120 protein-coding genes and 1 riboswitch (1 of these 121 running past the window's edge) are annotated in these 109239 nt (G+C 63.7%); of the genes, 76 read left to right on the plus strand and 44 right to left on the minus strand.

The genetic code is table 11. The annotated features are described in order from the left end of the window. From rplV to AC3A4H_RS12095, 26 genes are all read left to right on the plus strand, one after another. Positions 1 to 218 carry the 3' portion of a 50S ribosomal protein L22 gene (rplV, locus tag AC3A4H_RS11970; protein ID WP_348779471.1) on the plus strand. It extends 172 nt beyond the left edge of the window, so 218 of the gene's 390 nt are visible here — the last part of the coding sequence; the start codon falls outside the window, past its left edge; its stop codon occupies positions 216 to 218. Next, the gene (gene rpsC / locus AC3A4H_RS11975) at positions 218 to 934 is read left to right on the plus strand and encodes a 30S ribosomal protein S3 (protein ID WP_348779472.1); all 717 of its coding nucleotides are present in this window, start codon (positions 218 to 220) and stop codon (positions 932 to 934) included. The genes rplV and rpsC overlap by 1 nt, the downstream gene beginning before the upstream one ends. A 27-nt stretch (positions 935 to 961) precedes the next feature. Next, entirely contained in the window at positions 962 to 1375 is a 414-nt protein-coding gene (rplP, locus tag AC3A4H_RS11980; protein ID WP_348779473.1) for a 50S ribosomal protein L16, read from the plus strand. 15 nt (positions 1376 to 1390) lie between these two features. Then, entirely contained in the window at positions 1391 to 1591 is a 201-nt protein-coding gene (gene rpmC / locus AC3A4H_RS11985; protein WP_348779474.1) for a 50S ribosomal protein L29, read from the plus strand. An 11-nt stretch (positions 1592 to 1602) separates the two neighbouring features. After that, complete coding sequence (gene rpsQ, locus AC3A4H_RS11990; RefSeq protein ID WP_128626715.1) at positions 1603 to 1848, plus strand: 30S ribosomal protein S17; 246 nt, start codon at positions 1603 to 1605, stop codon at positions 1846 to 1848. A gap of 66 nt (positions 1849 to 1914) precedes the next feature. Beyond that, complete coding sequence (gene rplN / locus AC3A4H_RS11995) at positions 1915 to 2283, plus strand: 50S ribosomal protein L14 (RefSeq protein ID WP_006205457.1); 369 nt, start codon at positions 1915 to 1917, stop codon at positions 2281 to 2283. A 12-nt stretch (positions 2284 to 2295) separates the two neighbouring features. After that, positions 2296 to 2610: a 50S ribosomal protein L24 gene (gene rplX, locus AC3A4H_RS12000; protein ID WP_348779475.1), complete on the plus strand. Its 315-nt coding sequence runs from the start codon at positions 2296 to 2298 to the stop codon at positions 2608 to 2610. Continuing rightward, a complete protein-coding gene (rplE, locus tag AC3A4H_RS12005) occupies positions 2603 to 3160 on the plus strand; it encodes a 50S ribosomal protein L5 (protein WP_348779476.1) in 558 nt (185 codons plus the stop codon). The genes rplX and rplE overlap by 8 nt, the downstream gene beginning before the upstream one ends. Positions 3161 to 3187: 27 nt before the next feature. Next, a complete protein-coding gene (gene rpsN / locus AC3A4H_RS12010; RefSeq protein ID WP_348779477.1) occupies positions 3188 to 3493 on the plus strand; it encodes a 30S ribosomal protein S14 in 306 nt (101 codons plus the stop codon). Between the two features lie 12 nt (positions 3494 to 3505). Then, complete coding sequence (gene rpsH, locus AC3A4H_RS12015) at positions 3506 to 3904, plus strand: 30S ribosomal protein S8 (RefSeq protein ID WP_348779478.1); 399 nt, start codon at positions 3506 to 3508, stop codon at positions 3902 to 3904. 38 nt (positions 3905 to 3942) lie between these two features. Then, positions 3943 to 4476: a 50S ribosomal protein L6 gene (rplF, locus tag AC3A4H_RS12020; RefSeq protein WP_348779479.1), complete on the plus strand. Its 534-nt coding sequence runs from the start codon at positions 3943 to 3945 to the stop codon at positions 4474 to 4476. 81 nt (positions 4477 to 4557) lie between these two features. Next, positions 4558 to 4917 (plus strand): 50S ribosomal protein L18, encoded by a 360-nt coding sequence (gene rplR / locus AC3A4H_RS12025; protein WP_348779480.1) that lies wholly within the window; start codon positions 4558 to 4560, stop codon positions 4915 to 4917. Positions 4918 to 5045: 128 nt separating this feature from the next. Further along, complete coding sequence (gene rpsE, locus AC3A4H_RS12030; protein WP_348779481.1) at positions 5046 to 5621, plus strand: 30S ribosomal protein S5; 576 nt, start codon at positions 5046 to 5048, stop codon at positions 5619 to 5621. Positions 5622 to 5645: 24 nt separating this feature from the next. After that, a complete protein-coding gene (rpmD, locus tag AC3A4H_RS12035) occupies positions 5646 to 5843 on the plus strand; it encodes a 50S ribosomal protein L30 (RefSeq protein WP_348779482.1) in 198 nt (65 codons plus the stop codon). A gap of 21 nt (positions 5844 to 5864) precedes the next feature. Further along, positions 5865 to 6344, plus strand: a complete 480-nt coding sequence (gene rplO, locus AC3A4H_RS12040; RefSeq protein ID WP_348779483.1) for a 50S ribosomal protein L15 — start codon at positions 5865 to 5867, stop codon at positions 6342 to 6344. Positions 6345 to 6472: 128 nt separating this feature from the next. Then, positions 6473 to 7813, plus strand: a complete 1341-nt coding sequence (secY, locus tag AC3A4H_RS12045; protein ID WP_487766867.1) for a preprotein translocase subunit SecY — start codon at positions 6473 to 6475, stop codon at positions 7811 to 7813. Continuing rightward, the gene (locus AC3A4H_RS12050) at positions 7810 to 8406 is read left to right on the plus strand and encodes an adenylate kinase (protein ID WP_348779485.1); all 597 of its coding nucleotides are present in this window, start codon (positions 7810 to 7812) and stop codon (positions 8404 to 8406) included. Before secY ends, AC3A4H_RS12050 begins: the two co-directional genes overlap by 4 nt. Before the next feature lie 182 nt (positions 8407 to 8588). Then, positions 8589 to 8957, plus strand: coding sequence for a 30S ribosomal protein S13 (rpsM, locus tag AC3A4H_RS12055; protein ID WP_348779486.1), 369 nt, complete (start codon positions 8589 to 8591; stop codon positions 8955 to 8957). A 125-nt stretch (positions 8958 to 9082) separates the two neighbouring features. Then, positions 9083 to 9472, plus strand: coding sequence for a 30S ribosomal protein S11 (rpsK, locus tag AC3A4H_RS12060; protein ID WP_348779487.1), 390 nt, complete (start codon positions 9083 to 9085; stop codon positions 9470 to 9472). A 100-nt stretch (positions 9473 to 9572) separates the two neighbouring features. After that, positions 9573 to 10583, plus strand: a complete 1011-nt coding sequence (locus AC3A4H_RS12065; RefSeq protein WP_348779488.1) for a DNA-directed RNA polymerase subunit alpha — start codon at positions 9573 to 9575, stop codon at positions 10581 to 10583. A gap of 39 nt (positions 10584 to 10622) precedes the next feature. Further along, the gene (gene rplQ, locus AC3A4H_RS12070) at positions 10623 to 11054 is read left to right on the plus strand and encodes a 50S ribosomal protein L17 (RefSeq protein ID WP_348779489.1); all 432 of its coding nucleotides are present in this window, start codon (positions 10623 to 10625) and stop codon (positions 11052 to 11054) included. 173 nt (positions 11055 to 11227) lie between these two features. Then, on the plus strand, positions 11228 to 12778 hold the full coding sequence (locus tag AC3A4H_RS12075) for a DegQ family serine endoprotease (protein ID WP_487766868.1): 1551 nt from the start codon (positions 11228 to 11230) through the stop codon (positions 12776 to 12778). A gap of 14 nt (positions 12779 to 12792) precedes the next feature. Further along, entirely contained in the window at positions 12793 to 14109 is a 1317-nt protein-coding gene (locus AC3A4H_RS12080; protein WP_487766869.1) for a replication-associated recombination protein A, read from the plus strand. A gap of 75 nt (positions 14110 to 14184) precedes the next feature. Continuing rightward, positions 14185 to 15018: an aspartyl/asparaginyl beta-hydroxylase domain-containing protein gene (locus tag AC3A4H_RS12085; RefSeq protein WP_487766870.1), complete on the plus strand. Its 834-nt coding sequence runs from the start codon at positions 14185 to 14187 to the stop codon at positions 15016 to 15018. 200 nt (positions 15019 to 15218) lie between these two features. Next, positions 15219 to 16205 (plus strand): RluA family pseudouridine synthase, encoded by a 987-nt coding sequence (locus tag AC3A4H_RS12090; RefSeq protein WP_487766871.1) that lies wholly within the window; start codon positions 15219 to 15221, stop codon positions 16203 to 16205. A gap of 199 nt (positions 16206 to 16404) precedes the next feature. Continuing rightward, on the plus strand, positions 16405 to 17196 hold the full coding sequence (locus tag AC3A4H_RS12095) for an ATP12 family chaperone protein (RefSeq protein ID WP_487766872.1): 792 nt from the start codon (positions 16405 to 16407) through the stop codon (positions 17194 to 17196). 82 nt (positions 17197 to 17278) lie between these two features. Here AC3A4H_RS12095 and glnA read toward each other — a convergent pair whose 3' ends face one another. Next, positions 17279 to 18688: a type I glutamate--ammonia ligase gene (gene glnA, locus AC3A4H_RS12100; protein ID WP_348779495.1), complete on the minus strand. Its 1410-nt coding sequence runs from the start codon at positions 18686 to 18688 to the stop codon at positions 17279 to 17281. A 59-nt stretch (positions 18689 to 18747) separates the two neighbouring features. Next, the gene (locus AC3A4H_RS12105; RefSeq protein WP_348779496.1) at positions 18748 to 19086 is read right to left on the minus strand and encodes a P-II family nitrogen regulator; all 339 of its coding nucleotides are present in this window, start codon (positions 19084 to 19086) and stop codon (positions 18748 to 18750) included. A 318-nt stretch (positions 19087 to 19404) separates the two neighbouring features. Here AC3A4H_RS12105 and AC3A4H_RS12110 point away from each other — a divergent pair, with 318 nt between their 5' ends. Continuing rightward, entirely contained in the window at positions 19405 to 20922 is a 1518-nt protein-coding gene (locus AC3A4H_RS12110; RefSeq protein WP_487766873.1) for an NAD(P)H-hydrate dehydratase, read from the plus strand. Between the two features lie 18 nt (positions 20923 to 20940). On the opposite strand, the gene AC3A4H_RS12115 is transcribed toward AC3A4H_RS12110, so the two are convergent. Next, positions 20941 to 22263 (minus strand): DNA polymerase IV, encoded by a 1323-nt coding sequence (locus tag AC3A4H_RS12115; RefSeq protein WP_487766874.1) that lies wholly within the window; start codon positions 22261 to 22263, stop codon positions 20941 to 20943. Positions 22264 to 22327: 64 nt separating this feature from the next. Between AC3A4H_RS12115 and AC3A4H_RS12120 the strand changes: the two genes are divergently transcribed. After that, positions 22328 to 22906, plus strand: a complete 579-nt coding sequence (locus AC3A4H_RS12120) for a GNAT family N-acetyltransferase (RefSeq protein ID WP_487766875.1) — start codon at positions 22328 to 22330, stop codon at positions 22904 to 22906. A 51-nt stretch (positions 22907 to 22957) separates the two neighbouring features. On the opposite strand, the gene AC3A4H_RS12125 is transcribed toward AC3A4H_RS12120, so the two are convergent. Together AC3A4H_RS12125 and AC3A4H_RS12130 are read right to left on the minus strand one after the other, a co-directional pair. Beyond that, complete coding sequence (locus AC3A4H_RS12125) at positions 22958 to 23611, minus strand: hypothetical protein (RefSeq protein WP_487766876.1); 654 nt, start codon at positions 23609 to 23611, stop codon at positions 22958 to 22960. Beyond that, positions 23608 to 23904 carry a DUF3572 domain-containing protein gene (locus AC3A4H_RS12130; RefSeq protein WP_487766877.1) on the minus strand — a complete coding sequence of 99 codons (297 nt, stop codon included), beginning with the start codon at positions 23902 to 23904 and terminating at the stop codon, positions 23608 to 23610. The genes AC3A4H_RS12125 and AC3A4H_RS12130 overlap by 4 nt, the downstream gene beginning before the upstream one ends. A gap of 230 nt (positions 23905 to 24134) precedes the next feature. Here AC3A4H_RS12130 and AC3A4H_RS12135 point away from each other — a divergent pair, with 230 nt between their 5' ends. Both AC3A4H_RS12135 and AC3A4H_RS12140 read left to right on the plus strand, forming a co-directional pair. Further along, a complete protein-coding gene (locus AC3A4H_RS12135; protein WP_348779628.1) occupies positions 24135 to 24491 on the plus strand; it encodes a response regulator in 357 nt (118 codons plus the stop codon). Positions 24492 to 24526: 35 nt separating this feature from the next. Beyond that, positions 24527 to 25900: a PleD family two-component system response regulator gene (locus AC3A4H_RS12140; protein WP_487766878.1), complete on the plus strand. Its 1374-nt coding sequence runs from the start codon at positions 24527 to 24529 to the stop codon at positions 25898 to 25900. Between the two features lie 394 nt (positions 25901 to 26294). Here AC3A4H_RS12140 and rpmG read toward each other — a convergent pair whose 3' ends face one another. The 10 genes from rpmG to AC3A4H_RS12190 all read right to left on the minus strand — a co-directional run bounded on the left by rpmG (position 26295) and on the right by AC3A4H_RS12190 (position 38456). Beyond that, entirely contained in the window at positions 26295 to 26462 is a 168-nt protein-coding gene (rpmG, locus tag AC3A4H_RS12145) for a 50S ribosomal protein L33 (RefSeq protein WP_348779503.1), read from the minus strand. Between the two features lie 100 nt (positions 26463 to 26562). Then, positions 26563 to 27747: an MFS transporter gene (locus tag AC3A4H_RS12150; protein WP_487766879.1), complete on the minus strand. Its 1185-nt coding sequence runs from the start codon at positions 27745 to 27747 to the stop codon at positions 26563 to 26565. Positions 27748 to 27775: 28 nt separating this feature from the next. Then, positions 27776 to 28516 (minus strand): NUDIX hydrolase, encoded by a 741-nt coding sequence (locus AC3A4H_RS12155; protein ID WP_487766880.1) that lies wholly within the window; start codon positions 28514 to 28516, stop codon positions 27776 to 27778. 73 nt (positions 28517 to 28589) lie between these two features. Further along, positions 28590 to 29009 carry a DUF983 domain-containing protein gene (locus tag AC3A4H_RS12160; protein WP_487766881.1) on the minus strand — a complete coding sequence of 140 codons (420 nt, stop codon included), beginning with the start codon at positions 29007 to 29009 and terminating at the stop codon, positions 28590 to 28592. Continuing rightward, positions 29009 to 31327, minus strand: a complete 2319-nt coding sequence (rnr, locus tag AC3A4H_RS12165) for a ribonuclease R (RefSeq protein WP_487766882.1) — start codon at positions 31325 to 31327, stop codon at positions 29009 to 29011. The genes AC3A4H_RS12160 and rnr overlap by 1 nt, the downstream gene beginning before the upstream one ends. A gap of 6 nt (positions 31328 to 31333) precedes the next feature. After that, a complete protein-coding gene (gene topA, locus AC3A4H_RS12170; protein WP_487766883.1) occupies positions 31334 to 33964 on the minus strand; it encodes a type I DNA topoisomerase in 2631 nt (876 codons plus the stop codon). Positions 33965 to 34428: 464 nt separating this feature from the next. Then, complete coding sequence (dprA, locus tag AC3A4H_RS12175) at positions 34429 to 35562, minus strand: DNA-processing protein DprA (RefSeq protein WP_487766884.1); 1134 nt, start codon at positions 35560 to 35562, stop codon at positions 34429 to 34431. Beyond that, positions 35559 to 36170, minus strand: coding sequence for a glycerol-3-phosphate 1-O-acyltransferase PlsY (plsY, locus tag AC3A4H_RS12180; protein ID WP_487766885.1), 612 nt, complete (start codon positions 36168 to 36170; stop codon positions 35559 to 35561). The genes dprA and plsY overlap by 4 nt, the downstream gene beginning before the upstream one ends. A 37-nt stretch (positions 36171 to 36207) precedes the next feature. Then, the gene (locus AC3A4H_RS12185; RefSeq protein ID WP_487766886.1) at positions 36208 to 37494 is read right to left on the minus strand and encodes a dihydroorotase; all 1287 of its coding nucleotides are present in this window, start codon (positions 37492 to 37494) and stop codon (positions 36208 to 36210) included. Continuing rightward, entirely contained in the window at positions 37491 to 38456 is a 966-nt protein-coding gene (locus tag AC3A4H_RS12190) for an aspartate carbamoyltransferase catalytic subunit (protein ID WP_487766887.1), read from the minus strand. Before AC3A4H_RS12190 ends, AC3A4H_RS12185 begins: the two co-directional genes overlap by 4 nt. 173 nt (positions 38457 to 38629) lie before the next feature. Between AC3A4H_RS12190 and AC3A4H_RS12195 the strand changes: the two genes are divergently transcribed. Beyond that, entirely contained in the window at positions 38630 to 40255 is a 1626-nt protein-coding gene (locus tag AC3A4H_RS12195) for an acyl-CoA dehydrogenase family protein (protein ID WP_487766888.1), read from the plus strand. Here AC3A4H_RS12195 and AC3A4H_RS12200 read toward each other — a convergent pair. After that, positions 40240 to 41175, minus strand: coding sequence for an AEC family transporter (locus AC3A4H_RS12200; RefSeq protein ID WP_487766889.1), 936 nt, complete (start codon positions 41173 to 41175; stop codon positions 40240 to 40242). The two genes, AC3A4H_RS12195 and AC3A4H_RS12200, sit on opposite strands and share 16 nt — an antisense overlap. 276 nt (positions 41176 to 41451) lie before the next feature. On the opposite strand from AC3A4H_RS12200, the gene AC3A4H_RS12205 reads away from it, so the two are divergent. Then, a complete protein-coding gene (locus tag AC3A4H_RS12205) occupies positions 41452 to 41763 on the plus strand; it encodes a DUF6105 family protein (RefSeq protein ID WP_487766890.1) in 312 nt (103 codons plus the stop codon). Here AC3A4H_RS12205 and ruvX read toward each other — a convergent pair. Continuing rightward, positions 41730 to 42215, minus strand: a complete 486-nt coding sequence (gene ruvX / locus AC3A4H_RS12210; protein ID WP_487766891.1) for a Holliday junction resolvase RuvX — start codon at positions 42213 to 42215, stop codon at positions 41730 to 41732. The genes AC3A4H_RS12205 and ruvX overlap by 34 nt on opposite strands. 78 nt (positions 42216 to 42293) lie before the next feature. On the opposite strand from ruvX, the gene AC3A4H_RS12215 reads away from it, so the two are divergent. The 5 genes from AC3A4H_RS12215 to AC3A4H_RS12235 all read left to right on the plus strand — a co-directional run bounded on the left by AC3A4H_RS12215 (position 42294) and on the right by AC3A4H_RS12235 (position 46172). Beyond that, positions 42294 to 43001 carry a metal-dependent hydrolase gene (locus tag AC3A4H_RS12215; RefSeq protein WP_487766892.1) on the plus strand — a complete coding sequence of 236 codons (708 nt, stop codon included), beginning with the start codon at positions 42294 to 42296 and terminating at the stop codon, positions 42999 to 43001. A gap of 101 nt (positions 43002 to 43102) precedes the next feature. Beyond that, a complete protein-coding gene (gatC, locus tag AC3A4H_RS12220) occupies positions 43103 to 43390 on the plus strand; it encodes an Asp-tRNA(Asn)/Glu-tRNA(Gln) amidotransferase subunit GatC (RefSeq protein WP_348779517.1) in 288 nt (95 codons plus the stop codon). 6 nt (positions 43391 to 43396) lie between these two features. After that, a complete protein-coding gene (locus AC3A4H_RS12225; RefSeq protein ID WP_487766893.1) occupies positions 43397 to 43861 on the plus strand; it encodes a GNAT family N-acetyltransferase in 465 nt (154 codons plus the stop codon). 2 nt (positions 43862 to 43863) lie between these two features. After that, positions 43864 to 45345, plus strand: coding sequence for an Asp-tRNA(Asn)/Glu-tRNA(Gln) amidotransferase subunit GatA (gene gatA / locus AC3A4H_RS12230; RefSeq protein ID WP_487766894.1), 1482 nt, complete (start codon positions 43864 to 43866; stop codon positions 45343 to 45345). Between the two features lie 32 nt (positions 45346 to 45377). Further along, on the plus strand, positions 45378 to 46172 hold the full coding sequence (locus tag AC3A4H_RS12235) for a YdcF family protein (protein ID WP_487766895.1): 795 nt from the start codon (positions 45378 to 45380) through the stop codon (positions 46170 to 46172). On the opposite strand, the gene AC3A4H_RS12240 is transcribed toward AC3A4H_RS12235, so the two are convergent. Next, entirely contained in the window at positions 46124 to 46870 is a 747-nt protein-coding gene (locus AC3A4H_RS12240; protein WP_348779521.1) for a DUF599 domain-containing protein, read from the minus strand. The two genes, AC3A4H_RS12235 and AC3A4H_RS12240, sit on opposite strands and share 49 nt — an antisense overlap. A gap of 295 nt (positions 46871 to 47165) precedes the next feature. Here AC3A4H_RS12240 and AC3A4H_RS12245 point away from each other — a divergent pair, with 295 nt between their 5' ends. The 5 genes from AC3A4H_RS12245 to AC3A4H_RS12265 all read left to right on the plus strand — a co-directional run bounded on the left by AC3A4H_RS12245 (position 47166) and on the right by AC3A4H_RS12265 (position 50914). Then, positions 47166 to 47294, plus strand: a complete 129-nt coding sequence (locus AC3A4H_RS12245; RefSeq protein ID WP_348779522.1) for a hypothetical protein — start codon at positions 47166 to 47168, stop codon at positions 47292 to 47294. A 193-nt stretch (positions 47295 to 47487) separates the two neighbouring features. After that, positions 47488 to 48888, plus strand: a complete 1401-nt coding sequence (locus tag AC3A4H_RS12250; protein WP_487766896.1) for an L-serine ammonia-lyase — start codon at positions 47488 to 47490, stop codon at positions 48886 to 48888. Between the two features lie 93 nt (positions 48889 to 48981). Continuing rightward, positions 48982 to 49419, plus strand: a complete 438-nt coding sequence (locus tag AC3A4H_RS12255) for a DUF1489 family protein (RefSeq protein ID WP_348779524.1) — start codon at positions 48982 to 48984, stop codon at positions 49417 to 49419. A gap of 65 nt (positions 49420 to 49484) precedes the next feature. Beyond that, complete coding sequence (locus AC3A4H_RS12260; protein WP_487766897.1) at positions 49485 to 50222, plus strand: vWA domain-containing protein; 738 nt, start codon at positions 49485 to 49487, stop codon at positions 50220 to 50222. Continuing rightward, positions 50219 to 50914 (plus strand): DnaJ domain-containing protein, encoded by a 696-nt coding sequence (locus AC3A4H_RS12265; protein WP_487766898.1) that lies wholly within the window; start codon positions 50219 to 50221, stop codon positions 50912 to 50914. The genes AC3A4H_RS12260 and AC3A4H_RS12265 overlap by 4 nt, the downstream gene beginning before the upstream one ends. Positions 50915 to 50960: 46 nt before the next feature. On the opposite strand, the gene AC3A4H_RS12270 is transcribed toward AC3A4H_RS12265, so the two are convergent. Next, positions 50961 to 52388 (minus strand): serine hydrolase, encoded by a 1428-nt coding sequence (locus AC3A4H_RS12270; RefSeq protein WP_487766899.1) that lies wholly within the window; start codon positions 52386 to 52388, stop codon positions 50961 to 50963. A 267-nt stretch (positions 52389 to 52655) separates the two neighbouring features. Between AC3A4H_RS12270 and AC3A4H_RS12275 the strand changes: the two genes are divergently transcribed. The 3 genes from AC3A4H_RS12275 (at position 52656) to clpA (ending at position 56039) form a co-directional block, all read left to right on the plus strand. After that, positions 52656 to 52982, plus strand: coding sequence for a phasin family protein (locus AC3A4H_RS12275; protein ID WP_487766900.1), 327 nt, complete (start codon positions 52656 to 52658; stop codon positions 52980 to 52982). A 262-nt stretch (positions 52983 to 53244) separates the two neighbouring features. Next, positions 53245 to 53574, plus strand: a complete 330-nt coding sequence (gene clpS, locus AC3A4H_RS12280; protein ID WP_348779630.1) for an ATP-dependent Clp protease adapter ClpS — start codon at positions 53245 to 53247, stop codon at positions 53572 to 53574. A gap of 8 nt (positions 53575 to 53582) precedes the next feature. After that, entirely contained in the window at positions 53583 to 56039 is a 2457-nt protein-coding gene (gene clpA, locus AC3A4H_RS12285; RefSeq protein WP_487766901.1) for an ATP-dependent Clp protease ATP-binding subunit ClpA, read from the plus strand. A 67-nt stretch (positions 56040 to 56106) separates the two neighbouring features. On the opposite strand, the gene AC3A4H_RS12290 is transcribed toward clpA, so the two are convergent. Continuing rightward, on the minus strand, positions 56107 to 56526 hold the full coding sequence (locus tag AC3A4H_RS12290) for a VOC family protein (protein WP_487766902.1): 420 nt from the start codon (positions 56524 to 56526) through the stop codon (positions 56107 to 56109). 257 nt (positions 56527 to 56783) lie between these two features. Between AC3A4H_RS12290 and AC3A4H_RS12295 the strand changes: the two genes are divergently transcribed. Both AC3A4H_RS12295 and AC3A4H_RS12300 read left to right on the plus strand, forming a co-directional pair. Next, positions 56784 to 57542: an AzlC family ABC transporter permease gene (locus AC3A4H_RS12295; protein ID WP_487766903.1), complete on the plus strand. Its 759-nt coding sequence runs from the start codon at positions 56784 to 56786 to the stop codon at positions 57540 to 57542. After that, positions 57539 to 57886, plus strand: a complete 348-nt coding sequence (locus AC3A4H_RS12300) for an AzlD domain-containing protein (RefSeq protein ID WP_487766904.1) — start codon at positions 57539 to 57541, stop codon at positions 57884 to 57886. The genes AC3A4H_RS12295 and AC3A4H_RS12300 overlap by 4 nt, the downstream gene beginning before the upstream one ends. An 89-nt stretch (positions 57887 to 57975) precedes the next feature. Here the strand turns inward: AC3A4H_RS12300 and AC3A4H_RS12305 are convergent, their stop codons facing one another. Then, the gene (locus tag AC3A4H_RS12305; protein WP_487766980.1) at positions 57976 to 58401 is read right to left on the minus strand and encodes an HIT family protein; all 426 of its coding nucleotides are present in this window, start codon (positions 58399 to 58401) and stop codon (positions 57976 to 57978) included. Between the two features lie 79 nt (positions 58402 to 58480). On the opposite strand from AC3A4H_RS12305, the gene AC3A4H_RS12310 reads away from it, so the two are divergent. Further along, on the plus strand, positions 58481 to 58816 hold the full coding sequence (locus AC3A4H_RS12310; RefSeq protein WP_487766905.1) for a DMT family transporter: 336 nt from the start codon (positions 58481 to 58483) through the stop codon (positions 58814 to 58816). 3 nt (positions 58817 to 58819) lie between these two features. Here the strand turns inward: AC3A4H_RS12310 and AC3A4H_RS12315 are convergent, their stop codons facing one another. From AC3A4H_RS12315 to AC3A4H_RS12325, 3 genes are read right to left on the minus strand one after another with little or no spacing between them, the layout of a single operon-like run. After that, entirely contained in the window at positions 58820 to 60043 is a 1224-nt protein-coding gene (locus tag AC3A4H_RS12315; RefSeq protein ID WP_487766906.1) for a GNAT family N-acetyltransferase, read from the minus strand. Positions 60044 to 60094: 51 nt separating this feature from the next. Further along, the gene (locus AC3A4H_RS12320; protein WP_487766907.1) at positions 60095 to 60823 is read right to left on the minus strand and encodes a glycerophosphodiester phosphodiesterase; all 729 of its coding nucleotides are present in this window, start codon (positions 60821 to 60823) and stop codon (positions 60095 to 60097) included. A gap of 13 nt (positions 60824 to 60836) precedes the next feature. After that, a complete protein-coding gene (locus AC3A4H_RS12325; protein ID WP_348779535.1) occupies positions 60837 to 61301 on the minus strand; it encodes a RidA family protein in 465 nt (154 codons plus the stop codon). Between the two features lie 134 nt (positions 61302 to 61435). Between AC3A4H_RS12325 and AC3A4H_RS12330 the strand changes: the two genes are divergently transcribed. The 14 genes from AC3A4H_RS12330 to lpxB all read left to right on the plus strand — a co-directional run bounded on the left by AC3A4H_RS12330 (position 61436) and on the right by lpxB (position 75757). Further along, entirely contained in the window at positions 61436 to 62263 is an 828-nt protein-coding gene (locus AC3A4H_RS12330) for a cell envelope integrity EipB family protein (RefSeq protein ID WP_348779536.1), read from the plus strand. Positions 62264 to 62541: 278 nt separating this feature from the next. Continuing rightward, the gene (gene rpsB / locus AC3A4H_RS12335; RefSeq protein ID WP_348779537.1) at positions 62542 to 63324 is read left to right on the plus strand and encodes a 30S ribosomal protein S2; all 783 of its coding nucleotides are present in this window, start codon (positions 62542 to 62544) and stop codon (positions 63322 to 63324) included. Between the two features lie 127 nt (positions 63325 to 63451). Beyond that, complete coding sequence (gene tsf / locus AC3A4H_RS12340) at positions 63452 to 64375, plus strand: translation elongation factor Ts (protein WP_348779538.1); 924 nt, start codon at positions 63452 to 63454, stop codon at positions 64373 to 64375. A 154-nt stretch (positions 64376 to 64529) separates the two neighbouring features. Next, positions 64530 to 65252, plus strand: coding sequence for a UMP kinase (gene pyrH / locus AC3A4H_RS12345; protein WP_487766908.1), 723 nt, complete (start codon positions 64530 to 64532; stop codon positions 65250 to 65252). Between the two features lie 46 nt (positions 65253 to 65298). After that, the gene (gene frr, locus AC3A4H_RS12350) at positions 65299 to 65859 is read left to right on the plus strand and encodes a ribosome recycling factor (RefSeq protein WP_487766909.1); all 561 of its coding nucleotides are present in this window, start codon (positions 65299 to 65301) and stop codon (positions 65857 to 65859) included. Between the two features lie 38 nt (positions 65860 to 65897). Then, positions 65898 to 66617, plus strand: coding sequence for an isoprenyl transferase (locus AC3A4H_RS12355; RefSeq protein WP_487766910.1), 720 nt, complete (start codon positions 65898 to 65900; stop codon positions 66615 to 66617). Positions 66618 to 66628: 11 nt separating this feature from the next. Then, positions 66629 to 67441 carry a phosphatidate cytidylyltransferase gene (locus tag AC3A4H_RS12360; protein WP_487766981.1) on the plus strand — a complete coding sequence of 271 codons (813 nt, stop codon included), beginning with the start codon at positions 66629 to 66631 and terminating at the stop codon, positions 67439 to 67441. Positions 67442 to 67548: 107 nt separating this feature from the next. Further along, complete coding sequence (gene rseP, locus AC3A4H_RS12365) at positions 67549 to 68688, plus strand: RIP metalloprotease RseP (protein ID WP_487766911.1); 1140 nt, start codon at positions 67549 to 67551, stop codon at positions 68686 to 68688. 219 nt (positions 68689 to 68907) lie between these two features. Next, the gene (gene bamA / locus AC3A4H_RS12370; RefSeq protein WP_487766912.1) at positions 68908 to 71292 is read left to right on the plus strand and encodes an outer membrane protein assembly factor BamA; all 2385 of its coding nucleotides are present in this window, start codon (positions 68908 to 68910) and stop codon (positions 71290 to 71292) included. A gap of 50 nt (positions 71293 to 71342) precedes the next feature. Continuing rightward, positions 71343 to 72386, plus strand: a complete 1044-nt coding sequence (gene lpxD, locus AC3A4H_RS12375) for a UDP-3-O-(3-hydroxymyristoyl)glucosamine N-acyltransferase (RefSeq protein WP_487766913.1) — start codon at positions 71343 to 71345, stop codon at positions 72384 to 72386. A 7-nt stretch (positions 72387 to 72393) separates the two neighbouring features. Further along, entirely contained in the window at positions 72394 to 72861 is a 468-nt protein-coding gene (gene fabZ / locus AC3A4H_RS12380; RefSeq protein WP_348779544.1) for a 3-hydroxyacyl-ACP dehydratase FabZ, read from the plus strand. Between the two features lie 13 nt (positions 72862 to 72874). Continuing rightward, positions 72875 to 73708 carry an acyl-ACP--UDP-N-acetylglucosamine O-acyltransferase gene (gene lpxA, locus AC3A4H_RS12385; protein WP_487766914.1) on the plus strand — a complete coding sequence of 278 codons (834 nt, stop codon included), beginning with the start codon at positions 72875 to 72877 and terminating at the stop codon, positions 73706 to 73708. Further along, on the plus strand, positions 73683 to 74585 hold the full coding sequence (locus AC3A4H_RS12390; RefSeq protein ID WP_487766915.1) for an LpxI family protein: 903 nt from the start codon (positions 73683 to 73685) through the stop codon (positions 74583 to 74585). Before lpxA ends, AC3A4H_RS12390 begins: the two co-directional genes overlap by 26 nt. Continuing rightward, a complete protein-coding gene (gene lpxB / locus AC3A4H_RS12395; RefSeq protein ID WP_487766916.1) occupies positions 74582 to 75757 on the plus strand; it encodes a lipid-A-disaccharide synthase in 1176 nt (391 codons plus the stop codon). The genes AC3A4H_RS12390 and lpxB overlap by 4 nt, the downstream gene beginning before the upstream one ends. Positions 75758 to 75827: 70 nt before the next feature. On the opposite strand, the gene AC3A4H_RS12400 is transcribed toward lpxB, so the two are convergent. Continuing rightward, on the minus strand, positions 75828 to 77042 hold the full coding sequence (locus tag AC3A4H_RS12400) for an NADP-dependent isocitrate dehydrogenase (protein WP_487766917.1): 1215 nt from the start codon (positions 77040 to 77042) through the stop codon (positions 75828 to 75830). A gap of 259 nt (positions 77043 to 77301) precedes the next feature. Between AC3A4H_RS12400 and AC3A4H_RS12405 the strand changes: the two genes are divergently transcribed. The 4 genes from AC3A4H_RS12405 (at position 77302) to rpsD (ending at position 80202) form a co-directional block, all read left to right on the plus strand. Next, positions 77302 to 78168, plus strand: coding sequence for an RNA methyltransferase (locus tag AC3A4H_RS12405; protein WP_487766918.1), 867 nt, complete (start codon positions 77302 to 77304; stop codon positions 78166 to 78168). Continuing rightward, entirely contained in the window at positions 78161 to 78949 is a 789-nt protein-coding gene (murI, locus tag AC3A4H_RS12410; RefSeq protein ID WP_487766919.1) for a glutamate racemase, read from the plus strand. The genes AC3A4H_RS12405 and murI overlap by 8 nt, the downstream gene beginning before the upstream one ends. Before the next feature lie 156 nt (positions 78950 to 79105). Next, a complete protein-coding gene (locus AC3A4H_RS12415; protein ID WP_487766920.1) occupies positions 79106 to 79294 on the plus strand; it encodes a DUF3008 family protein in 189 nt (62 codons plus the stop codon). A gap of 290 nt (positions 79295 to 79584) precedes the next feature. Further along, positions 79585 to 80202, plus strand: a complete 618-nt coding sequence (gene rpsD / locus AC3A4H_RS12420; RefSeq protein WP_348779552.1) for a 30S ribosomal protein S4 — start codon at positions 79585 to 79587, stop codon at positions 80200 to 80202. 210 nt (positions 80203 to 80412) lie between these two features. Here rpsD and AC3A4H_RS12425 read toward each other — a convergent pair whose 3' ends face one another. Then, complete coding sequence (locus tag AC3A4H_RS12425) at positions 80413 to 81312, minus strand: hypothetical protein (RefSeq protein WP_348779635.1); 900 nt, start codon at positions 81310 to 81312, stop codon at positions 80413 to 80415. Between the two features lie 217 nt (positions 81313 to 81529). On the opposite strand from AC3A4H_RS12425, the gene AC3A4H_RS12430 reads away from it, so the two are divergent. Then, on the plus strand, positions 81530 to 82090 hold the full coding sequence (locus tag AC3A4H_RS12430) for a nitroreductase family protein (protein ID WP_348779636.1): 561 nt from the start codon (positions 81530 to 81532) through the stop codon (positions 82088 to 82090). 40 nt (positions 82091 to 82130) lie between these two features. Here the strand turns inward: AC3A4H_RS12430 and AC3A4H_RS12435 are convergent, their stop codons facing one another. Together AC3A4H_RS12435 and AC3A4H_RS12440 are read right to left on the minus strand one after the other, a co-directional pair. Beyond that, positions 82131 to 83012 (minus strand): HpcH/HpaI aldolase/citrate lyase family protein, encoded by an 882-nt coding sequence (locus AC3A4H_RS12435; RefSeq protein WP_487766921.1) that lies wholly within the window; start codon positions 83010 to 83012, stop codon positions 82131 to 82133. Continuing rightward, positions 83012 to 83470, minus strand: coding sequence for a MaoC family dehydratase (locus AC3A4H_RS12440; RefSeq protein WP_487766982.1), 459 nt, complete (start codon positions 83468 to 83470; stop codon positions 83012 to 83014). Before AC3A4H_RS12440 ends, AC3A4H_RS12435 begins: the two co-directional genes overlap by 1 nt. A 146-nt stretch (positions 83471 to 83616) precedes the next feature. Here AC3A4H_RS12440 and AC3A4H_RS12445 point away from each other — a divergent pair, with 146 nt between their 5' ends. After that, entirely contained in the window at positions 83617 to 84756 is a 1140-nt protein-coding gene (locus tag AC3A4H_RS12445) for a DUF2336 domain-containing protein (protein ID WP_487766922.1), read from the plus strand. Between the two features lie 123 nt (positions 84757 to 84879). Here AC3A4H_RS12445 and parE read toward each other — a convergent pair whose 3' ends face one another. From parE to AC3A4H_RS12525, 16 genes are all read right to left on the minus strand, one after another. After that, positions 84880 to 86928, minus strand: a complete 2049-nt coding sequence (gene parE, locus AC3A4H_RS12450) for a DNA topoisomerase IV subunit B (RefSeq protein WP_487766923.1) — start codon at positions 86926 to 86928, stop codon at positions 84880 to 84882. Positions 86929 to 87139: 211 nt separating this feature from the next. Beyond that, positions 87140 to 87418 (minus strand): helix-turn-helix domain-containing protein, encoded by a 279-nt coding sequence (locus tag AC3A4H_RS12455; protein WP_348779556.1) that lies wholly within the window; start codon positions 87416 to 87418, stop codon positions 87140 to 87142. Further along, positions 87415 to 87510: a type II toxin-antitoxin system RelE/ParE family toxin gene (locus tag AC3A4H_RS12460; RefSeq protein WP_487766924.1), complete on the minus strand. Its 96-nt coding sequence runs from the start codon at positions 87508 to 87510 to the stop codon at positions 87415 to 87417. Before AC3A4H_RS12460 ends, AC3A4H_RS12455 begins: the two co-directional genes overlap by 4 nt. Before the next feature lie 35 nt (positions 87511 to 87545). Then, positions 87546 to 87740 carry a type II toxin-antitoxin system RelE/ParE family toxin gene (locus AC3A4H_RS12465; protein ID WP_487766925.1) on the minus strand — a complete coding sequence of 65 codons (195 nt, stop codon included), beginning with the start codon at positions 87738 to 87740 and terminating at the stop codon, positions 87546 to 87548. 53 nt (positions 87741 to 87793) lie between these two features. After that, positions 87794 to 90604: an aminomethyl-transferring glycine dehydrogenase gene (gene gcvP / locus AC3A4H_RS12470; RefSeq protein WP_487766926.1), complete on the minus strand. Its 2811-nt coding sequence runs from the start codon at positions 90602 to 90604 to the stop codon at positions 87794 to 87796. Between the two features lie 16 nt (positions 90605 to 90620). Beyond that, positions 90621 to 90989 carry a glycine cleavage system protein GcvH gene (gene gcvH, locus AC3A4H_RS12475; RefSeq protein ID WP_487766927.1) on the minus strand — a complete coding sequence of 123 codons (369 nt, stop codon included), beginning with the start codon at positions 90987 to 90989 and terminating at the stop codon, positions 90621 to 90623. A gap of 7 nt (positions 90990 to 90996) precedes the next feature. Next, positions 90997 to 92094, minus strand: coding sequence for a glycine cleavage system aminomethyltransferase GcvT (gene gcvT, locus AC3A4H_RS12480; RefSeq protein WP_487766928.1), 1098 nt, complete (start codon positions 92092 to 92094; stop codon positions 90997 to 90999). A 148-nt stretch (positions 92095 to 92242) separates the two neighbouring features. Then, a riboswitch (glycine riboswitch) is annotated at positions 92243 to 92329 on the minus strand. Positions 92330 to 92464: 135 nt separating this feature from the next. Then, a complete protein-coding gene (locus tag AC3A4H_RS12485; RefSeq protein ID WP_348779561.1) occupies positions 92465 to 92851 on the minus strand; it encodes a helix-turn-helix domain-containing protein in 387 nt (128 codons plus the stop codon). Between the two features lie 180 nt (positions 92852 to 93031). Continuing rightward, a complete protein-coding gene (locus tag AC3A4H_RS12490) occupies positions 93032 to 93823 on the minus strand; it encodes a molybdopterin-binding protein (protein WP_487766929.1) in 792 nt (263 codons plus the stop codon). Between the two features lies 1 nt (position 93824). After that, entirely contained in the window at positions 93825 to 94691 is an 867-nt protein-coding gene (locus AC3A4H_RS12495; RefSeq protein ID WP_487766930.1) for a cytochrome b/b6 domain-containing protein, read from the minus strand. A 122-nt stretch (positions 94692 to 94813) separates the two neighbouring features. Continuing rightward, positions 94814 to 95650 carry an S-formylglutathione hydrolase gene (gene fghA, locus AC3A4H_RS12500; RefSeq protein WP_487766931.1) on the minus strand — a complete coding sequence of 279 codons (837 nt, stop codon included), beginning with the start codon at positions 95648 to 95650 and terminating at the stop codon, positions 94814 to 94816. Then, the gene (locus AC3A4H_RS12505) at positions 95647 to 96048 is read right to left on the minus strand and encodes a type II toxin-antitoxin system VapC family toxin (protein ID WP_487766932.1); all 402 of its coding nucleotides are present in this window, start codon (positions 96046 to 96048) and stop codon (positions 95647 to 95649) included. The genes fghA and AC3A4H_RS12505 overlap by 4 nt, the downstream gene beginning before the upstream one ends. Continuing rightward, complete coding sequence (locus AC3A4H_RS12510; RefSeq protein WP_487766933.1) at positions 96038 to 96310, minus strand: FitA-like ribbon-helix-helix domain-containing protein; 273 nt, start codon at positions 96308 to 96310, stop codon at positions 96038 to 96040. Before AC3A4H_RS12510 ends, AC3A4H_RS12505 begins: the two co-directional genes overlap by 11 nt. Positions 96311 to 96370: 60 nt before the next feature. Next, the gene (locus tag AC3A4H_RS12515; RefSeq protein ID WP_487766934.1) at positions 96371 to 97027 is read right to left on the minus strand and encodes a DUF1345 domain-containing protein; all 657 of its coding nucleotides are present in this window, start codon (positions 97025 to 97027) and stop codon (positions 96371 to 96373) included. Position 97028: 1 nt separating this feature from the next. Next, on the minus strand, positions 97029 to 97502 hold the full coding sequence (locus tag AC3A4H_RS12520; protein ID WP_348779568.1) for a YaiI/YqxD family protein: 474 nt from the start codon (positions 97500 to 97502) through the stop codon (positions 97029 to 97031). A 13-nt stretch (positions 97503 to 97515) separates the two neighbouring features. Then, the gene (locus AC3A4H_RS12525) at positions 97516 to 98643 is read right to left on the minus strand and encodes an S-(hydroxymethyl)glutathione dehydrogenase/class III alcohol dehydrogenase (protein WP_487766935.1); all 1128 of its coding nucleotides are present in this window, start codon (positions 98641 to 98643) and stop codon (positions 97516 to 97518) included. Positions 98644 to 98771: 128 nt separating this feature from the next. On the opposite strand from AC3A4H_RS12525, the gene AC3A4H_RS12530 reads away from it, so the two are divergent. The 8 genes from AC3A4H_RS12530 (at position 98772) to AC3A4H_RS12565 (ending at position 109060) form a co-directional block, all read left to right on the plus strand. After that, positions 98772 to 98975, plus strand: a complete 204-nt coding sequence (locus AC3A4H_RS12530) for a hypothetical protein (RefSeq protein ID WP_487766936.1) — start codon at positions 98772 to 98774, stop codon at positions 98973 to 98975. A gap of 9 nt (positions 98976 to 98984) precedes the next feature. After that, the gene (locus AC3A4H_RS12535) at positions 98985 to 99206 is read left to right on the plus strand and encodes an ion channel (RefSeq protein ID WP_487766937.1); all 222 of its coding nucleotides are present in this window, start codon (positions 98985 to 98987) and stop codon (positions 99204 to 99206) included. 97 nt (positions 99207 to 99303) lie between these two features. Further along, positions 99304 to 101316, plus strand: coding sequence for an acetyl-CoA carboxylase biotin carboxylase subunit (locus tag AC3A4H_RS12540; protein ID WP_487766938.1), 2013 nt, complete (start codon positions 99304 to 99306; stop codon positions 101314 to 101316). A gap of 125 nt (positions 101317 to 101441) precedes the next feature. Further along, a complete protein-coding gene (gene dnaE, locus AC3A4H_RS12545; RefSeq protein WP_487766939.1) occupies positions 101442 to 104978 on the plus strand; it encodes a DNA polymerase III subunit alpha in 3537 nt (1178 codons plus the stop codon). A gap of 503 nt (positions 104979 to 105481) precedes the next feature. Then, positions 105482 to 106372: a VOC family protein gene (locus AC3A4H_RS12550; protein WP_487766940.1), complete on the plus strand. Its 891-nt coding sequence runs from the start codon at positions 105482 to 105484 to the stop codon at positions 106370 to 106372. Next, positions 106369 to 107202, plus strand: coding sequence for a 3-deoxy-8-phosphooctulonate synthase (kdsA, locus tag AC3A4H_RS12555; protein WP_487766941.1), 834 nt, complete (start codon positions 106369 to 106371; stop codon positions 107200 to 107202). The genes AC3A4H_RS12550 and kdsA overlap by 4 nt, the downstream gene beginning before the upstream one ends. 98 nt (positions 107203 to 107300) lie before the next feature. After that, positions 107301 to 108575, plus strand: coding sequence for a phosphopyruvate hydratase (gene eno / locus AC3A4H_RS12560; RefSeq protein ID WP_487766942.1), 1275 nt, complete (start codon positions 107301 to 107303; stop codon positions 108573 to 108575). A 167-nt stretch (positions 108576 to 108742) separates the two neighbouring features. Then, positions 108743 to 109060, plus strand: a complete 318-nt coding sequence (locus tag AC3A4H_RS12565) for an FtsB family cell division protein (RefSeq protein ID WP_348779576.1) — start codon at positions 108743 to 108745, stop codon at positions 109058 to 109060. Positions 109061 to 109239 lie beyond the last annotated feature (179 nt).

The raw sequence follows: 109239 nt of genomic DNA on the forward strand, positions 1-109239 counted from the left end.
CTGTCAAGAAGACGCTCGAATCGGCTATCGCCAACGCTGAGAACAATCACGACCTCGATGTCGACTCCCTCGTCGTGGCTGAGGCCTATGTCGGCAAGTCGATCGTGATGAAGCGTTTCCATGCCCGTGGCCGTGGCCGCGCCAGCCGCATTGAGAAGCCGTTTTCGCATCTCACGATCGTCGTTCGTGAAGTGGAAGAGAAAGGGGAGGCCGCCTGATGGGTCAGAAAATCAATCCGATCGGTCTGCGCCTCGGCATCAACCGCACCTGGGATTCGCGCTGGTACGCGAACACCAACGAGTACGGCAAGCTGCTGCACGAAGACATCAAGATCCGTAAGTATCTTGAGACCGAGCTGAAGCAGGCTGCGATCTCGAAGGTCGTCATCGAGCGTCCGCACAAGAAGTGCCGCGTCACGATCCACGCCGCCCGTCCTGGCCTCATCATCGGCAAGAAGGGCGCGGACATCGAGAAGCTGCGCAAGAAGCTGACCGAGATGACCAAGGCGGAAACGCACCTCAACATCGTCGAGGTCCGCAAGCCCGAGACCGACGCCACGCTGGTCGCCCAGTCGATCGCGCAGCAGCTCGAGCGCCGCATTGCCTTCCGCCGCGCCATGAAGCGCGCCGTGCAGTCGGCCATGCGCCTTGGTGCCGAAGGCATCCGTATCAACTGCTCGGGCCGCCTGGGTGGCGCTGAAATCGCGCGTATGGAGTGGTACCGCGAAGGCCGCGTGCCGCTGCACACGCTGCGCGCCGACGTCGACTACGGCACGGCCGAAGCTCAGACGGCATACGGCATCTGCGGCGTGAAGGTCTGGGTGTTCAAGGGCGAGATCCTCGAGCATGACCCGATGGCTTCCGAGCGTCGCGCCACCGAGGGCGATCATCAGCCGACGAGCGAGCGCGGTCCGCGTCGTCGCGAGAACGCCTGAGAAGCATAGGATTTTGGAGTAAGAACGATGCTGCAGCCAAAGCGCACAAAGTTCCGGAAGCAGTTCAAGGGCCGCATCCACGGCGCCGCCAAGGGCGGCACCAACCTGGATTTCGGCGGCTTTGGCCTGAAGGCGTTGGAGCCGAACCGGGTTACGGCACGTGAGATCGAGGCGGCCCGCCGCGCGATCACGCGTGAGATGAAGCGTCAGGGACGCGTCTGGATTCGCATTTTCCCGGACGTTCCGGTCACCTCGAAGCCGACCGAAGTTCGTATGGGTAAGGGCAAGGGCGCGGTGGACTACTGGGCCTGCCGGATCAAGCCGGGCCGCGTGATGTTCGAGATCGACGGCGTGCCCGAGGATGTCGCCCGCGAGGCTCTTCGTCTCGGCGCCGCCAAGCTCTCGGTCAAGACGCGCTTCGTGCAGCGCATTGCTGAATAAGAAAGGTCAAGCGTCATGAAAGCCGCAGAACTCCGGTCAAAGACCCCTGACCAGCTGAACGAGGACCTGGGTGCCCTGAAGAAGGAGCAGTTCAACCTGCGCTTCCAGAAGGCCACCGGTCAGCTCGAGAAGACGGCGCGTGTGAAGCAGGTCCGCAAGGACATAGCGCGCATCAAGACCATCGCCGCCGAAAAAGCTTCGGCCAAGAAGGCATAAGGACGAAAATCATGCCAAAGCGCATTTTGCAGGGCACCGTCGTCAGCGACAAGAACGAGAAGACGGTTGTCGTCAAGGTCGAGCGCCGCTTCACGCACCCGGTCATGAAGAAGGTCGTGCGTATGTCGAAGAAGTACAAGGCGCACGACGAAAACAACGCGTGCAAGGTCGGCGATCAGGTGTTCATCCAGGAATCGGCCCCGATCTCCAAGGACAAGCGCTGGGTTGTCATCACCGACGCCCAGGCTTCGCAGTAACGAAATATTTGGACAAGCCGGGTAGGGCGCTGCGCCACTACCCATGAATAAAGAAGGCGGCCAGTCATGATTCAGATGCAAACAAACCTCGACGTCGCGGATAATTCCGGCGCCCGTCGTGTCATGTGCATCAAGGTGCTGGGCGGTTCGAAGCGGAAGTACGCCTCGGTCGGCGACATCATCGTGGTGTCGATCAAGGAAGCCATTCCGCGCGGCCGCGTTAAGAAGGGCGATGTGATGAAGGCGGTCGTGGTTCGCACGGCCAAGGACATCCGCCGTCCGGACGGCAGCGTGATCCGGTTCGACAAGAACGCAGCTGTTCTCGTCGACAACAAGAAAGAGCCGATCGGCACCCGTATCTTCGGACCGGTTCCGCGCGAACTGCGCGCCAAGAACCACATGAAGATCATCTCGCTCGCGCCAGAAGTGCTGTAAGGAGCCGGAAAAATGCAGAAGATTCGCAAAGGCGACAAAGTCGTCGTTCTGGCCGGCAAGGACAAGGGCCGCTCGGGCGAGGTGCTCCGCGTGATGCCCAAGGACGACAAGGCCGTCGTTCGCGGCGTCAATATGGTGCGCCGCCACCAGAAACAGACCCAGTCCCAAGAGGGCGGGATCATCAGCAAGGAAGCGCCGATCCATTTGTCCAACCTCGCGCTGGCCGACCCGAAGGATGGCAAGCCGACTCGCGTCGGTTTCCAGATCCAGCAGGACGGTACCAAGGTGCGAGTGGCAAAGCGCTCGGGAGAAGTGATCAATGGCTAAGGCACAAAATCAGCCCCGCCTTCGCAAGGTCTACGAAGAGACCATCCGCAAGGCTATGCTCGAGCAGTTCAAGTACGAGAACGAGATGCAGATCCCGCGTCTCGACAAGATCGTGCTGAACATGGGCGTCGGTGAAGCGACCGGCGATTCGAAGAAGCCTTCGGTCGCTGCTGCCGACCTGGCCCTGATCGCCGGCCAGAAGCCGGTCATCACCTATGCGCGCAATTCGATCGCCGGCTTCAAGGTCCGCGAGAAGATGCCGCTCGGCGCCAAGGTCACGCTGCGCAACGAGCGCATGTACGAATTCCTGGACCGCCTGGTCACGATCGCCCTGCCGCGCGTGCGCGACTTCCGCGGTCTGAACGCCAAGAGCTTCGATGGCCGCGGCAACTTCGCCATGGGCATCAAGGAACACATCGTGTTTCCCGAGATCAACTACGACAAGGTTGATCAGATCTGGGGAATGGACATCATCGTTTGTACGACTGCAAAGACGGACGACGAGGCTCGGGCGCTGCTCAAGGGCTTCAACTTCCCCTTCCGGCAGTAACGGCAGCGAGAAAAGGATTTATCTGAAATGGCAAAGACCAGCTCAGTCGAGAATAACAACAAGCGCCGGAAGCTTGTGGACCAGTACGCTGCCAAGCGTAAGGCCCTCAAGGCTACCGTCATGGACAAGAGCCTCCCGATCGAAGAGCGTTTCCGCGCTCAGCTGAAGCTCTCGGCCCTGCCGCGCAATTCCGCGAAGATCCGTATCCGCAATCGCTGCGAGGTCTCGGGTCGTCCGCGCGCATATTATCGCAAACTGAAGATGTCGCGTATCGCACTGCGCGAACTGGGCCTGTTGGGCGCGGTCCCCGGGCTGGTCAAGTCGAGCTGGTAAGGAGCACAAGCTATGTCCCTAAGTGATCCTCTCGGCGATATGCTGACCCGCATCCGCAACGCCTATGGCCGCAGGAAGACCAAGGTCTCCACGCCGGCCTCGCGTCTGCGTGCCCGCGTGCTTGAAGTTCTCAAGGCTGAAGGCTACATCCGCGACTACAGCCAGGTCGACTACGGCAACGGCAAATCGGAAATCGAGATCGAGCTGAAGTACTACGACGGCTCTCCAGTCATCCGCGACATCGCTCGCGTTTCCAAGCCGGGCCGCCGCGTTTACGTGTCGGTGAAGTCGATCCCGCATGTGGCCAATGGCCTCGGCATTTCGATCCTGTCCACGCCCAAGGGCGTGATGACGGACCATGAAGCGCGCGAACAGAACGTCGGCGGGGAAATCCTCTGCCAGGTGTTCTGATCGGGCGGGTGTAAGACAGAAAGAACGAGGACAACGACATGTCTCGTATTGGCAAGAAACCCGTTCAGGTGCCTGCTGGCGTCACCGCGTCCGTCAACGGCCAGACCGTTACGGCCAAGGGCCCCAAGGGTGAGCTGAAGTACGTCGTGAACGACGAGGTGCTGGTCAAGTTCGAGAACGGCGAAATCGCCGTTCAGCCGCGTGATGACTCGAAGGATGCCCGCTCCAAGTGGGGTCTCTCGCGCACGCAGATCGTCAACATCCTGACCGGTGTGAAGGACGGCTTCGAGAAGAAGCTCGAGATCAGCGGCGTTGGCTACCGTGCCGCCATGCAGGGCAAGAACCTGCAGCTGGCGCTTGGCTTCAGCCACGACGTGGTCTACCAGACGCCGGAAGGCATCACCATCTCCGTGCCGAAGCCGACCGAGATCGTCGTGTCGGGCACGGACAAGCAGGTGGTCGGCCAGGTTGCGGCAGAGATTCGCAAGTATCGCGGCCCCGAGCCCTATAAGGGCAAGGGCGTCAAGTATGCTGGCGAAGTCATCGTCCGCAAGGAAGGCAAGAAGAAGTAAGCCGCGGTGCTCGGTCGCGGGAGGCGTCAATCGCCTACCGCACATGGCCGGGCCCGTTTCAGAAGGCAAGGAACGAATACAATGGCTTCCAAGGATTCCACCCAGCGCCGGGCCGCTCGCGTCCGTCGCCAGCTCAAGAAGGTCTCCGGCGACCGTCTGCGCCTGTCGGTCTATCGCTCGTCGAAGAACATCCATGCGCAGCTCATCGACGACACGAAGGGCCACACCGTTGCCGCCGCTTCCACGCTCGAGAAGGAGCTCAAGGGCTCCCTCAAGACCGGTGCCGACGTTGCCGCCGCTGCTGCCGTCGGCAAGCTGATCGCCGAGCGCGCCATCAAGGCGGGCTACAAGGAAGTGGTCTTCGACCGCGGACCTTACATCTATCACGGCCGCGTCAAGGCGCTGGCCGAAGCCGCCCGCGAGGCCGGCCTCAGCTTCTGATACGATCTCAAACGAGGCGCATTGCGCCTCGTTGCACGATCGGCAGTTGAAATAAATCCGGCGACGTTATAGACGCCGGATTTCAGTTTTTAACCCCGTGCTTCCGGAAAAGAATAAGGATCAGGGAAATGGCACAAGAACGTAGGGAAGGCGGCCGCGATCGCGAGCGCAGCCGTGACCGCGAAGAGCGCGACAGCGAATTCGTCGACAAGCTCGTTCACATCAACCGCGTCGCCAAGGTGGTGAAGGGCGGCCGTCGCTTCGGCTTTGCTGCTCTCGTCGTCGTCGGCGACCAGAAGGGCCGTGTGGGCTTCGGTCATGGCAAGGCGCGCGAAGTGCCGGAAGCCATCCGCAAGGCCACTGAGGCCGCCAAGCGCGACATGATCTTCGTGCCGCTGCGTTCGGGTCGTACCCTGCATCATGACGTCGCCGGCCGCCACGGCGCTGGCCGCGTGCTGTTGCGCACCGCCAAGGCCGGTACCGGCATCATCGCCGGTGGCCCGATGCGCGCCGTTTTCGAAACGCTCGGCATGCAGGACGTCGTCGCCAAGTCGATGGGTTCGTCGAACCCGTACAACATGGTGCGCGCAACGTTCGACGCTCTGAAGAACCAGATGCATCCGAAGGATGTGGCTGCTCAGCGCGGTATCAAGTACTCGACCCTCCAGGCACGTCGCGGCGCCGCCGTTGCGGCCGACGAGTAAGCCGGACGGGGAAGGATTACGACAATGGCAAAGAACGCTACCAAGACCATCACGGTCGAGCAGATCGGCAGCCCGATCCGCCGCCCGCAGGAACAGCGTGCGACGCTGATCGGCCTGGGCCTCAACAAGATGCACCGCCGCCGCACCCTCGAGGACACCCCGGCAGTGCGCGGCATGATCGCGGCCGTGCAGCACCTCGTCCGCGTCGTCGACGAAAAGTAAGCCGGACGCAGGAGAAAGACGATGAAACTCAACGAACTGCGTGACAACGAAGGCGCTACCCACGCCAAGAAGCGCGTCGGTCGCGGTATCGGCTCGGGCTCGGGCAAGACCGGCGGCCGCGGCGTCAAGGGTCAGAAGTCCCGCTCGGGCGTCTCGATCAATGGCTTCGAGGGTGGCCAGATGCCGCTCTATCGCCGCCTGCCGAAGCGTGGCTTCAACAACATCTTCGCGAAGGACTTCGTGGAGGTGTCTGTGGGCCGCATTCAGACTGCGATCGATGCCAAGAAGCTCGACGCCGGCGAGACCGTAACCGCCGAAGCGCTCGTCAAGGCCGGTGTGATTCGCCGCGTCAAGGACGGCGTGCGCCTGCTGAGCGACGGCGACCTCACTGCCAAGGTGTCTTTCGACATCGCCGGCGCCTCGAAGGCGGCCGTCGAGAAGGTCGAAAAGGCCGGCGGATCGGTCAAGGTGCCTGAGAAGGCGGACGCAAAGTCCGAGTAATGACACAGACAAGCGGCTGCCCCATCGGCAGCCGCTTGCATCTTTGCCGCGTGGAGCCTATCTCGGGGCTTCGTCTACACGTGCCGCCCGGCGCGGGCTTCCAAGCGTGACCAAGCGGAGACTTTCCCATGGCATCGGCTGCCGAACAACTTGCCTCAAATCTCAATTTCGCAGCCTTCGCCAAGGCCGAAGATCTAAAGAAGCGAATCTGGTTCACACTGGGTGCGCTGCTGGTCTTCCGTCTCGGCACCTATATTCCGCTTCCGGGCATCAATCCCGATGCGTTCGCGCAAGCCTTCACGCAGCAGAGCGGCGGCGTGCTTGGCATGTTCAACATGTTCGCCGGCGGCGCCGTCGGCCGCATGGCCATTTTTGCCCTCGGCATCATGCCCTACATCTCCGCCTCCATCATCATGCAGCTCATGACGTCGGTCATTCCGTCGCTCGAAGCGCTGAAGAAGGAAGGCGAGCAGGGCCGCAAGATCATCAACCAGTACACCCGCTACGGCACGGTGCTTCTCGCGCTCGTCCAGGCCTATGGTATTTCGGTCGGACTTGAGAGCGGCAACGGCATCGTCACCGATCCGGGCCTGTTCTTCCGTGCCTCAACCGTCATCACGCTGGTTGGCGGCACCATGTTCCTTATGTGGCTGGGTGAGCAGATCACCGCTCGCGGCATCGGCAACGGCATTTCGCTGATCATCTTTGCTGGTATCGTCGCAGGTCTCCCGCACGCTATCGGCGGCACGCTGGAACTCGGCCGCACTGGTGCCCTTTCCACGGGCCTGATCATCGGCATCATCATCCTGGCCGTCGTCGTCATCGCTGCCATCGTGTTCTTCGAGCGCGCGCAGCGCCGCCTGCTGATCCAGTATCCGAAGCGCCAGGTCGGCAACCGCATGTTCCAGGGCGACACCTCGCATCTGCCGCTGAAGCTCAACACCTCGGGCGTCATTCCGCCGATCTTCGCCTCGTCGCTGTTGCTGCTGCCGGCCACCGTCGCTGGCTTCTCCAACACGGAGTCGATGCCTGGCTGGGCCAGCAGCATCCTGGCCGCTCTCGGGCACGGCCAACCGGCCTATATGGTCTTTTACGCGGCGATGATCGTCTTCTTCGCCTTCTTCTACACGGCCATCGTGTTCAATCCGAAGGAAACGGCCGACCAGCTCAAGAAGCACTCCGGCTTCATTCCGGGCTATCGCCCGGGCGAGCGCACGGCTGAGTATATCGACTATGTGCTCACCCGCGTCACGGTGGTCGGTGCCATCTATCTGGTGCTCGTGTGCCTTCTGCCCGAGTTCCTGATTTCTGCGACCGGCGTGCCGTTCTATCTTGGTGGTACTTCGCTGCTGATCGTCGTCAGCGTTACGCTCGACACAGTTGCGCAGATCCAGGGCCACCTCATTGCCCACCAGTACGAGGGGCTGATCAAGAAGTCGAAGCTCCGCGGGGGCAAGAGGGGAAGATGAGGCTTATTCTGCTAGGACCGCCCGGCGCGGGAAAAGGCACCCAGTCGCAGCGGTTGGTCGAAAGGCACGGCATTCCGCAGCTTTCGACGGGCGACATGCTGCGCGCCGCGGTCGCCGCGGGAACCGAGGTCGGCAAGCGTGCCAAGGCTGTCATGGATGCTGGACAACTCGTGTCCGACGAAATCGTCAACCAGATCGTGTCCGATCGCATCGACGAGCCGGACTGCCGCAAGGGCTTCATTCTTGACGGCTTCCCGCGCACCGTGCCGCAGGCGCAGGCGCTGTCCCGCATCCTGGCCGACAAGGGCCAGCAGCTTGATGCGGTGATTGAGTTGAAGGTCGACGAGTCGGCCCTGCTCAAGCGCATGGAGCGCCGGGTGGCCGAGACCATCGCCGCCGGCGGTCAGGTACGTGCCGACGACAATCCCGAGTCGTTCAAGAAGCGGCTCAGCGAGTACCGCGAGAAGACGGCGCCGCTATCGGCCTACTACGCAAGCACCGGCGAACTGAAAACCATCGACGGCATGGCCGACATCGACGTCGTGACCGCCGAGATTGAAAATATCCTTTCGGAAGCTGCCCGCACCAGATAGTGTGGGCAGTTGACTAAAAGGGTCTTGTGGACTATAGCGGCGCGTCTCCCATCAGACGCGTTTTGCTCGGCTGCACAAGCATGTGCCGATCGCATCGGAACAGGAACACCCGCAAGGGCCGGCCTCCACCGGACGCGGGACAACTCAGTCGCCGGCAAGCCCGGCATACATGGAGAATGAGAATGGCTCGTATAGCCGGCGTTAACATCCCGACCAACAAGCGCGTCATCATCGCGCTGCAGTACATTCACGGCATCGGCCCGAAGTTTGCCGGCGAGATCGTCGAAAAGGTGGGCATCCCGGCCGAGCGCCGCGTGAACCAGCTGACCGACGCCGAAGTTCTGGCGATCCGCGAGACCATCGACCGCGACTACCAGGTCGAGGGCGACCTGCGCCGCGAAGTCTCGATGAACATCAAGCGTCTGATGGACCTTGGCTGCTACCGCGGCCTGCGTCATCGCCGCTCGCTGCCTGTTCGCGGTCAGCGCACGCACACCAATGCGCGCACCCGCAAGGGCCCGGCAAAGGCTATTGCCGGCAAGAAGAAGTAAGGCAACACGTCACCGGCCGGTGGTGAGAAGGCGAGGCCTTTTCCCCGTCGGCCGTTTCCGCGTTTGCCTTCGAGGTGTAGCCGCTGGAGTTACGGCGGCGTAGAGATCACTCTGAAAGGACTATTATGGCCAAGGAAGTCGCACGTATTCGCCGTCGCGAACGTAAGAACATTTCGTCGGGCGTCGCGCACGTCAACTCGACGTTCAACAACACCATGATCACCATCACCGACGCGCAGGGCAACACCATTGCCTGGTCGTCGGCTGGCGCCCAGGGCTTCAAGGGTTCGCGCAAGTCGACCCCGTTCGCGGCCCAGATGGCTGCCGAAGACGTCGCCAAGAAGGCGCAGGAACATGGCATGCGCACCCTCGAAGTCGAGGTCTGCGGCCCCGGCTCGGGTCGTGAGTCGGCTCTTCGCGCGCTGCAGGCCGGCGGTTTCACCATCACGTCGATCCGCGACGTGACGCCGATACCGCACAATGGCTGCCGCCCGCGCAAGAAGCGTCGCGTCTAGTTCATTTCTTGGTGCCGCATGGGCGTAATTCCGCGCTCATGCGGTTTTTCCAGATCGCCTGTCACGATTGGATGGTGCAGGGAAACGGAAGGAAGACAAAATGATCCAGAAGAACTGGCAAGAACTGATCAAGCCAAACAAGATCGAGTTCTCGTCTAAGGGTAAGACGCTGACCACGCTGGTGGCAGAGCCGCTGGAGCGCGGTTTCGGCCTCACGCTGGGCAATGCGCTGCGTCGCGTGCTGCTCTCGTCTCTGCGCGGCGCCGCCGTCACGGCGGTGCAGATCGATGGCGTTCTGCATGAATTCTCCTCGATCGCCGGTGTTCGTGAAGACGTCACCGACATCGTGCTGAACATCAAGGAAATCGCCATCCGCATGGAAGGCGATGGTCCCAAGCGCATGGTCGTTCGCAAGCAGGGCCCGGGTATGGTGCTCGCCGGCGACATCCAGACGGTTGGCGACGTCGAGATCCTCAATCCCGACCACGTCATCTGCACGCTGGACGAAGGCGCTGAAATCCGCATGGAATTCACCGTCGACACCGGCAAGGGCTACGTGCCGGCCGAGCGCAACCGCGCGGAAGACGCTCCGATCGGTCTCATCCCGGTCGACAGCCTCTACTCGCCGGTCAAGAAGGTGTCCTACAAGGTCGAGAATACCCGCCACGGCGAGGAGCTCGACAAGGACAAGCTCACCATGACGATCGAGACCAACGGCTCGGTTACCGGCGAGGACGCCGTCGCCTTCGCGGCGCGCATCCTGCAGGACCAGCTCGGCCTTTTCGTCAACTTCGAGGAGCCGCAGAAGGAAGTTGCCGCCGAGCAGGTCACCGAGCTGGCGTTCAACCCGGCGCTGCTCAAGAAGGTGGACGAGCTCGAGCTGTCGGTGCGTTCTGCCAACTGCCTGAAGAACGACAACATCGTCTACATCGGCGATCTGATCCAGAAGACCGAGGCGGAGATGCTGCGCACCCCGAACTTCGGTCGCAAGTCGCTGAACGAGATCAAGGAAGTTCTTGCCTCGATGGGCCTCCATCTTGGCATGGAAGTGGCCGACTGGCCGCCGGAAAACATCGAAGATCTCGCCAAGCGTTACGAAGACCAATACTGAGGCGTAGGCCTCTCGAACAAAATTTGAAGGAGTAGAGCCATGCGCCATGGATTCGCCGGCCGCCGGCTGGGCCGCAGTTCCAGCCACCGCAAGGCAATGTTTGCCAATCTGGCCGTCTCGCTGATCGAGCACGAGCAGATCACCACCACCCTGCCGAAGGCGAAGGACCTGCGTCCGATCGTCGAGAAGCTTGTCACGCTGGGCAAGCGCGGCGACCTGCACGCCCGCCGTCAGGTCATCGCCCAGATCGGCAATGAGTCGGTCGTCAAGCGCCTGTTCGACACGATTGCCCCGCGCTACGCCACCCGCAACGGCGGCTATCTGCGCATCATGAAGGCCGGCTTCCGTCATGGCGACAACGCCCCGATGGCCGTGATCGAGTTCGTCGAGCGCGACACCTCTGCCAAGGGTGCCGGCGACCACGCCCGCACCGCCGCCGAGGCAGTCGAGACGGAATCCGAAGCCGCCTGATCGGCTTCGCATCGTCGGATGAGCGGGAAGGGGCCTTGCGGCCCCTTTCTGCTTTTTCGGGCTTCGGAAGCGGCGCCGCGTGTGACAAGGCATCGCTTGAATTTGAACCCTGAAGCCTTTCATTTTGCACAATCATCGTGAGAATGGCTCGCGCTCGCTTTGGAGGATTCGCAATGGCTGCGAAAACACTGTTTCGGCTTCTGACTGCTGCCTGGTTCGCCGCCGCGCCGTTCGTCGCGCTGCCGGCACTGGCCGAGGATGCGCAGCCCGCCGAAACACAGCCGGCGGACAACCAGGCAGCCGCGCCCAAGGACGATCAGCCGGGCCTCAAGGAGGTGCTGAACGACCTGCTTGGCAAGGGCGACCAGCAGCTGCCGGCGCCCGCGCCGCAGGGCAAGCGGCTCCCGTTCGGGCGCACCGAGATGCAGTTGTCCTTTGCCCCGCTAGTCAAGGAAACCGCCCCGGCCGTGGTCAACGTCTATGCCTCGCAGCAGGTGCAGGTGCGCTCGCCCTTCGCCGGCGATCCGTTCTTCGAGCAGTTCTTTGGCCGCCAGTTCGGCAAGCAGGCGCCGCAGCGCATCCAGTCCTCGCTGGGGTCGGGCGTTCTGGTCGATGCCAGCGGCATCGTGGTCACCAACAACCATGTCATCAAGGATGCGGACGAGGTGAAGGTCGCGACCTCCGACGGGCGCGAATTCCCCTCCAAGGTTCTGCTCAGGGACGAGTCGCTCGATCTTGCGGTTCTAAAGATCGACAGCGACAAGCCGTTCCCGGTTGTTCCCATCGGCGATTCCGACGCGCTCGAGGTCGGCGATCTCGTCCTGGCCATCGGCAACCCGTTCGGCGTCGGCCAGACCACCACCAGCGGCATCGTTTCAGCGCTCGCGCGCAGCCATATCGGCGTGTCCGACTTCGGCTTCTTCATCCAGACCGATGCGGCCATCAATCCGGGCAATTCCGGCGGCGGGCTCATCAACATGACCGGCCAGCTCATGGGCATCAACACTGCCATCTACAGCCGCAGCGGCGGCTCGATCGGCATCGGCTTCGCCATCCCCTCCAACATGGTGCGTGCGGTGGTCGAAGCCGCCATGCAGGGGCGCGACTATTTCGAACGCCCCTTCATCGGCGCCACCTTCGAGCCGGTCACGCCGGCGATAGCCGAATCGCTCGGCATGGAGCAGCCCTCGGGCGCGCTTGTTTCCTCCGTTGCACCTGAAGGGCCTGCCGCCCAGGCTGGCCTGAAGCCGGGTGACGTGGTGCTGTCGCTCAACGGCATCGCGATCGAGCACGTGGATGCGCTCGGCTACCGGCTAGCGACGGTTTCCATCGGCAGCCCGGCAAGCCTGGCTGTCTTCAGCCAGGGAGCCGAAAAGACCGTAGAGATCACGCCGGTGCGGCCGCCGGAGGGCGCTTCCGCCGCCCCGATAACCATTGAAGGGGGCAGCCCGTTCGCAGGCGCCACGGTGGCAGAACTTTCGCCGCGCCTTGCGCAGCGGCTCGGCATGCCCAACGATCTCAAGGGCGTCACGGTCGTCGACATCCAGCGCAATTCGCCCGCCGCGCAACTCGGACTGCGGCCTCGCGATGTCGTGCGCGAGGTGAACGGCCAGGCCATAGACACGCCCGACACGCTGAAGCAAGCTGCGGCAGAGAAGACCCGCCGCTGGCGGCTTACGCTGGAGCGCAATGGGCAGCTGCTGCGGCAAGTTCTGATTTACTGAGGAACCAGGAAGATATGGCCGATCTGTTCCAGGCCGCCGAACCTGAAAGGGCACCGCCCGGGCGGCCCCTGGCCGATCGGCTGCGCCCGGCAAGCCTCGCAGAGGTCGTCGGCCAGGAGCACCTGACCGGCGAGGATGGCGCGCTGACCCGCATGATCCGCTCCGGCTCGCTCGGCTCCATGATCTTCTGGGGCCCGCCCGGCACCGGCAAGACCACAGTGGCGCGGCTGCTGGCCGGCGAGACGGATCTGGCCTTCGAGCAGATTTCGGCGATCTTCTCCGGTGTCGCGGACCTGAAGAAAGTGTTCGACACTGCGCGCCTGCGCCGCGCCAACGGCCGCCAGACGCTGCTTTTCGTCGACGAGATCCATCGCTTCAACCGCGCCCAGCAGGATTCTTTCCTGCCGGTCATGGAGGATGGAACCGTCGTTCTGGTCGGCGCTACCACCGAAAACCCGTCCTTCGAACTCAACGCTGCGCTCCTGTCGCGGGCGAGGGTGCTGGTCTTCCGCTCTCTCGGCGAGGACAGCATCTCAAAACTGCTTGAGCGCGCCGAACACGCCGAAGGCAAGCCGCTGCCGCTCGACGACGAGGCGAGAGCGGTGCTTGTCCGGATGGCCGACGGCGACGGCCGCGCCTCTCTCACGCTTGCCGAGGAAGTCTGGCGCGCGGCAAAGCCCGGCGAAGTCTTTGATGCCGAGGCCCTGCAGCGCATCGTGCAGCGGCGCGCGCCGATCTACGACAAAGGCCAGGATGGCCACTACAATCTGATCTCCGCGCTGCACAAGTCTGTGCGCGGCTCCGACCCTGATGCCGCGCTCTACTATCTTTGCCGCATGTTCGATGCCGGCGAAGACCCGCTCTATATCGGCCGTCGGCTGGTGCGGATGGCGGTGGAGGACATCGGCCTTGCCGATCCGCAGGCGCTGGTCATCGCCAACGCCGCCAAGGACGCCTACGACTATCTCGGCTCACCCGAGGGTGAACTCGCCTTCGCGCAGGCCTGCGTCTATCTCGCCACCGCGCCGAAGTCGAACGGCGTCTATACGGCCTTCAAGAGCGCCATGCGCGCAGCCAAGGAATATGGCTCGCTGCTGCCGCCGCGCCACATTCTCAATGCGCCCACAAAGCTCATGAAGGAAGAGGACTACGGCAAGGGCTATCTTTACGACCACGACATGCCCGAGGCGTTTTCCGGCCAGGACTATTTCCCCGAGAAGATGGGCCGCCACACCTTCTACGACCCGCCCGAACGCGGCTTCGAACGCGAGATCAGGAAGCGGCTGGACTATTGGGCGAAGCTGCGCGCCGAGAGGGCGCGCGGCAAGTAGCGGGCGTCGGGGCTGGCATTTGTTGCGCGAATTTCGTAAACAGCGCCATCGTTCCCGCTATTCCCGGTAAGCAATATGGACAGGAAGTCGCTCAAGACCATACGCAAGGTCGGCCTCGCAATAGTCGCCTTGGCGCTGGCCTTCTACTTCATTCCGATCATAACCGCGCTGTTCATCCTGTGCGGGCTCATCGACGTCCTCCGCAACGACCGCAAGAACGGTCGGCTGTTCAGCCTCTACTTTGCCGGCAACGGTCTGTTCACCTGGCTGCTGTCGCCCTTAAACCTTCTGGTCGATCTCCTGTCCTACAAGAATTGGGGCGTGTGGAAGCTCGAGCAGTTTCCCGACGACTACCGCCGCGAGGTCGAGGAGGTTCTGGAGGTCTTCAAGAACAGGCAAGCGGAGATCATCGCCGACATTGATGCCCATTTCGAGAGCGGTCGGCGCGGCATGTATGTCTACCAGTGGTACGGCAAGCAGCACATCGACAACGTTCCGGAATTCACCCGGAAGTTCAAATACATCCGCACCATCGCCGTGTCGGTGTTCAGCGGCCGCGAATCGACCTCGTACCACTTCGGCCCGCTGCGGCTCACACTGCGCGTGCTCTACAATCTGAGGCCGGCCAAGACCGACCAGATCTTCATCGAGTGCGGCAATGCCAAGCAGTTCTGGTATCAGGACCCGCTCTTCATCTTCGACGACACGCTGCTGCACCGTTCGGTGAACGAGCATGACGGCCGCCGCTACTGCGTCTTCATGGACGTCATCCGCCCCTCGCCGGTGCCGGGGGTCTTGTCCATGATGCTGGCCGGCATTTCGATCAGCGTCGACCGCATGAAGGCGATCTTCTACAAGAACTGGAAGATGATCGGCTCGCGCGACCCCAAGGCCGCACCTGCCAAATAGGCGGAGCGTGGGCGCGGCCCATTGAACATTGCTGCGAAAGGTGCGAACCGCTATTCGCAACGACATGACAGAAACATCGCGGTAGCACCGCCCATGGTTTCAGGCGAACGTTTCGGTTCGCTTGCCGCCGTGGGCGTCAGCTTTTCGGCGCCGCAGGAACTCGGCCCCTATATTTGCAGCGGGCGAAACGGACTGATGAAATGGCAGGCGTAGAGCAGATCAAGGTTGAAGCCGGCGAGGCGGGCATGCGGCTCGACCGCTGGTTCAAGACGCATTTTCCGGGATTGGGATTCGTGCAGCTTCAGAAGCTGTTGCGGTCCGGTCAGGTCCGCATCGATGGCGGCCGCGCCAAGGCCGACACGCGCGTGGAGCCCGGCCAGATGGTGCGTGTGCCGCCGCTGGATGTCGACAAGAAGGGCGAGGGCCCGCTGACCGCGCGGACCATGCGCAACCAGGACGACGGCGACGTTCTCGCCCAGATGCTGCTCTACGAAGACCCGAAGGTTTTCGTATTCAACAAGCCGGCAGGTCTTGCAGTGCAGGGCGGCTCCGGCGTCTCGCGCCACGTCGACGACATGCTGGAGGCCTGGCGCAACAAGAAGGGCGAGAAGCCGCGCCTCGTGCACCGGCTCGACCGCGACACCTCGGGCGTGCTGGTAGTGGCGCGCACGCGCCTTGCCGCGATGAAGCTCGCCGAAGCGTTTCGTGGCCGCGATGCCAAGAAGACCTATTGGGCGCTGGTCAAGGGCGTGCCCAAGAAGCGCGAAGACAAGATTTCCACCTGGCTGATCAAGGAAGCCACGCCGGACGGCGACCGCGTGCGCGTGGCCAAGCATGGCGAGCGTGGCGCCGACCATGCCGTGTCCTACTATCGCGTCATCGAACAGGCCGCGCAGCGCCTGGCCTGGCTGGAAATGGAGCCCCATACGGGCCGCACTCACCAATTGCGCGTGCACGCCGCCCATATCGGCTGCCCGATCATAGGCGATCCCAAATATTTCGAGGCCGACACCAATTGGGATTTCCCGGGCGGCATGCAGAACCGCCTGCATCTCCATGCGCGGCGCATCCGTATTCCGCATCCCGACGGGGGCGTGATCGACGTCACCGCACCACTGCCGCCGCATATGCGCCAGAGCTGGAACCTGCTCGGCTTCGATGAGGCCAGCGGCGAGGATGAGGCTTGAGCCGGGCTACACATCCGCAGGCAGTCGGAACGCAATCGCAGGGCCTCGGCGCTTTCTCCGGCGTCGGTGCTTCGGGTTGGGCAATCTGACGACCAAGCCTATATAATCTGCGATTGCCGCGCGGCCGCCCGGGGCGATCGCGCCGACGCCATAGCGGACAGCAGGGCTGGCATGCAGCCGCTGCCGATTTGAGGATACCATGCGCGACCTTCTGAACGATCTCGAAGCCCACGATCTCTTGTCCGATCCCGACCCGGTGCGCCGGGCGCAGAGCCAGCTAAAGCGGCAGCTGCCCAAGCGCTTCTACAAGGAGGTCTCGGTCGCTCCGGTGGACGAAGGCTTTGCCGTGCAGCTCGACGGCAAGTCGGTGCGCACCCCCACCAAGGCGCTTCTCGCCTTGCCCACGGCTGCGGCGGCCGAACTGGTCGCCAAGGAATTCGCCGCGCAGGAAGAGCACATCGACCCGATGACCATGCCCGTCACGCGGCTGGTCAACACCGCGATCGACGGCGTCGCCACCGATCCGCAGGCGGTTCTTGAGGACATCCTGCGCTTCGCCTCCTCCGACCTTCTCTGCTACCGCGCCGAAGCGCCCGAGCGGCTTGTGGAGCGTCAGAACGAGGCTTGGGACGGCGTGCTCGACTGGGCGCGAGCATCCCTCGGCGCGCGCTTCGCGCTGGCCGAGGGCGTCATGCATGTGGAGCAGCCGCGCGAGGCGATCGGCGCTATCGGTATCCACCTGAGCCAGCGCAGCGAGCCGCTGCGCCTCGCGGCAATGCATCTGATGACGACGCTGACCGGCTCGGCGCTGCTGGCGCTGGCAGTCGAGACCGGCGAACTCACGGCCGATGAAGCCTGGGCCGCTGCGCATGTCGACGAGGACTGGCAGATCGAGCAGTGGGGCCAGGATGCCGAGGCGATCGCGCGGCGCAACAACCGCAAGCGCGACATGATGGCGGCGGTTGAGCTGCTCGAAGCGCTCAAGGCTTAGCCTTCGCTAAATCATTCCGCCGAACCGGCGGCAACAAAAAACCCCGGCTTGCGCCGGGGTTTTTCATTTATACATCAGGCGCTTAGACCGAGTAGTACATGTCGAACTCGACCGGATGCGGCGTCATTTCGAAGCGCATCACCTCGGCCATCTTCAGTTCGATGAAGCTGTCGATCTGGTCGTCGTCGAACACGCCGCCGGCCTTCAGGAAGCCGCGGTCCTTGTCGAGGCTCTGCAGCGCCTCGCGCAGGCTGCCGCAAACGGTCGGGATCTTCTTCAGCTCCTTCGGCGGCAGGTCGTACAGATCCTTGTCCATCGGCTGGCCGGGGTGGATCTTGTTCTTGATGCCGTCAAGGCCGGCCATCAGCAGTGCGGCAAAGGCGAAATAGGGGTTCGCGCCCGGATCAGGGAAGCGGATCTCCACGCGCTTCGCCTTGGGCGAGGAGCCCAGGGGAATGCGGCAGGAAGCCGAGCGGTTGCGGGCCGAATAGGCCAGCAGCACCGGCGCCTCATAGCCGGGAACCAGACGCTTGTAGGAGTTGGTCAGCGGGTTGGTGAAAGCGTTGATGGCCTTGGCATGCTTGATGATGCCGCCGATGAAGTAGAGGCAGCTTTCCGACAGGCCGGCATATTCGTTGCCCGCGAAGGTCGGCTTGCCTTCCTTCCAGATCGACATGTGTACGTGCATGCCCGAGCCATTGTCGCCGAACACCGGCTTTGGCATGAAGGTGGCCGTCTTGCCATAGGCGTTGGCTACCTGGTGCACGACATATTTGTAGAGCATCATCTTGTCGGCGTTGCGCACCAGCGCATCGAACTTCACGCCAAGCTCGTGCTGGCCGGCGGCCACCTCGTGGTGGTGCTTTTCCACCCGCACGCCCATCTCGGTCAGCACGGTCAGCATCTCCGAGCGCATGTCCTGTGCGGAATCGATCGGCGGAACCGGGAAGTAACCACCCTTGATGCGGGGGCGGTGGCCAAGGTTGCCGGTCTCGTAATCGGTATCGTCATTCGACGGCAGCTCGGTGGAGTCGAGCTTGAAGCCGGTGTTGTAGGGGTCGGCCTTGTACTTCACGTCGTCGAACACGAAGAATTCGGCTTCCGGGCCGACGAAGATGGTGTCGCCGATGCCCTCGGCCTTCATATAGGCCTCGGCCTTCTTGGCGATGCTGCGCGGGTCGCGGTTATAGGCCTCGCCGGAAACCGGGTCGAGCACGTCGCACAGGATGACCATGGTCGACTGCGCGAAGAACGGATCCATGTGGACAGTCTCAGGGTCCGGCATCAGCAGCATGTCGGACTCGTTGATGGCCTTCCAGCCACCGATCGACGAGCCGTCGAACATGACGCCATCGGCGAACATGTCCTCATCGACCTCGGCAATGTCCATGGTCACGTGCTGCAGCTTGCCCTTGGGGTCGGTGAAGCGCAGGTCAACAAACTTGACGTCGTTGTCCTTGATCTGCCGGAGAATGTCTTTGGCTGTCGTCATGTCATGCTTTCCTATGTGATGACGTTAAAACTTGGGGGGATGTAAAGGTTGCGGCCGGGTCAGATCGCGTCAGGGCCGGTCTCGCCGGTGCGGATGCGCACGACTTCCTCGATGTTGGAGACGAAGATCTTGCCATCGCCTATGCGGCCGGTCTGGGCCGCCTTGCGGATGGCCTCGATGGCGGCCTCGACGGAATCGTCGCCCAGCACCACTTCGATCTTCACCTTGGGCAGGAAGTCGACCACATATTCGGCGCCGCGGTAGAGTTCGGTGTGGCCTTTCTGGCGCCCAAAGCCCTTGGCTTCCGTGACCGTGATGCCCTGGAGCCCGACTTCCTGAAGGGCCTCCTTCACCTCGTCGAGCTTGAACGGCTTGATGATCGCTTCGATCTTCTTCATCTGAACTTGGCCTCCGATGGAAACTGGACAGGGCTTGGAGCCCGCTGCGCTTCTAAAAGCAGGAAGCGTGCCAGTTGCCATAGCTCGCAACAAGTCTTTTTGTAGGGCGTTGATTTTCGCGAAAAATTGCGTGGGAGGCGTTCCGAAATTCCCCTCCGCGCAAGAGCACTTGTTTGCTCCTGGCGGCGCCAGTTTGAGCGGGTGCAAAACTGTGCATGGTGCCTATTTTTTAGGCGGGTCTCGCCGCCGTGCCTCCATTTTGGAGCGCGCCCCGATGTGCTACTCATAGCCTCATTCGTTTGTGTGGATGGGCCGCGCATGTCGCATGAAATCTTGACCCCGAGCGAAATGGGACGAGCCGACAGGCTCGCTATGCGGCAGGGGCCTTTCGACGGCTATGGGCTGATGTGCAATGCCGGTGCCGCCATCGCGGCTTTGGCGCTGGCGCGTTTTCCCACAGCCCCAACCGTCCACGTGCTTTGCGGACCCGGCAACAATGGGGGCGACGGCTATGTCGTGGCGCGCCTGCTGGCCGAGGCCGGCGTTCATGTCCAGCTCTGGGAGGAGGGCGAGCCGCGCGCGGGCAGCGACGCAGCCCGTGCCGCCGCGGACTATCCGGTCGAGCCGCGCCCGCTTGCGGCCTTTCTGGCAGAGTCGGGCGATCTTGTGGTCGACGCGCTCTATGGCGCGGGGCTTTCCAAGCCCCTCTCGGAAGACGCCGCGCGTGCGGCAAGGGTTGCGGCGGAGCGGAAGGTGCCGGTCATCGCCGTGGACCTGCCGTCCGGCGTCTCTGGCGAAAGCGGGGAGGTGCTCGGCCATGCATTCTCCGCGGCGCTCACCGTCACCTTCGCGCGCAAAAAGCCGGGGCACCTGCTCCTGCCGGGCAGCGAGCTGTGCGGCGAGGTCGTGGTGGTCGATATCGGTATCTCGGATGGGGTGGTCGCCGAAATTGCCCCGCGCGCCTTCGAGAACCTGCCGGCGCTCTGGCTCGATCATTTCCCGGTGCCGGCGTCCGACACCTACAAATACCGCCGTGGCCATGTCGGCGTGTTTTCCGGCGCGCCGACGGCCACAGGGGCAGCCAGAATGACGGCCATGGCCGCGGCGAGGGTGGGGGCCGGGGCGGTGACCATGCTGTCGCCCACGCGTTCGCTGGCGGTCAATGGCGCGCATCTCACCTCCATCATGCTGCGACAGGCCGACACGCTGGACGAGGTGCTGGATTTTCTCGATACGCGCAAGCCGCGGACGCTGGTCTATGGCCCGGGCCTGGGGCCGGAGCCGGAAGTCGGCGATTTCCTGCTCGACCTTCTTTCCACTGCGGAGACGCTGCCCGAGAGCATCGTGCTCGATGCCGATGGCTTGAGCACATTTGCCACCCAGCCGCAGGCACTGTGCGCGGCGCTCAGCCGCCCCGGCGCGCCGCAAGCGGTGCTCACCCCGCATGAAGGCGAGTTCAGACGGCTGTTCCCCGACATCGCCGCCGATGGCAAGCTTTCCAAGCTGGAAAAGGCGCGGGCGGGGGCTGCGCGCGCCTCCGCCGTCGTCGTCTACAAGGGCCCCGATACGGTGATCGCCGCGCCCGACGGCCGCGCGGCCATCAACTCCAACGGCACGCCGCTTCTGGCCACCGCCGGCTCCGGCGACGTGCTGTCCGGTTTCTGCGCCGGACTTCTGGCACAGGGCATGCCGCCCTTCGAGGCGGCCTGCGCGGCCGCCTGGATACATTGCGAGGCCGCGCGGCATTTCGGTCCCGGTCTCATCGCCGAGGACCTTCCGCTTGCGCTGAGGCCGGTGCTTGCCGATCTTTTCGCGCGCAAGGGGTGGAAGGGATGACGGCGTCGCGCGTGGCGGCTACTGCTCTTCCGGCGGATGCGCGTTGCGGCCCTTGCCGAAGGTGTAGCCTGTCTCCACCGCCTTCTTGCCGAACTTGTCGCGCAAGGCATCGATGGCGCCTTCGGCCAGCGCGCGCTTGTGCGAGCGCACATCGACCAGATCCGGCGGATCGGCGCGCTCGGCGTCGGTCAAATCGCTGACACCGATGCCGAGCAGGCGGTATCTTGTGCCGTCGGTTTCCTTCTCGAGCAGTTGCATGCCGACCTGGAAAATACGGTCGGCCAGTCGTGTCGGGTCCGTGAGCTGGCGGTTTCGGGTGCGGATCTTGAAGTCGTGCGTCTTCAGCTTCAGCACCACGGTGCGCCCGGCAATGCCCCCCTTCTTCAGCCGCGCCGAGACTTTTTCCGACAACGCCCGCAGGATAGGCACGAGGTCGGCGGCCGTGGCGAGATCGGTATCGAAGGTGGTTTCGGCCGACACGCTCTTGGCATCGTGATCCGGCACCACGCGGCGGTCATCCTGTCCGCGTGCCAGCCGGTAGAGCCGGTCGCCCATTGTGCCGTAGCGGCGCATCAGCTCGCCTCGCTCCATGCGCTGGATCTGCCCGACGGAGCGGATGCCGTCGCGCTCCAGCGTGGCCGCAAAGGCCTTGCCGACGCCCCAGATCATGGTCACCGGCTGCTCGGCCAGGAAGCCCATCGCCTCGGCCTGCCCGATCACCGAAAAGCCTCGCGGCTTGCGGAAGTCGGAAGCGATCTTGGCGAGGAACTTGCAGTAGGAGAGGCCGGCCGAAACGGTGATGCCGATCTCCTCTTCCACGTTGCGCGCGAAACGCGCCAGCACCAGCGCCGGCGGCAGGCCGTGCAGGCGCTCGGTGCCGGAAAGGTCGAGGAATGCCTCGTCGATGGAGACCGGCTCCACCAGTGGTGTCAGCGCCTGCATCATGGCGCGCACCTCGCGGCCGACAGTGGCGTATTTCTCCATGTTCGGCTTGATGACCACCGCCTCGGGGCAGGCCTCCAGCGCCTTGAACATCGGCATGGCCGAGCGCACGCCGTTGATGCGGGCGATGTAGCAGGCGGTGGAGACAACACCTCGCTTGCCGCCGCCGATGATTACCGGCTTGTCCTTGAGTGCAGGGTTGTCGCGCTTTTCCACCGCGGCGTAAAAAGCGTCGCAGTCGATATGCGCGATGTGCAGCGAATAGAGCTCAGGATGTCGCGCCAGGCGCGGGCTGCCGCAGGCGGCGCAACGCATGCCGACGCCGCGCTGCGGGGTCAGGCAGTCGCGGCAAAAACCGTGGCTCGAATCGTTGACAGGCGTGTGCATGATTGCGAACATAAACAGAACGTCACGAATTCTATGGCAGCAGGTTGCCGCTCACAAGCGACAAGAGGGAGGATGCATGTCGAAGCTGACAATCGTGCCATTGACGGGCGGTCTCTGGCCGCAATTCGAGGATCTGTTCGGAAAACAGGGCGCCTGTTACGGCTGCTGGTGCACGCATTTCCGCCTGCCGCCGGCCGCGCGGCGGGAGAATGATCGCGTCCGCAACAAGGAATTCATCAAGGCGCGAATCGAGGCCGGACCGCCTCCCGGCCTGCTGGCGATCGAGGATGATGTCGCGACCGGCTGGATGCAGATCGGCCCGCGCGCCGACGTGCCTGAGTGGAACAATGCGGGCAGGGTAACCACGCCGCTCGATCCCGGCGACGCCGCCGACCCATCGGTATGGGCGATCTCGTGTTTCTTCATCCGGAGCTCGGCCCGGCGGAAGGGGCTTACCCACCGTCTGGTTGAGGCCGGCGTCGACTTCGCGCGGAAGAACGGCGCGCGCCTGGTGGAAGCCTGCCCGATGACCGAATCGAAGGATTCTCGCTCGGTCGGTCTTTACGTCGGCTCGACACGCGTTTTCGAGAAGGCGGGCTTCTCGCCGGTTGCGGAACGCAAGCCGGGGCGGCCGCTGATGCGGCTTGCCGTGTAGGTCTCGGCCGAAAGCTAAGGCCTTTCTCTTGGTCGCGAGGCTGAACGAGCTTCAGAGGCCGAGAGCCGCGGCGATCTTCGGTGCTGCGTCCGGCCAGTCCTCGGTCGCCACTATGCCCTCCGGCAGTGGCGGCATGAGGGCCCTCAGCTGCCGGTGCGCCATCAAGTGGAAGAGATGCGCATCGGCTACAGATGCACGGGCCGAAGTCAGGTTGTGGGCAAGGTCGTCGACAAAGGCCACGGGGCGCGGGTGTTCGCCGCGCAGCTGGAGAAGCGCGGGACCTTTTGCCCGCTCCGTGGTGAGAAGCGGGTAGGGGAAGCCGAGCTGGTCGAGAAGGGCGCGTCGCGTCGCGCGATGCCGGTGCGGCATCGCCGTCAGCAGCACGATCTCGACATTTTCGGCCAGCGTCGCCACGGCTTCGGCCGCGCCCGCAGGTGCGGTCTGCCAGTCGGCCTGGACAGGGAAGAACCCCTCGATCAGTTGCGAGACGCGTTCGTTGGGCACCGGCGCCTGTGTGCGCTGGTCGAAGATGTTGCCGTGCAGCCGGAAGGAGTCGGGCCGCAGCTCGAGGCCCAACGTGCCGATATAGCCCGTGAAGGGCCGAATGAACTCAAGCACCACCTCGTCGACGTCGAGCACCAGCAGCGGTCGCTCGTCGCGTGCGAGTTCAGCTATCTGGCGGGCGGTTTCAGGATCTTCGGTCATATCGATGTCTGGTGGCTGTCGTCGCCAAGCGGCAGTTGCCGCAAGGCCTTGGCGATCTCGCCCGGCGCAATGCCGCTCGCTTCGCAAAAGCTCAACAGCGTCGGCTCGTGCGCCAGCAGGAACTGCAGTACGCCGGCCAGGAAGCCCGGCTCCTGCGCGGCCTGGCGAATTGCCGATGCCTCGATGCCGGTGATCGACAGGAAGCGCGGCAGAAGCTCTGGGTCGGACGCAACGAAGCCCAACGCCTGGATGGCAATCGCCTCGGCGCCTTCCGTTGAAAACTGCTGCATCATCGCCACTTTCATGATGTCCAAAACACAAGGATGAAGTAGCCGCTGCCGCCAGTCCGGGCAAGGGCAGCGGCGGCAAGACGGACGCTCTCAAGTTTCGCGCAGGAGGTTTCCGTTTCGTCAATGATCTTGTGCTAGTTGTGCCATGGATTTGTACCATCGGCAGGCGCGCGGAAGATTAGTTCAGTGGCGCGATCGGCAGTCGGGACGGGAATTCTATGACTAAGAAGGTAATGATCGTCGAGGACAACGAGCTCAACATGAAGCTCTTCCGCGACCTGATCGAAGCAAGCGGGTACGAGACGGTTCGAACCCGCAACGGACTGGAGGCGCTGGAACTGGCGCGCACCCACAAGCCAGACCTGATCCTGATGGACATCCAGCTTCCGGAGGTCTCCGGCCTCGAGGTGACGAAGTGGCTGAAGGAAGACGACGAGCTGCACGTCATTCCCGTCATCGCGGTCACTGCCTTCGCCATGAAGGGCGATGAGGAGCGCATTCGGCAGGGCGGCTGCGAGGCCTACATCTCCAAGCCTATATCGGTGCCGCGCTTCATCGAGACGATCAAGTCCTATCTGGGCGACGCCTAGTGCGCCGTTCGCCAATTTCCTGAGCAGGAAGCACCATGACCGCGCGCATTCTCGTCGTCGATGACATTCCGGCCAATGTGAAGCTGCTCGAAGCGCGGCTTCTGGCCGAATATTACGACGTGGTGACGGCCACCAATGGCGCAGACGCCATCGAGACCTGCGAGAACGGCAAGGTCGACGTGGTGTTGCTGGATGTCATGATGCCGCATATGGACGGCTTCGAGGTTTGTCGCCGGCTGAAGAGCGACCCTGCCACCTCGCACATACCCGTGGTGATGATCACGGCGCTCGACGATGTTTCCGACCGCATTCGCGGGCTTGAAGTGGGCGCGGACGATTTTCTGACCAAGCCCGCCAACGATCTGCAGCTCATGACCCGCGTCAAAAGCCTGGTGCGGCTCAAGATGCTGACCGACGAACTGCGCCTACGCGCCTCCACCACGCGCAATATCGGCATCGAGGAATTGCTCAGCCGGCGGCAGCCTTCCGAAGATACGCCGCCGCGTGTGCTGCTAATCGATGAAAGACCGTCATCTTACGAGCGCATCCAGAGCATGCTGCGCAACAAGATGGAGCTCGACGTCGCCACAGATCCGCATGCCGCGTTTTTTCAGGCGGCGGAGGCGCCCTATGAATGCGTCATCGTCTCTACGGCATTCGCGGACTTCGATGCACTACGGCTTTGTTCCCAGTTCCGCACCTTCGACGGGACCCGCTCCTTGCCGATCATCCTTCTGGCCGATCCCGGCGAGGAGGAGCGGGTGATCCGCGGCCTGGAGCTTGGCATCAACGATTATCTGATGCGCCCCATCGATCAGCAGGAATTGCTGGCGCGGCTGCGCACCCAGGTCAAGCGCAAGCGCTACAACGACCACCTCCGCGCCAGCGTCACCCAGACCATCGAAATGGCGGTGACCGACGGGCTGACCGGCCTGCACAACCGCCGCTATCTCGACAGCCATCTGCAAACGCTGTTCGACCGCGCGGTGGCGCGCCGACGCCCGCTGTCGGTGATGATTTCCGATATCGATCGCTTCAAGTCCGTCAACGACGCCTACGGGCATGATGCCGGCGACGAGGTGTTGCGCGAGTTTGCCAGCCGGTTGCGGAAGAACGTGCGCGGCATCGATCTCGCCTGCCGCTATGGCGGCGAGGAGTTCGTCGTGGTCATGCCGGACACCGAGGGCGAAATCGCCGAAAAGGTGGCCGAGCGCATTCGCGCCGAAGTCGCACGAGAACCGTTTCCGGCCGGCAAGGATGGCAAGTGCCTGGATGTCACGGTCAGCGTCGGCGTTTCCTCGCTGCGGCGCGGGCTGGATACAGTGGCCGATCTGATGAAGCGGGCAGACATAGCCCTCTATGAGGCCAAGCGGGCCGGCCGAAACCGCGTGGTCGCCAAGGCGGCGTGAGAAGAAGCGGACAGGTCGCGTAGCCGAAGGGTTAGCGATTTACCTTAATCAAGGTGATTCGCTAACTGCGGTTAAGAAACTATTGATTTTCAACCGCGCTTGCGCAACTCTCGCTGCGGAAGGAAAGGGCGCCCGTACAGTTTTCGGGCCTTTCCGCGAGCAGCCCCATGATGCTCAGGTCCGCCGCATCTCCTGGGTCCATGGGGTCGGTCGGCCGGCGCTGGCACATAGTGGCCTCCTCGTACCGCTGCCGTGCGCCGGCCGGCCCCCAACTCTCCCTCGAAAATTGACGGACGATTGATCGCGCGCTTCCGCGTTGCGGTTTCTTCCTGCCGAAAAACAAAAATGCCGCCCGAGGGGCGGCATCGCTGCGCTTTCGCTAAGGGGGCGAAGATTACTTGATCTTCGTTTCCTTGAATTCGACGTGCTTCTTGGCGACCGGGTCGTACTTGCGGAACGACAGCTTCTCGGTCTTGGTGCGGCTGTTCTTGCTCGTCACATAGAAGTAGCCGGTGTCGGCAGTCGAAAGAAGCTTGATCTTGATGTTTGCGGCTTTGGCCATGATGTTCTTCCGTCTATCTTTGAAGTTCGGGCCGCCTGACCACGGCTAGAAGCCCGGACGCGGAAACTTGGCGCGACACATAAAGAACATGCGCGGAAAGTCAAGTCCGGCCTATGCCGATGACGAGGCGGACGACCGACAAAACGATATAGACGGCGAAAAATGCGCCCAGCGACCACCCGAAGCCATCGGTGCCGAACACGTCCATGCCGATGCCGATCGCCTGCGGGCCCAGCACCATGCCCAGGCCGTAGCACAGGACGAAGGCGGCATTGGCATTGGCAAGCTCGTGTCCCGAGAGGCGCGACCCGAGATGAGCAAGACCGATCGTGTAGAGTGCGGCCACCACGCCGCCCCACAGAAACAGCAGGCCCGCCATCACGTGCCAGTCAGTTTTGATGTGCGGCAGCAGAATCATCCCGATCAGGCCCACGCTCGCGCAGATGAGCAGCATGTGGCGCCTGTCCTTGACGCGATCGGAGATCATGCCGAGCGGAATCTGCATGACCACGTTGCCGAGACCGATCATTGTCAGAAGCAGCGCCGCGTCGCCCTCGGAATAGCCGATGCGGTTGCCGTAGACGGGAAACAGCGCGAAGCCGCCGGTTTCGACCGCGCCGAACACGAGCACGGCGGCCGTGGCGGTCGGAACCAGCCATATGTAGCGGATGAAGCCGGTCTTGCCGCCTTCAGGCACGATGTTGGGGCTTTCCCGCCAGGCCGCCAGCACCGGGATGGCCGCAATCATCACCAGCAGGAAGACCGTTCCAAATGGCATGAAGCCGGAGCTACCCATCTGCGAGAACAGCCACGGTCCGGCAGCGAAGCCGAGCGAAAGCACCGTCGCGTAGATGCCAAGCACCAGCCCGCGCCTGTGCGGCGGGGCCGAGGTGCTGATCCAGAATTCAGACAGGATGAAGAGGACCGTCAGCGACAGGTGCAGCGCCACGCGCAGCGGAAACCACATCCAGAAGGAAGGCGCGAAGTAGAAGCCGACGAAGGCCAGCGCGCCCAGCACGATCATGGCGAACATGGTGGCGACCACACCGAATCGCACCGCCAGCGGTGTCGCCAGCGGCGCGGCGGCGATCGAGGCCAGGCCGGCAATGGCGGTGTTGAGGCCGATCATCGAGGCCGAGTGGCCGCGCGTCTCCAGAATGATGCTCAGCAGCGGCATGCCCAGCCCAATGGCGATGCCCACAACGCTGATGGACGCGATAGCTGCCGAAATGGACAACCATCGCATGGGCACGTCTAGCGCCTGCGATTCGATGCTGCCTGTCATGTATTTGTCGAACCTGGAACTTTCGGAATTAAAAAACGTCGCGGATGAAACTGTTTCGGACCATTCGGTAGAAGGGTACTGGTCCGCCGGGGCGTAGCTGGGGGTCTGCCGCCAGTCGCTGTTGAAGCTCTTCGAGTATGGTCTTGGTGATGACCGGAACGTCGGCTTGCGGCGCTTCGCGCAGCGGCAGCCAGATCAGCCCTTCCAGTTCGTTGGTCGGGCCGCCGCCTGGAAGCTCTACGGCAACGTCGGTGCGCCACGTCGCCAGGAAACGGGTGTCGAAACGGCGCACCCGGCCGGGCGGGGTGATGGCGCGGGCCACCAGGCGAAGCGGCTGCAACGTCGGTTGCACCCCGTGTTGGACGAAACCTTGCCAGTCTGCTTTTGCTGTCGAGAAGGGGCCTTTTCGCCCGATCAGCAAGCCAGCTTCCTCGTAAGTCTCGCGAATCGCTGATAACGCGATCGCGCGTGCCCTTGCCTGGCTCCTGCGCGCGATGGTTGCCAGAAGCTTGGCCTCTTCGAGCGGGTCGAGCGTATCAGTCACCGGCACCCGGCCGTCATCGGGGTCGGTGCGCCCGCCGGGAAAGACGAACTTCCCCGGCATGAAGGCATGGCTCGAATGGCGCCTGCCCATCAGCACATGCACTTCGCCGCCCCTGCGATCGAGCAGGATCAGCGTCGCGGCGTCGCGCGGTCGTCTGGGGCCGGCGCCTAACGACGCGTCATTGGACTCGGCCTTGTCCAGCTGGTCTTTGGTCAATCCGTCCATGCATGCACTTTAGGGGAATCTGCCGCTGGGCGAAATTGTTCCAGCGGATAGAGCTTTACGCCAGCCGCTTCGTTCAGGCGTCCATATTGTCGCCTTTGCCGTCAAAGCCGTGCATGTAGAGAGCCCACTGCAGACCGACGATCGAGCCTTTGACCGGGCGCAGCAGTGCAAGCGACATCAGGATGGTCGCGGGTACCCACATCGCAAGGTGCTGCCAGGTGGACAGCTGAACCGTGGCCTCGATGCCCATGAAGGCGGCAACCACGATGTGTCCGACGATGACAACGACGATGTAGGCCGGCAGGTCGTCGGCGCGGTGGTGATACATCTCCTCGCCGCAGTGCTCGCAATGGTGGACCGGCTTCAGGAACGAGGCGAACAACTTTCCCTCGCCACAATGCGGGCAGCGCCCGAGAAAGCCGCGCTTCATTGCCTGCCACAGCGGCCGAGTTGGCCGGGCTGCGCCCGCCGCGCCAAAAACCTGTGTCTCCATCACCGTCTCCTGCTTCCGGGCATCTTGCGTTGTGCAGCGCGAGCCCGCGACCTCTGTGCTTTTGCCTTGTGATATGATGCCCTGGATCCCGGCAACGGCTTTGGCTCGGTCAGCATCTCGAAACGCATTGCGCCCTGTAGCGGGGCCACTTCGACGAGGCGAACCTCGACGCGATCTGCAAGCTGATAGCCTTTGCGCGTGCGTTCTCCGAAAAGCGCCTGGGTAGTCTCGTCGTATATATAATAGTCGCCATCGATGGATGACACCGGAATAAAACCATCGGCGCCATACTGCGGCAATTGGACAAAAAGACCCGCCTTGGTGACACCCGAAACGCGCGCGTCGAACGTATCGTTGAGGTGTTCAGCCAGGTAGCCGGCGATCAGCCGGTCGATCGTGTCGCGTTCGGCCGCCATGGCGCGGCGCTCGGTGGCCGAGATCAGCTCGGAGATGTCTTCCAGCCTCTCTTCCTCGCCGCGGGTGATGCCGTCGGGCCCGAAATTCAGCGCGCCGATCAGGGCGCGGTGCACGATAAGATCCGCATAGCGGCGGATCGGCGAGGTGAAGTGGGCGTAGCGGCGCAGGTTGAGGCCGAAATGCCCAAGGTTGTCAGGTGAATAGAGCGCCTGGCTCTGGGCGCGCAGCACCACCTCGTTGACCAGCGCTTCGTGCTCGGCGCCCTTCACGCGGCTCAGAATCTGGTTGAACTGCGCCGGCATCATCTGCGCGCCGCGCGCCAGCGAAAGGCCCAGCGTCGCCAGGAACTCGCGCAAACCCTCCTGCTTGGCAAGAGATGGCGCGTCGTGCGTGCGGTAGACCAGGCTCTGCTTCTTCGCCTCCAGCGTCTCGGCAGCCGACACGTTGGCCTGGATCATGAACTCTTCGATGAGCTTGTGCGCGTCGAGGCGGTCGGGCACGACGACCCGGTCGACCGTGCCATCCGGCTTGAGCAGGATCTTGCGCTCCGGCAGGTCGAGCTCCAGCGGCTGGCGCGAATCACGCCCGCGCTTGAGCACGTGGTAGGCTGCCCACAACGGCTTCAAGATTGTGTCGAGGATCGGCCCCGTCGCATCATCTGGAGTGCCATCGATCGCCGCCTGCGCTTGCGGGTAGGCGAGGCGCGCGGCAGAACGCATCATGATGCGGTGGAAGGAATGGCGGATCTTTCGCCCCTCCGCCGAAAACGTCATTCGCACCGCCAGGGCAGGGCGGTCGACGCCTTGCTTCAGCGAGCAGAGGTCGTTCGAGATGCGTTCCGGCAGCATCGGCACCACGCGGTCCGGGAAGTAGACCGAATTGCCGCGCTTCAGCGCCTCGCGGTCGAGCGCGGTTCCCGAACGGACGTAAGCGGCGACATCGGCGATGGCGACGACGGCGACAACGCCGCCCGGATTGCGCTCATCGGGGTCGGGTTCGGCAAACACCGCGTCGTCGTAGTCCTTGGCGTCAGCCGGGTCGATGGTCACCAGCGGCACGTCGCGCCAGTCTTCGCGGCGTTCCAACGTGGCGGGTTTGGAGCCCTCGGCCTCTGCAATCACTTCCTGCGGGAAGATGTGCGGTATGTCGTGGGCATGGATGGCGATCATCGAGACCGCCTTCTCGCTGGTAAGCGAGCCAACCACGTTCAGCACCTTGGCGCGCGGAAGCCCATAGCGCGATGCGCGCTGCGGCTCGACTTCCACCAGGTCGCCATTTTCGGCGCCGTTGCGGAATTCCTTCTCCACCACCAGTTCGGACTGGCGGCGCTCCACCGGCTCGATGCGGAAGGTGCCGTCCTGGAGCACGCGGAACACGCCGAGAACCGCCTCGCTGCGCTTCTCGAAGATCTTCATCACCCGTGCCGTGTAGGCCGGTCCGGTCTCGGCATGGGTGGGAAAAGTCTTGGCCAGAACGCGGTCGCCGATGCCCGGTGCCGGGCCACTGCGCGGAACCTTGATCGACACCACCGTCGGCAGCGCGCCTTCGCGCTGCTCCGTGGGGCGGGCCAGCAACAGGCCGTCCTCGTCGCGCGCGAAAATGTCCAGCACGGCAACGGCGGGGAGGGCGCCCGGGCGCATCAGGCGCTTGCGGTCCTTCTCCAGCAGCCCTTCGCTTTGAAGCTCGGCCAGCGTGTCCTTCAGCCAGATGCGGCTTTCGCCCTTGAGCGAAAAGGCCTTGGCGATGTCGCGCTTGCCGCTCTTGTCCGGGTTCTCGGAAATGTAGCGCAAGATGTCGTCGCGCGACGGCAGGAAGTCGCGCGACTTGCCTCCGGAGCGGGCAGCCTCGGATGAGCCGCTCTTGGTGCCGGCACCTTTCCGCCCGGAGATGTCTCTTGCCAAGGGAGGTTATTCCTCTGTCTTCTTCGCGGCCTTCTTGGTCGCGGTTTTCTTTGCGGCAGGCTTCTTCGCGGCCGGCTTCTTGGCCGCGGCCTTGGCGCGGGCAGGCTTCTTGCCGCCGCCCTTCGCTTCCTTCTCCGCGATCAGCGCAAGCGCATCTTCCATGGTTACGCTTGCCGGATCCTTGCCCTTAGGCAAGGTCGCGTTGATCTTGCCATAGTTGACATAGGGTCCGTATTTGCCGTCGCGCACGGTGATCGCGCCGCCGCCGTCCGGATGCTCGCCGAGTTCCTTCAGCGCCGCGGCGGCGGTGCGGCCGCCCTTCGCCTTCGACTGCTTTTCCGCCAGAACCGAAACCGCGCGGTTGAGGCCGATAGAGAACACGTCCTCGATGCTTTCGAGATTGGCATAGGTGCCGTCGTGCAGCACGAACGGCCCGTAGCGGCCGAGCCCGGCGGAGATCATCTTGCCGCTCTCGGGATGCTTGCCCACATCGCGCGGCAGCGACAGCAGCGCTATCGCCTTCTCATGATCGATGCTTGCCGGCGTCCAGCCCTTGGGCAGGCTGGAGCGCTTTGCCTCCTTGCCTTCGCCGCGCTGCAGGTAGGGACCGAAACGGCCACTGCGCAGCGTGATCTCTTCTTGGGTGTAGGGATCCTTGCCCAGCGACTTGGTGCCGTCCTCAAGGCCCTCGGTGCCTTCGCCGCTACCATTGCCGTCGCCGCCGAGCTGGCGGGTATAGCCGCATTCGGGATAGTTGGAGCAGCCGACGAAGGCGCCATATTTGCCGAGCTTCAGCGACAGGTTGCCGGTTCCGCACTTCGGGCAGATGCGCGGGTTTGAGCCATCCTCGCGTGCAGGGAAGACGAGCGGAGCAAGTTCTTCGTTGAGTGCGTCGAGCACGTCGGTGACGCGCAGTTCCTTGATGTCGTCGACGGTCGCCGAAAACGCCTTCCAGAAGTCGCGCAGCACGTCCTTCCAGGACAGCTTGCCATCCGAGATCTCGTCGAGCTTCTCCTCCAGCGAGGCAGTGAAGTCGTATTCGACATAGTGCTCGAAGAAGCTTTCCATGAACGCGGTGACCAGACGGCCTTTGGCCTGCGGGATCAGCCTGCGGTTATCGATCGTCACATAGTCGCGGTCTTCCAGCGTCTTGAGCGTGGCGACATAGGTCGACGGGCGGCCGATGCCGAGCTCTTCCATCTTCTTGATGAAGGAGGCTTCGGTGTAGCGCGGCGGCGGTTCGGTGGTGTGACTGGTCACGTTGATCGACTGGCGGTCGAGCGCGTCTCCGGCGCGGATTTCCGGCAGGCGGCGGCTTTCCTCGTCCTCCGCGTCCTCGTCCTTCTGCTCGGTATAGGCGGCGATGAAGCCGTCGAAGCGGACGACGGAGCCGACCGCACGCAACTCCGCCGTCTGTGCGCCGCGGCGCGCCTCGATCTCGACGGTGGTGCGCTCGATCTCTGCCGGCAGCATCTGGCTGGCAATTGCGCGCTTCCAGATCATCTCGTAGAGCCTGGCCTGGTCGGGATCGAGATATTTGCGTACCTCGGCGGGAGTGCGCGAAAAGTCCGTCGGTCGGATGGCTTCGTGCGCTTCCTGGGCGTTTTTGGCCTTGGTCGAATAATAGCGCGGCTTTTCGGGCACGTATTTGTCGCCGAATTCGCGTGCAATCGCCGCGCGGGCTGCGCTGATCGCCTCCGGCGCCATCTGCACGCCGTCGGTACGCATATAGGTGATGAGGCCGGTGGTCTCGCCGCCGATATCCATGCCCTCATAGAGGCGCTGCGCCACCTGCATGGTGCGCGACGCCGAGAAGCCGAGGCGCGACGAGGCGGCCTGCTGCATGGTCGAAGTGGTGAAGGGCGGAGCAGGGTTGCGCTTAGTGGGCTTTGCCTCGACGGAGAGCGCCTTGAAGGATGCGCCGTCGAGCATGGCCTTGATCGCATCGGCCTGCTCCTGGGTCTTGATATCCAGCTTTTGCAGCTTCTTGCCGTCATAGGCCGTCAGCCTGGCCTCGAAGTTCTCCGCCCGCGGCGTGGCGAGAATGGCCGCGATCAGCCAATAATCCTCGCGCACGAAGCGTTCGATCTCGTTCTCGCGGTCGCAGACGAAGCGCAGCGCCACCGACTGGACCCGGCCGGCCGAGCGGGCGCCGGGCAGTTTGCGCCACAGCACCGGCGACAGCGTGAACCCCACGAGATAGTCGAGCGCGCGGCGCGCCAGATAGGCATCGACCAGCGGCGGGTCGATCTCGCGCGGATTGGCCATGGCGTCGAGCACGGCCTGCTTGGTGATGGAGTTGAACACCACGCGCTTGATCGGCTTGTCCTTCAGCACGCGCTTCTGCTTCAGCACCTCCAGCACGTGCCACGAAATCGCCTCGCCCTCGCGATCAGGGTCGGTGGCGAGGATCAGGCCGTCGGCATCCTTCACCGCCTTGGCGATGTCGGTCAGGCGCTTGGCCGAAGCGCCGTCCACGGACCAGGACATGGCAAAGTCTTCGTCCGGCTTCACCGAGCCGTCTTTGGCCGGAAGATCGCGCACATGGCCGAACGAGGCGAGAACCTTGTAGTTCTTGCCCAGATACTTGTTGATGGTTTTGACCTTGTTGGGCGACTCGACGACGACGACGTCCATGTTTTCTCTTGTTTCCAATGGTGTCGCCAGCGGCAACAAAGGCGATGCGCGGCGAAAAATTCTGTCAACTGGCTCGTCACATGGCTGCGGTTTTGCATCCGGTCAAGGGGCGACGGCGAAATCGACGGTTGACAGATAGGCCTCGCGCCAAAAATGCGGGCGTCCGCATATTGCAATCTAGGATAAGTGTAATATGGTCTATAGTATCAATGGTTGTGGAGAATTCTTGCAAAAAGTCATTCGTCTAACCCCCTCCCGTCCGGCGGTGCGGCCCGGCTGGACAAACCGGAGTATTGCCGATGCGGCAGTCCCTTACAACGAGGCGAACCGATACTCTCGACTATATACAGTCGTTGCTTGGCCAACTGCGTACCCTGGCGGAATCCGAGCGCTGCGACATGCTCGCCTTCCTTATTGAAATGGCCTACATCGAAGCCAGCGACATCATTCGCGGCCAACGCCCCTTAAGAGTTATGCATAACAAGCGACACAGCGCCACTTGAATGGCGTTCGAGTCGGCCGGCCAGGTCGAGCTCCAGGAGAATCATGGACAGCTGCGCCGGGTGAAGCCCGGTATGGCGGATGATCTCGTCTATGGCAGCCGGCGTCGGTCCCAGCGCTTCGACGACGCGCGCCCGGTCGTCGTCGGCAGGGGGCGGGGTCGCGACGAAGTCCGGTGGGTCCTCGCGCGGGCTTGGAGCTGAAAGAGGTATGCCCAGCAGCGGCGCGATGCCGGCCACCACGTCCGCGGCCTCGGTCACAAGGCTGGCGCCGTCCTTCAGCAGGCCGTTGGTGCCGGCCGAGCGTGGGTCCAGCGGCGATCCCGGAACGGCGAAAACCAGCCTGCCGAGTTCGCCCGCCATCCGCGCGCTGATCAACGAGCCGGAGCGCCTCGCCGCCTCCACCACAACCAGCCCGAGAGACAGACCGGCTACGATTCGATTGCGGCGGGGAAAATCCTGCGCGCGCGGTTCCCAGCCGAAGGGCATCTCCGACACCATCGCGCCGCAGCCCGCCGCGATCTCCCCGCAGAGCGCGATGTTTTCAGGCGGGTAGGGTCTGTTGAGCCCTCCGGCTAGAACGCCGATGGTGCCAGTGGCAAGGCTGCCCTGATGCGCGGCGGTGTCTATGCCGCGCGCGACGCCGGAAACGATCGAAAATCCCTCGCGGCCAAGCTCTTCGGCCAGCGTGCGCGCCATCCTGATTCCGGCGAGCGACGCATTGCGTGCGCCCACTATGGCCACGGGCGGGAGATCGAAAACCGCGCTTGTGCCCTTCACCGCCAGCAGGGGCGGCGGGTTGTCCATTCGCCGGAGAATTGGCGGATAGTCGGGCTCGCCTATGCAGACGAAGCGGGCGCCGTGCTTTCTGGCCGCCTCCATCTCCGCCTCGGCGTCGGCTAACGACGGAATGCGCACGATGCGGTTGGCGCCACCGGAGATCATTAACTCGGGCAGCATTTCGATTGCGGCTTCGGCCGAGCCGAAACGGTTGATCAGGTCTCGAAAGCTGGCCGGGCCGACATTCGGCGTCCGGATCAGCCGCAGCCAGTTCAATCTCTGCCGGTCACTGAGACGGAGACCGGCAGCCTTGCTCATCCCTTTGCCCCTATGCGCGACTCGGTGCCGGAAAGCAGCCGGGAGATGTTGGCGTGGTGCTTGATGAACACGATTAGGCTCATGACGGCAAATAGGACAGCCGTATCGCGCAGGCCGAGGAAGAAGAGCGAGATGGGTACGGCGATGGCGGCAACCAGCGCGGCGAGCGAGGAATAGCGGGTCAGGAAGGCAATGATGAGCCAGACCACCGCGAAAACCAGCGCGCCCTGCCAGGCGAGGCCGATCAGTACGCCGAGATAGGTGGCCACGCCCTTGCCGCCCTTGAAGCCGAGCCAGACCGGGAAGAGATGGCCGAGGAACGCTCCGAAGCCTGCCAGCAGGGCGGCTTCCGGGGCATAAAGCCCGGCGAGCAGCACGGCCGCCGTGCCTTTCAGCGCATCGAGCAGGAGCGTCAGCGCGGCAAGCGTCTTGTTGCCGGTGCGCAGCACGTTGGTGGCGCCGATATTGCCCGAGCCGATGTTGCGCACGTCGCCCAGCCCGGCCGCGCGTGTCACCAGCAAGCCGAACGGGATCGAGCCGAGCAGGTAGCCGAAGGCAAGCGCCGCAACGAGAACGGACAGCGGAAGCTGCCAGGTCAAAGGATCCATCTATTTCCCCCTCGGTGCCGCCCGTGGACGGCCCGAATTACGCCGAAAACACTGTGCGGCCCGCAACCATAGTTTGCAAGACCCTGCCTTGCAGCCGCGCACCTTCGAAGCAGGTGTTCTTGGAGCGCGATCGGATGGCGGCCTCGTGCACGACCCATGGCTCGTCGAGGTCAATCAGGACAAGGTCTGCCGCCGCGCCCGGCTTCAGCGTGCCGCCCGGCAGGCCGAACAGTTTTGCCGGCGCGGTCGAAAGTGCCTCGACGAGGCGGATAAGCGGCACTTCGTCGTTGTGGTGGAGGCGCAGCGCCACGCCCAGCAGCGTTTCCAGGCCGATCGCGCCGTCGGCGGCGTCAGCGAAGGGCAGGCGCTTGGTGTCGACGTCCTGCGGGTCATGCGAGGAGACGATGATGTCGATGGTGCCGTCCCGCAGCGCCTCGATCATCGCCTGCCGGTCGTCCTCGGCGCGAAGCGGCGGCGAAAGCTTGAAGAAGGTGCGGTATTCGCCAATGTCGTTCTCGTTGAGCGACAGGTGGTTGATCGACACGCCGGCGGTGACATTCGCGCCATCCGCCTTGGCGCGGGCGACAGCACCGGCCGAGAGCGCGGTGGAGATCTTGGCGGCGTGATAGCGGCCGCGCGTCAGCCGGGCGAGCGAGAGGTCACGCTCCAGCGGGATCAGTTCCGCCTCGCGCGGAATACCCGAAAGGCCGAGCCAGCTCGCGTAGAGCCCCTCGTTCATCACGCCGGAACCGGCAAGGTGCGGGTCCTGCGTCTCCTGCGCGATGACCGCGCCGAAGTCGCGCGCATAGGTCAGGGCGCGGCGCATGGTCAGCGAATTGGCGATGGTGTGGCGGCCGTCGGTGAAAGCGACAGCGCCGGCCTCGCGCAGCAGGCCGAACTCGGTCATCTCGCGGCCTTCGAGACCCTTGGTGACGGCGGCCGCCGGGAACACGTTGACGAGCGCGGTGTCGCGCGCGGTGCGCAGCACGAATTCGACCAGCGCGACGTTGTCGATCACCGGGTCGGTGTCGGGCATCATGACGATGGAAGTCACCCCGCCGGCGGCGGCTGCGAGGCTGGCCGAGGCGATGGTCTCGCGGTGCTCCCCGCCCGGCTCGCCGATAAAGACCCGGCCGTCTACCAGCCCGGGGATGATGGTCTTGCCGGCGCAATGGACCACATTGGCCCCTTCGGGCGCGCCCTGATTCAGGGCCGCCGCGCCGGAAGCGACTATCTTCCTGCCATCGACGATGACCGAGCCGATCTCGTCAATGCCGCGGGATGGATCAACGATGCGGGCCTGCTGGAAGAGGGTGATGCTCATGCCCGGCCTCCGTCCTGGCTGCGGCGCGGGTCCAGCAGCGCCTCCATCACGGCCATGCGCACGGCCACGCCCATCTCGACCTGTTCCTGGATGACGCTTTGCGGGCCATCGGCAATTTCAGAGGCGATCTCGACGCCGCGGTTCATCGGGCCGGGGTGCATCACCATCGCATCCGGCTTTGCGGCCTTCAACTTCTCGGCATCAAGGCCGAAATAGCGGAAATATTCGCGCACCGAGGGCACGAAGGCGCCTTCCATGCGCTCGCGCTGCAGGCGCAGCATCATGACCACATCGGCGTCCTTCAGCCCCTCCGCCATGGTCGCGCAGACCTCAACGCCCATCTGCGCGATGCCGGAGGGCAGCAGCGTGGAGGGCGCCACCACGCGCACCCGCGCGCCCAACGCGTTGAGCAGCAGGATGTTGGAGCGGGCCACGCGCGAATGAAGGATGTCGCCGCAGATGGTCACGGTAAGGCGGGAGATCGTCCCCTTGGCGCGGCGGATGGTCAGCGCGTCCAGCAGCGCCTGCGTCGGGTGCTCATGCGCGCCATCGCCGGCATTGACCACCGAACATCCCACCTTCTGCGCCAGAAGGGCGGCAGCGCCGGCGGAGGCGTGGCGGATGATGAGGATGTCCGGCCGCATCGCGTTCAGCGTCATCGCCGTATCGATGAGGGTCTCGCCCTTCTTCACCGACGAACTCGCCACCGACATGTTCATCACGTCGGCGCCCAGACGCTTGCCGGCAAGCTCGAAGGAAGACTGCGTGCGGGTGGAGGCCTCGTAGAAGAGATTGATCTGCGTGCGCCCGCGCAGCGTGGTCGTCTTCTTTTCGTTCTGGCGCGAAATCGCCACCGCGGCGTCGGCCCGGTCCAGCAGCAATTCTATATCGATGGGAGAAAGGTCGCGTATGCCAAGCAAGTGGCGATGCGGAAAGAGCGGCAGGGCTGAAATGTCGGTCATCTTAAAGCCGTCCTATAGGCTCGTGCCGATGCCACCGCAAGCGCCGGACGAAGGTTTGAAGCGCTTCTTTCCCGGGATTTTCATCGCGTGGTAAGGATAGCTTGGGTTATAAACGCCTTTGAACCCACTTCGGATTCGCATCGTGCACCGAAGAGCAACCCTAAGGATTGCGCGTGAGCGACGAGGTAACCAACCAATCCCCGCCTTTGACGGGGAGCAACGCCTGGCGGGGTGACCCGTTGCTGGTGCAGATCGCGGAGGACTTTTCCGAGCCCGTCCGCAAGGATCTGGATGGCGTCGGCCGCTTCGTTCTCAGCGCCGAGGCGCAGGATCTTGCCCGGCTTGCCAACAGCGAGACGCCCAAGCTCCGGACGCATGACCGGCAGGGCCGCCGCCTCGACGTCGTCGACTACCATCCGGCCTACCACGCGCTGCTGCGCCGCTCGGTCACCAACGGCCTGCATTCCTCGATCTGGGAAAACGGCGCGAACGAGACCGGCCGCCGTCACCAGGTGCGCGCCGCGCGGTTTTACCTGACTGCGCAGCTCGAGACCGGGCATCTTTGCCCCATCACCATGACCAGCGCTTCGCTGGCCGCGCTGATGGCCAGCCCAAAGCTGTTCCGCGAATGGGCGCCGCGCGTCACCACGCGCAAATACGACCAGGCGCAGAAGCCGCCGGTGGAAAAGGCCGGCCTGACGCTCGGCATGGGCATGACCGAGAAGCAGGGCGGCACCGACGTGCGCGCCAACACCACCCGCGCCGACCGTGCGGCCAACGGTTTTTATCGCATCACCGGACATAAATGGTTCATGTCGGCGCCGATGTCCGATGCCTTCCTGGTGCTGGCTCAGGCGCGAGAGGGGCTGTCGTGCTTCCTCATGCCCCGCATCCTGGGCGACGGCAGCGGCAACGGCTTCCGCTTCCAGCGCCTGAAGGACAAGCTCGGCAATCGTTCCAACGCCTCGTCCGAGGTGGAATTCGTCAATGCGCTCGGCGAGATGGTGGGCGAGCCGGGGCAGGGCATCAAGACCATCATGGACATGGTGACGCTGACACGGCTCGACTGCGCCATCGCTTCCTCGGGGCTCATGCGCGCCGGCTTGGCCGAGGCGGTCAATCACACGCGCCATCGCCAGGTGTCCGGCACGAACCTCATCGACCAGCCGCTGATGCAGCGCGTGCTTGCCGACATGGCGCTGGACGTCGCCGGCGCCACGGCGCTGTCGTTCCGGCTGGCGCGTTCATTCGACGAGGCTGCGGCCGATCGCGGCGAGGCGGCCTTCGCCCGAGTCATGACGCCGGTGGTGAAATACTGGGTGTGCAAGATCGCGCCGGCGCTGCTTTACGAGGCGATGGAGTGCCTGGGCGGCAATGGCTATGTCGAGGAGATGCCGCTGGCGCGCTACTACCGTGAGGCCCCGGTCAATGCGATCTGGGAAGGCTCCGGCAATGTGATGGCGCTCGACGTGCTGCGCGTTCTTGGCCGCGCGCCCGGCCTGTTCGACGACGTGCTGGCCGGCATCGAGCGGGATCTGGGTCCCAGCGGCCGCGGCACCACCAGCGTATTGCGTGCTGCCCAGCAGGTCGCCGCGTCGGACGAGGGCTCTGCGCGCATCCTCACCGAGCAGCTTGCGCTGTCGGCCGCCGCCGCGGAACTGAGGCGCATGGGGGCAGGGCGCATTGCCGACGCCTTCATCGAGACGCGGCTGGCCGGCCAGTGGCGCGGCACCTATGGCATGCTCGATGCGCGCCACGATGCCCGCATGATTGTCGACACCCTTTATCCGGTGATCTGAGCCGACACCGCCAGAACCGCGGGAATGGTGAGGAACGAGGCCACCGTCTGCACCGTGGTGACGGCCGCGTAAAGCTCTGCGTCGCCGCCGAGCTGGCGAGCGAGCAGGTAGCCGTTCATCGCCGTCGGTACCGCCGCACAAAGCGCCAGATAGGAAAGTTCGCTGCCGCTGACTCCGAACGCCAGCGCCGAGCCGATCAGCAGAGCCGGAAAAAGCATCAGCTTGAGCATCACCGGTAGCAGCAGGGCAAAGCGCGGCTGCCACAGGTCGCCGACGCGCAAGCCGGCGCCGATTGCCAGCAGTCCCATTCCAAGTGCTGCATTGCCCACCAGCCCGAGCGTCTGGTTAAGCGGCCCATAGAGCTGGAACGGCAGGAGGCGGAGCAGAATTGCAGCCAGCGAACCCAGGATCATCGGGTTCACTGCAATATCGCGCCCGATGCGCCGCCAGTTGGCGGCCCGGTCGGCAAAGCGCGTCACCAGGAAAACCGTGACCAGATTGATCGGAATGATGATGATGGCCATGACCAGCGCCACCACCGCCATGCCGGCCGGCGGAAAGACCTTTTGGGCAATCGCCAGCGCCATGAAACTGTTCCAGCGCACCGCGGTCTGGAAGATCGATGAAAATTCACTTCTCTGGACGAGACCGGCGCGACCCAGCAGCGGCCACAGCGCGCAGGTGAGGGCGATCATAGCCGTCAGGGCCAGGGCAAGCGCAAGCATCATCGCGTCGAGTTGGAGCCCTTCGAAATCGGCGTTGTAGATCGTCACGAACAGCAGCGCCGGATAGAGGAACCAGTAGCCTATCTGCTCCAGCCCCAACCACGCTCCAGCATCGATCAGGGGCACGCGGCGCAAAAGATTGCCGGCGAGAATCAGAAGGAAGATCGGCAGGATGCTGTCGAAAATCGCGATCATGAGGTTGTGCCGGAACGTTGGGCAGGGAGGGTTGGCAGGCGATCTATACAGCCTATTTGCCGCCATTCCCAATCGGTGAGATTGGTGCGATTAACCTTAATGAACAGTTACCGTTGCGGCGAAATGGTTAACGCTTCAAAGTAGGGGGAATCCGAGGACGACCATGCGCACCTACAACGGCCCAACACTGACCTGCTTCGCCACGGCCGCCGGCTTGCCGTCGGCGCAGGCTCTGTGTGTTCTGCCGGGGGCTGCGCGAATCGGCTGGGGGCGCTGATGCGCTACATCCTCATCCTCTGGGCCTCGCCGCTGCTCATTTTCTGGGGCTGGTTCGGCCTGTCGTTCTATGACGTCAATTTCGGCTATGTGATGCTTACGCGCCAGGTCCACGACCTAGTGTTCGAGCTCTATGGCGAGATGCTGGGCATCGACCCGCACATCATTCCGGCCATGGTCGCCAAGGCCTGCGTGTTCGACACGCTTCTCCTTCTCGCGATCTTTGCCTTCCGCCGGCGTCGCCAGATCGCCGCGCGTCTGAAGGCCCGTCGTCTGCGTTATCTTGCCGGTGTTTCCTCGCCGAGCGCGTGAAGCCTGTCCAGCACGCCTTGAAGGATGAAGGCGGCCGCGGCCGAATCGATCTTCGTCTTGCGCTTGGCGCGCGACATGTCCATCTCGATCAGGCTGCGCTCTGCAGCGACGGTCGACAGTCGCTCGTCCCAGAACGCAAAAGGCAGGTCCGTGAGTTTCGCAATGTTGCGCACGAAGGCGCGGGAGGCTTGCGCGCGCGGTCCTTCGCTGCCGTCCATGTTGATGGGCAGTCCGATCACCACCGCGCCTGTGTTTTCCTTGCCGAGCAGCTCTAGCAGGCTGGCCGCATCGACCGAGAACTTCTTGCGTATGATGACCGGTCGCGGATGGGCGAATGAGAGGCTGCGGTCCGATACGGCCACGCCGATCGTCTTGTCGCCAAGGTCCAGCCCGGCCAGCGTCTTGCCGTTGGCCAGCAGCGCCGGCAGCTCTTCGATTGCAACGATGTTCAAGGGCGCGCGGCTTTCCTTTTGACTTGGCTCTCCCGCCTTCTATCCTCAGGGCGACAAAAAATCGAGGAGGCGCAAGCCATGAAGATCACCTGGTACGGGCAATCCGCGTTTCGCGTCGAGGTGGGGGATGCAAAGATCCTCATCGACCCCTTCATCAGCCAGAACCCGCTGTGGGGCAAAAGCTGGGAAGGACCGGCCGAAGGCGTCACCCATGTGCTGCTCACCCACGGTCATGGTGATCATCTCGGTGATTCCGTCGCGATTTTGAAGAAGACCGGCGCCATGCTCGTCGCCAATTTTGAGATCTGCATGTATCTCGTCGGGCAGGGCGTGCGGGGCGACCAGATCAACCCCGGCAATATCGGCGGCACGGTCGACTGCGGCGGCTTCACCACCACCTTCGTCAACGCGCTGCACTCGTCGTCTGCAGACAATGGCGACGGTTCCAACACCTATCTCGGCAATCCGGCCGGCCTGGTGCTGCACTTCGCCAATGACCGCACCTTGTACCACATGGGCGACACCGACATCTTTTCCGACATGGGGCTCATCAACGAGTTGCACGAGCCCAAGATCGGCATCGTGCCGGTGGGCGACCGCTTCACCATGGGCGGGGCGGTGGCAGCCCTTGCCTGCCGTCGCTTCTTCCAATTCGAAACGGTCATCCCTTGCCACTATGCAACCTTTCCGATGCTCGACCAGACACCGGAGAAGTTCGTGGCAGGCATGGAAGGCTCGGGCGTGGAGGTCTTGGTGCCGGCAGTGGGCGAGACGAGGGAGATTTAGCGTGCGCCATGGCCTGTTCTCGGACATGATTGTTGCGCGCCGCGCCGGGCGCCGCTATAGCCCGGACACGATAACCAGCCCGGTTTTCCGGAGAATCCTGAATGTCCGTTGATATAGCTACCGTAAAGCGCGTCGCGCATCTCGCCCGCATCGCCGTGTCCGAAGAGGATGCCGAGCGCATGACCGGCGAACTGAACGCCATTCTCGGCTTCGTCGAGCAACTGAACGAGGTCGACGTTTCCGGCGTCGAGCCGATGACCTCGGTCATGCCGATGGCAATGAGGATGCGCGACGACGTCGTCACCGACGGCAGCAAGGCGGCGGACGTCGTCGCCAATGCGCCGGTGACCGACGAGAACTTCTTCCTGGTGCCGAAGGTGGTGGAGTAACGCCGCGTGGCAATCGAGATCGCGACCGAAAGCCCGTTGCAGGATGATGTGCGCGGCCTGATCGCCGAACTCAATGCCGCCTTGCTTGAATTGACGCCGCCGGAATTCTGCTACCACATGACGGCGGAGCAGATGGCCGACACCGACACCACGGTCTTCATCGCCCGCGACGATGGCGAGGCGGTGGCCTGCGGTGCTCTGAAGCGCCACGGCGGCGCGATAGGCGAGGTCAAGCGCATGTACACGCGCCCTGCGCATCGCGGCCGGAAGATCGGCCTCGAGATCGTCGGGCGCATCGAAGCGCTGGCGCGGGAAGAGGGACTGGGGCGGCTGGTTCTCGAAACCGGCGACCGGCACCCGGCCGCCTGGGCCGTCTATGAGCGCGCCGGCTTCACGCGCTGCGGGCCGGTGCTCGACTATCCGGATTCGGAATGGTCGGTGTTTTACGAAAAGAATTTGCAGGCTGAATGACGATGAGCGACCTGACCAGACTGACCATTTCCGAGGCCCGCGCCAAGCTCCGCTCCAAGGAGATCAAGGCAGGCGAACTCACCGACGCCTATCTCGACGCGATCGATGCGGCCAACGGCACCCTCAACGCCTATGTCGCCGTAACGCACGACAGGGCGCGAGACATGGCCAAGGCTTCCGACGAGAAGCTTGCGAAAGGCGAGGGCGGTGCGCTCGAGGGCATCCCGCTCGGCATCAAGGACCTGTTCGCCACCGAAGGCGCGCACACGCAGGCCTGCAGCCATATCCTGGACAATTTCAAGCCACGCTACGAGTCGACCGTCACCTCCAATCTGTGGGCAGACGGCGCCGTCATGCTGGGCAAGCTCAACATGGACGAGTTCGCCATGGGCTCGTCCAACGAAACCTCCTACTACGGCCCGGTGATCAATCCGTGGCGCGCTGCCGGCTCGAACAAGCAGTTGGTGCCGGGCGGTTCTTCCGGCGGTTCGGCAGCGGCGGTTTCCGCCTGGCTGTGCGCTGGCGCCACCGCGACCGACACCGGCGGCTCGATCCGTCAGCCGGCAGCCTTCACCGGCACCGTCGGCATCAAGCCGACCTATGGCCGCGTCTCGCGCTGGGGCGTCGTCGCTTTCGCCTCCTCGCTCGACCAGGCCGGTCCGATCGCCCGCGACGTGCGCGATTCCGCGATCCTGCTCAAGTCCATGGCTTCGGTCGACGCGAAGGACACCACTTCCGTCGACATGCCGGTGCCGGACTACGAGGCGGCGATCGGCCGTTCGGTCAAGGGGATGAGGATCGGCATTCCAAAGGAATACCGCGTCGACGGCATGCCGGCCGAGATCGAGGCCCTGTGGCAGAAGGGCATTGCCTGGCTGAAGGAAGCCGGCGCCGAGATCGTCGACATTTCCCTGCCGCACACGAAATATGCCCTGCCGGCCTACTACATCGTCGCGCCGGCGGAAGCCTCGTCCAACCTCGCGCGCTATGACGGCGTCCGTTATGGTCTGCGTGTGCCGGGCAAGGACATCATCGAGATGTACGAAAACACCCGCGCCGCCGGTTTCGGCCGCGAGGTCAAGCGCCGCATCATGATCGGCACCTACGTGCTCTCGGCTGGGTACTACGACGCCTATTACCTGCAGGCGCAGAAGGTTCGCACGCTGATCAAGAAGGATTTCGAGGATGCCTTCGCCGCTGGCGTCGACGTCATCCTGACGCCGGCGACCCCGTCGGCCGCCTTCGGTGTCGCCGACCAGGAGATGGCCAGCGATCCAGTCAAGATGTACCTCAACGACGTCTTCACGGTGACGGTAAACATGGCCGGCCTGCCAGGCATTGCCGTTCCGGCAGGTGTCGACGCCAACGGCCTGCCACTCGGGCTCCAGCTCATCGGCCGCCCCTTCGACGAAGAGACGCTGTTCCAGACCGCGCATGTCATCGAACAGGCGGCGGGGCGGTTCCAGCCGGAGAAGTGGTGGTAAGCGTTCAGCGCCATCCGGGTTGAGGCTGCGGCATGTTCTTTGTCCTGTCCAAGGTGTTCTGGTTCTTCATCCAGCCCTTGAACCTCGCCTTGTTCCTGCTTCTGGTGGGCGTCGTCGCGCTGCTGGCCGGCTGGCGGCGCCTGTCGGTCGCGGGCTGCGTTTCAGGCTTCCTCATCCTGGCGCTCGCGACCTGGACATCGCTCGGCGCGATCATGCTCACCCCGCTGGAGGAGCGGTTCCAGCGCCCCGCCGCGCCTGAAAAGGTCGATGGCATCGTCGTGCTCGGCGGCGGCCTCGAAGGCGCCATCAACCTAGCGCGCGGCGGCTATGAGCTGAACAGCGCCGGCGACCGCTTCGTGGAGACGGCCGTGCTGGCGCGGCGATATCCGGACGCGCGCATCGTCGTTTCCGGCGGCACGGGATCGCTCATCCTTGATGGCGAGGGCGATGCGGACACCGCCGAGCGGCTGCTTTCCGCCCTTGGCGTGGACCGCGAGCGCATGGTGCTGGAGAACAAGTCGCGCGACACCTACGAGAATGCGCTGTTCACCAAGCGGTTGGTATCGCCCAAGCCCGGCGAGACCTGGCTTCTGGTCACCTCCGCCTTCCACATGCCGAGGTCCACGGCGCTGTTCCGCAAGGCGGGCTTCGATGTGCTGCCGTGGCCGGTCGACTATCGCACCTCGGGGCGCGAAGGCGTCGGCCTGATGCGCGACAATCCGCAGGATTCCCTGCAGAACACCTCGGTCGCCATTCGCGAGTGGATCGGGCTTCTGGCCTACTGGCTTTCGGGGCGGATCGACACGCCGTTCCCCGGCCCGGCCTGATCCGGCTCCAGCACGGCCAGCCGCGCCGCCGAAAAGAACTGCCGGCGCAGCAGCACCGCAAACAGGATGATCGTCGTGGCCACGAAGACGGCCGGACTGACGAACCAACCCAGATATCCCAGCGAAAAGAAGATCGCGCGCAGGCCGGAGTTGAAATGCTTGCCGGCAAGGACGTTCATCTGCGTTGCGCGGTCCACGGCAATCTGCAGGGCAGGGCTGTGGATCCCGCTCTCGTGCACCATCGGCACGGCGCCGACCAGGATCGAGCAGTAGTTGAACAACCGGTAGGACCACCCGAACTTGAAGAAGGCGAAGGCCAGGATCACGATCAGCCCGAGGATCTTGATCTCGAAGGACGGGCGCGACAGCCCGTCGGCCAGTGGCAGATCGGTCAGCACCGAAATCACGTGGTCGGAGGCGCCGAGCAGGGCAAAGCAGCCGCCCACCGCAATCAGCGAGCTGGAGGCAAAGAAGGCAGTGCCCTGCTGCAGCCCCACCATGATGCTGGTGTCGATCATGCGCAGTTCCCGTCGCGCCATGGTCTGCATCCAGGCCGCGCGCTGGGCATTCATCGCAGTGGTCAGCGAAACACGGCTCACCAGCCGGCCAGCAGTGGCCAGCGTGTGAACGAGCCAGACGGCGAGGAAGAACGCCACGGCACCAAGGTCGGCAATGGTCAGCTGAAGGGAATCGAGCATGCGCAAAAACATATCACGACCGGCATGATCGGCTACCGCCCGCAGCGAAGAACGGAAGCCATAATTTCGCCGAACAGCTTGCTCTTTTCTTAATTGCAGATTGAGAGCAAGCGCCCGGTTTTCCCCGGGTGCCAACCATCACCCCGCCATGCGCTACCTGGCGCCTGCCTTGCTTTCGCCTTTTTCGGTTGCGGACTTCACGCCGAAGGGGTATCCAGAAGCCTTGTGCGAGAAATGAACAAGGCAACCTGCGAAGTTGCGCTCGCACTGTTTCTTAAGGATAGACAAGGACATCATGGACGAAAGCGTTCAGAAATCCTGCTGGGGCGTGACCGCCAAGGCAGTGATCGGGTTTGCGGTGATCATCCTGCTTGCCTGGCTCATGAGCGGGGCCGAAACGGCCGCTGTACTGGGGGCGCGCTGAGACATAATCCGGAGGTACCAAGAGACGCGTTTTTCGCGTCTCTTTTCGTTTGAGGCGGTCTTGCCGCATGTCGTTTGCGAAGCAGACGAAGTCGGGGAACGCCAAGCTTTGCCTCATAAAACCGCCCAAACATCCCTATATTTGGACGCAAGCGTCCCTGCCTTGCGCGCCCGTTGATGGAGACTTGCCGCCCGTGTTCCTCTCGGTATTCGACCTCTTCAAGATCGGCATCGGCCCGTCCAGCTCCCACACGATGGGGCCGATGACGGCGGCATCGCGTTTCCTGGACGAGCTGCTTGGCAATGAATGGCCGCGTCCTGCGGGCGCAAAGGTGGACCGCGTGGCCGCCAGCCTGCACGGCTCGCTCGCCTACACCGGTGTCGGCCATGGCACCGACCGGGCCGTCATCCTCGGCTTGACCGGACTGATCCCGACCACAGTCGACCCGGATACTTCCGACGCTGTCATCGAAAAGGTTGGGGAGGAAAAGCAGGTCACGCCGCCGGGCCATCCGTCCTACCGCTTCGACCCTGCCATTGACCTCGTGCTCGACAAGAAGACCCCGCTGCTCGGCCACGCCAATGGCATGGCATTCTACGCCTATGACAGCGACGACCACCTGCTGCTCAAGCGCATTTACTATTCGATCGGCGGCGGCTTCGTGGTTTCGGAAGAGGAACTGCAGCGCCTCAAGACCACAGGCGAACAGCCTTCTTCGGTGCAGGTGCCGCACCCGTTCCGCAATGCGGTGGAGATGCTGGCCATGGCGGCGCAGAGCGGCCTGTCCATCGCCGAGATGAAGCGCGCCAACGAAGAGATGCACATGTCGCGCGACGAGCTCGATGCCGGCCTCGACCGCATCTGGGCGGCAATGAAGGGCTGCATCGACCGCGGCCTGTCGCAGGAAGGCATCATGCCGGGTGGGCTGAAGGTGCGCCGCCGGGCGCGCCAGTTGCACGACAAGCTGCAGGATGACTGGCGCCACAACAAGCCCAACCCGCTGCTGGCCAACGATTGGCTATCGGTCTACGCGATGGCGGTCAACGAGGAGAATGCGGCCGGCGGCCGTGTCGTCACGGCACCCACCAACGGCGCGGCAGGCACGTTGCCGGCGGTGCTGCGCTACTGGCTGCACTTCCACCCCGAGGCCGATCAGGCCAGCATCCGCGACTTCCTGCTGACGGCTGCGGCCGTTGGCGGCATCATCAAGAGCAACGCCTCGATTTCGGGCGCCGAGGTTGGCTGCCAGGGCGAGGTCGGCTCGGCTTCCGCCATGGCCGCGGCGGGGCTTTGCGCCGTCATGGGCGGTACGCCGGAGCAGGTGGAAAACGCCGCCGAGATCGCGCTGGAGCACCACCTCGGCATGACGTGCGATCCCGTAGGTGGCCTCGTCCAGGTGCCTTGCATCGAGCGCAATGCGCTGGGCGCGGTCAAGGCCGTCACGGCGGCGTCGCTGGCGATCAAGGGCGACGGCACGCATTTCGTGCCGCTCGACGCGGCCATCGAAACCATGCGTCAGACCGGCATGGACATGAACGAGCGTTACAAGGAGACAAGCCTGGGCGGTCTTGCCGTCAACGTCGTGGAATGCTGAGCCGCTCGACCTGACGAAAGCCCGGGCGGCAGCTTTGTGGACAAACGTCGCCTGACGCGTTGACCCCGCCACCGCCCGCGCTAAACCATCCCCATGGCCCTGAACCTCATAAAACTCTGCGTCGGCTGCGACAGCGTCGAAGACCTGGAAGAGTGGATAGCCTTCCGGCTCGACGAGCGCCGGCGTGCGGGCGAACCGGTCGAACAGTACCATACGACCCGAATGGTCCCGACACGGCGCGACGAGCTCCTCGACGGCGGCTCGCTCTATTGGGTCATCAAGGGCAGCGTCCAGTGCCGCCAGCGGCTGGTGGATATCCGGCCATTCGTTGACGACGAGGGGATTTCGCGCTGCCACCTGGTGCTCGACCCGGCGGTGGTGCGCACCGGCTGGCAGCCGCGCCGCGCCTTCCAGGGCTGGCGCTATCTCAAGGCCCCTGACGCTCCGGCCGATCTTGGCGCCGGTCAGGCCGGTCTGGCGGAAATGCCGGCGAAACTCAGGCAGGAGCTTGCGGAGCTAGGGCTTCTCTAGCTCCGGCAGCCAACCTGCTCGCTCCGGCCTTGCAAGCTTGCCGGCGCCGCTACATCTTCATGCGCATGAGCGAGCAGAAGCCACCAGCCCCGAAAGGCAGCAGCGGCGCCGTTTCCTCCGGCCCGCGCTCAAGCGCGCAGGATATCTCGGCCTTCGTCAACAAGGCGAGGGAACTCGCTGCCACTGGAACGGGCTCCGGCCGCCTCGTCTTGGCGCTGGACGCGACGATGAGCCGCCAGCCTACCTGGGATCTCGCCTGCGCATTGCAGGGCGAGATGTTCGATGCCGTTGGCAAAGCCGGTGCGCTCAATGTCCAGCTTGTCTATTTTCGCGGGCTGGGCGAATGCCGCGCCTCCAAATTCGTGGCCGACACCGCCTCCCTGAAGCGTCTGATGACTGGGCTCGAATGCCGCGGTGGGCACACCCAGATCGGCAAGGTGTTGTCGCATGCTCTGAAAGAGACATCCCGGGGCAAGGTTGAAGCGCTGGTCTATATCGGCGATGCGATGGAAGAAGATGTCGATGCGCTTTCGGTCAAGGCCGGGCAGCTAGGCCTTCATGGCTTGCCGGTATTTCTGTTCCAGGAAGGGCAGGACCATCTCACCGAGGCTGCTTTCAAGGAAATCGCCCGGCTTTCCGGCGGTGCCTGGTTCCGCTTCGACCGAACATCGGCTGCCACTCTGGCAAAGCTCCTGTCGGCCATTGCAGTCTACGCCACGGGCGGGCTGAAGGCGCTTGAGACGCGCGGCAGCAGCGAGGATCGGCTGCTTCTAAGCCAGTTGCGCGCAGGTGGCCGGTCATGAGTGTCTTGCTCGGGCTGCTGGGAACCGGGGCAATTGCGCTGTTGGTGCTCGCCCTGTTCGTTCGCACAGATGCCTCAGCGCTTGCCCGCGGCTTGCGCATCGCCGGCCCGGCGCTTGTCGGCCTTGTGGGCGTTGGCCTGCTTCTGCTCGGCCGCGTCGGCGTTGGCGGCATGCTCGTGTCTGCGGCGGCCGCCTGGTATGCCAACGGCCTACGTCGCACTCGGCCCCAAAGGGCGCCACCCGGCCGCTCCACCGTGCGCACTGCCGCACTGGAAATGGTGCTGGATCACGAAACCGGCAGGCTGGACGGGCTGGTGCTGGCCGGGAAACACGAGCAGAAGCAGCTCGCCTCGCTCGGCCTCAGCGCGCTTCTGGAGGTGTATTCGGAGCTTTATAGCGACTCCGAGAGCCGTCAGCTCCTAGAGACTTATCTTGATAGCCGGTTTCCCGTCTGGCGAGAAAACGCGCAGCCGGGTGGTGGTCACCGGCATGGTGTTGCGCCAGGTTCTGGCGCCATGACTAAGGAGGAGGCCTACCAGATCCTTGGTCTTGAAGCGGGGGCCACCCCGGCGGATGTCCGCAAGGCGCATCGCCGATTGATGCAGCGTCTGCATCCCGATGTCGGAGGCTCGTCTTTCCTGGCGGCGCGGATCAACGAAGCCAAGGACATTCTGCTCACCAATCACGACTAGATCTCCTTCGACGCGGATACAACCGGGAGTGTTTCAGGCCTGACTGCTAGTTCTGTACTGCGTAGCAGCTGATCTTCTGCTTCTTCAGCGCGGCGCAGGCGTCCCAGGCGGCAACCTTGGAGCCGAAGCCGCCGAAGCGCGCGCGGTAGTAGGTCACGCCGCCCTTTTCGAAGGGGACAGTGAACGGCGATGCCTTGCGAAGCGGGCCGGGAGCCACCTTGGTCGTCTTTTCCAGAATGGCCTCGGCCTCGGCGCGGCTTGGCGAAGAGGCGATCTGCACCACCCACCCAGAAGGGGCGGCTACGGAAGCGGTCTTGACCGGATCGACCTGCGGGGCGGCAATGGCTGCCTCAAGCGCCGCCTGCGGGCGCGGAGCCGGGTCTGCATAGGCCTGCAGGGTGGGGGCGGGGACTTCTTCCGGCGTTGGCTCTGCCTTGGCCTGTTCGAAGGGCACGGCCGGCGCTTCATCCACGTCGACCGTGGCCTCGGCCACCAGTGCTTCGGTGTCGGGGCGCATATCAGGCGTTGGAGCATCCTGCTTCGGCAACTGCAGCTTGCCGACAGCGTCGAACTGGGTGCTGCCAGCCTTTGCCACCAGCGGAGCGGCCTTGCCGCCATTGGAGGCAGCCGGCAGATACTTCGCGATCAGGTCGGTCATGTGCTTGTCGCGGCTTGCGCCGCTAGCACCGCCCATCACCACCGCAACGATGCGGCGGTTTCCGTCCGTCACCGACGAGACGAGATTGAAGCCGGAGGCGTTGGTAAAGCCGGTCTTGATGCCGTCCACGCCCTTAACGCGACCGAGAAGGCGATTGTGGTTCGGCATGACCTGACGGCCGAAGGTGAAGGAGCGCGTCGAGAAATAGCCGTAGTACTGCGGGAAGTGCTCCCGCAGCGCGATGCCGAGCGTAGCCATGTCGCGCGCGGTCGTGAACTGGCCCGAATTCGGCAGGCCGTTCGCATTGCGGAACACCGTTCCGTTCATGCCGAGGCTGCGCGCCTTGGCGGTCATCATGCGGGCAAAATTCTCTTCCGAACCGCCGAGCATCTCGCCAAGGGCGGTCGACGCGTCGTTGGCGGATTTGGTCACAAGGGCGAGGATGGCGGATTCGACCGAAACCGATCCGCCGGCGCGGACGCCGAGCTTGGTGGGCGGTTCCGCCGCAGCCTTGGCGGAGAAGGGAACGCGCGTCTCCTTGGTGATCTTGCCGCGCGACAGTGCCTCGAACGTCAGGTACAGCGTCATCATCTTGGTGAGGGAGGCCGGATAGCGGCGCGAATCCGCATTCGCCGAGAACAGCGCCTTGCCCGTATTGGCATCCACCACGAGCGCGGCATACCTGGGGTTCTGCTTGCTTTGCGCGGCGGCCGGAGCGGCTATCGCGAGGCTGATGACTACGGCGAGAAGGCCTGCAATCGCGGATCGTGCGGAGAAGGCCTGCCTGAAGGCAGCGCCGGCAAACGCTTGACGCACTGTTTCACCCTTTGATTGTTGTTGCACTTTGAGGCGGCAAGGGTCCTGCCTCACTTGGCGGGACAGTAGGTCCACTGCGTTACCAATCCGTTTATGGTAACCGGGACGTTCACCTTTTTAGTCGAGTTTTAGAAGGAATTGAGGCAGCGGCCGCGTGGGCTGGGTTTCCGGGCATTGACTTATTGTGCACTGCACAATAAATTTATTGCGACGCAAAATAACATGCGCCGAGACCACCAGCTGCAAACGCGGAAAGGGAATGCGCAAATGTTGCAATTCGAAGAGATCAACAAATTCGGCAAATCGTTCGTCGACAGCGGGCTGAAGAGCTTTGCTGCCGTTTCCAAGAATGCCCAGGCCATTGCGGTCGAGACCACCGAGTACGGCAAGAAGTCGTTCGAGGCAGGTGCCACCACGCTCGAGCGCGTGATGACCTCCAGTTCGCTGGAAAAGGCGCTGGAGATCCAGGTTGACTATGCTCGCCAGACTTATGAAGGCTTCGTCAGCGAAGCCACCAAACTCGGCTCGCTCTATGCAGACCTCGCGAAGGAGGCTTACGGGCCGTTCGAGGCCATGGTAAGCAAGACGAAGTAGGTTTAGTCAAACGCTTCGGGGTTTTCCGCCCCGCTGCAAGCCCGGTTGCGTGGCGCAGCCGGGCTTTGTCGTGTTTCGGTCCTGGGGGATCACGAAAGGGAGAAATCGTCGGCCTCCCGGGCCGCAAGCATATTGTCACCCACACAGAAGAGCTTAAAATCTCAAATTGATTACCTACATTCCGTTTTCGGGTGAGGAACTCGCGAAAGACATGGAACTTGTGAAGAGCGTCGGGGGCGCCATGATAATGCGAATGGCGCGTATGCAGAGTGGCGGTGACGGAGGAAACACCCCCGGGAGGGGAACGGCGGTCATCACACGCACAAAGGCCAAGACCAAGAAGCCGAGTCTCTATCGGGTTTTGATCCTCAACGACGACTACACTCCGATGGAGTTCGTGATTCACATTTTGGAGCGCTTTTTCCAAAAGGATCGCGAAACCGCCACACGCATCATGTTGCATGTTCACAATCATGGCGTGGGGGAGTGCGGGGTCTATACGTTCGAAGTGGCAGAGACCAAGGTGTCTCAGGTCATGGACTTTGCCCGACAGAATCAACATCCGCTGCAATGCGTGATGGAGAAGAAATGAGGTTTTGAATGCCGGCTTTCTCCCAGGGCCTCGAAAAGGCGCTTCACCAGGCGCTCACCTTTGCCAATGAGCGTCATCACGAGTACGCAACGCTCGAGCATCTGCTGCTGGCCTTGATCGACGACGCCGAGGCGGCGGCGGTCATGCGCGCATGCAACGTGGACCTCGAAGAGCTCCGGCGCACCGTCATCAATTACATCGATACCGAGCTGGATAATCTCGTCACCGGCTATGATGAGGATTCCAAGCCGACGGCCGGATTCCAGCGCGTTATCCAGCGCGCGGTCATCCACGTGCAGTCGTCCGGCCGCGAAGAGGTTTCGGGCGCCAACGTGCTGGTTGCGATTTTCGCCGAGCGGGAAAGCCACGCTGCCTATTTCCTGCAGGAACAGCAGATGACCCGTTACGACGCGGTCAACTACATTTCGCACGGCATTGCCAAGCGCCCGGGCGCCAACGAGAGCCGTACCCCACGCGGCGCGGAGGATGATCAGACCGGCTCGCACGGCAATGATTCCTCGGAAGACAGCGGCAAGAAGAAGCAACAGGATGCGCTGAGCGCTTATTGCGTGGACCTGAACAAGAAGGCCCGCGCCGGCAAGATCGATCCGCTGATCGGTCGCGCGGAAGAGATCAACCGCACCATCCAGGTGCTGTGCCGCCGCTCCAAGAACAACCCGCTCTATGTGGGCGATCCCGGCGTCGGCAAAACGGCCATCGCCGAGGGCCTGGCCAAGCGCATTGTCGAGGGCGACGTTCCCGACGTCTTGGCCGACGCCACCATCTTCGCGCTCGACATGGGCACGCTGCTGGCCGGCACCCGCTACCGCGGCGATTTCGAGGAGCGGCTGAAGCAGGTCGTCAAGGAGCTCGAGGAATATCCGGGCGCGGTCCTGTTCATCGACGAGATCCACACCGTCATCGGTGCGGGCGCTACGTCCGGCGGTGCGATGGATGCCTCGAACCTGCTCAAGCCGGCGCTGTCGTCGGGCGCGATACGCTGCATCGGGTCAACCACTTACAAGGAATTCCGCCAGTTTTTTGAGAAGGACCGCGCCTTGGTGCGGCGCTTCCAGAAGATCGACGTGAAGGAGCCGACCGTCGACGACGCGATCGAGATCATGAAGGGCCTGAAGCCCTACTATGAAGAGTTCCACAAGGTGAAATACACCAACGACGCCATCAAGGCGGCGGTGGAACTGTCGGCCCGCTACATCAGCGACCGCAAGCTGCCCGACAAGGCGATCGACGTGATCGACGAGACCGGCGCCTCGCAGATGCTGCTGCCGGAAGGCCGCCGCAAGAAGACGATCGGCATCAAGGAGATCGAAGCAACCATCGCCACCATGGCGCGCATTCCGCCCAAGACGGTTTCGGCCGACGATGAGCAGGTGCTGGCCAATCTGGAAAGCGAGCTGCGCCGCGTCGTCTATGGCCAGGACACCGCCATCACCGCGCTTGCCTCGGCAATCAAGCTGGCGCGCGCAGGCCTGCGCGAGCCTGAAAAGCCCATCGGCTCCTATCTGTTCTCCGGCCCCACCGGCGTCGGCAAGACGGAGGTTGCCCGGCAGCTCGCCTCGTCACTGGGCGTGGAACTGATCCGCTTCGACATGTCGGAATACATGGAGCGCCACACCGTCTCGCGGCTCATCGGCGCGCCTCCCGGCTATGTCGGCTTCGACCAGGGCGGTTTGCTCACCGATGGCGTCGACCAGCATCCGCACTGTGTGCTGCTGCTCGACGAGGTCGAGAAGGCCCATCCGGACCTGTTCAACATCCTGTTGCAGGTCATGGATCACGGCAAGCTGACCGATCATAACGGCAAGCAGGTCGACTTCCGGAACGTCATTCTCATCATGACGACAAATGCGGGCGCGGCCGACATGGCCAAGGCGGCAATCGGCTTCGGCTCGTCCAAGCGCGAAGGCGATGACATGGAGGCGATCAACCGGCTGTTCTCGCCGGAGTTCCGCAACCGTCTCGATGCCATCATCCCCTTCGGCTCGCTTCCGGTGCCGGTGGTGCATCAGGTGGTGCAGAAGTTCGTGCTCCAGCTGGAGGCGCAGCTTTCGGAGCGTGGCGTCACTTTCGACCTGTCGCCCGAGGCCGTCGCCTGGCTGGCCGACAAGGGCTACGACGAGCGCATGGGTGCGCGGCCGCTTGGCCGGGTCATCCAGGAGCACATCAAGAAGCCGCTTGCCGAGGAGGTACTGTTCGGCAAGCTCAAGAAGGGCGGCACGGTTCGCGTCACGGTCGAGACGAAGGAAAACGGCGAGACCGGCCTGAAGCTCGAGACCATCGCCGACGAGGTGCCTGTAAAGCCGAAGAAGGAAGAGCCGCGCAAGACCCCGGCCAAGAAGCCCGCGGCAAAGAAGGCGACCGCCAAGAAGGCGGTTGCGCAGAAGCCGAAGGCTCGCGACGGAAACAAGCGCAGCCTGGTGCCGCAGTTGCCCCGCAAGGGCTGATCTGACGGCGCACGGCTAGTGAATGGACCGCCGGCTGCAAAATGCGGCCGGCGGTCTTGTTATAGGTTCATACGCCGAAGCTGACGAAGCCGGCCTCGCTGATTGCCCAGGCAGGGTTCCAGGCGATTTCCCACGCATGCTCGTCTGGGTCGGCGACATAGCCGCTGAAGCCGCCATGCGGCGGTTCGACCGGCGCTTTGAGCAGGCGGCCGCCGCTGGTAACCAGCCGGTCCATGGTTGGCTGCACGTCGCTGCGCTGCGGTACATTGTGGCCCAGTGCAAACGCGCCGGGCTGCATGGGCTTGCGCCCCATATCGGCGGCAAGCGCGCTTTCCAGCCACGTGCCGAGCATGAAGCCATTCATCTGGTAGAACACGATCTCGTCGTTCTCGAACACCGGTTTCCATCCAAAACCCTCGACATAGAAGCGGCGCGATCTGGCAAGGTCGCGGATGCCGAGCGTGATGACTGAGATTTGCTGTTGCATGACATATCCCTAACGTTTCCGCGGCGCACCGTGCGGCGCGGTTTCCGTCATGGGACTTGGCGCGATGCACCAGCCAGAGCTTCCCTGAGGAAACGACCGGGCTAACCAAACCGGTCCGCCTTTTTAGACGGTCGAAGGCTAGCGGCTACTTTCCGCCTGTTCAAGAATCGACGGGGGTGTCTCCTGACAATCCTTCGCCGGCTGGCATAAGACTTTGGCGTCGTCCCCCTTTTCGCCTCATGCTAATCAGCGCTTCGATGTCCGACGAATCTGCCGCCATAACCCGGAACATTGTGCTCGCCCAGGCCGGGCGCGGCAGGTGGTATCTGCGCGGGGTGCAGACGGCGGTTTCGGTACCCGGCCTCATCCTGGCCAGCGCCTTCATTGGCTTTGCGGGCCTGGCGAAGGAATCAGGCCTCACGCTCGGCCAGGCTGTCTTTATGACTGGCTTCGTCTGGGCGCTGCCCGCCAAGGTGGTGCTGATCGGCGCAATTCTCTCGGGGGCCTCGCTGCCCGCAGCCGCCCTGGCGGTTGCGCTGTCTTCCATTCGCCTCACGCCGATGGTGGTGGCGCTTGTGCCGGAACTGAAGGGCCCGCGCACGCCGAAATGGGTGCTCTACTTCCTGTCCCATTTCGTCGCGGTCACATCCTGGGTTCTGGCCATGGAGCGGCTCAGCCGCATACCGCGTGAGATGCGTACCACCTACTATGCGGGACTGGGCTCGACACTGCTGCTGGTCAACGTGGCCGTGGTGGCCTGCGTGTACCTTCTGGCGGAAAACATGCCGCCGCTCGTCTCGGCGGCTCTCTTTCTGCTGACGCCGATGTATTTCCTGACCTCGCTGTGGGGCTCGGCGCGCGAGCGGGCAGGGCATGTTGCGATGGTGATGGGCCTCGTGCTCGGCCCGGTCTTTCATGCCCTCTGGCCGGGCTTCGACCTTCTGGCGGCCGGCCTTTGCGGCGGCCTGGGCGCCTATGCCTATCATCGGCTGTCGCGGAGGCAGGCTGCATCATGACCTTCCAGTCCATCGACGCCTGGTGGTGGCCGTTCCTGTTCATCCTTGTCGCAGGCTGGCTTGCGACCGACAGCTGGCGCTTTCTGGGCGTCTATCTGGGCGGCCGCATATCCGAAAAGTCCGATTTCCTGGTTCTGGTGCGCACTGTCGCAACGGCGCTCGTGGCGGCGGTCATCGGAAACTTGATCATATTTCCCAGCGGGGCGCTGGCGGCAGCGCCCATCGCGCTGCGAATCGGTGCGGTGGTCTTGGGCTTTGCCGCCTACATGCTGCTCGGCCGGCGCGTGCTCGCCGGCATAGTCGCCGCCGAAATCGTTCTAGCCGGTGGGCTGTTGGCGCAATAGTCTCCGAGAGACCACTGGCGACCAGTCACTAACCGCACTCGAGGCCGGAACACGCTGCCCCGGCCAGGGTCTGTCCGCTAGGGGGGGCCTCAGGCTGAGACCAGAGCAGCGCGCAGCTTCTCGGCGTTCGCGACCAGCACTTCCTGCTGTTCCATCTGCCCCGTGTGCGGCTTCAGCGCCACGCCCTCGAACCGCGGCAAAATGTGGACGTGCAGGTGGAAGACCGTCTGGCCCGCGGCGGGCTCGTTGAACTGCATCACGGTCACGCCGTCTGCTTCGAAGGCCTGCTTTGCGGCGCGGGCGATCTTCTGAACGGCGGCCATGAGGGGGCCGAATGTTGCCGGGTCGGCATCCAGAAGGTTGCGCGAGGGAGCCTTGGGCACCACCAGCGTGTGGCCCGTGCCTTGTGGCATCAGATCCATGAACGCAATCGCGTGCTCGTCCTCATAGACCTTGTGCGCCGGCAGTTCGCCGCGAAGGATCTTGGCGAACACATTGGTATCGTCGTATCTCATCATCTGCCCTCTCGTCGTCAGCGTGTTCGCGTCATAGTCGTTTCGGGGGCTTCCCGCAATCAACCGGTCAGGAATGCGAATGCAGTTGAACTATGTCTTTCTGGTCGTCGCCATCGTCTTCGAGGTCATGGCGACCGCGGCGTTGAAGGAGACGCACGGGTTCACCCGCCCGCTGCCGTCGGTGGCCACCGCCATCGGCTACGCGCTTGCATTCTACTTCCTGTCGCTTGCGGTGCGCAGCATGCCAATCGGCATCGTCTATGCCATCTGGAGCGGGGCCGGCATCGTCCTCATCACCGCAATCGGCTGGATCTGGTTCCGCCAGGCGCTCGACCTGCCGGCGCTGGTCGGCATGGGCTTCATCGTAGTGGGCGTAGGCATCATCAACCTGTTTTCAAAGACCGTGGTGCACTAGGGGCTAGTCTTCACGAGGGGAGAGGTCCTTCCGGAACGGCCCGTGCTCGTCCAGATATTCGCCGATCTCCCGCACCTCCTCGCGCTCGCGCTCGAGATAGGCGGCTACCGCATTGCGCAGCCCGGCATGGGCGATGTAGTGGGCAGACTGGGTGGTGACCGGCCGGTAGCCGCGCGCCAGCTTGTGCTCGCCCTGGGCGCCGGCTTCGACGACCCTGAGCCCGCGTGAGATCGCAAAGTCGATCGCCTGGTGGTAGCAGACTTCGAAATGCAGGAAGGGATGGTCTTCGACGCAGCCCCAGTTGCGGCCGTAGAGCGTGTCCGAGCCGATGAAGTTGATGGCGCCGGCCACATAGCGGCCATTGCGCCGCGCCATCACCAGCAGCACGTCGTCGCGCATCCGTTCGCCAACCAGCGAAAAGAATGCGCGGTTGAGATAGGGCCGGCCCCATTTGCGGCTGCCGGTATCCATGTAGAAGCCGAAGAAGTCGTCCCAGACGCGTTCGGTTAGATCGCTGCCGGTCAGCCAGTCAATTTCGATGCCTGCCGCCAGCGCCTCGCGCCGCTCCTTCTTCAGGGACTTGCGCTTGCGCGAGGCGAGCGTTTCCAGAAAACCCTCGTAGCTCGAATACCCCTCGTTAAAGAAATGGAACTGCTGGTCGGTGCGGGTAAGGAAGCCGGCCGTGCTCAGCGCCGCCATGTCATCCCGCGTGGCGAATGTGACATGGGCCGACGACACGCCGAGCCGCTCGGTCACCAGCCTGAGCCCGGAGGCGAGGGCGGCCCTGACGGAATCAGCATCGGCTGAACGGCTTGCGAGCAGCCTCGGTCCGGTCGCCGGGGTGAAGGGCACGGAAACCTGGAGCTTGGGATAGTAGCGCCCGCCGGCGCGTTCGAACGCGTCCGCCCAGCCGTGATCGAAGACGTATTCGCCTTGGCTGTGCGATTTCAGATAGCAGGGCACTGCGCCGAGCAGGGTGCCGTTCGGGTCTTCGAGGCGCAGATGGTGTCCCATCCACCCCGCACGACGCACGGCGCAGCCGGCCTCTTCAAGAATCTTGAGGAAGTCGAATGAAATGAAAGGGTTATACGGTCGGGATGAATCGTCGCGTGAAGTTCCGGTCAGGCTGTCCCACTCCGCCTTGATGAAACCGCCCATCCCGTCCACGACGCGAATGGCGTAGTCGCCATCCGCTCTTGTCTTGTTGCCGTCCCGCGTGCTGTCCATGAGGTTTTAGATACGCGCCCCTTCCGACAGTACAAGAGGCGGCCGGCACATTCAGGCAGCCCGCACCGGATCCGGCTCGAAACCTTCGAACGTCATCTGGTCGGCATGGGCGAAGGTCTGCTCCACCCCTGCCTGGGTGCACACGGTCCAGGTGATGACAGGCATGTGCAGCCTTTCGCGCACGAACCGCACGAAGCGGTTGGGCAGGTCGGACACGCTGTAAGACACAAACGAGATGTCGTGCGCGAGCATGGAGAAATGCGCCTCCAGCTCGTGGTCCTTGGTGCCGTAGGCCGTCAGCCCGGTTGGGATCGTGCCGGCATGCGCTGGAAACTGGCGGATCAGCCAGTGGTCGAAGGACATGATTGCCGCCTCGCCACGATAGGCATGCAGCAGTGCGCAGACCTTTTCCACCAGGCCTTCGTCGCGGCCGGGAATGCCCTTCAGTTCGACCACCAGCGGCACGCGGCCGCCGACGTGATCGAGCAATTCCTGCAGGGTGGGAACATAATCGGCCGTGCCGCCGATGCGCAGTGCGCCCATTTCGGCGGCGGTGCGCTGCCAGACATAGCCTTCCGTGCGCGCCAGCCGCTTCAGATCGTCGTCATGGAACACGACGGGCACGCCATCCGCCGACAGGTGCACGTCGCATTCGATGGCGTAGCCCCGGTCGATGGCACGGTCGAAAGCCGATAGCGTGTTCTCCCACACGACCTTGTTCAGGTCGTGGTAGCCGCGGTGCGCGATCGGCCGCGCCGTCAGCCAGGACAAGTTGGTCATGGTCTGCTTACCTTCAGGCGACTTCGACGATGGCTTCGACTTCGACCGAGGCGTTGAGCGGCAGCATCGCCACGCCCACAGCCGAGCGCGCATGCTTGCCCGCTTCGCCCAGCGCGGCGACGAGGAAGTCCGACGCGCCGTTGGCGACCAGGTGCTGTTCGGCAAAGCCGGGCGCCGAAGCCACGAAGACGGTGATCTTCACCAGGCGCTTGATCCGCTCCAGGTCGCCCAGGGCGGCCTTGATCTGCGCGAGAACATTGATGGCGCAAAGCTTGGCGGCTTCCTGGCCGCCGGCGGTGTCAACGTCCTGGCCGAGCAGCCCGGTGGCCCCCAGCTTGCCGTCCTTCAGCGGCAACTGGCCGGCGGTGAACACGAGGTTGCCGCTCTGCATGAAAGGCACATAGTTGGCCGCCGGCGCGGAAGCCACAGGCAGGGTAACGCCGAGCTGGCTAAGCCGGTTTTCGATTGTGTCGGTCATAGTCATTCCCTATGTCTTGGGTTGGAAATTGGTTGTCGCGCGCAAACTGCTATTTTTGCCTAGCTTCCGCCACGACTTTTTTTAAAACTGACCTCATCAGCGGTCCGTGGGGATCGCGCCACCGGAGCGTCTCCATGCGCGCATCGCGCCTTGCCCTTCTCGCCTTGGTCCCTTCTCTTGCCTTGGGCGTCGTTCCGGCTTTCGCCGGTGCTCCCCTGGTGCCGCATCGCGCCGTCTACGACTTGTCTCTCGACAAGGCTTCCGACCGCTCCGGCATTTCCAGCCTCGCCGGCCGGATGGTGTATGAGTTCAACGGCTCTCCCTGCGAAGGCTACACGGTCAAGTTCCGATTCGTCACCCAGATCGCGACCGGCGGGAACGCGCGCATGACAGATCAGCAGACCACTACCTTCGAGGATGCCGACGGCAAGACATTCAGCTTCGTCACCAAGTCCTTCGTGGACCAGCATCTCGATCACGAGGTGAAGGGCATGGCCACGCGCGAAGCGAACGGCGTCAAGGTCGCCATGGATAGGCCGGAAAAGAGCACGCTTGAACTGCCCGCAACGCAATTTCCCACCCAGCACCTGGTCGAGCTGATCGACAAGGCCAAGGCTGGCGAGACTTTTTACGAGACCAGCCTGTTCGATGGTTCCGAGGACGCCGACAAGGTCATGACCACCACCATCGTCGTCGGCAAGCAGGCCGGGGTCGACAAGGCCGATCCGGAAACGGGGGCGTTGAAGACCCTGGCCAAGGACAAATACTGGCCGGTCGACATCGCCTATTTCGATGAAAGCTCCGGGGGCGGGGAAGAGGTGCCGGAATACCGCATCAGCTTCAAGCTGCACGAGAACGGGCTGACGCGTGACCTGGTCATGGACTATGGCGAGTTCTCCATGGCCGGCAAGCTGGTCGACCTCACCCTTTTCGATACGCCCACCCAGGTCTGCAGCAAATAGCGGGGGGCCTGCGGCAGCGCGGCTGCGCCCCTTGTGCGAGCGCTGGAGGCAAAGGCGCATTGAAATCCACCAGACGGCGCCGGCTGTGCTTGCTTTTCCGCCGTCATCCCTCTATATGCGCCCCCATTCCACACACGGACTTTGGTGTCCGCCGGGAGAAATCCGGCTGAAACCTCCGGTGGCATGGAAAGGGCAGGCGGAGGCCATGGGCTTCATGGCGCAAACCTCCCTCGAAATGTCGGATGTCCGTGGAGGCCAACCGGAAAGGATAAAGAACAATGGCTCTGCCTGATTTCAGCATGCGTCAGCTTCTGGAAGCTGGCGTTCACTTCGGTCACCAGACTCACCGCTGGAACCCGAAGATGGCGCCCTACATCTATGGCGCCCGCAACAACATCCACATCATCGACCTGTCGCAGTCGGTTCCGCTGCTGCATCAGGCTCTCAAGCAGGTTTCCGACACGGTTGCCAAGGGCGGCCGCGTTCTCTTCGTCGGCACCAAGCGCCAGGCTTCGGACATCGTTGCCGACGCCGCGCAGCGTTCGGCCCAGTACTACGTCAACTCGCGCTGGCTCGGCGGCATGCTGACCAACTGGAAGACGATCTCCAACTCGATCCAGCGCCTGCGCAAGCTTGACGAACTGCTGGCTGGCGAAGCCCAGGGCTTCACCAAGAAGGAGCGTCTGAACCTCGAGCGCGAGCGCGAGAAGCTGGACAAGGCCCTCGGCGGCATCAAGGACATGGGCTCGACGCCGGACCTGATGTTCGTGATCGACACCAACAAGGAAGCGATCGCGATCCTCGAGGCCAAGCGCCTCGGCATTCCGGTTGTCGCCATCGTCGACTCCAACTGCGACCCGGACAAGGTCGACTTCCCGATCCCCGGCAACGATGACGCCGCCCGCGCGATCTCGCTCTACTGCGATCTGATCGCTCGCGCCGCCATCGACGGTATCGCCCGCCAGCAGGGCGCGCTGGGCATGGACGTCGGCGCTTCCGCCGAAGCCCCGGTCGAGCCGACGCTCGACGAGGCGCCGGAAAGCACCGCCCCCGAGGCGTAATGGCGCCGGGGGCCGTGGCCCGGCCCCCGATTTTTCCCGGATCGGGCGCGCATTGTCGCGCAGGCGTCAGGCGCATCATCGAAAAGTCGGTGGTGCGCCCACGCATTTCTAACAAAGAGGCTAAAGAATGAGCATTTCAGCAGCACAGGTCAAAGAACTCCGCGATATGACCGGCGCGGGTATGATGGATTGCAAGGCTGCGCTGGCCGAGACCGGCGGCGACATGGAAGCCGCAGTCGACTGGCTGCGGGCCAAGGGCATCGCCAAGGCCGACAAGAAGGCCGGCCGTACCGCGGCCGAAGGCCTGATCGGCGTTGCCGGCGACGGCAACAAGGCTGTCGTCGTCGAGGTCAACTCGGAGACCGACTTCGTGGCCCGTAACGATGCCTTCCAGGAGATCGTCCGCAACGTGGCCCAGGTCGCGCTCGGCATCGAGGGCGAGGGCGACGCCGTTGCCGCTGCCCCCTATCCGGGTTCCGAAAAGTCCGTCGCCGACACGATCAAGGATGCAATCGGCACCATCGGCGAGAACCTCAGCTTCCGCCGCGCGGCCAAGCTGTCGGTTCCGGCGGGCGCGGTTGCGACTTATGTCCACAACTCGGTTGCCGAGGGCCTCGGCAAGCTGGGCGTTCTGGTGGCCGTCGAGACCACCGGCAATGCCGATGCCGCCCGCGCTTTCGCTCGCCAGGTGGCCATGCATGTTGCCGCCACCAACCCGCTGGCCCTGAACGCCGAGCAGATCGATCCTGCCGTCGTCGCCCGCGAAAAGGCGATCTTCGCCGAGCAGGCCCGCGAATCGGGCAAGCCCGAGAACGTCATCGAGAAGATGATCGAAGGTCGCCTGCGCAAGTTCTACGAGGAAGTCGTTCTGCTGAAGCAGGGCTTCGTGCTGAACCCCGACCTGACGGTCGAGGCAGCTCTCAAGGAAGCCGAGAAGGAAATCGGCGCTCCGGCCAAGATCAGCGGTTTCCTGCGTTTCGCCCTCGGCGAAGGCATCGAGAAGCAGGAATCCGACTTTGCGGCTGAAGTTGCGGCTGCGGCGAAGCAGTAACACTCTTCAAGCCTAATTGACGGTTGACGAACAGGGCATCGCGTGACAACGCGGTGCCCTTCGTGTATCGCAGCTTGCAATGCCGGTTGGCTGCACGGCGCCTCGCGCCGGCGTGCATTTCATTTAAACAAACAAAAGATCCAGCGAGGACAGGATGACGGTCAAACCCTTGTACCGGCGTGTGTTGCTGAAGGCGTCGGGTGAGGCGCTGATGGGTGAGCAGCATTTCGGCATCGACGTTTCGGTGGTGGACCGCATCGCCTCCGATATCGCTGAGGCCCGGGCCCTGGGCGTCGAAGTCGGCGTCGTCATCGGGGGCGGCAATATCTTTCGCGGCGTGGCCGTAGCCTCCAAGGGCGGCGACCGCGTGACCGGCGATCATATGGGCATGCTGGCCACCGTAATAAATTCGCTTGCGCTGCGCACCTCGCTGGTCAAGCAGGGCGTCGACGCGGTGGTGCTTTCGGCAATTGCCATGCCGGAGCTCTGCGAGAGCTTCTCCCAGCGCCAGGCGACCGCCTACATGAACGCGGGCAAGGTCGTGATTTTCGCCGGCGGCACCGGCAATCCCTTCTTCACCACCGATTCGGCCGCAGCGCTGCGCGCGGCCGAGATCGGCGCCGATGCGCTGTTCAAGGGCACCCAGGTCGACGGCGTCTATTCCTCCGACCCGAAGATCGACCCCACCGCGACGCGATACGAGCGCATTACCCATGCCGAGGTGATCGCCAAGGGGCTGACAATCATGGATACGGCAGCAATTGCGCTTGCGCGCGAAAACAACATTCCGATAATCGTCTACTCGATACACGAGCAGGGCGGTTTCGGTGAAATCCTCAGGGGCGGTGGCCGCTGCACGGTCGTCGCCGAAACGTAAACCGCAGTGATGGCCTGACGGACTTCAAGGTCAAGGAGAGTAAGAGATGAGCAACGGGGCAGATTTCAACGACATCCAGAGGCGCATGGAAGGCGCGATCAACGCCTTCAAGCACGACCTGGCATCGCTGAGAACCGGGCGCGCGTCCAGCAACCTGCTCGATCCGATCCAGGTTCAGGCTTATGGCTCTGCCATGCCGATAACGCAGGTGGCCACCGTTTCCGTGCCCGAGCCGCGCATGATCTCTGTCTCGGTCTGGGACAAGTCGATGGTCGGCGCTGTCGACCGCGCTATTCGCGAATCCAACCTCGGCTTCAATCCGATCGTGGACGGCACCACGCTGCGCATTCCGCTACCGGAACTCAACGAGCAGCGCCGCAAGGAACTCGTCAAGATCGCTCACACCTATGCCGAGAACGCCCGCGTCGCCGTGCGCCACGTGCGCCGTGATGGCATGGACCATCTCAAAAAGGCCCAGAAGGACGGCGACATCAGCGAGGACGATTCCCGCACGCAGTCGGAACGGGTCCAGAAGCTCACCGACGAGACGATCAGCACGATCGACAGCCTTCTGTCCGGGAAGGAAGCCGAGATCATGCAGGTCTGAGGCGTGACTGGCCAAGCCGGCGGCATGAAAGCGAAGATATGACGACGCCTGCGCATGTCGCGATCATCATGGATGGAAACGGCCGTTGGGCAAAGGCGCGCGGGCTTCCGCGCGTCGCTGGCCATCGCGCAGGCGTGGAAGCGCTTCGCCAGACGGTGCGGGCTGCCGCAGACCAGGGAATTTCCTGGCTGACCGTCTACGCCTTCTCCTCGGAGAACTGGTCTCGGCCGAAATCCGAAGTCAGCGACCTGATGGGGCTGCTTCGCATATTCATCCGCCGCGATCTGGCCGAATTGCACCAGAACGGGGTGAGGGTGCGCATCATCGGGGAGCGTGACGGCCTGCAGCCCGACATTGCGGCACTACTGCACGAAGCCGAGGCGCTCACCGCCGACAACTCCGCCATCAATCTGGTCATCGCGTTCAACTATGGCGGCCGCGACGAAATCGCGCGCGCGGCGCGCAAGATCGCCGAGCAGGTTGCCGCCGGCAAGTTGGCGCCCGAAGACATTGATGTCGAGACGGTTTCGGATGCTCTCGACACAGCCGAAATACCCGATCCCGATCTGGTGATCCGCACCAGCGGCGAAATGCGCCTTTCCAACTTCCTGCTCTGGCAGGCAGCCTATAGTGAACTCGTATTCATGCCTTGCTACTGGCCCGATTTCACCAGGAGCCATCTGGCCGAGGCGCTGGAGCAGTATGCCTCACGCGAGCGCCGTTTCGGCGGCTTGCTCGCCAGCGGCGCGGCATCTTGAGCACCAGACAAATGAACAACCTGCAGCTTCGCGTCATTTCGGGCATCGTCATGGCGGTGGTGGTGCTGGGCCTCACCTGGCTTGGCGGCTTGCCGTTCCGCGCCTTGTCGGCGGCCATTTCGCTGGCGATCTTCTATGAATGGTGCGCCATGTCGCGTACCGAGGCCAATGGCGCGCATCAATGGTTTTCGGCGGCTCTGCTTGCCGTGGTTCTGCTGGCGCTGCTTGGCGGCTGGCCTGCGGGCGGGGTGCTGCTTGCGCTGGCCGGTGCCGTCCTGGTGTCCGCCGGCTTCGGCCTCGTGCGCGGGCAGGGCAACTGGACTGCTGCCGGCCTCGCCTATGCCGGCCTGTCGGGCATCTCGCTGGCATTTTTGCGAGGCGGCGACAAGACGGGCCTGATAGCCGTGCTGTTCCTGTTTGCCGTGGTATGGGCGACGGACATCCTTGCCTATTTCGTTGGCCGCGCCGTCGGCGGGCCGAAGCTTGCTCCCTCGATCTCTCCTGGCAAAACCTGGAGCGGCGCCATGGGCGGCACGGTGTGCGGCGTGGCTGCCGGCCTGGCGGTCGCGGTTTGGGCTGGCGCCTCGCTATTCGTCATGCTGCCGGTGGCGATCCTCCTGTCCGTGATCTCGCAGATCGGCGACCTGTTCGAATCCTGGGTCAAGCGCCGGCACGGCGTAAAGGACTCCAGCCATCTCATTCCCGGCCATGGCGGCGTCATGGATCGCGTCGACGGGCTTGTTGCGGCGGCCTTCGCGCTGTACTTCATCGGCATGCTGCTTGGCGGCGTCGCGGATCCGGTTGGCGGGTTGTTCCCCCGCTAGTCAGCCTCCCGGGCCGGAATAGGCGAGCGGGCGCCTTGGATTTGCCGGGATCGGCATGACACTCGCGACGCGCGCTTGGCGGGACGATTTGTTTTGGGAGCATGACATTGAACGAGATACTTCCGGCGATGTTCGGCACCAGCAGCCTGCTTTTCGGCACGATTATCCCGTTCCTCTTCGTGTTGACGGTCGTCGTCTTCGTGCACGAGATGGGGCACTATCTGGTCGGCCGCTGGTGCGGCATCGGCGTTAAGGCCTTTTCGATCGGCTTCGGCCCGGAGCTGATCGGCTTCAACGACCGGCACGGAACGCGCTGGAAGCTTTCGGCCATTCCTCTCGGCGGCTATGTCAAGTTCGTCGGCGACATGAACGTGACCAGCGCCCCAGATGCCGAAGGCGCCGAGGCCTTGTCTGAGGCCGAGCGCAAGGTTGCCTTCCACACCCAGCCGGTTTGGAAGCGCGCGGCCACTGTGTTCGCCGGGCCGCTGTTCAACTTCCTTCTCACCATCGCCGTCTTCACCGTCATCTTCTCGCTCTATGGCCGCTTTGTCTCGGAGCCGATGGTAGCCGAGGTGCGGCCAGACAGCCCGGCAGCCGTGGCGGGCTTCGAACCCGGAGACCGGTTCGTCAGTGTTGAAGGCGAGCGGGTGGAGACGTTTTCGGATGTCCAGCGCCTGGTTTCGGGCAGGACCGGCGAAAAGACAGTCTTCATGATGCTGCGCGGCGGCAAGGAAATCACCCTGACCGCCACGCCCGAGCCGATGGAGCAGACCGACGCGCTCGGCAACAAGCTCAAGGTCGGGGTCATCGGCGTCGTCAACGACGAGCAACTCGGCCGCCCGCGGATCATCCACTACAGCCCGGTCGGCGCCTTCGTGGAGGCGGTGAACGAAACCGGCACCATCATTGCCCGTACCGGACAGTTCCTGCAGCGTTTCGTGGTCGGCCGCGAGGACAAGTGCCAGCTCGGCGGCCCCGTCAAGATCGCCGGCATGGCAGGCAAGGCGGCCAAGCTCGGCTTCGAATGGCTGGTCCAGCTCGTCGCTTTCCTGTCTGTGGGAATTGGATTTCTCAACCTGTTGCCGATTCCCCCGCTGGACGGCGGCCATCTGCTCTTCTATGGCGTGGAGGCAGTCATCCGTCGCCCGGTGCCGGAGCGGATGATAGAGACATTCTATCGAATCGGCATGCTGATCGTTTTGGGCTTCATGATGTTCGTTTTCTGGAACGATCTGTTTGGATGCTGAAATTTATGAATAAATTTGGCTGGCAAGGCGGCTCGTTGAGAGGGCGTTTACCATCCGCGTCGATATGCGTGACGCGAATGTCACGCGAGATCGCTAAGTAAATGCAAATTAACCAGAAGCCTTGCGTGTAGGGAAAATCCGGTTAATACGGTAGGGGAAATTGGCCGCACGTCCGGTTTTCTCGCCGTGGGGACTACGAGAAAAAGGTATAATAGCCCGATGAAGGCAGCATCGAATTTTCTAAGCGCCGCGTCCGCGGTGGCTATGTCCGCTTCTTTGGCCGTTCCGGGGGCCGCCGTCGTGCAGCTTTCCGCTGTTTCGGTCGCTTCGGCTGCGGTTATCAGCAATGTCGAAGTGCGGGGCAACAAGCGCATCGAGGCGTCGACGATTCGTGACTACGTTGCCGTTCGTCCCGGCAAGTCGTTTTCCGCCGCCGATATCGACGAGGCCGTAAAGCGCCTCTTCGCCACCGGGCTGTTCTCCGACGTCCGCATCAACCAGGTAGGCTCCACGCTGGTCGTGCAGGTTTCCGAGTTGCAGGTCGTCAATCAGGTCCTGTTCCAGGGTAACAAGAAGATCAAGGACGCGCAGCTCTCCGGCACGGTGCAGCTCAAGCCGCGCGGCGCCTTCTCGACCGCGACGATGGAAGCTGACGCCGAGGCGATCCGCGAGTCCTATCGCCGTATCGGCCGCAACGACGCCACCGTGACCCCGCAGGTCATGGATCTGGGCGAAAACCGCGTCAACGTCGTCTTCAACATCAAGGAAGGCGAGCGCACCAAGATCGCTGCGATCAATTTCGTCGGCAATCACGCTTTCGGCTCGCGCCGCCTGGCCGATGTGATCTCGACCAAGAAGTCGACGATCCTGTCCTTCCTGCTGCGCGACGACGTCTATGACGAGCAGCGCCTGCGCGCCGACGAAGAGGCGCTTCGCCGCTTCTATTACAACCGTGGCTATGCCGATTTCCGCGTGGTCTCGGCGTCCGGCGACCTCAATGAGGCGACCAACACCTACACCGTGACCATCACGGTCGACGAAGGCGATCGCTATACCTTCGGCGATGTTGCCGTTGAGACCTCGATTCCCGAACTCAATGCGGCCGAGCTGCAGTCGATCGTGAAGACCCGCTCCAGCGGCGTCTACAGCGCCAAGAATGTCGAGGAATCGATCATCGCGCTGACGGAATCGGTTGCGGGCAAGGGCTACGCCTTCGCGCAGGTCACGCCGCGCGGTGACCGCAACTTCCAGAACCACACCATCTCGGTCGCCTACACCATCGATCAGGGCGCAAAGGCCTATGTCGAGCGCATCGAGATCCGTGGCAACGACTACACCCGCGACTATGTGATTCGCCGCGAGTTCGACGTCAGCGAAGGCGATGCCTTCAATCAGGTTCTGATCCAGCGCGCGAAGAAGCGCCTTGAGGGGCTTGGTTTCTTTGAAAGCGTTCAGGTTTCGACCGCGCCGGGCAGCGAGCCCGATCAGGTCGTGCTCGTCGTCGATGTGGTCGAGAAGGCCAGCGGCGAGTTCTCGATCGGCGCCGGCTACACCTCCGGCGGCGAGACGCCCGGTCCGTCGATGGAAGGCTCCATCACCGAGCGCAATTTCCTCGGCCGCGGCCAGTATATCCGCCTCTCGGCCGGTGGTGGTCGGAACGCGCGCGACTTCATGGTCTCGTTCACCGAGCCCTACTTCCTCGGCAGCCGCGTTGCGGCGGGCTTCGACGTCTATCGTCAGACCCGTACCTTCACCAATTACGAGAACGAGCTGAACGGCGGTACGGTCCGCTTCGGCCTGCCGATCACGGAAACTCTGTCGACCCAGCTGGCCTACAACCTGACCCAGGAGAAGTACAAGTTCCGGGGCGATTGCACGGCCGATAACGCAGGTGTTCCAGGCGGCGATTGCGGTCCCAATGAGATTTCCCCGGCCATTGTGGACGGTGTCAAGAACAGCCCGTGGGTGAAGTCGTCAGTCTCCGGCACGTTGCTCTACAACACCATCGACGACATGAAGAACCCGCATTCGGGTATCTACGCCGCGCTGACCACGGAAGTGGCGGGCCTTGGCGGTGATGCCAAGTTTGTGAAGGTCACGGGCCGCAGCAGCTACTATCAGACGCTGTCGGAAGAGTATGACATCGTCGGTCTGGCGAGCGTTGGCGGCGGTCATGTCGCCGGCTACGGTTCCGACAATCTGCGCATCTTCGATCACTTCCAGAGCAATGATCGCATGATCCGCGGTTTCGAATACGGCGGCATCGGTCCGTATGATCCTCGAAACGACGATCATGTCGGCGGCACCAGCTATCTCAATGCCTCCGCCGAAGCTCAGTTCGCGCTCCCGGTCATTCCGGAGAGCCTCGGGCTGCGTGGCGCGGTCTTCGCCGACGCGGCTACCCTGTTCGGCAACAAGATTCCTGTCAGTCAGGGCGGTGTGGACATCGTCGGCAAGGGCATGGAATGGCGTGCATCGATTGGCGCCGGCCTGATCTGGGCCTCGCCGTTCGGTCCGCTGCGCGTCGACTACGCCATCCCGGTCGTCAAGCAGGATGGGGATGCGGTGCAGAACTTCAACTTCGGTATTTCGACCCGCTTCTGATCGAAGCTGGCAAACTTCCGGGCCGCATGGGCCCGGAAGAAAAGGTTCATATGTCCGACCCGGTCTTCTTCGTGCCGTCGCGCCGTTTCACGGCGCTTGAGATCGCGAACCTCACCGGCGCGGAGCTCGTCGACGCCAGCCTTGCCGAGAAGGTGGTTTCCACCATTGCTCCCGCTAGTGAAGGCAGCAACGACGCCTTGGTTTTCATCGAAGGCAAGCGAAACGCCGGCAGCGTGGAGAGGCTTCGCGCTGCCGCGGTGCTTTGCACGCCCGATATAAGCGCCTTGATTCCTTCGGGAATCGCTGTTCTGGTTACGCCCAAGCCGCAGGTGGCTTTCGCCCAGGTCGGCCGGCTTTTGTTCCCTGCTGCCGCCACGCCCGGCACCATGACCGGCGAGACCGGTATTTCGCCGCGCGCCTATGTGGATGCCAGCGCGAAACTTGAAGACGGGGTGATCGTCGAGGCTGGCGCGGTGATCGGCCCCGGCGTTGCCATCGGCACCGGCACCATCATCGCCCCCAACGCCGTCATCGCGGCCAATACGCAGATCGGTCGCGACTGTTATGTCGGCCCGAATGCCAGCGTCCAGTGTGCGTTCGTCGGCAATCGCGTCGTCATCCACAGCGGCGCCAGCGTCGGCCGCGAGGGCTTTGGATTCGTCGGCGGTGCCCGCGGGCCCGAACGCATCCCGCAAATCGGCCGCGTCATCGTCCAGGACGACGTCGAGATCGGGGCGAACACCACGGTGGACCGCGGCACCATGGCCGATACGATCATTGGCGAGGGCACAAAGATCGACAATCTGGTCCAGATCGCCCACAACGTGCGCATCGGCCGCGGCTGCATCATTGCCGGGCACTGCGGTATTTCCGGCTCCGTCACCATCGGCGACTACGTCATGATGGGTGGTCGCGTCGGCCTTGCCGATCACCTCACGATCGGTAGCGGCGCCAAGCTGGCCGCTGCCAGCGGTTTCATGAACGACGTGCCCGCCGGCGAAGTGTGGGCTGGCCTGCCGGCTCGGCCCATGATGGAATTCATGCGCGATGTTGCCACCATCCGCAAATTGTCATCAAAGCCCAAGAGGGGGTGAGACGAACATGGCCGATAACGCCGTAACGACACTCGAAGCTGTCGATATTCTCGGTCTTCTGAAGTTGCTGCCGCACCGCTATCCGATGCTGCTGGTGGACAGGATCGTCGACATCGACGGCGACAATTCCGCGGTCGGCATCAAGAACGTCACGTTCAACGAGCCGCATTTCGCCGGCCATTTCCCGGACCAGCCGGTCATGCCGGGCGTGCTCATCATCGAGGCGATGGCGCAGACCGCCGGCGCCATCTGCATCAAGAGCCAGGGCGACGACAAGCCGTCGCTCGTCTATTTCATGACCATCGACAACGCCAAGTTCAGGCGACCGGTGGTACCAGGCGATCGTCTTCACATCCATGTGAAGAAGTTGAAAAAGCGCGGCAATATCTGGCGTTTCGCTTGCGAAGCCATGGTTGACGGGGCAAAGGCTGCGGAAGCGGAAATTTCGGCGATGATGTCGCCGCCCACGGCCTGACCAGCGAGAATTTATGCAGACTGAAACCTTCGTCCATCCATCGGCCGTTGTCGAGCCGGGAGCGCAGCTTGGTGCCGGCGCACACATCGGGCCATTCTGCCATGTCGGCCCAGAGGTGGTGATCGGCGCGGGCACGCGGCTCATCAGCCATGTCACCGTCCTCGGCGCCACCACCCTTGGCGAGAACTGCACCGTGCACTCGCAGGCCGTGCTGGGCGGTTTGCCGCAGAACATGAGCCACAAGGGCGGCCGCACGACACTGACGATCGGTAACAACTGCACGATCCGCGAATTCGTCACCATGAACACCGGTACGGACAATTCGCGCGGCGCAACCATCGTCGGCGACAACTGCAACTTCCTTGCCTATTGCCATGTCGCGCATGACTGCGTCATCGGCAACAACGTCACCTTCGCCAACGGTGCCACGCTGGCCGGTCATTGCGAGATCGGCGACAATGTCGGCATTGGCGGCTTGAGCGCAGTGCACCAGTTCGTGCGCGTCGGCCGCAACGCATTCCTCGCCGGCGGCTCGATGATAGCGGGCGACGTGATTCCCTTCGGTATCGCCGTGGGCAATCGCGCGAAGTTGCGCGGCCTCAACATGGTCGGCCTTCGGCGCTCGGGCATGTCGAAGGCGGAAATCAACACGCTGCTGCGCGCTTACAGGACGATCTTCGACCGCAGCCGTCCCGTCAGCGAGAATATCGAGATCGCGCGGACTGAGTTTGCGGATTCGCCGACCGCGATGCTGATCGTCGATTTCATCAGCGACCGCGGCAAGCGCCACTACACCGTTCCGCCAGTGAAGGGTGCCGTCGATGACGACGCCGACGATCAGGACTGAGCCGGAGATCCGGATCAAGCTTGCTCCCGGAGACAGGGTAGGTATCGTCGCGGGCAGCGGAAGATTGCCCATAAACGTGGCGGAGCGCCTGGTTGCAAACGGTCATTCGCCCTTCGTGGCAATGATCGAGGGCGAGGCGGAACCCGCATCGCCGCTGGCAGCTTGCGAGCACGATTTCCTCGAACTGGAAAACTTCGCTGGCCTCGTGCCGATGTTGAAGCGTCGCGGTGTCACCCATGTCATCCTGGCCGGCGGCGTAGACCGTCGCCCCAAATGGCAGAAGGTGCGCCCCAGCCTCATGCTGCTGAGGATACTTCCGCGGGCAATCGCCGCCCTGACGCGCGGCGACGACGGGTTGCTGTCGGCTCTCGTCAAGGGCCTGGAAGGCTTTGGCCTCAAGGTCGTGGGCGCGCACGAGGTCGTGCCGGATCTGCTCGCGCCCTCCGGTCTCATGACGCGCGCAGCGCCGCAGAAAGCCGATTGGGCGGATCTTGATGCCGGTCTGGAGGCGGCGCTGGCTATCGGCCGGCTGGATATCGGCCAGGGCGCGGTTTCCGTCGGCGGCCGCGTCATCGCACTCGAGGGCATCGAAGGCACGGATTGCCTGCTTGCGCGCGTGGCCGACATGCGTGACCATGGCCGCCTCGCGGGCAGGAAACGGGGGGTTCTGGTGAAGTGCGCCAAGCCGGGGCAGGAGAGGCGGGCCGACCTGCCCGCAATCGGGCCGACCACCGTTGAGGGCGCCCACGCGGCCGGCCTTGCCGGCATTGGCGTGGAGGCCGGCAGCTCCTTCGTGCTCGACTACGGCGAGATGGTGAAGCGCGCGGATGAGCTCGGCCTGTTCGTCATCGGCCTGACCGCCGGTGAGCGGAAATGACGGTTTCGCCGCCGCTAAAAATTGCAATCGTGGCCGGAGAAGAGTCCGGCGACCTGCTCGGGGCAGATCTCGTTCGCGCCTTGCAGAGCGCAACCGGGCGCGATGTCGAACTGGTGGGCATCGGCGGCCGCCACCTGCAGGCGCTGGGCCTGAACCCACTTTTCGACGGCAGCGAGATTGCCCTGATGGGCTTTACGGCAATTCTGCGCGACCTGCCGCGGCTGATTCGCCGCATTGGCGAAACGGCCAGGGAAATCGCCGCCTCGAAGCCAGATTGCCTGATCACCATCGATAGCCCGGATTTCTCGCTGCGCGTCACGACCAAGGTGCGCGCGCTGAACCCCGACATCCCCATCGTCCATTATGTCTGCCCCAGCGTTTGGGCGTGGCGGCCGGGGCGAGCCAAGGCCATGCGGCCGCATGTCGACCGGGTACTGTGCATCCTGCCGTTCGAAGTTTCGGAACTCGACCGCCTCGGGGGTCCTCCGGGCACCTATGTCGGCCACCGGCTGACACAGGAGCCGGGCGTCATCGCTGCATCCGCCGCTCAGGCGCAACCGCGCGATCTTTCGGCCTCGCGGGAAAAGACGCTGCTTCTGCTGCCCGGCTCCCGCCGCGGCGAGGTTAGGGGCCTTCTGGAGCCTTTCGGCGAGACGGTGACGGCGCTGCGTGCGCGTGGCCACCGCCTGCGGCTTCTGCTGCCTACCGTGCCGCACGTGGCCGAAACTGTCCATGCCGCCGTTGCCGGCTGGGAACAGCAGCCCGAAATCATCCTGGAGCCGTCGCGCAAATGGCAGGCCTTTGGAGAGGCCGATGCCGCGCTGATCGCTTCGGGCACAGTGTCGCTCGAGCTGGCGCTGCCGGGAGTGCCAATGGTTTCGGCCTACAAGCTCGACGCCATCGCCAGGGTCCTGCAGGGCATGGTCACCGTATGGTCCGCACTTCTGCCCAACCTGATTGCGGATCGCGCAATCGTTCCGGAATTTTATGATCGCTATGTGCGGCCTGAAAACCTGGCCCGCCACCTCGAGGCGCTCTTTGAGGACACCGGCTTCCGCGCCTGGCAGAAGGACGGTTTTGTGGAAGTCGCCCGACGCATGGCCACCTCCCGACCCTCCGGCGAGATCGCGGCCGAAGCAGTGCTTGCCGAGATCGCGAGAAAAGCTGACTAGCTGGCCGGCTGACTTCACAATGAAAAAGCCCCGGATCGCTCCGGGGCTTTTTCCGTCAGGCCTGCGTGTCTCAGGCCGACATCGCGGCGCGCAGGTTCTCGTCGATCTTGTCGAGGAAGCCGGTGGTGGAGAGCCACGGCTGGTCGGGGCCGATCAGCAGCGACAGGTCCTTGGTCATGAAGCCGGCTTCCACGGTCTGCACGCAGACGCGCTCCAGCGTGTCGGCGAACTTCTTCAGCTCGGCGTTGTTGTCCAGCTTGGCCCGGTGGGCCAGGCCGCGCGTCCAGGCGAAGATCGAGGCGATCGAGTTGGTCGAGGTTTCCTCGCCCTTCTGGTGCTGGCGGTAGTGGCGGGTAACGGTGCCGTGGGCGGCCTCGGCCTCCACCGTCTTGCCATCCGGCGTCATCAGCACCGAGGTCATCAGGCCGAGCGAGCCGAAGCCCTGCGCGACCGTGTCGGACTGGACGTCGCCGTCGTAGTTCTTGCACGCCCACACATAGCCGCCCGACCACTTCAGGCTGGAAGCGACCATGTCGTCGATCAGGCGGTGTTCGTACCAGATCTTCTTTTCCTTGAACCGCGCCTCGAATTCCTGCTCGTAGACCTCCTGGAACAGGTCCTTGAAGCGGCCGTCATAGGCCTTGAGGATGGTGTTCTTGGTCGACAGATAGACCGGATAGCCGCGCAGCAGGCCGTAGTTCAACGACGCGCGGGCGAAGTCGCGGATCGACTCGTCGAGGTTGTACATGGCCATCGCCACGCCCGAGCTCGGCGCGTCGAACACCTCGTGCTCGATCACCTGGCCGTCTTCGCCCACGAACTTGATGGTCAGCTTGCCCTTGCCGGGGAACTTGAAGTCGGTGGCGCGGTACTGGTCGCCGAACGCATGACGGCCGACGATGATCGGCTGTGTCCAGCCCGGCACCAGGCGCGGCACGTTCTTGGCGATGATGGGCTCGCGGAAGATCACGCCGCCGAGGATGTTGCGGATGGTGCCGTTGGGCGACTTCCACATCTTCTTGAGGCCGAATTCCTCGACGCGCGCCTCGTCGGGCGTGATGGTCGCGCACTTGACGCCGACGCCGTACTGCTTGATCGCGTTCGCCGCGTCGACGGTCACCTGGTCGTCGGTGGCGTCGCGGTGCTGGATGCTGAGGTCGTAGTACTTCAGATCGATGTCGAGGTAGGGGTGGATCAGCTTTTCTTTGATGAACTGCCAGATGATGCGGGTCATCTCGTCGCCGTCGAGTTCGACGACGGGATTGTCCACCTTGATTTTTGTCATTGAAATGCCTCGTTCTGGGAGCGGAACCCGATGGTTCCAGCGGTTTTACGAAGGGAGTCCGGGCCCCTATAGCAAAGCGGGGGGAACCGCGCAAACGCTACCGCCCCGCCGTGGGCAGGCGGCTTGCCGCGGCAGCCCAGTCCAGGCGCGGAAGGGCAGAATTGCAGCGAAAATACCGCACCGGCCATGCTTGCGGCGGTTTCGTTTCGTTTAAACTTGTGCAAGACAGGGCGCCGGAAAACCGGCTTTGAATAGGACAATGGCAGGCACGGATCGCGACAAGACCCTCATCACCGGCGGCCCGGCAATCATACTGGTCGAGCCGCAGTTGGGCGAGAACATCGGCATGGTGGCGCGCGCCATGGCCAATTTCGGGCTTTCGGAACTGCGGCTGGTCAATCCGCGCGACGGCTGGCCGAGCGAGAAGGCGCGTGCGGCCGCGAGCAAGGCAGACCATGTCATAGATGGCGTGGTGGTGTTCGAGACGCTGGAGCAGGCGGTGGCCGACCTGAACTTCGTCTTCGCCACCACAGCGCGCGAGCGAGACGGATTCAAGCCCGTGCGTGGCCCGGAAGAGGCGGGAACAGAGCTGCGCGGGCGCACGGCGGCTGGCGAGCGCACCGGCATTCTGTTCGGGCGCGAGCGCTTCGGCCTGTCGAACGAGGAAGTCGCCCTGGCCGACGAGATCGTCACCTTTCCGGTCAACCCGGCTTTCGCCTCGCTCAACATCGCCCAGGCGGTGCTGCTGATGTCCTATGAATGGATGAAGTCCGGCTTCGTGACCGGCGAGCAGACGCCGTTCACGGGCCCGGAGCTGACCCCGGCCAGCAAGGAACAGCTGAACGGCATGATCGGCTATCTTGAAGCCGCGCTCGACGCGCGCGGCTATTTCCGCCCCGCGGCCAAGAAGCCGAAGATGCTCGACAATCTGCGCGCCGTGCTGACCCGTCCGGCCTTCACGCTGGAAGAGATCAAGCTTCTGCGCGGTGTGATATCCTCGCTGGATTATTTCTCGCCGAAGGCACCGCGCGGTGCGGGCTATCCGGAAAGAAAAGCGAAAGCAGATCGTGATACACATGACGTCAACGAGACCGTGAAAGGCGAGGGACCCTCGAAGGATGACTGAACGGCCGGTGCTGATGTTCGATTCCGGCATTGGCGGGCTCACCGTGCTGCGCGAGGCGCGCGTGCTGATGCCCGACCGCCGTTTCGTCTATGTGGCCGACGATTCCGGCTTTCCCTATGGCGACTGGGAGGAAGAGGCGCTGAAGCGGCGCATAGTGGACCTCTTCGCCGGGCTGCTCGAAACCCATCGGCCGGAAATCGCGGTCATTCCTTGCAACACCGCCTCGACGCTCGTTCTGTCGGACCTGCGTGCGGCGTTTCCGCAAACGCCTTTCGTTGGCACCGTGCCGGCCATCAAGCCTGCGGCCGAGCGCACTCGGTCCGGGCTCATTTCGGTTCTCGCCACGCCGGGCACAGTCAAGCGTGCCTACACGCGCGACCTTATCCAGTCCTTCGCCAATGAGTGCCATGTGCGGCTGGTCGGCAGTCAGAATCTGGCCCGCATGGCGGAGGCCTATATCCGTGGTACGGCGCTGGACGATCAGGCCGTCAAGGCCGAGATCGCGCCCTGTTTCGTCGAGCAGGATGGCCAGCGCACCGACATCGTGGTGCTGGCCTGCACCCACTATCCGTTTCTGGCCAATGTGTTCCGCCGGCTTGCACCCTGGCCGGTGGACTGGCTGGATCCGGCCGAGGCGATTGCGCGCCGTGCGCTGTCGCTCCTCGCGCCGTCCACGAACACCGAGCCGGAGCACGAGCCCGACGTGGCGATCTTCACCTCCGGCAAGCCGGATTTCCCCACGCGCCGGCTGATGCAGGGTTTCGGCCTTTCGGTAGGTTGAGCGTTTTATCGGAACCTGATGCCGATCCGCGGGTTTTCCTGATTGCGCCGTGCGTCCGATTGGACGCGCAAGGGGTAACGACCTGCCCGGCAGAACCTTCTCCAAACACCTCCGATGTTGAGATGGCGCGCGGGGCCGTCACAAGGAGTCGAAACCATGCCTGCCACATCCAAAGCCCAGCAAAAGGCAGCCGGGGCCGCGCTTGCGGCCAAGCGGGGCGAAACCAAGGTCAGCTCGCTCAAAGGTGCATCCAAGCAGATGTATGAATCCATGAGCGAGAAGCAGCTCGAGGAATTCGCCGAGACCAAGCGCGAAGGCCTGCCCGAGCACAAGACCAAGCACTGATTTATGCACACGGCACCAGCGCCGGCCGCTGAAAGTCGGCCGGTGCTGGACGCCGGTGTGTAGAACAGCTACTTTCCGTAAGCACTCGTCCAAATGCGTTGACTTTCCGCGCGGCGTCACATATTGACCCGCCAGCCGTGCAGCGATGCGCGGTCTACGTGTCCCGTGGGTTTTTCCGCCAGCTTTGCGCGGGAAATCCTGTCAGGTCTCGATAAAGGAGGCCAGAGGAGGGCGCGTTTCCTTCGCTCGGAGCATGAGGTTCCGGGCATATTTGTTTGAAAGGGAATGCGATGAGCAAGCGCGAATCCGCCAAGTATAAACTCGACCGCCGTCTTGGCGAAAACATCTGGGGCCGTCCGAAGTCTCCGGTCAACAAGCGCGAATACGGCCCGGGCCAGCACGGCCAGCGCCGCAAGGGCAAGCTCTCGGACTTCGGTCTGCAGCTGCGCGCCAAGCAGAAGCTGAAGGGCCACTACGGCGACATTTCGGAAAAGCAGTTCCGCAAGACCTATGACGAGGCCAACCGCCGCAAGGGCGATACGCCGGAGCACCTGATTGGCCTGCTGGAGTCGCGTCTGGACGCCATCGTCTACCGCGCCAAGTTCGTTCCGACGATCTTCGCTGCACGCCAGTTCGTCAACCACGGCCACATCAACGTGAACGGCCGCCGCGTCAACATCGCTTCGTACCGCTGCAAGGCCGGCGACGTGATCGAGGTCCGCGAGAAGTCGAAGCAGCTCACCATCGTTCTGGAAGCTGTCTCCCTCGCTGAGCGTGACGTGCCGGAATACATCGAAGTCGACCACAACAAGATGGTCGCCACCTATCTGCGCGTGCCCGGCCTTTCCGACGTGCCGTTTGCGGTCCAGATGGAACCGAACCTGGTCGTCGAATTCTACTCGCGCTGATTTCGGTTATCGCTACGATTTTTCAAAGGCCGCCTTCGGGCGGCCTTTGTCATTTCAGGCTCTGTTGATTGCGGCAGTCGTTCTCTGAATGCGCCTCGGCCTGCAATGAGGCAGCCTGCGACGCACCGTCGGGCGCTAACGGGTATCCAGGGGAGGGCAGCGGCCTCACCGACGGGCCGAAGAATCAAATTCGGCGAACTTGCCGAACGCTCAGTCCGCGCCGTCGTCGGGATCGGTCGCGTTGTTCTCATTGGCCACGACCTCGACGTCCTGATTGTGCCCGGCGACGACCGTGAAATCGCGCTGGTAGATGCGATCACGGTTCTTGGCCACGATGGTGTAGTCGCCTTCGGAAAGCACCATGGAGGCAAAGGCGCCGACGCTTTCGCGAACCGGATCTCCGGATGTCGTCAGCACCGACCAGGAGGTGTCGGCCAGCGCCTCGCCGCCTTCTTCGCGCACCAGCTTGAGCGTCACTTCAGCGGCGCGGTGCTCGACGGTTGCCTCCGTCAGCTTGCCGGCCTCCACGCGGATGTCGGACCGGATCACCGCATTCACAGAGCCGTAGGTGGAGACGACGTGATAAGTGCCGGCGTTGAGCCGAACGATGGAGTTGGCGCTCACATCCGGAATGATCAGCGCGCGGTCGCCGTCTGCGCCGGCCTGCGCCTCGTAGATCGAGAAGCGCAGCTTGTCGGAAGGAATGCGCACGCCGCCGGCCAGAACCGCATCGAGCTTCAGCCCGCCCGCATCCAGCACAACGTTTTCGTGCTTGGGCTGCGAGCCGACGGTAATGCGCTTCGTGGCCCCCGCGCGCCCGAACGAGGCATGAACCAGATAGCTGCCCGGCTCCAGCCGGAACAGGCTGGTGCCGCCCTCTGCCGAGGCGACCAGCGGCAGCTTCCCGTCAGGCCCCGGCTCCGGGCGAAACACCCGCCACACCAGTCCGCGATTGATCTCGCTGCCCTTGTCGGTCAGCTTCGCCGCAAGCGTCACCTCGCCGGTCGCCTGCGGGCCGGCCGGCGTGCCGCCGTGGGACGACGAATAGCCGGTGATGGCGGGCAGCTTGAGGCCCTGAATCGGGTTGACCTCCTCGGCCGAACTCGCCATAGGCGACAGCGCAAATGCCGCGGCAGCGGCAATGGTCGGCAAATGTCTTGAGAATCCGGCGAGCATGGCTTGTTTGAAGCGGAATGCGGTGGCAATTTCAAGTCAGCAGTTCATGCGCCAGTACCGCAAATAGCCAAAAGCCGCCGCAGCTCTGTCGGCCGCGCTTCAGCCAAAAAACCAGGAGAATGCCGTGACGCAGTCACCGATCATAGAATTCATGCTGAACAGAAGCTCGGCGCCGATCCCCGAGCTGCGCGAGCCGGCACCCAATGACTCCGAAATCGAAACGATGCTCACCATCGCCTCGCGAGTGCCGGACCATGGCCGGCTGGAGCCTTGGCGCTTCATTCTCTATCGCGGCGAAGCGCGTCACCGCATCGGCGAGCGGCTTGCCGCGCTTGCGGAGGCCCGGGAGGGGCCGCTTACCGAAGGCCGGCGCCAGCAGGAACTGACGCGGTTTTCGCGCGCACCACTGGTCATCGGCGTGGTTTCGAGCCCCAAGGAAAACCCGAAAATTCCCAAGTGGGAAATGTTTCTCTCCGCCGGCGCGGCGGCCATGAACCTGGTCATTGCCGCCAATGCACTCGGCTACAAGACCAACTGGATCACCAACTGGTATTCCGACGTGGAGGAGGGCAGGCGCATCCTTGGCCTGGCTCCGCACGAAAGGGTCGTCGGTTTCATCCATATCGGCACTTTCGACGGCGCAGGGCCCGAGCGCCCGCGCCCGGAGGTCACCAGCCTTTACGGCGACTATTCGGGGCCCTGGGAAGAATAGGCTTCTTTAGCGCGTCGAACCGGCCTGGCCCAATTTGCGCCTAGGCTGCAACGCCAGCCGCCCGTGCCCGCGCCAGTAGGCGCTCGGCGCGGAGCAGGTGGGGGCGGTCGTACATCTGCCCCTCCAGTGCCACGACGCCCGGATTTCCCGCGGCCTGGAATGCGCTCACCACGGCCTGCGCATGCGCGACCGCTGCGGGCGAAGGCGTGAAGACCTCGTTGATGACCGGCACCTGCGCGGGGTGGATGGCCATCTTGCCCGTAAACCCGTCGCGCTCGGCCTCCTCGCATTCGCGGCGGAAGCCATCCATATCGCGAAAGTTCGGGAAAACCGTATCGATTGCCGCAACCTCCGCCGCCGCTGCGCCCAGAATCGTCATGGCGCGGGCAAGGCGGAACACGTCCATGTAGCGCCCCTGCGCGTCGCGCGTGGCGCGGGCGCCAATAGCCGCCGAAAGATCTTCCGCACCCCAGGTCAGCCCTGCCAGCCGCGGGCTGCCGCCGGCATAGCTGCCCGCGGCCAGCGTGCCGGCGGCGGTTTCGGTGACGATGGGCAGTATGGCGATGCCGCCATCCGGCAGCCCGTTTTCGGCCTCCAACACGCGCAGCTTCACCGAAAGGCGCTGCACATCCGCGCCACTGTTCGACTTTGGCAGCATGATGCCCGCGGGGCACGCCGGAACCAGCGCCGCCAGGTCATCGTCGGTCAGTCCGGTCGACAGGTCGTTGACGCGGACATAGACCGCCGGGCCCTTTTTATCCTGTTGTGCTCGCAGGGACTCGGCGGCCGTTACGCGCGCGGAAACCTTGTTCTGCGCCGACACTGAATCTTCCAGGTCGACGATCACCACGTCGGCTTCCGACGAGAATCCCTTTTCCAGCTTCCGTTCCGAATCGCCGGGTACGAACAGCAGAGAGCGCATCAGGCCGAAACCGTCTTCTTCTTCATCATCGCCTGGCGGATGCAGCGGGCCACAAGCAGCCCGTTCTGGTTATAGGCGCGATGCTCGAACTCGACGATGCCGCGATCCGGTTTGGATTTCGAATCGCGCACTGAAAGAACCTCGCTCTCAACCCGGATCGTATCGCCGTGGAAAACCGGATTGGGAAACACCGTTTCGGTCATGCCGAGATTGGCGATGGTGGTGCCCAGTGTCAGGTCATGGACCGAGATGCCGATCATCAGCCCGAGCGTGAACAGGGAATTGACGAGCGGCTTGCCCCATTCGGTCTTGGCGGCGAAGTCGAAGTCGATATGCAAGGGCTGCGGGTTCAGCGTCATGGTCGAGAACAGCATGTTGTCGCTCTCGGTAACCGTCTTGGTCAGCGTATGACGAACGGTTTGGCCGACGGTGAACTCTTCAAGATACAGCCCTGCCATCATCTCCTCCTCTGCCTCAGCCGCTTGATAGTCTCCGCCACCGGCGGCGACAAGCAGGTTAACGGATATGGTGAACTGTTCGTAAACCATTTTTCCCTAGCGTGTGTGCAGGGGGCGCCGGGACTGCCGGCGAATAGGTCGTCGGAATGATTGTCGGACATTTCCTGAAATGGTTGGACACGGCTCGTGTTTCCGAGCGTGCGGCGGCAGCAAGCGCGCTGGCCCGGGCCTATGTGCAGAAGGAACTCCCCTTCGAGGATCGCTGTGCCGCCGAAGCGGCGCTGACGTTCCTGCTGGACGACCCTTCTGCAAAGGTGCGGCAGGCCATGGCCGAGGCGCTTTCAATGAGCCGCCATGCGCCTTTCCAGGTGGTGAGCGTCCTTGCCGGCGACCAGCCTGAGGTCGCCGCCTCCGTCATCGCACGTTCCCCTCTCTTGACCGATGCCGACCTGATCGATCATGTCGCCTCGGGCTCCGGCTCTACCCAAAGCCTTATCGCCAGCCGCCCCATCGTTTCCATGGCGGTTTCTGCCGCCATTGCCGAGGTTGGCGAGGCCGAGGCGTGCCTCGCGCTCCTGTGCAACGACGGGGCCGAGATAGCGATGCTCAGCTTCCGCCGCATGGCAGAGCGCCACGGCGATGTCGCAGCGGTTCGCGAAGCGCTGATCGCCGACACGCGCCTTCCATCCGATTGCCGCCACATGCTGCTGGTCAAGGTGGGAGAGGCGTTGAAGCGCTCGCCGCTCGTCGTGGCGTTGATGGGTGAGGCCCGCGCCGAGCGCGTTCTGCGCGATGCTTGCGTACGTGCCTCGCTGACGCTGATCGAGACGACGCCTTCGCAGGAACATGCAGCGCTCATCGAGCATCTGCGCCTGCGCGGCGACCTGACATCCAGTTTCCTCATCCGGGCCATAGCGCACGGCAAGGTGGATTTCTTCGGTGCCGCAATGGTCGCCCTGACCGGGCAGGGCGAGGCGCGCGTGCGCGCGCTGCTGGCCAGTGGTCGCGACGTGGCGCTGGCGGCCCTGTTCCGCAGTGCAGGTCTTGCAGCCGCCACACATGGCGTCATTCTCGTCGCGCTGAAGGTCTGGCGCGAGGTCGCCGACGGCAAGCGCATCGCCGGTGCGCAGGAAGTCAGCTGGCTCATGCTCCAGCGTGTTGGCGACACGCAGGCCGAACGCGATCTGGCGAGCCTGCTGAAGGCCATTCACGTCGACGCGCTGCGCGACAATGCGCGCCGGCATGCTCTCTCCATCGCCGCCTCAGCGGACCTGCGCGCCGCCTGAGTCCGCCGCTCCTTAGCGTAGAAAAAGCCAGTCAGCACGGGCTAGCTGGGCGAAGCCTTGAAGCCTCGCCCACTGGTTTCGAACGCCTCGCCCGGTTCATTGGCCGCTCGCTCGGCGTCGTGGTCAGATGTCCAGTTCCCGTGCGTATTCAGCGCGCTCCTGGATGAAGCGGAAGCGCGCCTCGGGCTTGGTGCCCATCAGCGCATCGACGGAAGACTTCGTCACCTCCTCGTCCTCCACGATGTCGACCCGCAACAGCGTGCGCTTCTTCGGGTCCATCGTGGTTTCCTTGAGCTGCGCCGCCATCATCTCGCCCAGGCCCTTGAAGCGGCCGATCTCGATCTTGCCGCGCCCGGTGAACTCGGTGCGCAGGAGCTCGTCCTTGTGGGCGTCGTCACGCGCATAGGCGGTCTTGCCGCCCTGGCTGATGCGGTAGAGCGGCGGCACGGCCATGTAGAGATGACCGCCTCGAATGAGCTGCGGCATCTCCTGGTAGAAGAAGGTGATGAGCAGCGAGGCGATATGCGCGCCGTCCACGTCCGCGTCGGTCATGATGATCACGCGGTCGTAGCGCAGGTCCTCCTCGCGGTATTTCGAGCGCGTGCCGCAGCCCAGCGCCTGGATCAGGTCGCCGATGAGCTGGTTCGAAGTCAGCTTGTCGTGGCCGGCACTGGCAACGTTGAGGATCTTGCCACGCAGCGGCAGGATCGCTTGCGTGGCGCGGTCGCGCGCCTGCTTGGCCGAGCCGCCGGCCGAGTCACCCTCCACGATGAACAGTTCGGCGCCGGCCGCTGCGTTCTGCGTGCAGTCGGCGAGCTTGCCGGGCAGGCGCAGCTTGCGCACTGCGGTCTTGCGCGACACTTCCTTTTCCTGGCGGCGGCGCAGGCGCTCGTCGGCGCGCGCGATCACCCATTCCAAGAGCTTGGTGGCTTCCTGCGGATTGTCGGCCAGCCAGTGGTCGAACGGGTCGCGTATGGCGGTTTCCACAAGGCGCTGCGCCTCGATGGTCGCCAGCTTGTCCTTGGTCTGGCCGACGAATTCCGGCTCGCGGATGAACACCGACAGCATGCCGGCGGCCGAGATCATCACGTCTTCGCTGGTGATCACCGAGCCGCGCTTGTTGCCGACCAGTTCGGCATAGCCGCGCAGGCCGCGCGTCAGCACGTTGCGAAAGCCGGCCTCATGCGTGCCGCCTTCGCCCGTCGGGATGGTGTTGCAGTAAGAATTGAGGAAACCGTCGCCGCCATACCAGGTGACGGCCCATTCCATGGAACCGTGACCGCTCTGGCGCTCGCTCTTGCCCGCGAAGATCTCGCGGGTCACCTGCATCTCTTCACCCAGCGAGGCGGCGAGATAGTCCTTCAGGCCGCCCGGAAAATGCAGTGTGGCCTTCGCCGGCGTCTGGTCCTTTTCCTTGATCAGCAGCGGGTCGCAGTTCCAGCGGATTTCGACGCCGCCGAACAGATAGGCCTTGGACCTCGTCATGCGGTAGAGCCGCGCCGGCTCGAACCTGGCTTCCTTGCCAAAAATCTCGGGGTCGGGGCGGAAGCGGGTCCTGGTGCCGCGCCGGTTGTGCACCTCGCCGAGATGCTCCAGTTCGCCGAGTGGCTTGCCGCGCGAAAAACGCTGGCGATAGAGCTGGCGGCCACGCGCCACTTCCACCTCGAGAAGGTCAGAGAGCGCATTGACCACCGAAACGCCCACGCCGTGCAGGCCGCCGGAGGTCTCGTAGACCTTGGAGTCGAACTTGCCGCCGGAGTGCAGGGTGGTCAGGATGACTTCCAGCGCCGGCTTCTTGAACTTCGGGTGCGGATCGATCGGAATGCCGCGCCCGTTGTCGGTGACGGTGAGAATACCATCGGCGCCAAGCTCCACCTCGATGAATGTGGCGTGCCCGGCCACCGCCTCGTCCATGGAGTTGTCGATGACTTCTGCGAACAGGTGGTGCAGCGCCTTCTCGTCGGTGCCGCCGATATACATGCCCGGCCGCCGGCGCACCGGCTCCAGCCCTTCCAGAACCTCGATGTCGGCGGCGCTATAGCTTTCGCCGCTCTCCTTGGCCGGCTGCGGCGCGCGCTTGGCGGCGGCCTGCACCAGCGGGTCGGCCGGGCGCGAGGTGGGGAGCGGCGGCTGCTTGCCGAGATTAGCAAAAAGATCGGTGCTGTCGTCCATAGGGCGTACGGATTTCCAGTGATTCGAATTGACTGTGATATTGCCACGCTTTGCGTCGCGCGCGACAGGGTTCCCGTTCCGTTCGGGGAAATATGGGTGCTTTCTACAGGCTTCCGGCCGCAAAGCTCAAGGGGGCGGCGCCGGTAATGTTCGAGTTGGCGTTTTAGGGGCTCTGAGCAGGCGATGGGAGGCCGACGCGCCCTTCGGCCGCCTACTCGGGCACCAACTCAAGTCGCAGGCGCGTGCCGGTGGCGGCAGCATAACGCCGCAAGGTCGCCAGAGTCGGCGAAACACCGCCGCCCTCAAGCCGTGCCACGGCCGATTGTGTGGTGCCGATCTTCTCCGCGAGCTCGGCCTGAGACAGATGCGCGTCGTTGCGGGCTCGGATCAGTGCCTCGATGATCTCATATTCGGCGTTCGCCTCGTCGTATTCCTTGCGAAATTCCGAATCTTTCATCCAGCGCTTTTTGAGTTCCGAAATCTTTGTCATGACGTCACTCTTTTCATACGCTCGCGGGCAAGGCTCAGTGCCCCGGCAGGTGTCTTCTGGGACTTCTTGACGAAGACATGCAGAATGATCACGCGGCGTCCGGTGACGGTCAGGTAGATGCCTCTGGCTATGCATCGGGCCCTTTGGCCCGAAGCTCCCAAAGCTTGCCTTCGAGATGTCTGACATGCGGCTGCCGCATGCGGTCCAGCCCGAGTGTCTCAACCATCTCCATCAGCCGCAGAAGCCGCGCCCGGAGCGACACAGGCAAGGCCTCAAGCTCGTCATCGACTTCCTTGCCAAGCGTCTCGACCGTCCAGCCCATAGCGCTATATAGCGAATGCGCTATGGGCTTTCAACGGCGAGCGGGGTGGCCGCTTACTCCGCTGCGCCGAGATACTCGCTCAGCGGCGGGCACGAGCAGACCAGGTTGCGGTCGCCGCCGACATTGTCGATACGCGAAACCGGCGGCCAGTATTTTGCCGCGGTGTCGGCATTGCCGGCCGGGTAGGCGGCCTCGAGCCGCGAGTAGGGGTGCGTCCACTCGCCCGCCAGCGCTTCGGCCGCCGTGTGCGGCGCGTTGACCAGCGGGTTGTCCTCGCGCGGCCACTCGCCCTTGGCCACCTTCTCGGCCTCGCCGGCAATCGCGATCATCGCCTCGCAGAAGCGATCGACCTCGTGCTTGGGCTCGGACTCGGTCGGCTCCACCATCAGCGTCCCGGCCACCGGCCAGGACATGGTCGGCGCATGGAAGCCGTAGTCGATCAGGCGCTTGGCCACGTCCTCGACGCTGATGCCGGCTTTGTCCTTCAGCACGCGGGTGTCGAGGATGCACTCATGCGCCACGCGGCCGTTGCGGCCCTTGAACAGCACGGGGAAGTGCGGCTCGAGCTTGGCAGCAACATAGTTGGCGCTGAGGATGGCCGTCTCCGTGGCGTGCTTCAGGCCTGCGGCACCCATCATGCGGATATACATCCAGGTGATGGGCAGGATCGACGCGCTGCCGAACGGGGCGGCCGACACCGCATGCAGCGAGCCTTCGGCGACATGGCCCGGCACGTAGGGCTTCAGATGCGCCTTGACGCCGATCGGGCCGACGCCGGGGCCGCCGCCGCCATGCGGGATGCAGAAGGTCTTGTGCAGGTTCATGTGGCAGACGTCCGCGCCGATGTCGCCCGGACGCGCCAGTCCGACCAGCGCATTGAGGTTGGCGCCGTCGAGATAAACCTGCCCGCCATGCTCGTGGATGACCGCGCAGATGTCGCGGATGCCTTCCTCGAACACGCCGTGTGTCGAGGGATAGGTGATCATCAGTGCTGCAAGGTTGTCTGCATGCTGGGCGGCCTTGGCCTTCAGGTCCTCCACGTCGACATTGCCGTCGTCGTTGCAGTGAACCACCACCACGCTCATACCGGCCATGGCCGCGCTGGCGGGGTTGGTGCCGTGCGCTGAGGACGGGATCAGGCAGATGTTGCGGTGATCGTCGCCGCGCGACTGGTGATAGTGGCGGATCGCCAGAAGGCCGGCATATTCGCCCTGGCTGCCGGCATTAGGCTGCAGCGACACGGCGTCGAAGCCGGTGATCTCGGAAAGCCAGCGGTCCAGGTCGTCGATCATCTCGCGATAGCCGACGGAATGCGCGGCCGGCGCGAAGGGATGCAGGTTGGCGACCGACGGCCAGCTCACCGGCATCATCTCCGCGGCAGCGTTGAGCTTCATGGTGCAGGAGCCGAGCGGGATCATGGCGCGGTCGAGCGCCAGGTCCTTGTCGGCGAGCCTGCGCAGGAAGCGCATCATGTCCGTCTCGGAGCGGTTCTCATGAAAGACCGGCTGGGTGAGGAAACCCTTGGCCCGCGGGTTGGCAGGCAGGGACACCTTGTCGGCTGCGGCAGGCGTCGCACCGAACAGCGCGGCGATCGCCGCAAGGTCGGCCTCGGTCGAGGTCTCGTCGAAGGTCACGCCGACGCGGTTCTCGTCGAAGATGCGCAGCAGCCGGCCGTCCTTCTCGGCGGCGGCGGCGATCTCCTTGGCCTTGCCCTTCGTGACGACCGTCACCGTGTCGAAGCGGCGGGCACCCGCCACTTCGACGCCGGCGGCCTTCAGGCCCTGCGCCAGCCGCTCGGCCAGCGCATGAACCTGCGAGGCGATCGACTGCAGGCCCTGCGGGCCGTGCCAGATGGCATAGGACGCCGCCATGTTGGCCAGCAGCGCCTGCGCGGTGCAGATGTTGGAGGTCGCCTTGTCGCGGCGGATGTGCTGCTCACGCGTCTGCAGTGCCAGCCGGTAGCCTGGACGACCGTCGGCATCGACCGACTGGCCGACGAGGCGACCCGGCATCAGCCGGGTAAGCGCGTCGGAAACGGCGCAATAGGCAGCGTGCGGGCCGCCATAGCCCATCGGCACGCCGAAGCGCTGCATCGAACCGCAAGCAATATCGGCACCGAGCTTGGCAGGCGCCTCCGAAATGGTCAGCGACAGCGGATCGGCGACGAAGATGACGATCGCGCCGGCTGCCTTGGCCTTCTGTATGGTGGCGGCATGGTCGCCATAGACGCCGTGCGTGTCGGGCCAGGAGACGATGAGGGCGGCGGTGTTGTCGCCGATAGCCTCAGCGCCGACCGTGATGCCGAGTGGCTCGGCGCGCGTCCTGACCACGTCGAGCGTCTGCGGGTGCAATTCACCCGCCAGAACGACTTCGCTGCGCTTCTCGCGGTGGTGACGGAAGGCGATGCCCATGCCCTCGGCCACGGCGGTCGCCTCGTCCAGCAGCGAGGCGGAGGCGACCGGCAGACCGGTCAGCTCCGTCACCAGCGTCTGGAAGTGGAACAGCAGTTCCAGACGGCCCTGGCTGATCTCGGACTGGTAGGGCGTATAGGCCGTGTACCAGGCCGGATTCTCGAACAGGTTGCGCTGAATGACCGGGGGCACCCGGCACCCGTGGTAACCGGCGCCGATGAAGCTTTTCAGCACCGTGTTCTTCGCCATCTTGGCCGACAGTTCCGCAAGCGCGTCCGCCTCACAGGCGGCCGCCGGCAGGTTCAGCGCGCGGTCAAGCCGGATCGACTTCGGCACGGCCTGTGAGATCAGCGTCTCGACTGACGGCACGCCGAGCACGGCCAGCATGGCGCGCGCGTCGGTCGTGCTCGGGCCGACATGGCGCGTCTCGAAGGGGTAGGGGGCAATGGTCATTCAGTCACCTTTGTCCTTATCCGATAAGGGCTTTGTAGCCTGCTTCGTCGAGCAGGCCCGTAAGCTGGCTTTCGTCCGCCAGCTTCATCTTCCACAGCCAGCCGTCGGTGGTGGCTGCCGAGTTGACGAGCGCCGGGTCGGACGCCAGGGCTGCGTTGGCTTCGATGATCTCGCCGTCGACCGGCGCATACACGTCGGAAGCCGCCTTCACGGATTCAACGACGACGGCCACGTCGCCTTTGACAACCTTGCGGCCGCTTTCCGGCAGTTCCACGAAGACCAGATCGCCGAGCTGTTCCTGGGCGTAGTCGGTTATGCCCACGGTCGCCACGCCGCCCTCGACGCGGAGCCATTCGTGGTCGTCAGTGAAATAGGTGGTTGCCATGAGAAATTCATCCTTTGCGATAGCGATGCTGCATGAAGGGTAGTGGGTGTATCTCGACGGGCACCCTGGTGCCGCGCACGTCTGCGAAGAGTTTTGTCTCGGGCGCCAGCGCCACCGAGACGTAGCCCATGGCCACAGGCGATCCGACGGACGGTCCGAAGCCGCCGGACGTGACGCGGCCGACCGGATTGCCGGCTTCGTCGAAGAGCTGTGTGCCGGCGCGCACCGGCTGCCGGCCCTGCGGTTTAAGCCCCACGCGCTTTTCGGTCGGGCCCTTGGCGATCGCGGCGCGCAGCGCCTCTGCGCCAACGAACTGGCCGGAAGCGCGAAGATCCTTGGAAATGGCCCACATCAGCCCGGCGTCAACCGGGTTTGTCTCAGGCGTGATGTCCTGGCCGTGCAGGCACAGGCCGGCCTCCAGCCGCAGGCTGTCGCGGGCGGCAAGGCCAATCCACATCACGCGTTCGTCGGCGAGCAGCGTTTCGAGCAGCGCGCGGGCGTCGGCTTCCGGCAGGCCGATCTCGAAGCCGTCCTCGCCGGTGTAGCCGGACCGGCTCATGAACCAGTCCTTGCGCGGCTCGAAGCCGTGCATGAACAGTAGTTCGCCGGTTTCGATGCCGGCGCGCGAAAGGGCGGCCCACGCCTCGGGGCCCTGTATGGCGAGGAAAATGCGGTCGAGAGGTGTAATCGTGCAGTCGAGGCCCTGGGCCAGCTCGCGCAGATGCGCCTCGTCTACGGCTGCGTTTCCGGCATTGGCCACGACCATGAAGCGATCGGCGCCGAGCCGGGTGATGATCAGGTCATCGATGACGCCGGCCTGTTCATTGAGCAGGAAGGTGTATTTCGACTGCCGCTCCGCAAGCGCGAGAGGGTCGAGCGGGCAGGCCTTCGCCAGCAGTGCCGCTGCCTTGGGTCCGGAGACCTCGAACAGCTTCATGTGCGAGATGTCAAACACGCCGACATGCTCGCGCGTATGCTGGTGCTCGGCCATCACGCCGGGCGTATAGGTAAGAGGCATCGACCATCCGGCGAATGCGCCAAAGCGCGCGCCGGCGGCACGATGCAAATCCTCGAGGGGAAGGTTCCTGGTGTGGGCGCCCGTCATGACATCTCCAGAGTCGCACGTGTTCAGCCGCTACTGCGGCAGTCCGTGCCCCTCTGTCTGAAGCCTGAGAGACTCGCGCAACCGGAACTCTGTCGGCAGCGCTTACACCTTCGGCGCGGGGTGTTACCCCCGACTTTCCAGAGCGTCTTTCCCGTCCACGGTTCTTTTGCCTGAGAGATTTCGGGCGATTTCCCCTTCGGCGACAGCTTCCGCTGTTCTCTCCCGCAAACAGGTGGGTCCGTTTCCGAACCCGCGACGACTCATAGCTAGACCATGGCGGACACTTTGTCACGCCTCTTGGGCTGAAAGCGCGATTTTAATGTCGCCGAAGGTGCGACTGGGCGAAAATATTGGGGTTGCTGCGGCCGTGCTAGCCGGCGAGGCGTTCCATGTCGCTCTGCAGCCTGCGGATCAGATGGCCGGTTTCCGCGTGAAGGTTGCGAAGCTTGCCGAGCTGGGCGCCCAGCACTTCCATCGTTTCGTCCTCGTGGTCATCGCCGGTTTCCACGGGCGCGGTGCCGATGCCGTGCAGCACCCAGCACGGGCTCACGCCAAGCAGGCCGGAAAGCATGCTGAGCCGTTGCGCGCCCGGCTGCGAGCGGTCGCACTCCCAGGCCTTGATGGTGGATGCTTTGACGCCGAGCCTAAGTGCGAGCTGCCTGATGCTCATGCCACTGGCCTCACGGGCCCTGGAAAGCCGGCCGCCAATGGTGTCGAAATCCGGAACTTCGTCGTAAATATTCGTGGTGTCGGACACCCGATTTGCCTCCTGTGGTTGGCTGGTTTGTCGCGCTCGCGGAAACAGAGCGCGGGTCGTCAAGGATGGTGCACCGGGGCGGCGGTGGCAAGTTTTTGCCGGTAAAATCGTGTAAATGCCTGTATTTAGGGCGAATTTTGCATGTTCCGCGGCATGGCACCGTGGCGAATCGCCGAACCTTCAGATGCCGCCATACCAGTCGTAGCCGCGATCTTCCCAATAGCCGCCGCGTCCGTCTCCGATGTTGGCGAAGCTGTCCACCAGCTCGATCTTGCGCAGGTATTTTGGCATCTTGTAGCCAAGCTGGCGCTCCACCCGTACGCGCAGAGGCGCGCCATTCTCGACCGGCAGCGGCCCACCGTTGAGCCCATAGGCCAGGATGGTCTGCGGGTGACGCGCGTCGACCATGTCGACCGAGCCGTAGTATTTGATCGGTCCGTCCTCGTCGATGTCGATCGTGTCGAGGCAGTAGAACACCGCATAGCGGGCCTCAGGCTTCACCTTGGCCATGTCCAGCACCAGGGCCAGCGGCACGCCGGTCCATTTGGCAATGCAGCTCCAGCCCTCGACGCAGTCGTGCCGGGTGATCTGGGTGCGCGGGGGCATGGCCATCAGCTGGTCGCGTGAAAGTGACAGCGGATTTGCGACGAGGCCGGAGACCTCCAGCCGCCAGTCGGCGAAATTGTTGGCGAGCAGCCCCTTGTAGGTGTCGTCGTCGGGGGCGGTCACGCCGTTGGGGCGTTGCGGCTGGCGGATGTCGGCCTCGGTATATTCCTGCGCCAGCGCGTCGCGCCCTGCCAGCAGCCGCTGCACGCGGTAGGTCAGGTCGTTGGCGCGCTCCAGCACATGCCGCACGCTGCTGTCGGTGTCGGACAGCGAATCGAAGGCATCGCAGCCCGACAGCGCCAAGCCGGATCCGCCGAGCGCGGCGGCCGTCAGGAAGCGGCGGCGGTTGATGCGGAAGCCAGCCACGTCACGTCTCCTTGTCACTGTCCGGCGGATCGGCTCGATACCACCCGGTGACGACCGACCGCAGCTCGTTTATCGGCCCGGCGGCGACGATCATCACCATATGGACGATGAAGAAGGCGACCAGCAGCAGCATCACCGTGAAATGGATGGTGCGCGCGGTCTGGCGTCCGCCCAGCATGCCGGTCAGGAACGGGATCACCGTGTCCATGCTCGGCGACATCGCCAGCCCGGTCAGGATCATCAGCGGCAGCAGGATCAACAGCACCGTTGCGTAGGACAGCTTCTGCAACGTGTTATAGCGCCGCCCGTGGTGGAAGCGCAGACGGGCATGGTCGGCTATGTCTCCGGGCAGGTTTTTCAGGTCCTCCACACGCGGCGCCAGGTCCCGGCGCAGATGGCCGTTGACGATGCTGGCGATGAGCCAGACAAGCAGCGTGCCGGAAAGCACCCAGGCGAAAAAGAAATGGACCACGCGGCCGGTGGCGAGATCCTGATAGGAGGGTATGGTCGCCCAAGCGGGGAAGGCGCGGGACTGCGGGTTGTCCTTCGGACCAGAGAGCGCCAGCACGCCAGTGGTGTCGAAGCGATGGCCGAAGACCTCAGTGTAACCCTTTGGGCCATCTGCGGTGTTTTCAGCCTTGAACCTCAGCACTGCATTGTCGAAGCCGAAGCCGGACTGCTTTCCGATGTAGAGCGCGGGATGGGCGTTGAAGATTTGCAGGCCGCTGAGCAGCAGGAAGAACAGCGCAATTGCCCAGACCCAATGGGTCAGGCGGGTCCAGGCAGACATGCGGTATATCAGGTTCCCGGCACTTGCCCGTGCCGGTCCCGCTTTATCTGGCGCTCCCTTGAATGCCGCGCTCTCCATCCGCCTGGACCTCCGGACGCTCGGGATATCCCGACGCGCCTTGGTCAACGCATATTACCGCCAGGCGGTGGAGATGACAGCGCTGGTTTGGTCGCGGCAATGACAATGTCGCGACGGCAGCGTTACCTGGCCAGCCGCTCGGCATGCCAGCGGAGGTGGTCGTCCATGAAGGTCGAGATGAAGAAATACGAATGGTCGTAGCCTTCGCGCATGTTCAGCGTCAGCGGAATGCCGGCTGCCTTGCACGCCTCGTCCAGCAGCCATGGCCGCAGCCCGTCTTCGAGGAAGCCGTCCGCCGAGCCCTGGTCGACCAGGAATTCGGGGAAGCGCTTGCCGTCCTCGATCAGGGCCACTGCATCATAGGCCCGCCATGACGCTTCATCCGCGCCGAGATATTTTTCGAACGCCGGCTTCGACCAGCCGGCCACCATCGGGCGCGTGATCGGCGCGAATGCCGAGCAGCTCTTGAAGCGCTCCGGATGCTTCAGCGCGATGGTCAGCGCGCCGTGACCGCCCATGGAGTGGCCGAAGATTGCCTGGCGCGACATGTCGGCCGGGAATTCCTTCGCAACGAGGGTCGGCAGTTCCTCGGTGATGTAGGAATACATGCGGTAGTTGGTTGAGAACGGCGCCTGCGTTGCATCCAGATAGAAGCCCGCGCCGCAGCCGAACTGCCAGTTGTCCTTCTCGTCCGGAACGGCTTCGCCGCGCGGGCTGGTGTCGGGGCACACCACGATCAGCCCGAGCTCAGCGGCCAGCCGGCGGTATTCGCCCTTGTCCATGACGTTCTGGTGGGTGCAGGTCAGGCCCGACAGATACCAGACGACCGGGCAGGGGCCGTCCTTGGCCTGCGGCGGCACGAAGACAGCGAAGGTCATGTCGCAGGCGCACGCCTCGGACGCATGGGAGTAGACGCCCTGGACGCCGCCATGGGATTTTGCGGTGGAAATGGTTTTCATGAAATCGGCTCGATCAGTTCGGTTGGGATGTTGAGAGTGCCGGCAAGTGCCGCAAGGCGCCTGTCGGCGGTGATGAGGGTCTCTCGCCGTTCCAGCGCGAGGGCGAGATAGAGGCAGTCGTAGATCTTATGGTTGCTGTCGGCTGCGATCCTCGTTGCAGAGGGAAGCAGCATCTGGTCCGGAACCAGTTCGGAAACGGCAATCTCCAGTGCCTGTATGCCGCCAAGCACGCCATCCAACGCAACGTGGCCGATGCGCACATATTTCAGCAGCGCATTCGTCGTTTCCACTAGCAGCAGGCCGGGGGCGATGCATCCATCCGAGCGGAACCGTCTGGCGGGCTCCGAGAATGGCGTTTCCACGATCCAGGGAACCGCTATGCTCGCGTCAACGATCATCGCCGGGCCCGGCTATGTTGGGCCGGCCGTCCCGCTCGAGCCGGGATTCTTCCATGATCCTCTGCGCCGTTTCGAGATCAACGGGCTTGCTCTTCTCCCGGATGGCATCGATCAACTCCCAAGCCTCCTCTCGCGTCATTCCGGCCTCTCGCGTGATCACGTCGCGCGCCATCTGCTCCGCCGACTGCCCCTTGGCCTTGGCCCGCGCCTTGAAATTTTCGAGCACTTCGTCGGGAATGTTCCTGATGATCATGCTGCCCATGGAGTTTCTCCGAGTGATATCACAATGATATCACCGTCGGCCGGGCATGCAAGCAAGGCGTCAGCTCGCCAGCGAAACCACCAGGTTCACCGCGGCGGCGACGATCACCGTGTTGTAGAAGAACGAGATGATCGAATGAACCATCGCGGTGGCGCGCATGGTCGTTCTGGTGATGCCGGTGTCGGCGGTCTGCGCGGTCATGCCGATCACGACCGAGAAGTACAGAAAGTCCCATCCGCATGGCCGCTCGGTGCCGGGGAACTCAAGGCCCCCGACCGGTTTCCTGCTGCGCCTGTCGCTCGCGTCCGTGTCCTTGTCGCCCTTCCAGTAAAGATTGGCGTAGTGCAGGCTGGCCATCGTGTGGATCGTGAACCAGCCGAGCGGCAGCGAAAGCATGGAAAATGCGAGCCAAAATGGGTGCGGAATCTGCTTCGCGTTCATCAGCACGAAGAGCGAGCCGACCGCCACGCACACCACTGCAAAGGTCACCAGGAAGATGATCCAGACCGGTTCGTCTGCTTCCTGCGCGCGGCGACTCAGGAAGTCAGGCGTCAGGCGCGGCATCTGCCGCAACACCAGGGCGATGTAGGCGATGAAATAGACATTCGCGCCGATCGAATAGGACAGCGGGTGCTGCAGCAGCATGGCGACGACCAAGGCTACCACACCGGCCGCGGCGCTCATCAGGAAAATGACATGCCGGCCGAAAGGCTTCATTTCATCCCTCCGCGGTGCGGGCAGTCTGAAGCGCGCGCCGAGCCGTCTGGTCGAGCGCGCCGAGGAAGCGCGAGCGGTCCTGCGGCGTGAAGGATGCGTTATAGCCCTTGCTCTCGCCGGTTTCGCGCAAATGTTGCTTCAGGTCGCGCATGGCCACCGCCATGCCGATCGTTTCCGGCGTGAAGGGCTTTCCGGTCACGCCCAACACATGCGCGCCCAGCGCCACGGTGCGTGCGGCCAGCGGAATGTCGGCCGTCACGACGATGTCGTTCGGGCGCGCATGCTCGACGATCCAGTCATCGGCCGCATCCGCGCTCTTGGAAACCACGACGTGGCGCACCATCGGGTCGCGGGAAGGGCGCAGGCCCCCGTTGGACACGAAGGTGACCACAAGCCCCAGCCGGTCCGCGACCTTCTCTGCCTCGGCCTTCACCGGGCAGGCGTCGGCATCGACATAGATGATCGGGTCCGGCATGGGTTTTCTCGGCTCAGTACACCACGACCGAGCGGATGGACTTGCCCTGGTTCATCAGGTCGAAGCCCTTGTTGATGTCTTCCAGCGGCATGGTGTGGGTGATCATCGGGTCGATCTGGATCTTGCCCTCCATGTACCAGTCGACGATCTTCGGCACGTCGGTGCGGCCGCGCGCGCCGCCGAAGGCGGTGCCCTTCCAGGTGCGTCCGGTGACCAGCTGGAACGGACGGGTCGAGATTTCCTGGCCGGCGCCGGCCACGCCGATGATGATCGATTCGCCCCAGCCTCGATGCGCCGATTCGAGCGCCTGGCGCATCACCTTCACGTTGCCGGTGCAGTCGAAGGTGTAGTCTGCGCCGCCGATCTGGTCGGCCCCACGCTTGGTCATGTTGACCAGATAGGGAACTATGTCGCCATCGACCTCGGTCGGGTTGACGAAATGCGTCATGCCGAAGCGCTCGCCCCATTCCTTCTTCTCGTTGTTGAGGTCGACGCCGATGATCATGTCGGCGCCGGCCAGGCGCAGGCCCTGGATGACGTTGAGGCCGATGCCGCCGAGACCGAACACGATCGCGGTCGAGCCGATCTCCACCTTGGCGGTGTTGATGACGGCGCCGATGCCGGTGGTGACGCCGCAGCCGATGTAGCAGATCTTGTCAAAGGGCGCGTCGGGATTGACCTTGGCCAGCGCGATCTCGGGCAGAACGGTGAAGTTCGAGAAGGTCGAGCAGCCCATGTAGTGGAAGATCTTGTCCTTGCCGATGGAGAAGCGGCTGGTGCCGTCGGGCATCAGGCCCTGGCCCTGCGTCGAGCGGATGGCCGTGCACAGGTTGGTCTTGCGGCTGAGGCAGGACGGGCAGGAGCGGCACTCGGGCGTGTAGAGCGGGATGACGTGGTCGCCCTTCTTGAGCGAGGTCACGCCCTTGCCGACGTCGACGACGACGCCCGCGCCCTCATGGCCGAGGATGGCCGGGAAGATGCCTTCCGGGTCGGCGCCCGACAGGGTGAACTCGTCGGTGTGGCAGATGCCGGTCGCCTTGATCTCGACCAGAACCTCGCCTTCGCGCGGTCCCTCGAGATCGACTTCCATGATCTCCAGCGGCTTTCCGGCGGCAACGGCCACGGCGGCACGGGTTTTCATCAGGCAAGTCCTCCAGGGTATGGAATGTGTCAGAATCTCTTCGGCGGGTCTTTCGACCCCGGCAATGGCTAAGCGAAATACCCGCTTTTTGCCATAGCAGAGCCACCATCTACATTATAAGCTCCAGAATGGTAGCCAATCTGCTCCTCGCTACGATTTTCGAGGTTCTGACCTTCCTTGTCCATGCTGCCGGCCTGATCGGCCTTACCCATGTGATCGCCTATCTCCTCGCCCACCCGCTCATCGACGGCAAACAGGGCGAAAAAGTCTTCGCCATGGCGGTGCTGGCGCTCGGCCTCTTTCTGCTCGTCAGCGTCGAAATCGCGCTTTAGCCGGGCGGCTTGCTGGCCCTGGGCGCGTTCAAGCACTTCGAAGAAGCGTTCTATTTCTCCACCTCGGCCTTCGCGACCATCGGATTCAACGACGTCGCACCGGCCAGGGAATGGCGGCTGCTCACCTCGATGGAAGGTGTCACGGGCTTCTTGATTATGGGCTGGACGGCGGCCTATCTGGTCACTTCCGGCATCCGCTTCGGCCCCTTCGAGCGCGACAAGCATTTTTGAAGGCAACTGTCCGCGCGGCTACCCTCGACATTCCGGCACTTGAGGCGTGGCGGGATAGCCCATAGAACTGGAGGCTCGTCAGGGGAAAGACGTCTGCATGTTCAAGAAGATATTGATCGCCAATCGAGGCGAGATCGCCTGCCGCGTCATCAAGACCGCTCGCCGCATGGGCATTGCCACGGTCGCCGTCTATTCCGATGCCGACCGCGACGCGGTGCATGTCGAGATGGCCGACGAGGCGGTGCATATCGGCCCTGCCGCAGCGGCGCAAAGCTATCTGCTGCCAGAAAAGATCATCGAGGCGTGCAAGGCGACGGGGGCCGAAGCCGTGCATCCCGGCTACGGCTTCCTTTCAGAGCGGGCGTCGTTCTGCGAAACCTTGGAAAGCGAAGGGATCATCTTCATCGGCCCGAAGTCCAAGGCCATCCGCGCCATGGGCGACAAGATCGAGTCGAAAAAATTCGCCAACCATGCCCGGGTCAGCACCGTGCCGGGCTATCTGGGCGTGATCGAGGATGCCGACCATGCAGAGCGGATCGCCGGTGAGATCGGCTATCCGGTGATGATCAAGGCGTCCGCCGGCGGCGGCGGCAAGGGCATGCGCGTCGCCTGGGACAGGGCCGAAGTGCGCGACGGTTTTGAGCGCGCCCGCTCCGAAGCAAAAAGCTCCTTCGGCGACGACCGCGTCTTCATCGAGAAATTCATCGTCGAACCGCGTCACATCGAGATTCAGGTGCTGGCCGACGCATATGGCAACGCCATCTATCTCGGCGAGCGCGAATGCTCGATCCAGCGCCGCAACCAGAAGGTTGTCGAGGAGGCGCCGTCGCCTTTCCTTGATGAAAAGACGCGGCATGCCATGGGCGAACAGGCGGTCGCGCTGTCGAAGGCGGTGGACTACCAGAGCGCCGGCACGGTGGAATTCATCGTCGACCGCGATCGCAATTTCTACTTCCTAGAAATGAACACCCGCCTGCAGGTGGAGCATCCGGTGACCGAACTCGTCACTGGCGTCGACCTGGTCGAGCAGATGATCCGCATCGCGGCCGGTGAGAAGCTGGCAATCCGCCAGGAAGTTGTGCGGCTGAACGGCTGGGCGGTGGAAAGCCGGCTCTACGCCGAAGATCCCTATCGCAACTTCCTGCCTTCCATCGGCCGGCTCACCCGTTACCGGCCTCCGGAGGAAGGAACATTCGGTGACATCGTCATCCGCAACGACACTGGGGTAACGGAAGGCTCCGAGATTTCGATGTTCTACGATCCGATGATCGCAAAACTCTGCACCTGGGCGCCGACCCGGCTGGAGGCGATCGACGCCATGTCGGAGGCGCTGGACGAGTTCGTGGTCGACGGCATCGAGCACAACATTCCGTTCCTCTCGGCGCTGATGCAGCATCCGCGCTGGCGCGAGGGCCGTCTCTCCACCGGCTTCATTGCCGAGGAATATCCCGATGGCTTTGCGCCGATGAAGCCGGACGACAATGAAAAGGCGGTGCTGGCTGCCGTCGCAACGGCGGTCGAACTGTTGCGCCGCGACCGTCTCGACCGGCTGACCGGGAGGCTGGCGCCACATTCGGGCATGCTGAAGCCGGACTGGGTGGTGCGCCTGGATGACGAATACATCCCGGTATCCATCGGCGAGGGCATGGTATCGATCCCGATGGAAATCGACCTCTCGGTCGCCGGAGGCAAGCTGCTCACGGTCATTTCCGATTGGCGCCCCGGCGAGGCGGTGTGGCGCGGAACGGTCGGCGGCCATACGGTGGCAGCTCAGATCCGGCCAATTAACAATGGCGTCCGCATCGCCTGGCGCGGGCTTTCGGTGTCCGCGCGCACCATGCTGCCGCGCACTGCCGAGCTCGACCGTCTGATGCCGGCCAAGGTCGCGCCAGACACATCCAAGCTGCTGCTGTGCCCCATGCCGGGCCTCGTCGTTTCTATCGCGGTTGCCGAAGGGCAGGAGGTCAAGGCCGGCGAGACGCTGGCCGTGGTCGAGGCGATGAAGATGGAAAACGTGCTCCGCGCCGACCGCGACCTTACTGTTGAGAAAATCATCGCCCAGCCGGGCGACAGCCTGGCCGTGGACGCGGTGATCATGGAGTTCGCATGATGCTCCCGAACGGCGCGACGAACGCCACGTTGCGCCGCCTTCCTGTGATGGTTACCTATACGGACTGGACCCGGCCGCTCTCATTCGAGACAATGGCCTGATCCGACTCTCGAAACGAAATGCCGATGACCAGCGACCGACCGCCGCGCGACCCTATCCTGCGGAGTGCTCTTTCAGCGCGAGCCAATGCAGCGCCCAAGGCGCCCGAGGCGCCGACGCGCGCCTTCGTTCACCTGCGCGTGCATTCGGCCTATTCGCTGCTGGAAGGCGCGCTGCCGGTCGGCAAGATCGTCGGTCATGCGGTGAAGGACGAAGCGCCGGCCATCGCCGTCACCGACACCAATAACCTGTTCGGCGCCCTGGAATTCGCGCAAAAGGCCACCAAGGACGGCGTGCAGCCGCTGGTGGGCTGCCTGCTCTCCGTCGATTTCAGTGACGGCACCGATGCCAGCCCCGTCCGCAAGCAGGGCATGGAACTCCATTCGGTGGTTCTGATCGCCGCGACCGAGGCCGGCTATGCCAATCTGGTCCGCATCGTCAGTCGCGCCTATCTGGAAACGCCGTCGGGCGAGCCGGTGCACGCCAAGCTCGAATGGGTCGGCAATCTGTCCGAAGGCATCATCTGCCTCTCCGGTGGGCCGCGCGGGCCGATCGGCGCGGCGCTCAAGAGCGGCCATGCCGAGATCGCCGAAAGCCGGTTACTGGCCCTTCACGCAATGTTCGGCGACCGGCTCTATGTCGAACTGGAGCGTCTTGGCGGCTACGACCGCGCGGTGGAAGCCACCACCATCGATCTGGCCTACCGCCACCGGCTGCCACTGGTGGCCACCAACGAGGCCTTCTTTCCGGCGCGCGGCGACTATGAGGCGCATGACGCGCTGATCGCCATTGCCGAGGGCTCGGTTGTCGCCGAGGACAACCGCCGGCGGCTGACGCCTGACAATTTCCTGAAATCCCAGAAGGAGATGTCGCAGCTCTTTGCGGATCTGCCCGAGGCGATCGACAACACGATCGAGATCGCCCGGCGCTGCTCGTACTATACGCAGACCCGAAAACCGATCCTGCCGCGCTTCGCCGGTGCCGATGTGGCTGATGCCGAAGCCGCAGAAATGGCGGAGTCCGAGGAACTGGCGCGCCAGGCCCGCGAAGGCCTTGCCAGCCGCATCAAGGAGCGCGGCATCCATCCCGGATTCACCGAGGACCAGTATCGCGAACGCCTGGAGTTCGAGATCAGCATCATCCAGCGCATGAAGTTCCCCGGCTACTTCCTCATCGTCTCGGACTTCATCAAATGGGCCAAGGCGCAGGGCATCCCGGTGGGGCCGGGCCGCGGCTCGGGCGCGGGCTCGCTGGTCGCCTATGCGCTGACCATCACCGACGTCGACCCGCTGCGCTTCTCGCTGCTGTTCGAGCGCTTCCTCAACCCCGACCGCGTCTCGATGCCCGACTTCGACATCGACTTCTGCCAGGACCGGCGCGAAGAGGTGATCCGCTACGTGCAGGCCAAATACGGCCGCGACCAGGTCGGCCAGATCATCACCTTCGGTACGCTGCAGGCGCGCGCAGTGCTGCGCGACGTAGGTCGCGTACTACAAATGCCCTATGGCCAGGTCGACCGGCTGTGCAAGATGGTGCCGGCCAATCCCGCCAATCCGGTCACGCTTGCTCAGGCCATCGAGGGCGAGCCGCGCTTTGCGGAAGAGGCCGAGCGCGAGCCCATCGTTCAGACGCTGCTCGACATGGCGCAGAAGCTGGAGGGCCTCTACCGCCACGCCTCCACCCACGCCGCCGGCATCGTCATCGGCGACCGTCCGTTGTCGGAACTGGTTCCGATGTACCGCGATCCGCGCTCGGACATGCCGGTCACCCAGTTCAACATGAAATATGTCGAGCAGGCGGGGCTGGTGAAATTCGACTTCCTCGGCCTCAAGACGCTTTCCGTGCTGCAGACGGCCGTCAAGCTCATCAGCCGGCGCGGCGTTGATATCGATCTTGCCCAGATCCCGCTCGACGATCCCAAGACCTACGAGATGCTGTCGCGCGGCGAGACGGTCGGCATCTTCCAGGTTGAAAGTGCCGGCATGCGCAAGGCGCTGATCGGCATGAAACCCGACTGCATCGAGGACATCATCGCGCTGGTGGCGCTCTACCGCCCGGGCCCGATGGAAAACATCCCCATCTACAACGCCCGCAAGCACGGCGAGGAGGAGATCGCTTCCATCCACCCCATGATCGACCATCTGGTGAAGGAGACGCAGGGCGTCATCGTCTACCAGGAGCAGGTCATGCAGATCGCGCAGGAACTGGCCGGCTACTCGCTCGGCGAAGCCGACCTTCTGCGCCGCGCCATGGGCAAGAAGATCCGCGCCGAGATGGACAAGCAGCGCGAGCGTTTTGTCTCCGGCGCGGTCGAAAAGGGCGTCAGCAAGCAGCAGTCCGATTTCATCTTCGACCTGCTGGCAAAGTTCGCAGACTACGGCTTCAACAAGTCGCACGCCGCCGCCTACGCCATCGTATCCTACCAGACGGCCTATCTGAAGGCGCATTACCCGGTCGAGTTCCTCGCCGCGTCGATGACCTACGATATGTCCAACACCGACAAGCTGTCAGACTTCCGGCAGGATGCGATGCGGCTGGGCATCGACGTGGTGCCGCCGTCGGTCATGACTTCGTACCGGCCCTTCGAGGTCGGCGAGAACCGCATCTTTTATGCGCTCGCCGCCATCAAGGGCGTGGGCGAGGCGGCGGTCGACCACATCGTGGCCAAGCGCGCCGAAAAGCCCTTCGAGGATCTGGAGGATTTTTGCGAGCGCATCGATCCCAAGATCGTCGGCAAGCGCGTCTTCGAAAGCCTGATCAATGCCGGCGCGCTGGATTGCTTCGGCCACGACCGCGCCTCGCTGATGGCGGGGGTGGAGCGCATGATGGGCCTTGCCTCGCGCTCGCAGGCCGATGCAGCCGCCGGCATCACCGACATGTTCGGCGCGGCTTCGCCCAGCCGGCAGAAACAGCTGCATCTGCCCGCCGCCGAGCCGTGGCTGCCGGCAGACCGGCTGCATCGCGAGTTCCAGGTCGTGGGATTCTATCTCTCCGCCCACCCGCTTGACGAATACAAGACTGTGCTCGGGAAGATGCGCGTCCAGACCTGGACCGAATTTTCCGCTGCCGTGAAGCGCGGCGCCACCGCCGGGCGTCTGGCCGGCACCGTCACCTCCAAGCAGGAGCGCAAGACCCGCACCGGCAACAAGATGGGCGTGGTGATGTTCTCCGATACATCGGGCCAGTACGAGGCGGTGCTGTTCTCCGAGGCGTTGGCGCAATATCGCGACCTGCTCGAGCCCGGCAAATCGGTCGTCATCACCGTCGCGGCGGAGAACCGGCCCGAAGGCGTCAACCTGCGCATCCAGACCGCGCATTCGCTGGAGGACGAGGCCAGCCGCGTGCAGAAGGCGCTGCGCGTCTATCTGCGCGACGTCTCGCCGCTCAACGTCCTGGCCAACCAGCTCACCACGAAGGGCGAGGGGCAGGTGAGTTTTGTCGTGATCAAGGACAACGCCCAGGGCGAGGTCGAGATCGAGCTTCCCAATCGCTATCGAATTTCCCCGCAGATCGCCTCCGCCATGCGCGCGGTGCCCGGCGTGGTCGAGGTTGAGCTGGTGTAGGACCGGCGATCGGCAGGACGGCCGGAAAGGCGGCCGCCGACCGCATCTGCATCGGACTGCCGGTTGAGAGTCCGAGCCCCGGGGCCCCGGAACCTCCGCATCTCGCTTCGCTCATGCTCCGGCCCGAGGACGACGGAAGAAAGGCTGCGGCATACCTTCAACGTCGTGTCCAACAACCTTCGACAATCTGCAGGAACCTTCAACAAGTTGAGATTGATGGTGCCCAGTAGCCCTCGACGCTGGCGATTGGCATCGGCCGCCCCACTTCCGTCATCCTTGGGCCGGAGCACGAGCGTAGCGAGTGCGGAGGTTCCGGGGACCCATGCTGGTCGGCCAAAGCTGCCGCTGCGGTGCAGAAAGAGGGCCGCAGATTTACTCAGACGAGCGCGTCCGATGACCGCCCGTCTTGCCAGGTTCAACGGCCAGACGCGAAAGCGGGCGTGGCGACGATGAAGCGCGCCGCCGCTTGAACGCGCGCGAAAATTCGGGCACATGGCAGCACGATGAGCACCACCGCCAGTCCTCGCGAACTCGACCACCTCGTGCTGCCGACCGCGGCGCTCGACACGGCGCGCGCCCGGCTGGAAGCGCTTGGCTTCACCGTGGCACCCATAGGCGTGCACCCGTTCGGTACCGAGAACGCCTGCGTCTACTTGGCCGACGGCACTTTCCTCGAACCCCTGGTGGTGGGAGACGCGGCCAAGGCCGCCGGGGCGGTCGCTGCCGGCAACGTGTTCGTCGCTCGCGACCAGGCATTTCGTGAGCTCCACGGTGCGGAAGGGCTTTCCGCGGTGGTATTCGCCGCGCGCAACGCCGATGCCGACCATGACGCCTTCGTGTTTGCCGGCGTCTCGGCTGGCCCCCGGCTCGATTTCTCGCGGCCCTTCGTCGACGCCTCCGGCAAGGAAGACACCGCCTCCTTCCGGCTGGCTTTTGCCGCCGAGACTGCGGTGCCGGACACTTTCTTTTTTACCTGCGAGCGCGCGAACGCGCCCAAGGTCGACCGCTCCGCGCTTCAGGCCCACGCCAATTGCGCGCGGCGTATCACGGCCGTTGTGGGCTGCGCCGAAGACCCCGCCAGCCAGCGGCAATTCTTCGAGGCCGTCACTGGTGCTCCGGTCACGTCGCCCGCAGCCGGCCGGATCGAAGTCCGCCTGCCCAATGCTGCGATCGCGATCGCGGACGCGGCCGGCTTCACCACCGAGTTCGGGCTGGATGCGCCGTCCGGCTCGCCGCTGCGGCTTGCGGCAATCGTGTTCGGCGTTGCCAGCCTCGGTCATGCCAAGGCCCTTTTCGATGCCGGCGGCGTCGGCTACCAACAGCGCGGCAGCCGGCTGATCGTACCGCCAGCGCCCGGGCAGGGCGCCATTTTCGCTTTCGAGGAGCTTTCATGAACGCGCCGAATTCGACAGTCACCGTGGGCAAGGCAATCTTCGGCAACAGCGCGCCGCTGGCGCTGATCGCCGGGCCTTGCCAGCTCGAGTCCCGCCAGCATGCCTTCGACATGGCCGGTGCGCTGAAGGAGATCACCGAGCGGCTGGGCATCGGGCTCGTCTACAAGTCCAGCTTCGACAAGGCCAACCGCACGTCGCTGTCGGGCAAGCGCGGCGCCGGTCTCGAAGCTGCGCTGCCGGTCTTCGAGGACATCCGCAAGGAGTTCGGCCTGCCGGTGCTGACCGACGTGCACACCGAGGAGCAGTGCGCCCTCGTCGCGCCGTCGGTCGATATCCTGCAGATCCCGGCCTTTCTCAGCCGCCAGACCGACCTTCTCGTCGCCGCCGCCAAAACCGGCAAGGTGGTCAATGTGAAGAAGGGTCAGTTCCTCGCGCCCTGGGACATGAAGAACGTGGTGGCCAAGGTCGTCGGCTCGGGCAATGCCAATGTGATGGTCACCGAGCGCGGCGCTTCCTTCGGCTACAACACGCTGGTCTCGGACATGCGCTCTTTGCCGATCATGGCCGAGATGGGCGCGCCGGTGATCTTCGACGCCACCCACTCGGTGCAGCAGCCGGGCGGGCAGGGCGGCTCTTCGGGCGGCGAGCGCCGTTTCGTCGAGACGCTGGCGCGGGCGGCGGTGGCCGTAGGCGTCGCCGGCGTTTTCATCGAAACGCACCAGGACCCCGACAACGCCCCCTCCGACGGACCCAACATGGTGCCCCTGAAAGACATGCCGGCATTGCTCGAAAGGCTGATGGCATTCGACCGTGTGGCCAAGGGCAAATGAGCGGTGCATTCCGGCTTGTCCGGGGCGTTGCACATTGCCTTTTTCCCGGCTTTCGCTAAGAGGCACCAATATTTCCGCCACATCCGAGGGACCCTTCAATGACCGCCATTATCGACATCATCGGCCGCGAAATTCTCGACAGCCGCGGCAATCCGACCGTGGAAGTGGACGTGGTTCTGGAAGACGGCTCGATGGGCCGCGCAGCCGTGCCTTCGGGCGCCTCGACCGGCGCGCATGAGGCTGTGGAATTGCGCGACGGCGGGCCGCGCTATCTCGGCAAGGGCGTGGAGCGCGCGGTCGAGGCCGTCAACGGCGAGATTTTCGAGGCCCTCGGCGGCATGGAGGCTGAACACCAGGCTGAGATCGACCAGACCATGATCGATCTCGACGGCACGGCCAACAAGAGCCGCCTGGGCGCCAACGCCATTCTCGGCGTTTCGCTCGCTGTCGCCAAGGCCGCGGCCGTGGCCTCGAACCTGCCGCTCTACCGCTATCTCGGCGGCCCCAACGCCCGCGTGCTGCCGGTGCCGATGATGAACATCATCAATGGCGGCGCCCATGCCGACAACCCGATCGATTTCCAGGAATTCATGATCATGCCGATCGGTGCGTCGTCGCTGCGCGATGCTGTCCGCTGGGGCTCGGAAATCTTCCACACGCTGAAGAAGCGCCTCAAGGACGCCGGCCACAACACCAATGTCGGTGACGAAGGCGGCTTCGCGCCGAACCTCAAGAGCGCCCAGGCAGCCCTCGACTTCATCATGGAGTCGATCGAGCAGGCCGGCTACAAGCCCGGCGACGAGGTGGCGATCGCCCTCGACTGCGCGGCGACCGAGTTCTTCAAGGATGGCAACTACGTCTATGAAGGCGAGCGCAAGACCCGCGACCCCAAGACCCAGGCCAAGTATCTGGCCAAGCTTGCTGCGGACTACCCGATCATCTCGATCGAGGACGGCATGGCCGAGGACGACTGGGAAGGCTGGAAGATGCTGACCGACCTGGCCGGCGACAAAGTGCAGCTGGTCGGCGATGACCTCTTCGTTACCAACACCGCGCGCCTGCGCGACGGCATCCGCATGGGCGTGGCCAACTCCATCCTGGTCAAGGTCAACCAGATCGGCTCGCTCACTGAGACGCTGGATGCGGTGGAGACCGCTCACCGCGCGGGCTACACCTCCGTCATGTCGCACCGCTCTGGAGAGACCGAGGACTACACCATCGCCGACCTCGCGGTGGCGACCAATTGCGGGCAGATCAAGACCGGCTCGCTCGCCCGTTCCGACCGGCTCGCCAAGTACAACCAGCTCATCCGCATCGAGCAGGAACTGGGCAAGCAGGCGCGCTACGCCGGCCGCTCGATTCTCAAGGGCTGAGCCGCGCTGCTTTTCCAGCGCAATCCTGATTCAAGGGCGGGGGCAACCCCGCCCTTTTTCATTGCGGAATCTGTCTCGGACGATGCCGCCCCGGCGCTCCAATCGTCGCCGTCGTAACCGGACATTAAGCATGATTGGTCCACAAGGAAGCGTCAGGGATTTGCGCCATGTGGACACGTCAGCACAAAGAGAGAAAAACCGGCCGGCTCATCGTGCCTGGCCTGGCAGTGCTCTTCCTTTCCTATTTCGGTTTTCACGCCTATCACGGGGAGTTGGGCATCTATTCCAAGTATCAGCTCAAGGCGCAGGCGGCCGGTTTGCAGTCGCAGCTGGATGCCATGCGTGCCAAGCGCATCGAGCTTGAGCGGCGAGTTCAGCTGTTGCATGATGGAACCCTGGAAAAGGACATGCTGGACGAGCAGGCCCGCAAGGCGTTGAATCTGTCCCATGCGGATGAGCTGACAATCATTCGTTCTTCGGATTGAGTAGATTAACCGAAAGTCGGTTAATCACTATTATTCCCAATGATTGCAGGCAGTTAGTTGCATGCCTGCCATGCATTTTCCGCATGGCGAAAGTGCGAATTGCGTGCTAGCGTCAATCCAGATCGGAGAGGCGACAAGCTCGGCTTCTCCAATGTCCGCAAAGAGACATTACCAGGGAG

The sequence above is a fragment of the Pseudaminobacter sp. Soil_N_29 genome, assembly GCF_057656055.1.

Excerpts from the sequence above, each read along its gene's own strand:
- rpsC (WP_348779472.1), top strand. The coding sequence starts at position 218 with ATGGGTCAGAAAATCAATCCGATCGGTCTGCGCCTCGGCATCAACCGC.
- rplP (WP_348779473.1), top strand. The coding sequence starts at position 962 with ATGCTGCAGCCAAAGCGCACAAAGTTCCGGAAGCAGTTCAAGGGCCGC.
- rpmC (WP_348779474.1), top strand. The coding sequence starts at position 1,391 with ATGAAAGCCGCAGAACTCCGGTCAAAGACCCCTGACCAGCTGAACGAG.
- rpsQ (WP_128626715.1), top strand. The coding sequence starts at position 1,603 with ATGCCAAAGCGCATTTTGCAGGGCACCGTCGTCAGCGACAAGAACGAG.
- rplN (WP_006205457.1), top strand. The coding sequence starts at position 1,915 with ATGATTCAGATGCAAACAAACCTCGACGTCGCGGATAATTCCGGCGCC.
- rplX (WP_348779475.1), top strand. The coding sequence starts at position 2,296 with ATGCAGAAGATTCGCAAAGGCGACAAAGTCGTCGTTCTGGCCGGCAAG.
- rplE (WP_348779476.1), top strand. The coding sequence starts at position 2,603 with ATGGCTAAGGCACAAAATCAGCCCCGCCTTCGCAAGGTCTACGAAGAG.
- rpsN (WP_348779477.1), top strand. The coding sequence starts at position 3,188 with ATGGCAAAGACCAGCTCAGTCGAGAATAACAACAAGCGCCGGAAGCTT.
- rpsH (WP_348779478.1), top strand. The coding sequence starts at position 3,506 with ATGTCCCTAAGTGATCCTCTCGGCGATATGCTGACCCGCATCCGCAAC.
- rplF (WP_348779479.1), top strand. The coding sequence starts at position 3,943 with ATGTCTCGTATTGGCAAGAAACCCGTTCAGGTGCCTGCTGGCGTCACC.
- rplR (WP_348779480.1), top strand. The coding sequence starts at position 4,558 with ATGGCTTCCAAGGATTCCACCCAGCGCCGGGCCGCTCGCGTCCGTCGC.
- rpsE (WP_348779481.1), top strand. The coding sequence starts at position 5,046 with ATGGCACAAGAACGTAGGGAAGGCGGCCGCGATCGCGAGCGCAGCCGT.
- rpmD (WP_348779482.1), top strand. The coding sequence starts at position 5,646 with ATGGCAAAGAACGCTACCAAGACCATCACGGTCGAGCAGATCGGCAGC.
- rplO (WP_348779483.1), top strand. The coding sequence starts at position 5,865 with ATGAAACTCAACGAACTGCGTGACAACGAAGGCGCTACCCACGCCAAG.
- secY (WP_487766867.1), top strand. The coding sequence starts at position 6,473 with ATGGCATCGGCTGCCGAACAACTTGCCTCAAATCTCAATTTCGCAGCC.
- AC3A4H_RS12050 (WP_348779485.1), top strand. The coding sequence starts at position 7,810 with ATGAGGCTTATTCTGCTAGGACCGCCCGGCGCGGGAAAAGGCACCCAG.
- rpsM (WP_348779486.1), top strand. The coding sequence starts at position 8,589 with ATGGCTCGTATAGCCGGCGTTAACATCCCGACCAACAAGCGCGTCATC.
- rpsK (WP_348779487.1), top strand. The coding sequence starts at position 9,083 with ATGGCCAAGGAAGTCGCACGTATTCGCCGTCGCGAACGTAAGAACATT.
- AC3A4H_RS12065 (WP_348779488.1), top strand. The coding sequence starts at position 9,573 with ATGATCCAGAAGAACTGGCAAGAACTGATCAAGCCAAACAAGATCGAG.
- rplQ (WP_348779489.1), top strand. The coding sequence starts at position 10,623 with ATGCGCCATGGATTCGCCGGCCGCCGGCTGGGCCGCAGTTCCAGCCAC.
- AC3A4H_RS12075 (WP_487766868.1), top strand. The coding sequence starts at position 11,228 with ATGGCTGCGAAAACACTGTTTCGGCTTCTGACTGCTGCCTGGTTCGCC.
- AC3A4H_RS12080 (WP_487766869.1), top strand. The coding sequence starts at position 12,793 with ATGGCCGATCTGTTCCAGGCCGCCGAACCTGAAAGGGCACCGCCCGGG.
- AC3A4H_RS12085 (WP_487766870.1), top strand. The coding sequence starts at position 14,185 with ATGGACAGGAAGTCGCTCAAGACCATACGCAAGGTCGGCCTCGCAATA.
- AC3A4H_RS12090 (WP_487766871.1), top strand. The coding sequence starts at position 15,219 with ATGGCAGGCGTAGAGCAGATCAAGGTTGAAGCCGGCGAGGCGGGCATG.
- AC3A4H_RS12095 (WP_487766872.1), top strand. The coding sequence starts at position 16,405 with ATGCGCGACCTTCTGAACGATCTCGAAGCCCACGATCTCTTGTCCGAT.
- glnA (WP_348779495.1), bottom strand. The coding sequence starts at position 18,688 with ATGACGACAGCCAAAGACATTCTCCGGCAGATCAAGGACAACGACGTC.
- AC3A4H_RS12105 (WP_348779496.1), bottom strand. The coding sequence starts at position 19,086 with ATGAAGAAGATCGAAGCGATCATCAAGCCGTTCAAGCTCGACGAGGTG.
- AC3A4H_RS12110 (WP_487766873.1), top strand. The coding sequence starts at position 19,405 with ATGTCGCATGAAATCTTGACCCCGAGCGAAATGGGACGAGCCGACAGG.
- AC3A4H_RS12115 (WP_487766874.1), bottom strand. The coding sequence starts at position 22,263 with ATGTTCGCAATCATGCACACGCCTGTCAACGATTCGAGCCACGGTTTT.
- AC3A4H_RS12120 (WP_487766875.1), top strand. The coding sequence starts at position 22,328 with ATGTCGAAGCTGACAATCGTGCCATTGACGGGCGGTCTCTGGCCGCAA.
- AC3A4H_RS12125 (WP_487766876.1), bottom strand. The coding sequence starts at position 23,611 with ATGACCGAAGATCCTGAAACCGCCCGCCAGATAGCTGAACTCGCACGC.
- AC3A4H_RS12130 (WP_487766877.1), bottom strand. The coding sequence starts at position 23,904 with ATGATGCAGCAGTTTTCAACGGAAGGCGCCGAGGCGATTGCCATCCAG.
- AC3A4H_RS12135 (WP_348779628.1), top strand. The coding sequence starts at position 24,135 with ATGATCGTCGAGGACAACGAGCTCAACATGAAGCTCTTCCGCGACCTG.
- AC3A4H_RS12140 (WP_487766878.1), top strand. The coding sequence starts at position 24,527 with ATGACCGCGCGCATTCTCGTCGTCGATGACATTCCGGCCAATGTGAAG.
- rpmG (WP_348779503.1), bottom strand. The coding sequence starts at position 26,462 with ATGGCCAAAGCCGCAAACATCAAGATCAAGCTTCTTTCGACTGCCGAC.
- AC3A4H_RS12150 (WP_487766879.1), bottom strand. The coding sequence starts at position 27,747 with ATGACAGGCAGCATCGAATCGCAGGCGCTAGACGTGCCCATGCGATGG.
- AC3A4H_RS12155 (WP_487766880.1), bottom strand. The coding sequence starts at position 28,516 with ATGGACGGATTGACCAAAGACCAGCTGGACAAGGCCGAGTCCAATGAC.
- AC3A4H_RS12160 (WP_487766881.1), bottom strand. The coding sequence starts at position 29,009 with ATGGAGACACAGGTTTTTGGCGCGGCGGGCGCAGCCCGGCCAACTCGG.
- topA (WP_487766883.1), bottom strand. The coding sequence starts at position 33,964 with ATGGACGTCGTCGTCGTCGAGTCGCCCAACAAGGTCAAAACCATCAAC.
- dprA (WP_487766884.1), bottom strand. The coding sequence starts at position 35,562 with ATGAGCAAGGCTGCCGGTCTCCGTCTCAGTGACCGGCAGAGATTGAAC.
- plsY (WP_487766885.1), bottom strand. The coding sequence starts at position 36,170 with ATGGATCCTTTGACCTGGCAGCTTCCGCTGTCCGTTCTCGTTGCGGCG.
- AC3A4H_RS12185 (WP_487766886.1), bottom strand. The coding sequence starts at position 37,494 with ATGAGCATCACCCTCTTCCAGCAGGCCCGCATCGTTGATCCATCCCGC.
- AC3A4H_RS12190 (WP_487766887.1), bottom strand. The coding sequence starts at position 38,456 with ATGACCGACATTTCAGCCCTGCCGCTCTTTCCGCATCGCCACTTGCTT.
- AC3A4H_RS12200 (WP_487766889.1), bottom strand. The coding sequence starts at position 41,175 with ATGATCGCGATTTTCGACAGCATCCTGCCGATCTTCCTTCTGATTCTC.
- AC3A4H_RS12205 (WP_487766890.1), top strand. The coding sequence starts at position 41,452 with ATGCGCTACATCCTCATCCTCTGGGCCTCGCCGCTGCTCATTTTCTGG.
- AC3A4H_RS12215 (WP_487766892.1), top strand. The coding sequence starts at position 42,294 with ATGAAGATCACCTGGTACGGGCAATCCGCGTTTCGCGTCGAGGTGGGG.
- gatC (WP_348779517.1), top strand. The coding sequence starts at position 43,103 with ATGTCCGTTGATATAGCTACCGTAAAGCGCGTCGCGCATCTCGCCCGC.
- gatA (WP_487766894.1), top strand. The coding sequence starts at position 43,864 with ATGAGCGACCTGACCAGACTGACCATTTCCGAGGCCCGCGCCAAGCTC.
- AC3A4H_RS12235 (WP_487766895.1), top strand. The coding sequence starts at position 45,378 with ATGTTCTTTGTCCTGTCCAAGGTGTTCTGGTTCTTCATCCAGCCCTTG.
- AC3A4H_RS12240 (WP_348779521.1), bottom strand. The coding sequence starts at position 46,870 with ATGCTCGATTCCCTTCAGCTGACCATTGCCGACCTTGGTGCCGTGGCG.
- AC3A4H_RS12245 (WP_348779522.1), top strand. The coding sequence starts at position 47,166 with ATGGACGAAAGCGTTCAGAAATCCTGCTGGGGCGTGACCGCCAAGGCA.
- AC3A4H_RS12255 (WP_348779524.1), top strand. The coding sequence starts at position 48,982 with ATGGCCCTGAACCTCATAAAACTCTGCGTCGGCTGCGACAGCGTCGAA.
- AC3A4H_RS12260 (WP_487766897.1), top strand. The coding sequence starts at position 49,485 with ATGAGCGAGCAGAAGCCACCAGCCCCGAAAGGCAGCAGCGGCGCCGTT.
- AC3A4H_RS12265 (WP_487766898.1), top strand. The coding sequence starts at position 50,219 with ATGAGTGTCTTGCTCGGGCTGCTGGGAACCGGGGCAATTGCGCTGTTG.
- AC3A4H_RS12275 (WP_487766900.1), top strand. The coding sequence starts at position 52,656 with ATGTTGCAATTCGAAGAGATCAACAAATTCGGCAAATCGTTCGTCGAC.
- clpS (WP_348779630.1), top strand. The coding sequence starts at position 53,245 with ATGCAGAGTGGCGGTGACGGAGGAAACACCCCCGGGAGGGGAACGGCG.
- clpA (WP_487766901.1), top strand. The coding sequence starts at position 53,583 with ATGCCGGCTTTCTCCCAGGGCCTCGAAAAGGCGCTTCACCAGGCGCTC.
- AC3A4H_RS12290 (WP_487766902.1), bottom strand. The coding sequence starts at position 56,526 with ATGCAACAGCAAATCTCAGTCATCACGCTCGGCATCCGCGACCTTGCC.
- AC3A4H_RS12295 (WP_487766903.1), top strand. The coding sequence starts at position 56,784 with ATGTCCGACGAATCTGCCGCCATAACCCGGAACATTGTGCTCGCCCAG.
- AC3A4H_RS12300 (WP_487766904.1), top strand. The coding sequence starts at position 57,539 with ATGACCTTCCAGTCCATCGACGCCTGGTGGTGGCCGTTCCTGTTCATC.
- AC3A4H_RS12305 (WP_487766980.1), bottom strand. The coding sequence starts at position 58,401 with ATGAGATACGACGATACCAATGTGTTCGCCAAGATCCTTCGCGGCGAA.
- AC3A4H_RS12310 (WP_487766905.1), top strand. The coding sequence starts at position 58,481 with ATGCAGTTGAACTATGTCTTTCTGGTCGTCGCCATCGTCTTCGAGGTC.
- AC3A4H_RS12315 (WP_487766906.1), bottom strand. The coding sequence starts at position 60,043 with ATGGACAGCACGCGGGACGGCAACAAGACAAGAGCGGATGGCGACTAC.
- AC3A4H_RS12320 (WP_487766907.1), bottom strand. The coding sequence starts at position 60,823 with ATGACCAACTTGTCCTGGCTGACGGCGCGGCCGATCGCGCACCGCGGC.
- AC3A4H_RS12325 (WP_348779535.1), bottom strand. The coding sequence starts at position 61,301 with ATGACCGACACAATCGAAAACCGGCTTAGCCAGCTCGGCGTTACCCTG.
- AC3A4H_RS12330 (WP_348779536.1), top strand. The coding sequence starts at position 61,436 with ATGCGCGCATCGCGCCTTGCCCTTCTCGCCTTGGTCCCTTCTCTTGCC.
- rpsB (WP_348779537.1), top strand. The coding sequence starts at position 62,542 with ATGGCTCTGCCTGATTTCAGCATGCGTCAGCTTCTGGAAGCTGGCGTT.
- tsf (WP_348779538.1), top strand. The coding sequence starts at position 63,452 with ATGAGCATTTCAGCAGCACAGGTCAAAGAACTCCGCGATATGACCGGC.
- pyrH (WP_487766908.1), top strand. The coding sequence starts at position 64,530 with ATGACGGTCAAACCCTTGTACCGGCGTGTGTTGCTGAAGGCGTCGGGT.
- frr (WP_487766909.1), top strand. The coding sequence starts at position 65,299 with ATGAGCAACGGGGCAGATTTCAACGACATCCAGAGGCGCATGGAAGGC.
- AC3A4H_RS12355 (WP_487766910.1), top strand. The coding sequence starts at position 65,898 with ATGACGACGCCTGCGCATGTCGCGATCATCATGGATGGAAACGGCCGT.
- AC3A4H_RS12360 (WP_487766981.1), top strand. The coding sequence starts at position 66,629 with ATGAACAACCTGCAGCTTCGCGTCATTTCGGGCATCGTCATGGCGGTG.
- bamA (WP_487766912.1), top strand. The coding sequence starts at position 68,908 with ATGAAGGCAGCATCGAATTTTCTAAGCGCCGCGTCCGCGGTGGCTATG.
- lpxD (WP_487766913.1), top strand. The coding sequence starts at position 71,343 with ATGTCCGACCCGGTCTTCTTCGTGCCGTCGCGCCGTTTCACGGCGCTT.
- fabZ (WP_348779544.1), top strand. The coding sequence starts at position 72,394 with ATGGCCGATAACGCCGTAACGACACTCGAAGCTGTCGATATTCTCGGT.
- lpxA (WP_487766914.1), top strand. The coding sequence starts at position 72,875 with ATGCAGACTGAAACCTTCGTCCATCCATCGGCCGTTGTCGAGCCGGGA.
- AC3A4H_RS12390 (WP_487766915.1), top strand. The coding sequence starts at position 73,683 with ATGACGACGCCGACGATCAGGACTGAGCCGGAGATCCGGATCAAGCTT.
- lpxB (WP_487766916.1), top strand. The coding sequence starts at position 74,582 with ATGACGGTTTCGCCGCCGCTAAAAATTGCAATCGTGGCCGGAGAAGAG.
- AC3A4H_RS12400 (WP_487766917.1), bottom strand. The coding sequence starts at position 77,042 with ATGACAAAAATCAAGGTGGACAATCCCGTCGTCGAACTCGACGGCGAC.
- AC3A4H_RS12405 (WP_487766918.1), top strand. The coding sequence starts at position 77,302 with ATGGCAGGCACGGATCGCGACAAGACCCTCATCACCGGCGGCCCGGCA.
- murI (WP_487766919.1), top strand. The coding sequence starts at position 78,161 with ATGACTGAACGGCCGGTGCTGATGTTCGATTCCGGCATTGGCGGGCTC.
- AC3A4H_RS12415 (WP_487766920.1), top strand. The coding sequence starts at position 79,106 with ATGCCTGCCACATCCAAAGCCCAGCAAAAGGCAGCCGGGGCCGCGCTT.
- rpsD (WP_348779552.1), top strand. The coding sequence starts at position 79,585 with ATGAGCAAGCGCGAATCCGCCAAGTATAAACTCGACCGCCGTCTTGGC.
- AC3A4H_RS12425 (WP_348779635.1), bottom strand. The coding sequence starts at position 81,312 with ATGGCGAGTTCGGCCGAGGAGGTCAACCCGATTCAGGGCCTCAAGCTG.
- AC3A4H_RS12430 (WP_348779636.1), top strand. The coding sequence starts at position 81,530 with ATGCTGAACAGAAGCTCGGCGCCGATCCCCGAGCTGCGCGAGCCGGCA.
- AC3A4H_RS12435 (WP_487766921.1), bottom strand. The coding sequence starts at position 83,012 with ATGCGCTCTCTGCTGTTCGTACCCGGCGATTCGGAACGGAAGCTGGAA.
- AC3A4H_RS12440 (WP_487766982.1), bottom strand. The coding sequence starts at position 83,470 with ATGGCAGGGCTGTATCTTGAAGAGTTCACCGTCGGCCAAACCGTTCGT.
- AC3A4H_RS12445 (WP_487766922.1), top strand. The coding sequence starts at position 83,617 with ATGATTGTCGGACATTTCCTGAAATGGTTGGACACGGCTCGTGTTTCC.
- parE (WP_487766923.1), bottom strand. The coding sequence starts at position 86,928 with ATGGACGACAGCACCGATCTTTTTGCTAATCTCGGCAAGCAGCCGCCG.
- AC3A4H_RS12455 (WP_348779556.1), bottom strand. The coding sequence starts at position 87,418 with ATGACAAAGATTTCGGAACTCAAAAAGCGCTGGATGAAAGATTCGGAA.
- AC3A4H_RS12465 (WP_487766925.1), bottom strand. The coding sequence starts at position 87,740 with ATGGGCTGGACGGTCGAGACGCTTGGCAAGGAAGTCGATGACGAGCTT.
- gcvP (WP_487766926.1), bottom strand. The coding sequence starts at position 90,604 with ATGACCATTGCCCCCTACCCCTTCGAGACGCGCCATGTCGGCCCGAGC.
- gcvH (WP_487766927.1), bottom strand. The coding sequence starts at position 90,989 with ATGGCAACCACCTATTTCACTGACGACCACGAATGGCTCCGCGTCGAG.
- gcvT (WP_487766928.1), bottom strand. The coding sequence starts at position 92,094 with ATGACGGGCGCCCACACCAGGAACCTTCCCCTCGAGGATTTGCATCGT.
- AC3A4H_RS12495 (WP_487766930.1), bottom strand. The coding sequence starts at position 94,691 with ATGGAGAGCGCGGCATTCAAGGGAGCGCCAGATAAAGCGGGACCGGCA.
- fghA (WP_487766931.1), bottom strand. The coding sequence starts at position 95,650 with ATGAAAACCATTTCCACCGCAAAATCCCATGGCGGCGTCCAGGGCGTC.
- AC3A4H_RS12505 (WP_487766932.1), bottom strand. The coding sequence starts at position 96,048 with ATGATCGTTGACGCGAGCATAGCGGTTCCCTGGATCGTGGAAACGCCA.
- AC3A4H_RS12510 (WP_487766933.1), bottom strand. The coding sequence starts at position 96,310 with ATGGGCAGCATGATCATCAGGAACATTCCCGACGAAGTGCTCGAAAAT.
- AC3A4H_RS12515 (WP_487766934.1), bottom strand. The coding sequence starts at position 97,027 with ATGAAGCCTTTCGGCCGGCATGTCATTTTCCTGATGAGCGCCGCGGCC.
- AC3A4H_RS12520 (WP_348779568.1), bottom strand. The coding sequence starts at position 97,502 with ATGCCGGACCCGATCATCTATGTCGATGCCGACGCCTGCCCGGTGAAG.
- AC3A4H_RS12525 (WP_487766935.1), bottom strand. The coding sequence starts at position 98,643 with ATGAAAACCCGTGCCGCCGTGGCCGTTGCCGCCGGAAAGCCGCTGGAG.
- AC3A4H_RS12530 (WP_487766936.1), top strand. The coding sequence starts at position 98,772 with ATGGTAGCCAATCTGCTCCTCGCTACGATTTTCGAGGTTCTGACCTTC.
- AC3A4H_RS12540 (WP_487766938.1), top strand. The coding sequence starts at position 99,304 with ATGTTCAAGAAGATATTGATCGCCAATCGAGGCGAGATCGCCTGCCGC.
- dnaE (WP_487766939.1), top strand. The coding sequence starts at position 101,442 with ATGACCAGCGACCGACCGCCGCGCGACCCTATCCTGCGGAGTGCTCTT.
- AC3A4H_RS12550 (WP_487766940.1), top strand. The coding sequence starts at position 105,482 with ATGAGCACCACCGCCAGTCCTCGCGAACTCGACCACCTCGTGCTGCCG.
- kdsA (WP_487766941.1), top strand. The coding sequence starts at position 106,369 with ATGAACGCGCCGAATTCGACAGTCACCGTGGGCAAGGCAATCTTCGGC.
- eno (WP_487766942.1), top strand. The coding sequence starts at position 107,301 with ATGACCGCCATTATCGACATCATCGGCCGCGAAATTCTCGACAGCCGC.
- AC3A4H_RS12565 (WP_348779576.1), top strand. The coding sequence starts at position 108,743 with ATGTGGACACGTCAGCACAAAGAGAGAAAAACCGGCCGGCTCATCGTG.